Origin of the sequence: Streptomyces sp. AA1529 (assembly GCF_000280905.1) — a bacterium.
Lineage (GTDB): Bacteria > Actinomycetota > Actinomycetes > Streptomycetales > Streptomycetaceae > Streptomyces.
The window spans coordinates 1-114,855 of sequence record NZ_ALAP01000038.1 but is presented as its reverse complement, the minus strand read 5'-3'; the positions used below and the strand labels follow the sequence as shown (position 1 = coordinate 114,855).

The 114,855-nt window shown below is 73.3% G+C and carries 99 protein-coding genes and 1 riboswitch; of the genes, 31 read left to right on the top strand and 68 right to left on the bottom strand.

All coding sequences use genetic code 11. The annotated features are described in order from the left end of the window. Window positions 1-131: 131 nt before the first annotated feature. Window positions 132-1,793, top strand: coding sequence for a hypothetical protein (locus tag A949_RS0111875; protein ID WP_019356233.1), 1,662 nt, complete (start codon window positions 132-134; stop codon window positions 1,791-1,793). On the opposite strand, the gene yczR is transcribed toward A949_RS0111875, so the two are convergent. Then, entirely contained in the window at window positions 1,781-3,403 is a 1,623-nt protein-coding gene (yczR, locus tag A949_RS0111870) for a MocR-like transcription factor YczR (RefSeq protein ID WP_019356232.1), read from the bottom strand. The genes A949_RS0111875 and yczR overlap by 13 nt on opposite strands. Window positions 3,404-3,450: 47 nt before the next feature. Between yczR and yczE the strand changes: the two genes are divergently transcribed. From yczE to A949_RS0111850, 4 genes are all read left to right on the top strand, one after another. Continuing rightward, entirely contained in the window at window positions 3,451-4,185 is a 735-nt protein-coding gene (yczE, locus tag A949_RS0111865) for a membrane protein YczE (protein ID WP_432107929.1), read from the top strand. Between the two features lie 40 nt (window positions 4,186-4,225). Continuing rightward, a complete protein-coding gene (locus A949_RS0111860; protein ID WP_051019473.1) occupies window positions 4,226-5,026 on the top strand; it encodes a glycerophosphodiester phosphodiesterase family protein in 801 nt (266 codons plus the stop codon). 168 nt (window positions 5,027-5,194) lie between these two features. Beyond that, window positions 5,195-6,589, top strand: coding sequence for an MFS transporter (locus A949_RS0111855; RefSeq protein WP_019356229.1), 1,395 nt, complete (start codon window positions 5,195-5,197; stop codon window positions 6,587-6,589). 307 nt (window positions 6,590-6,896) lie between these two features. Then, complete coding sequence (locus A949_RS0111850; RefSeq protein WP_026004568.1) at window positions 6,897-7,283, top strand: RNA polymerase-binding protein RbpA; 387 nt, start codon at window positions 6,897-6,899, stop codon at window positions 7,281-7,283. Window positions 7,284-7,522: 239 nt separating this feature from the next. On the opposite strand, the gene fxsA is transcribed toward A949_RS0111850, so the two are convergent. From fxsA to A949_RS0111825, 5 genes are all read right to left on the bottom strand, one after another. Further along, window positions 7,523-8,182: an FxsA family membrane protein gene (gene fxsA / locus A949_RS0111845; protein ID WP_019356227.1), complete on the bottom strand. Its 660-nt coding sequence runs from the start codon at window positions 8,180-8,182 to the stop codon at window positions 7,523-7,525. A 35-nt stretch (window positions 8,183-8,217) separates the two neighbouring features. Continuing rightward, a complete protein-coding gene (locus A949_RS0111840; protein ID WP_019356226.1) occupies window positions 8,218-9,021 on the bottom strand; it encodes a polyprenol monophosphomannose synthase in 804 nt (267 codons plus the stop codon). Beyond that, the gene (gene lnt, locus A949_RS0111835) at window positions 9,018-10,847 is read right to left on the bottom strand and encodes an apolipoprotein N-acyltransferase (RefSeq protein WP_019356225.1); all 1,830 of its coding nucleotides are present in this window, start codon (window positions 10,845-10,847) and stop codon (window positions 9,018-9,020) included. The genes A949_RS0111840 and lnt overlap by 4 nt, the downstream gene beginning before the upstream one ends. A 603-nt stretch (window positions 10,848-11,450) precedes the next feature. Then, window positions 11,451-13,091 (bottom strand): amidohydrolase, encoded by a 1,641-nt coding sequence (locus A949_RS0111830; RefSeq protein ID WP_019356224.1) that lies wholly within the window; start codon window positions 13,089-13,091, stop codon window positions 11,451-11,453. A 141-nt stretch (window positions 13,092-13,232) separates the two neighbouring features. Beyond that, a complete protein-coding gene (locus A949_RS0111825; protein ID WP_019356223.1) occupies window positions 13,233-13,673 on the bottom strand; it encodes an Lrp/AsnC family transcriptional regulator in 441 nt (146 codons plus the stop codon). Window positions 13,674-13,910: 237 nt separating this feature from the next. On the opposite strand from A949_RS0111825, the gene A949_RS0111820 reads away from it, so the two are divergent. Next, entirely contained in the window at window positions 13,911-14,360 is a 450-nt protein-coding gene (locus A949_RS0111820; protein ID WP_237735803.1) for a hypothetical protein, read from the top strand. A 568-nt stretch (window positions 14,361-14,928) separates the two neighbouring features. Beyond that, window positions 14,929-15,618 carry a hypothetical protein gene (locus tag A949_RS0111815; RefSeq protein ID WP_019356221.1) on the top strand — a complete coding sequence of 230 codons (690 nt, stop codon included), beginning with the start codon at window positions 14,929-14,931 and terminating at the stop codon, window positions 15,616-15,618. Window positions 15,619-15,811: 193 nt separating this feature from the next. Here the strand turns inward: A949_RS0111815 and A949_RS0111810 are convergent, their stop codons facing one another. Further along, window positions 15,812-16,987 (bottom strand): acyl-CoA dehydrogenase, encoded by a 1,176-nt coding sequence (locus A949_RS0111810; RefSeq protein WP_019356220.1) that lies wholly within the window; start codon window positions 16,985-16,987, stop codon window positions 15,812-15,814. Window positions 16,988-17,348: 361 nt separating this feature from the next. Between A949_RS0111810 and A949_RS0111805 the strand changes: the two genes are divergently transcribed. Further along, complete coding sequence (locus A949_RS0111805) at window positions 17,349-18,644, top strand: glycoside hydrolase family 18 protein (protein WP_019356219.1); 1,296 nt, start codon at window positions 17,349-17,351, stop codon at window positions 18,642-18,644. 218 nt (window positions 18,645-18,862) lie between these two features. Here A949_RS0111805 and A949_RS0111800 read toward each other — a convergent pair whose 3' ends face one another. Both A949_RS0111800 and A949_RS33175 read right to left on the bottom strand, forming a co-directional pair. Further along, a complete protein-coding gene (locus A949_RS0111800) occupies window positions 18,863-19,138 on the bottom strand; it encodes a GlsB/YeaQ/YmgE family stress response membrane protein (RefSeq protein ID WP_019356218.1) in 276 nt (91 codons plus the stop codon). A gap of 107 nt (window positions 19,139-19,245) precedes the next feature. Next, complete coding sequence (locus A949_RS33175) at window positions 19,246-19,902, bottom strand: TetR/AcrR family transcriptional regulator (RefSeq protein WP_019356217.1); 657 nt, start codon at window positions 19,900-19,902, stop codon at window positions 19,246-19,248. 180 nt (window positions 19,903-20,082) lie between these two features. Here A949_RS33175 and A949_RS0111790 point away from each other — a divergent pair, with 180 nt between their 5' ends. The 5 genes from A949_RS0111790 to A949_RS0111770 all read left to right on the top strand — a co-directional run bounded on the left by A949_RS0111790 (window position 20,083) and on the right by A949_RS0111770 (window position 26,776). Next, the gene (locus A949_RS0111790) at window positions 20,083-21,855 is read left to right on the top strand and encodes a bifunctional 3'-5' exonuclease/DNA polymerase (protein WP_019356216.1); all 1,773 of its coding nucleotides are present in this window, start codon (window positions 20,083-20,085) and stop codon (window positions 21,853-21,855) included. Window positions 21,856-22,003: 148 nt separating this feature from the next. Beyond that, window positions 22,004-23,443 (top strand): NADP-dependent phosphogluconate dehydrogenase, encoded by a 1,440-nt coding sequence (gene gndA / locus A949_RS0111785; protein WP_019356215.1) that lies wholly within the window; start codon window positions 22,004-22,006, stop codon window positions 23,441-23,443. Between the two features lie 278 nt (window positions 23,444-23,721). After that, window positions 23,722-23,925, top strand: a complete 204-nt coding sequence (locus A949_RS0111780) for a hypothetical protein (RefSeq protein WP_019356214.1) — start codon at window positions 23,722-23,724, stop codon at window positions 23,923-23,925. 84 nt (window positions 23,926-24,009) lie between these two features. Then, on the top strand, window positions 24,010-24,342 hold the full coding sequence (locus A949_RS0111775) for a DUF952 domain-containing protein (protein ID WP_019356213.1): 333 nt from the start codon (window positions 24,010-24,012) through the stop codon (window positions 24,340-24,342). 352 nt (window positions 24,343-24,694) lie between these two features. Next, window positions 24,695-26,776, top strand: coding sequence for a M4 family metallopeptidase (locus A949_RS0111770; RefSeq protein WP_019356212.1), 2,082 nt, complete (start codon window positions 24,695-24,697; stop codon window positions 26,774-26,776). A gap of 171 nt (window positions 26,777-26,947) precedes the next feature. On the opposite strand, the gene A949_RS0111765 is transcribed toward A949_RS0111770, so the two are convergent. After that, window positions 26,948-27,403, bottom strand: a complete 456-nt coding sequence (locus A949_RS0111765) for a VOC family protein (RefSeq protein ID WP_019356211.1) — start codon at window positions 27,401-27,403, stop codon at window positions 26,948-26,950. A gap of 499 nt (window positions 27,404-27,902) precedes the next feature. Here A949_RS0111765 and A949_RS0111760 point away from each other — a divergent pair, with 499 nt between their 5' ends. Both A949_RS0111760 and A949_RS0111755 read left to right on the top strand, forming a co-directional pair. After that, window positions 27,903-28,868, top strand: a complete 966-nt coding sequence (locus A949_RS0111760) for a glycosyltransferase family 2 protein (RefSeq protein WP_019356210.1) — start codon at window positions 27,903-27,905, stop codon at window positions 28,866-28,868. A 3-nt stretch (window positions 28,869-28,871) separates the two neighbouring features. Beyond that, complete coding sequence (locus A949_RS0111755; protein ID WP_019356209.1) at window positions 28,872-30,284, top strand: polysialyltransferase family glycosyltransferase; 1,413 nt, start codon at window positions 28,872-28,874, stop codon at window positions 30,282-30,284. 90 nt (window positions 30,285-30,374) lie between these two features. Here A949_RS0111755 and A949_RS0111750 read toward each other — a convergent pair whose 3' ends face one another. Then, window positions 30,375-31,532, bottom strand: a complete 1,158-nt coding sequence (locus A949_RS0111750; RefSeq protein ID WP_026004565.1) for an acyltransferase — start codon at window positions 31,530-31,532, stop codon at window positions 30,375-30,377. 291 nt (window positions 31,533-31,823) lie between these two features. On the opposite strand from A949_RS0111750, the gene A949_RS39025 reads away from it, so the two are divergent. From A949_RS39025 to A949_RS39010, 5 genes are all read left to right on the top strand, one after another. Next, window positions 31,824-32,204, top strand: a complete 381-nt coding sequence (locus A949_RS39025; protein ID WP_019356207.1) for a YrhK family protein — start codon at window positions 31,824-31,826, stop codon at window positions 32,202-32,204. 1,001 nt (window positions 32,205-33,205) lie between these two features. Then, entirely contained in the window at window positions 33,206-34,843 is a 1,638-nt protein-coding gene (locus tag A949_RS0111740; RefSeq protein ID WP_019356206.1) for a DUF4331 domain-containing protein, read from the top strand. A 108-nt stretch (window positions 34,844-34,951) separates the two neighbouring features. Further along, the gene (locus A949_RS39505; RefSeq protein WP_019356205.1) at window positions 34,952-36,337 is read left to right on the top strand and encodes a tetratricopeptide repeat protein; all 1,386 of its coding nucleotides are present in this window, start codon (window positions 34,952-34,954) and stop codon (window positions 36,335-36,337) included. After that, window positions 36,334-38,055, top strand: coding sequence for a nickel/cobalt transporter (locus tag A949_RS0111730; RefSeq protein ID WP_019356204.1), 1,722 nt, complete (start codon window positions 36,334-36,336; stop codon window positions 38,053-38,055). Before A949_RS39505 ends, A949_RS0111730 begins: the two co-directional genes overlap by 4 nt. A 179-nt stretch (window positions 38,056-38,234) precedes the next feature. Further along, complete coding sequence (locus A949_RS39010) at window positions 38,235-39,185, top strand: hypothetical protein (RefSeq protein ID WP_019356203.1); 951 nt, start codon at window positions 38,235-38,237, stop codon at window positions 39,183-39,185. A 269-nt stretch (window positions 39,186-39,454) separates the two neighbouring features. Here A949_RS39010 and A949_RS33165 read toward each other — a convergent pair whose 3' ends face one another. The 6 genes from A949_RS33165 to A949_RS0111690 all read right to left on the bottom strand — a co-directional run bounded on the left by A949_RS33165 (window position 39,455) and on the right by A949_RS0111690 (window position 44,760). Then, entirely contained in the window at window positions 39,455-39,967 is a 513-nt protein-coding gene (locus A949_RS33165) for a hypothetical protein (RefSeq protein WP_019356202.1), read from the bottom strand. Between the two features lie 285 nt (window positions 39,968-40,252). Further along, window positions 40,253-41,227, bottom strand: a complete 975-nt coding sequence (locus A949_RS0111715; protein ID WP_019356201.1) for an SRPBCC family protein — start codon at window positions 41,225-41,227, stop codon at window positions 40,253-40,255. A 5-nt stretch (window positions 41,228-41,232) separates the two neighbouring features. Next, window positions 41,233-41,832, bottom strand: coding sequence for a hypothetical protein (locus tag A949_RS0111710; protein WP_019356200.1), 600 nt, complete (start codon window positions 41,830-41,832; stop codon window positions 41,233-41,235). 544 nt (window positions 41,833-42,376) lie between these two features. Beyond that, a complete protein-coding gene (locus A949_RS33160) occupies window positions 42,377-42,814 on the bottom strand; it encodes an Asp23/Gls24 family envelope stress response protein (RefSeq protein WP_051019466.1) in 438 nt (145 codons plus the stop codon). A gap of 579 nt (window positions 42,815-43,393) precedes the next feature. Next, complete coding sequence (locus tag A949_RS0111695; protein WP_019356197.1) at window positions 43,394-43,765, bottom strand: peptidase inhibitor family I36 protein; 372 nt, start codon at window positions 43,763-43,765, stop codon at window positions 43,394-43,396. A 251-nt stretch (window positions 43,766-44,016) separates the two neighbouring features. Beyond that, window positions 44,017-44,760 (bottom strand): helix-turn-helix transcriptional regulator, encoded by a 744-nt coding sequence (locus A949_RS0111690; RefSeq protein ID WP_019356196.1) that lies wholly within the window; start codon window positions 44,758-44,760, stop codon window positions 44,017-44,019. A 54-nt stretch (window positions 44,761-44,814) separates the two neighbouring features. Here A949_RS0111690 and A949_RS0111685 point away from each other — a divergent pair, with 54 nt between their 5' ends. After that, window positions 44,815-46,077, top strand: coding sequence for an MFS transporter (locus A949_RS0111685; RefSeq protein ID WP_019356195.1), 1,263 nt, complete (start codon window positions 44,815-44,817; stop codon window positions 46,075-46,077). Between the two features lie 194 nt (window positions 46,078-46,271). On the opposite strand, the gene A949_RS0111680 is transcribed toward A949_RS0111685, so the two are convergent. Further along, window positions 46,272-47,774: a SulP family inorganic anion transporter gene (locus A949_RS0111680; RefSeq protein ID WP_019356194.1), complete on the bottom strand. Its 1,503-nt coding sequence runs from the start codon at window positions 47,772-47,774 to the stop codon at window positions 46,272-46,274. A gap of 396 nt (window positions 47,775-48,170) precedes the next feature. Here A949_RS0111680 and A949_RS0111675 point away from each other — a divergent pair, with 396 nt between their 5' ends. Further along, a complete protein-coding gene (locus tag A949_RS0111675) occupies window positions 48,171-48,563 on the top strand; it encodes a MerR family transcriptional regulator (protein WP_019356193.1) in 393 nt (130 codons plus the stop codon). 231 nt (window positions 48,564-48,794) lie between these two features. Here the strand turns inward: A949_RS0111675 and A949_RS0111670 are convergent, their stop codons facing one another. Next, complete coding sequence (locus A949_RS0111670) at window positions 48,795-50,204, bottom strand: peptidase C39 family protein (protein WP_019356192.1); 1,410 nt, start codon at window positions 50,202-50,204, stop codon at window positions 48,795-48,797. Window positions 50,205-50,457: 253 nt separating this feature from the next. On the opposite strand from A949_RS0111670, the gene A949_RS0111665 reads away from it, so the two are divergent. Together A949_RS0111665 and A949_RS0111660 are read left to right on the top strand one after the other, a co-directional pair. Next, a complete protein-coding gene (locus A949_RS0111665) occupies window positions 50,458-51,099 on the top strand; it encodes a uridine kinase family protein (RefSeq protein ID WP_019356191.1) in 642 nt (213 codons plus the stop codon). Window positions 51,100-51,481: 382 nt separating this feature from the next. Further along, window positions 51,482-53,575 carry an AAA family ATPase gene (locus A949_RS0111660; RefSeq protein WP_051019469.1) on the top strand — a complete coding sequence of 698 codons (2,094 nt, stop codon included), beginning with the start codon at window positions 51,482-51,484 and terminating at the stop codon, window positions 53,573-53,575. Here A949_RS0111660 and A949_RS0111655 read toward each other — a convergent pair. The 10 genes from A949_RS0111655 to ribD form a co-directional block, all read right to left on the bottom strand. Then, the gene (locus A949_RS0111655; RefSeq protein ID WP_019356189.1) at window positions 53,496-54,716 is read right to left on the bottom strand and encodes a hemolysin family protein; all 1,221 of its coding nucleotides are present in this window, start codon (window positions 54,714-54,716) and stop codon (window positions 53,496-53,498) included. The two genes, A949_RS0111660 and A949_RS0111655, sit on opposite strands and share 80 nt — an antisense overlap. Next, entirely contained in the window at window positions 54,713-56,152 is a 1,440-nt protein-coding gene (locus A949_RS0111650; protein WP_019356188.1) for a hemolysin family protein, read from the bottom strand. The genes A949_RS0111655 and A949_RS0111650 overlap by 4 nt, the downstream gene beginning before the upstream one ends. A 202-nt stretch (window positions 56,153-56,354) precedes the next feature. Further along, window positions 56,355-56,858 carry a PH domain-containing protein gene (locus A949_RS0111645; protein ID WP_019356187.1) on the bottom strand — a complete coding sequence of 168 codons (504 nt, stop codon included), beginning with the start codon at window positions 56,856-56,858 and terminating at the stop codon, window positions 56,355-56,357. Between the two features lie 19 nt (window positions 56,859-56,877). After that, window positions 56,878-57,726, bottom strand: a complete 849-nt coding sequence (gene hisG / locus A949_RS0111640; protein ID WP_019356186.1) for an ATP phosphoribosyltransferase — start codon at window positions 57,724-57,726, stop codon at window positions 56,878-56,880. 44 nt (window positions 57,727-57,770) lie between these two features. Further along, window positions 57,771-58,043 carry a phosphoribosyl-ATP diphosphatase gene (locus A949_RS0111635; RefSeq protein WP_019356185.1) on the bottom strand — a complete coding sequence of 91 codons (273 nt, stop codon included), beginning with the start codon at window positions 58,041-58,043 and terminating at the stop codon, window positions 57,771-57,773. A gap of 34 nt (window positions 58,044-58,077) precedes the next feature. Continuing rightward, complete coding sequence (gene ribH / locus A949_RS0111630) at window positions 58,078-58,563, bottom strand: 6,7-dimethyl-8-ribityllumazine synthase (RefSeq protein ID WP_019356184.1); 486 nt, start codon at window positions 58,561-58,563, stop codon at window positions 58,078-58,080. Between the two features lie 101 nt (window positions 58,564-58,664). Continuing rightward, the gene (locus A949_RS0111625; protein WP_019356183.1) at window positions 58,665-60,026 is read right to left on the bottom strand and encodes a bifunctional 3,4-dihydroxy-2-butanone-4-phosphate synthase/GTP cyclohydrolase II; all 1,362 of its coding nucleotides are present in this window, start codon (window positions 60,024-60,026) and stop codon (window positions 58,665-58,667) included. A 49-nt stretch (window positions 60,027-60,075) separates the two neighbouring features. Continuing rightward, entirely contained in the window at window positions 60,076-60,759 is a 684-nt protein-coding gene (locus tag A949_RS0111620) for a nicotinamide mononucleotide transporter family protein (protein WP_019356182.1), read from the bottom strand. Then, window positions 60,756-61,433, bottom strand: a complete 678-nt coding sequence (locus tag A949_RS0111615) for a riboflavin synthase (protein ID WP_019356181.1) — start codon at window positions 61,431-61,433, stop codon at window positions 60,756-60,758. The genes A949_RS0111620 and A949_RS0111615 overlap by 4 nt, the downstream gene beginning before the upstream one ends. Further along, window positions 61,434-62,576 (bottom strand): bifunctional diaminohydroxyphosphoribosylaminopyrimidine deaminase/5-amino-6-(5-phosphoribosylamino)uracil reductase RibD, encoded by a 1,143-nt coding sequence (gene ribD / locus A949_RS0111610; protein ID WP_078565401.1) that lies wholly within the window; start codon window positions 62,574-62,576, stop codon window positions 61,434-61,436. 206 nt (window positions 62,577-62,782) lie between these two features. Further along, window positions 62,783-62,913: riboswitch (FMN riboswitch) on the bottom strand. A gap of 279 nt (window positions 62,914-63,192) precedes the next feature. Here ribD and A949_RS0111605 point away from each other — a divergent pair. Beyond that, window positions 63,193-64,536 (top strand): MFS transporter, encoded by a 1,344-nt coding sequence (locus tag A949_RS0111605; RefSeq protein ID WP_019356179.1) that lies wholly within the window; start codon window positions 63,193-63,195, stop codon window positions 64,534-64,536. A gap of 129 nt (window positions 64,537-64,665) precedes the next feature. Then, window positions 64,666-66,048 (top strand): uracil-xanthine permease family protein, encoded by a 1,383-nt coding sequence (locus tag A949_RS0111600; RefSeq protein WP_019356178.1) that lies wholly within the window; start codon window positions 64,666-64,668, stop codon window positions 66,046-66,048. On the opposite strand, the gene A949_RS0111595 is transcribed toward A949_RS0111600, so the two are convergent. Then, window positions 66,030-66,617, bottom strand: a complete 588-nt coding sequence (locus tag A949_RS0111595; protein ID WP_019356177.1) for a GNAT family N-acetyltransferase — start codon at window positions 66,615-66,617, stop codon at window positions 66,030-66,032. The genes A949_RS0111600 and A949_RS0111595 overlap by 19 nt on opposite strands. Window positions 66,618-66,744: 127 nt before the next feature. Here A949_RS0111595 and A949_RS0111590 point away from each other — a divergent pair, with 127 nt between their 5' ends. Then, window positions 66,745-67,455, top strand: a complete 711-nt coding sequence (locus A949_RS0111590) for a DUF5995 family protein (RefSeq protein WP_019356176.1) — start codon at window positions 66,745-66,747, stop codon at window positions 67,453-67,455. Window positions 67,456-67,574: 119 nt separating this feature from the next. Continuing rightward, the gene (locus tag A949_RS0111585; RefSeq protein ID WP_019356175.1) at window positions 67,575-68,522 is read left to right on the top strand and encodes a TIGR03619 family F420-dependent LLM class oxidoreductase; all 948 of its coding nucleotides are present in this window, start codon (window positions 67,575-67,577) and stop codon (window positions 68,520-68,522) included. A gap of 48 nt (window positions 68,523-68,570) precedes the next feature. On the opposite strand, the gene A949_RS0111580 is transcribed toward A949_RS0111585, so the two are convergent. From A949_RS0111580 to fmt, 10 genes are all read right to left on the bottom strand, one after another. Then, complete coding sequence (locus A949_RS0111580; RefSeq protein WP_019356174.1) at window positions 68,571-70,292, bottom strand: flavin monoamine oxidase family protein; 1,722 nt, start codon at window positions 70,290-70,292, stop codon at window positions 68,571-68,573. A 61-nt stretch (window positions 70,293-70,353) separates the two neighbouring features. Continuing rightward, window positions 70,354-71,133 (bottom strand): nitrilase-related carbon-nitrogen hydrolase, encoded by a 780-nt coding sequence (locus A949_RS0111575; protein ID WP_019356173.1) that lies wholly within the window; start codon window positions 71,131-71,133, stop codon window positions 70,354-70,356. 138 nt (window positions 71,134-71,271) lie between these two features. Next, on the bottom strand, window positions 71,272-71,727 hold the full coding sequence (locus A949_RS0111570) for an Lrp/AsnC family transcriptional regulator (RefSeq protein ID WP_019356172.1): 456 nt from the start codon (window positions 71,725-71,727) through the stop codon (window positions 71,272-71,274). 222 nt (window positions 71,728-71,949) lie between these two features. Continuing rightward, window positions 71,950-73,386, bottom strand: coding sequence for a GuaB1 family IMP dehydrogenase-related protein (locus A949_RS0111565; protein WP_019356171.1), 1,437 nt, complete (start codon window positions 73,384-73,386; stop codon window positions 71,950-71,952). 156 nt (window positions 73,387-73,542) lie between these two features. Next, window positions 73,543-74,811, bottom strand: coding sequence for a cation:proton antiporter (locus A949_RS0111560; protein WP_019356170.1), 1,269 nt, complete (start codon window positions 74,809-74,811; stop codon window positions 73,543-73,545). A 97-nt stretch (window positions 74,812-74,908) separates the two neighbouring features. Then, complete coding sequence (locus A949_RS0111555; RefSeq protein ID WP_019356169.1) at window positions 74,909-75,385, bottom strand: cation:proton antiporter regulatory subunit; 477 nt, start codon at window positions 75,383-75,385, stop codon at window positions 74,909-74,911. A gap of 21 nt (window positions 75,386-75,406) precedes the next feature. Beyond that, a complete protein-coding gene (locus A949_RS0111550; protein ID WP_019356168.1) occupies window positions 75,407-76,408 on the bottom strand; it encodes a sugar-binding transcriptional regulator in 1,002 nt (333 codons plus the stop codon). Window positions 76,409-76,525: 117 nt separating this feature from the next. After that, window positions 76,526-77,215 carry a ribulose-phosphate 3-epimerase gene (gene rpe / locus A949_RS0111545; RefSeq protein WP_019356167.1) on the bottom strand — a complete coding sequence of 230 codons (690 nt, stop codon included), beginning with the start codon at window positions 77,213-77,215 and terminating at the stop codon, window positions 76,526-76,528. 34 nt (window positions 77,216-77,249) lie between these two features. Continuing rightward, a complete protein-coding gene (locus A949_RS0111540; protein WP_019356166.1) occupies window positions 77,250-78,698 on the bottom strand; it encodes an RsmB/NOP family class I SAM-dependent RNA methyltransferase in 1,449 nt (482 codons plus the stop codon). A 101-nt stretch (window positions 78,699-78,799) separates the two neighbouring features. Continuing rightward, the gene (gene fmt, locus A949_RS0111535) at window positions 78,800-79,756 is read right to left on the bottom strand and encodes a methionyl-tRNA formyltransferase (RefSeq protein WP_019356165.1); all 957 of its coding nucleotides are present in this window, start codon (window positions 79,754-79,756) and stop codon (window positions 78,800-78,802) included. A gap of 289 nt (window positions 79,757-80,045) precedes the next feature. Between fmt and A949_RS0111530 the strand changes: the two genes are divergently transcribed. Beyond that, entirely contained in the window at window positions 80,046-80,714 is a 669-nt protein-coding gene (locus tag A949_RS0111530; RefSeq protein WP_019356164.1) for a hypothetical protein, read from the top strand. 288 nt (window positions 80,715-81,002) lie between these two features. Here A949_RS0111530 and A949_RS0111525 read toward each other — a convergent pair whose 3' ends face one another. From A949_RS0111525 to pyrR, 14 genes are all read right to left on the bottom strand, one after another. Further along, window positions 81,003-83,168 (bottom strand): primosomal protein N', encoded by a 2,166-nt coding sequence (locus A949_RS0111525; RefSeq protein ID WP_019356163.1) that lies wholly within the window; start codon window positions 83,166-83,168, stop codon window positions 81,003-81,005. 269 nt (window positions 83,169-83,437) lie between these two features. Further along, window positions 83,438-84,646: a methionine adenosyltransferase gene (gene metK / locus A949_RS0111520; protein WP_026004561.1), complete on the bottom strand. Its 1,209-nt coding sequence runs from the start codon at window positions 84,644-84,646 to the stop codon at window positions 83,438-83,440. Window positions 84,647-85,017: 371 nt separating this feature from the next. Further along, on the bottom strand, window positions 85,018-86,271 hold the full coding sequence (coaBC, locus tag A949_RS0111515) for a bifunctional phosphopantothenoylcysteine decarboxylase/phosphopantothenate--cysteine ligase CoaBC (protein ID WP_019356161.1): 1,254 nt from the start codon (window positions 86,269-86,271) through the stop codon (window positions 85,018-85,020). A gap of 104 nt (window positions 86,272-86,375) precedes the next feature. Next, window positions 86,376-86,654, bottom strand: a complete 279-nt coding sequence (gene rpoZ, locus A949_RS0111510) for a DNA-directed RNA polymerase subunit omega (protein WP_019356160.1) — start codon at window positions 86,652-86,654, stop codon at window positions 86,376-86,378. A 68-nt stretch (window positions 86,655-86,722) separates the two neighbouring features. Continuing rightward, window positions 86,723-87,319 (bottom strand): guanylate kinase, encoded by a 597-nt coding sequence (gene gmk / locus A949_RS0111505; protein WP_037706156.1) that lies wholly within the window; start codon window positions 87,317-87,319, stop codon window positions 86,723-86,725. Between the two features lie 37 nt (window positions 87,320-87,356). Further along, on the bottom strand, window positions 87,357-87,680 hold the full coding sequence (locus A949_RS0111500) for an integration host factor (RefSeq protein ID WP_019356158.1): 324 nt from the start codon (window positions 87,678-87,680) through the stop codon (window positions 87,357-87,359). 316 nt (window positions 87,681-87,996) lie between these two features. Beyond that, entirely contained in the window at window positions 87,997-88,866 is an 870-nt protein-coding gene (gene pyrF, locus A949_RS0111495; RefSeq protein WP_019356157.1) for an orotidine-5'-phosphate decarboxylase, read from the bottom strand. Beyond that, on the bottom strand, window positions 88,863-89,978 hold the full coding sequence (locus A949_RS0111490) for a quinone-dependent dihydroorotate dehydrogenase (RefSeq protein ID WP_019356156.1): 1,116 nt from the start codon (window positions 89,976-89,978) through the stop codon (window positions 88,863-88,865). Before A949_RS0111490 ends, pyrF begins: the two co-directional genes overlap by 4 nt. Before the next feature lie 172 nt (window positions 89,979-90,150). After that, entirely contained in the window at window positions 90,151-93,471 is a 3,321-nt protein-coding gene (gene carB, locus A949_RS0111485) for a carbamoyl-phosphate synthase large subunit (protein WP_019356155.1), read from the bottom strand. Then, the gene (gene carA / locus A949_RS0111480; RefSeq protein WP_019356154.1) at window positions 93,464-94,618 is read right to left on the bottom strand and encodes a glutamine-hydrolyzing carbamoyl-phosphate synthase small subunit; all 1,155 of its coding nucleotides are present in this window, start codon (window positions 94,616-94,618) and stop codon (window positions 93,464-93,466) included. Before carA ends, carB begins: the two co-directional genes overlap by 8 nt. Continuing rightward, on the bottom strand, window positions 94,618-95,217 hold the full coding sequence (locus A949_RS0111475) for a PH-like domain-containing protein (protein ID WP_037706160.1): 600 nt from the start codon (window positions 95,215-95,217) through the stop codon (window positions 94,618-94,620). Before A949_RS0111475 ends, carA begins: the two co-directional genes overlap by 1 nt. A gap of 14 nt (window positions 95,218-95,231) precedes the next feature. Beyond that, the gene (locus tag A949_RS0111470) at window positions 95,232-96,527 is read right to left on the bottom strand and encodes a dihydroorotase (RefSeq protein WP_019356152.1); all 1,296 of its coding nucleotides are present in this window, start codon (window positions 96,525-96,527) and stop codon (window positions 95,232-95,234) included. Window position 96,528: 1 nt separating this feature from the next. Then, a complete protein-coding gene (locus A949_RS0111465; protein WP_019356151.1) occupies window positions 96,529-97,569 on the bottom strand; it encodes an aspartate carbamoyltransferase catalytic subunit in 1,041 nt (346 codons plus the stop codon). Between the two features lie 182 nt (window positions 97,570-97,751). Continuing rightward, window positions 97,752-98,402, bottom strand: a complete 651-nt coding sequence (gene pyrR / locus A949_RS0111460) for a bifunctional pyr operon transcriptional regulator/uracil phosphoribosyltransferase PyrR (RefSeq protein ID WP_019356150.1) — start codon at window positions 98,400-98,402, stop codon at window positions 97,752-97,754. A gap of 239 nt (window positions 98,403-98,641) precedes the next feature. On the opposite strand from pyrR, the gene bldD reads away from it, so the two are divergent. After that, window positions 98,642-99,142: a transcriptional regulator BldD gene (bldD, locus tag A949_RS0111455; protein WP_019356149.1), complete on the top strand. Its 501-nt coding sequence runs from the start codon at window positions 98,642-98,644 to the stop codon at window positions 99,140-99,142. Window positions 99,143-99,469: 327 nt separating this feature from the next. On the opposite strand, the gene nusB is transcribed toward bldD, so the two are convergent. The 14 genes from nusB to rpsD form a co-directional block, all read right to left on the bottom strand. Beyond that, window positions 99,470-99,895 carry a transcription antitermination factor NusB gene (gene nusB / locus A949_RS0111450; RefSeq protein ID WP_019356148.1) on the bottom strand — a complete coding sequence of 142 codons (426 nt, stop codon included), beginning with the start codon at window positions 99,893-99,895 and terminating at the stop codon, window positions 99,470-99,472. Between the two features lie 2 nt (window positions 99,896-99,897). Next, a complete protein-coding gene (gene efp / locus A949_RS0111445; protein WP_019356147.1) occupies window positions 99,898-100,464 on the bottom strand; it encodes an elongation factor P in 567 nt (188 codons plus the stop codon). A gap of 84 nt (window positions 100,465-100,548) precedes the next feature. Continuing rightward, entirely contained in the window at window positions 100,549-101,706 is a 1,158-nt protein-coding gene (locus A949_RS0111440; protein WP_019356146.1) for an aminopeptidase P family protein, read from the bottom strand. Window positions 101,707-101,897: 191 nt separating this feature from the next. Further along, window positions 101,898-102,872 (bottom strand): AAA family ATPase, encoded by a 975-nt coding sequence (locus A949_RS0111435; RefSeq protein WP_019356145.1) that lies wholly within the window; start codon window positions 102,870-102,872, stop codon window positions 101,898-101,900. Between the two features lie 217 nt (window positions 102,873-103,089). Further along, on the bottom strand, window positions 103,090-104,190 hold the full coding sequence (gene aroB / locus A949_RS0111430; protein ID WP_019356144.1) for a 3-dehydroquinate synthase: 1,101 nt from the start codon (window positions 104,188-104,190) through the stop codon (window positions 103,090-103,092). Beyond that, window positions 104,187-104,720: a shikimate kinase gene (locus tag A949_RS0111425; protein WP_019356143.1), complete on the bottom strand. Its 534-nt coding sequence runs from the start codon at window positions 104,718-104,720 to the stop codon at window positions 104,187-104,189. Before A949_RS0111425 ends, aroB begins: the two co-directional genes overlap by 4 nt. After that, window positions 104,717-105,901 carry a chorismate synthase gene (aroC, locus tag A949_RS0111420; protein ID WP_026004558.1) on the bottom strand — a complete coding sequence of 395 codons (1,185 nt, stop codon included), beginning with the start codon at window positions 105,899-105,901 and terminating at the stop codon, window positions 104,717-104,719. Before aroC ends, A949_RS0111425 begins: the two co-directional genes overlap by 4 nt. Before the next feature lie 170 nt (window positions 105,902-106,071). After that, a complete protein-coding gene (locus A949_RS0111415; RefSeq protein WP_019356141.1) occupies window positions 106,072-106,965 on the bottom strand; it encodes a shikimate dehydrogenase in 894 nt (297 codons plus the stop codon). Further along, window positions 106,965-108,857 carry an endolytic transglycosylase MltG gene (mltG, locus tag A949_RS0111410; protein WP_019356140.1) on the bottom strand — a complete coding sequence of 631 codons (1,893 nt, stop codon included), beginning with the start codon at window positions 108,855-108,857 and terminating at the stop codon, window positions 106,965-106,967. Before mltG ends, A949_RS0111415 begins: the two co-directional genes overlap by 1 nt. Before the next feature lie 141 nt (window positions 108,858-108,998). After that, entirely contained in the window at window positions 108,999-109,502 is a 504-nt protein-coding gene (ruvX, locus tag A949_RS0111405) for a Holliday junction resolvase RuvX (RefSeq protein WP_019356139.1), read from the bottom strand. Then, window positions 109,502-112,177, bottom strand: coding sequence for an alanine--tRNA ligase (alaS, locus tag A949_RS0111400; protein ID WP_019356138.1), 2,676 nt, complete (start codon window positions 112,175-112,177; stop codon window positions 109,502-109,504). Before alaS ends, ruvX begins: the two co-directional genes overlap by 1 nt. Then, complete coding sequence (locus tag A949_RS0111395) at window positions 112,177-112,590, bottom strand: DUF6167 family protein (protein WP_019356137.1); 414 nt, start codon at window positions 112,588-112,590, stop codon at window positions 112,177-112,179. Before A949_RS0111395 ends, alaS begins: the two co-directional genes overlap by 1 nt. Window positions 112,591-112,596: 6 nt before the next feature. Then, the gene (locus A949_RS0111390; RefSeq protein ID WP_078534385.1) at window positions 112,597-113,037 is read right to left on the bottom strand and encodes a DUF948 domain-containing protein; all 441 of its coding nucleotides are present in this window, start codon (window positions 113,035-113,037) and stop codon (window positions 112,597-112,599) included. Between the two features lie 251 nt (window positions 113,038-113,288). Beyond that, entirely contained in the window at window positions 113,289-113,900 is a 612-nt protein-coding gene (rpsD, locus tag A949_RS0111385) for a 30S ribosomal protein S4 (protein ID WP_019356135.1), read from the bottom strand. Window positions 113,901-113,955: 55 nt separating this feature from the next. Between rpsD and A949_RS0111380 the strand changes: the two genes are divergently transcribed. Beyond that, the gene (locus tag A949_RS0111380; protein WP_019356134.1) at window positions 113,956-114,759 is read left to right on the top strand and encodes a hypothetical protein; all 804 of its coding nucleotides are present in this window, start codon (window positions 113,956-113,958) and stop codon (window positions 114,757-114,759) included. Window positions 114,760-114,855: the final 96 nt, after the last annotated feature.

Genomic DNA, 114,855 nt, shown 5'->3' with positions numbered 1-114,855 from the left:
CGCCCCACCGTCAGCCGCACGGCGGCGGGCCGGACGACGGCGGACCGGGCGGCGGCAAGCCGGGCGCAGGGCCGACGGGCCGGGAGGCCGACAGGCCTGAGCATCAGTCAGCAGGCCGGGAGGAGCCGGGTGTGGGGCGGTGGGCGGTACCGTCACGGCGGCACGCACGCAAGGCCGTGCGTGCCGGTGCCGACGGGGCGCTCGACGTGCTGCATCCGCTGCTCGTGCTCGGCAGGGGGGCCTGCCGGCTGGCCGCGAAGAGCCGGAACTGGTGGCTGGACACGGCCCGGGAACGGCGGGGTCCCACGCTGTTCGCCCTCGCCGCGTGCGGGGTGCTGCTCTGGCTGCTGCCCTACGGGCCGGTGCTGGCCGGATGCGCACTGCTGGGCTCGACCGCCTGGTACGGGCGGCGGCAGGCCGGACCCACCCCGCCTCGTGCGGCTCCCACGGCCCCGCAGCGGGCGCGACTGCAGGCGCTGTACGAGGCGCTGGTGCCGTACTTCGCGCCGCCGGGCGGCGCGCCCGGGGAGCCGCTGTACGCACCGGACGGCGGCTGGGAGCGCGCGTTCGAGGAGTTCGCCTTCCGGGACGGGCGGATCAGCGGCCTGCTGCTGCGCTATCCGACCTCGTTCCGCGACAGCGAACCCGCCGAGCGGCTGCGGCTGGAACACCTGCTGGCGGCCAAGACGGGCCGCGGTCGCGAGTACCGCTTCTGCTGGGACGAGGAGTGCAACCTGCTGGAGATGACGGCGCTGGAACCGCTGCCCGGCGGAATCCGTGCCCAGCCGTTCGGCACCGCACCCGACGAGACGGTCCTCGGCTTCACGGACGGCGACGAGACCGGCAGGACGGTGCCCGTCCGCTTCCCGGGCGAGAACCGGGACGACGAGGTACCGGCGGTGGTCTGGCGCACCGGCCCGCGCTCGACCGAGCCGCACCTGCTGGCCGTCGGCACACCCGGCGCAGGCACCAGCACCCTGCTGCGCTCACTCGCCCTCCAGGCACTCGGCCGCGGCGAGGTGCTGCTGGTGGACGGCGACGGGAACGGCGAGTTCGCCGCCTTCGCGGCGCGGCGCGGAGTGCTGGGAGTGGAGTCCACCCTGCCGGGGGCACTCGCCGCGCTGGAGTGGGCGGCGCGCGAGACGGAACGCCGGCTGCTGGCCGCGAGCCGCTCGCGGCAGCACGGTGCGCACTCCGCGGGAGCGGCGCCCCGGCCGCTGTGCGTGCTGGTGGACCGGCCCGCCGTCCTCAGCCATCTCGCCCGCTGCCGGGGCCTGGCCGACCCGCAGGAGCTGCTGCGGACCCCGCTGCGCCACGGCCGCGCCACGGGGGTGGCCGTGGCGGTCGCCGAGCAGTTCGACGGCCTGGACGAGCTGACCGGAGCAGTCCTCGCCTGCACCCGCGCCCGGGTGGTGCTGGGCGCCGTCACCCCCGGACAGGCGGGCGGGGTGCTGGGCCGGGCGCCGCAGACGGGACCGGCCGCCGAGGTGCCGCGGGGCCGGGGCTTCGCCCGGCTCGGCGACGGCCCGGTGCTGCGGCTCCAGGTGCCCGCGACCCCCGACCCGCGGGACGAGACCGCGGACGAGGCCGAGCGGACCGCCGTCCGGGGCCTGCTCCCGGCATCGGTGCGTATCCCCGTGCGGGAACCGGCGGCGGGCCCCGCGGCCGCCGAGGCGGCGGGCCCCGCGTACGACGGCCCGCGGGGGCCCGGCGGCGCGGTGCCGCTCCCGCCCGCCGGTCCCCTCGCGCAGGACGGGAGGGCAGGTCCGCCGACGGGCCGTCAGGCCACGTAGGAGCGCGGTACGTCGGAGGGGGTGGGCGCCCCGGAGCGGACCAGTTCGGCGGCGGCGGCCAGCCGCGTGGCCGCCTCCCGGGCCAGGGGTTCGGCGATGGTGAAGGGCAGCCGCACGAATCCCTCGAAAGCACCGTCCACCCCGAACCGCGGCCCGGAGGGCACCCGCACTCCGAGCCGTTCACCGGCCTCGGCGATCCGGGACCCGGAGAGGCCGCCGGTGCGCACCCACAGGGTGAGGCCGCCGTGCGGGACGGCGAACTCCCAGTCGGGCAGATGGTCGCGCAGCGCGGCCGTCAGCGACTCGCGATTCTCCCGGGCCCGGGTCCGGCGTTCGGTGACGGCCTGCTCCCAGCCAGGCCCGTTCAGCAGTTCGGCCACGGCGAGCTGTTCGAGCACGGGGCTGCCCAGATCGACGTAGGCGCGCGCGGCGGTGAGGCTGCGGATCACCTCGGGTGCGGCCCGGATCCAGCCGATCCGCATCCCGGCCCAGATCGACTTGCTCACGGAGCCGACCGTGATGACGGCCGAGCCGCCCGGGTCGAAGGCGGCCATCGGCCGCGGCATCTCCAGCCCCGGGGAGCCGGTGCTCGGCGTGCCGGTGGCGCCGGGCGGGCCCAGCGGCAGGTCGGTCATGGTCTCGTCGGCGATCAGCACCGTCCCCGAGGCACGGGCCGCCGCGACCAGTTCGCGGCGCTGCTCGGTGCCGGCCAGCGCTCCGGTGGGGTTGTGGAAGTCGGCGATGACGTACGCGAGCCGGGGTGCGGACTCCCGCAGTGTGCGGTGCCAGGAGGGCAGGTCCCAGCCCGCCAGGTCGTCGGCCATGGGGACCGGGACGAGGCGGCCGCCGGTCTCGCGCAGGAGCTGCAGGACGTTGGCGTACGAGGGGTGTTCGACGGCGATGCGCTCGCCGCGCGGCACCAGCATCCGGGTCAGGGCGCCGACGCCGCCCAGCGCACCGGTGGTGACCATGATCTGCTGCGGCATCGTGGGCACGCCGAGTGCCGTGTAGCGCTCGGCGAGGGCCTCGCGGAGCACGGGCAGCCCGGCCGGGTAGTCGCCGTGGGTGTGCGCGTACGGCGGGAGCGCCTCCAGGGCGCTGCCGAACGCCTCGTTCATCACCGGCTGGGCGGGCAGCGCGGCACAGCCCAGGTCGATGACGGTGCCCTCGTTCTCCGGCGGCAGGGGGTGGAGGCCGCGGGTGGGCAGCGGGTTGCCCGCCGGCACGGTCGTCCAGCTCCCCGAGCCGCGGCGGGACTCCAGGAACCCGTCCGAGCGCAGCGCCTCGAAGGCGGCGGCCACGGTGGTGCGGCTGACCGAGAGGGCCGCGGCCAGTTCCCGCTCGGCGGGCAGCCGGGTGGCGACGGGGATGCGCCCCTCCAGGACGAGCATCCGCAGCCCCTCGGCGAGCGAACGGTAGGCGGGCAGCTTCCTGACCGCCGGTGCCGGGTGCGCACCGGTGCCCCCGCCCGCGGCCGCGGCGGTGGCTGCCGGGTCCGCCGCGGCCGGGTGCGGCCGGGCAGCTCCGGGGCTCTCCCCTCGCACGCTGTGCTGCGAGCCGAGGAGCCGCGCGAGCTGAGCGGCCCCCACGGCGGAGTTCCAGTGCGCCATATTGCAGTCCACCTTTCCTGGATTGGCCGTTCACATGACCTGCTTCCATGCCACAGGGTGCCACGAGACAGTCCAATGACACGAGAAGGGGTAGATCTTTGTCCCATTCGAGGGGTTCTGACAGGCATCTGGTCCGCCGGCTCACCCAGCTGTACGTGGGCCTGGTGCTGTACGGGGCGAGTGCGGCGCTGATGGTGCGCGCGGGGCTGGGGCTGGACCCCTGGGACGTCCTCCACCAGGGCGTCGCCGAGCGCACCGGACTGTCCATCGGCACCGTGGCGATCATCGCGGGGGCCGCGGTGCTGCTGCTGTGGTGGCCGCTGCGCGAGCGCCCGGGCCTGGGCACCGTCTCCAACGTCTTCCTGGTGGGCCTATCCATGGACGCCACGCTGTGGCTGCTCCCGCACCCGGAGGCACTGGCCTACCGGATCCCGCTCCTGGTGGGCGGCGTGGTGCTGAACGGCGCTGCGACCGGGCTCTACATCTCGGCCCGGTTCGGACCGGGACCGCGCGACGGCCTGATGACCGGGCTGCACAAGGTGACCGGCCGCTCGATCCGGCTGGCACGGACGGCGATCGAGATCGTGGTCCTGGTCGTCGGCATCCTGCTGGGCGGCTCGGCCGGAGCGGGCACCGTGCTGTACGCGCTGGCGATCGGCCCTCTCGCGCAGTTCTTCCTGCGCCTGTTCGCCGTGCCGGGCGGCGCCGGGGGCTCGCACGTGGTGGCCGGGGGCGGCCGGCAGGAAGCGCGCGGCGGTGCCCCGGCCGACCGGAGGCGGTGAGCGGGCGGCGGATCGGCGCGACTGCGGCGATACTGCCGCGGTGACGAGAGCGAGAGATCCCCGCGGCCACCCCGGCCACCCCGGCCACCCCTTCCTGGACTCGGCGGTGCCGCTGGCCTTCGCACACCGCGGCGGCGCGGCGGCCGGCCTGGAGAACACCCACGCAGCCTTCGCCCGTGCGGCGGAGCTGGGCTACCGCTATCTGGAGACGGATGTGCACAGCACGGCGGACGGCGCCCTGGTGGCCTTCCACGACACCACCCTGGACCGCACCACCGGCAGCGGCGGCCGCCTCGCGGAACTCAGCTGGGCCGAGGTGAGCCGGGCGCGCGTGGCCGGGCGCGAGCCGGTCCCGCTCTTCGCCGACCTGCTGCGCTCGTTCCCCGGCGCGCGCTGGAACATCGACGTGAAGACCGACGCCGCGCTCGTCCCGCTGCTGGAGCTGCTGGCCGCCGAGAACGCCTGGGACCGGGTGTGCGTGGGCGCGTTCGCCGAGGCGCGGGTGGCCCGGGCGCGGGCACTGGCGGGGCCGCGGCTGCTGACCTCGCTGGGCACCCGCGGAGTGCTGGCGCTGCGGCTGCGCTCCCGCCGGCTGCCCTGGCGGCTGCCGTCCGGCGCCGGATGCGCACAGGTGCCCGAACGGCACGGGCCGGTCCGCGTGGTGGACCGCGCCTTCGTCCGGGCGGCGCACGCGCGGGGGCTGCGGGTGCACGTCTGGACGGTGAACGACCCCGCCCGCGCCGCGGCCCTGCTGGACCTGGGCGTGGACGGGATCATGACCGACGAACTGGAGATGCTGCGCGAGGTGCTGGACGCACGGGGCTCCTGGCCACCGGACTGAACCGCCGCCCGGACGGCACCGGCCCGCACCCCGCCCACGGCCCGCGTCCGTGCCCGGCGGCACAACGGGCCGCCGACGGCGGACTGTAGTCTCCCGGCACCGGCCGTGCGGGCGTTCGACTCCCGGCCGGTCACGAACCGCACAGCGGGCCGACGGGGAGGAACGGGGATGGGAACGGCCGCACCGGACGCGCCGCGGGCGCCGCAGGAGGGGGCGGGATCCGGGAACCGGACCCCGCTCCGGGAGCGCCGCCGCGAGCAGCGCGGCTGGTACTTCTACGACTGGGCGAACTCCGTCTTCTCCACCAGTGTGCTGACCGTCTTCCTCGGCCCGTATCTGACCTCGGTCACCGAGGCCGCCGCGGACGCGGACGGTTATGTGCATCCGCTGGGCATCCCGGTGCGGGCGGGCGCCTTCTTCCCCTACGCGGTCTCGGCCTCCGTGCTGCTGTCGGTGCTGGTGATGCCGCTGGCGGCGGCCTTCGCCGACCGCACGGGGCGCAAGAAGCCGCTGCTGGGCGCCGCGGCCTATCTGGGAGCCGGGGCGACCACCGGGATGTACTTCCTGGACGGCGACCGCTATCTGCTGGGCGGCGTGCTGCTGGTGGTGGCGAACGTCAGCTACGCGGTCTCCATCGTGCTCTACCACGCCTTCCTGCCGCAGATAGCCCCACCCGAGGAGCGCGACGCGGTCTCCTCGCGCGGCTGGGCCTTCGGCTACGGGTCGGGCGCACTGGTCCTGGTCGCGAACCTCGGGCTGTTCCTGGGGCACGAGTCGCTCGGTGTCGCGGAGTCGACGGCGGTGCGGATCTGCCTGTCCTCGGCCGGTGTGTGGTGGGCCGTCTTCACGGTCGTACCGCTGCTGCGGCTGCGGGAGCGCCCGGCGGCGCACCCGGCGGCGGGCGCCGGGCGCACCGGTCCCGGGCAGGGGTTCCGCCAGTTGGCCGGAACGTTCCGCCAGTTGCGCCGCCATCCGCTCACGCTGCTGTTCCTGCTGGCCTACCTGCTCTACAACGACGGCATCCAGACCGTGATCACCCAGGCGTCGGTCTACGGCTCGGAGGCGCTGGGCCTGGACCAGACGACGCTGATCGGCGCCATCCTGCTGGTGCAGGTCCTGGCGGTGGCGGGCGCACTGCTGCTGGGCCGGCTCGCCGCCCGCTACGGAGCCAAGCGCACGATCCTGGGGTCACTGGTGGCGTGGACCGCGACCGTGGGCGGAGGGTACTTCCTGCCGCGGGAGGATCCGCTGTGGTTCTACGCGCTGGCGGCGGGCATCGGCCTGGTGCTGGGCGGCAGCCAGGCGCTGTCCCGCTCGCTCTTCTCGCATCTCGTGCCGGCCGGCAAGGAGGCGGAGTACTTCGCGCTGTACGAGATCAGCGACCGCGGCACCAGTTGGCTGGGACCGCTGGTGTTCGGACTGACATACCAGCTCTCGGGGGACTACCGGAACGCGATCCTGTCGCTGGTGGTCTTCTTCGCGCTCGGTTTCGTACTGCTGCTGCGGGTACCCGTACAGCGAGCGGCGGCGGCAGTGGGCAACGTCGCTCCGGACCGGATTTAGACGTGCGGGTGCCGGACCGGTAGTGTACGCCTTTGGCCCACCGGGATGGACGGTCACTGCACGCCGAAGAGATGCGAACAGTGGGTGACATTCTCTATCAATTGTGACAAACCGGTCACCGGCGGGTACCGCAGATCAACGAAGCGGCGGCACGAAGCAGCGGCGCGCAGCCTTCCGTCAGGTTGGAAGTGCGGAAAGGTGGGTGATCTCCCGATTGCGGGAATCTTCACCGGCAGCCGGACGTTGACCGGATGACGACGACAGCGACACCTGTCCTGTGGGCGACCAGCCCGGGAGGCACGAATTCATGAGTGAGCGAGCTCTCCGCGGCACGCGACTCGTGGTGACCAGCTACGAGACCGACCGCGGCATCGACCTGGCCCCGCGCCAGGCCGTGGAGTACGCATGCGAGAACGGACATCGTTTCGAGATGCCGTTCTCGGTAGAGGCCGAGATTCCGTCCGAGTGGGAGTGCAAGGTGTGCGGTGCACAGGCGCTCCTGGTGGACGGCGAGGGGCCGGAGGAGAAGAAGGGCAAGCCCGCGCGCACGCACTGGGACATGCTCATGGAGCGGCGTACCCGTGAGGAGCTCGAGGAAGTCCTCGCCGAGCGGCTCGCCGTGCTGCGCTCCGGCACCATGAACCTCGCGGTGCACCCCCGCGACGACGGCGGGAACAAGCGCAAGTCCGCCTGACGATCCTGCGCTCCTGAGAGTTCCGGAGCGCAGCAGGAGGGCCCCGGCCACGCATTTCACAGCGTGACCGGGGCCCTCTTGCGCGTTCACCGGGAGAGTCCCCGGGACGGCCGGGCCGTCCCGGGCGTCCGAGCGGCTTCCCGCACGCCCCGGGACTCCTGCGCGCTCCCACGGGCCACGCGGGCACCGGCGCATGCCTGGCGAACGGTTGTCCGGCGAACGGGGCGCGCGGGCGGCGCTCAGCTTCCGCTCTGCCCGCCTTCGCGCTCCTGTGGCTCGTCGTCGCGGACGACCTCGCCCGGGACGACCTTGCCGTCCGGGCGGTGCATCCGCACCTGCTGCTCGGCCGTGCGCGCCTGCTGGTAGGCGTCGCCCAGGGTGCCCGGCGCAAAGCCGCTGCGGCGGTCCAGGGAGCGCTGCACCGCGCCGCGCAGCAGCCTCCCCGTCGGCGGGAGTGCCAGCAGCAGCCCGACCGCGTCCGAGAGCAGCCCGGGAATCATCAGCAGCAGCCCGCCCAGCATGGCCGTCCCGTTGCCGCCGCGGCTCTCCGCGGCGTCCTCGCCGGAGGACCCGGCTCCGGTGCGGGCCTGCTCCTGGGCGCGCTGGACCGTCTCGGCGAGATTGCGCCAGGCGCGGCGCCCGGCTCGCTTGATCACCGCGGCGCCGAGCACGAAGCCGCCGGCCAGCACCAGGAAGACCGTGAACCCGCCGGCGGCCTGGCCGAGCAGAGTCAGCAGCCAGATCTCCAGTACCGCCCACAGCGCGACCGCCAGCGGCAGCAGAGTGCGGCCCCTGGGCCGGTTCCGCCGGGGCGGGGAGTCTCCCTCGGAGCGCGTCCCGGTACCCGGGCCGCCCGGTTCCTGCGGAAGTCCGTGGGGGAAGGGTGCGCGCGTCGTCATGCCTCCAGTGTGCCTGCTACCGCGTAGGCCCGGGATCAGCTCGGCGGGCGGCCGTCCCCGCCGCCGTCCTTGCGGTGCTCCGCGCGGCCGAGGACCTTCCTGACCCGTCCCTCGACCCCCCAGACGGCGATCCGCCAGAGCGCCTCGGCCATGATGTCCCGGCTCATCTTGGAGTCGCCGCGCTCGCGCTCGACGAAGGTGATCGGGACCTCCACCACGTGGTAGCCGGCGTGCACCGTGCGGCGGGTGAGGTCGACCTGGAAGCAGTAGCCCTGGGAGGCGATGGAGTCCAGGCCGATGCCCTCCAGGGTCTCCTTGCGGAAGGCCCGGAAGCCCGCCGTCACATCCCGTACGTCGACGTCCAGGAGCAGCCGCGAGTAGGTGCTGGCGCCGCGGGAGAGGAACTCCCGGGACTTGGGCCAGTTGACGATCCGGCCGCCGGGCACCCAGCGGGAGCCGATCACCAGGTCGGCGCCGCCCAGCGCGGTCAGCAGCCGGGGCAGTTCCTCGGGCGGGTGGGAGCCGTCCGCGTCCATCTCGATCAGGACGCCGTAGCCGTTGTCGATGCCCCAGCGGAAGCCCGCCAGATAGGCCGCGCCGAGTCCTTCCTTGCCCTTGCGGTGCAGGACGTGGACGTGGCCGTCCTCGGCCGCCAGCTCGTCGGCGATCTTCCCGGTGCCGTCGGGGCTGTTGTCGTCCGCGACGAGGACGTGCGCCTCGGGCACCGCCTCGCGCACCCGGGAGACGACGGGCCGGATGTTGTCGGCCTCGTCGTAGGTCGGGATGATGACCAGGGCCGTTCCCAGCGGGCCGTACCGCCGTCGTCCGCCGTCCGTCACTGGTGCTGCCCCTCCGCTTGAGCCTGTCGGTCCTGCCTGTCGGTGCCGTCCCCGGCACCGGCCGTGTCCGGCGCGGTACGGGTCCGGGCACCGGTGCCGCTCCGTCTGCGGCCCAGGATCCACGCCCCGGCGCAGGCGAGCACGCCCACGATAGCGATCGCCCATTCGGGAGCGGCACCGACGCGGTCGGCGAGGGTGATCTCGTCGCGCAGCGGGAGCTCCCCGGTGAGCACGTCCTGGGTGAACTCCTCCGTACGCTGCTGGACGGTGCCGTCCGGCGCGACGATGGCGCTGATGCCGCTGGTCGCCGCGGTGACCACGGCACGGCCGTGCTCGACGGCACGCAGCCTGGACATCGCCAGCTGCTGCTCGGGCTGCCCGGTCCGGCCGTAGGTGGCGTTGTTGGTCTGGACGACGAGCGCGCGGGCCCCGTCCTTGACGGTGTCCCTGGGGATCTCGTCGTAGGCGACCTCGAAGCAGATCACATCGCCGAGGCGCGCGGGACCGGTCTGCAGGACACCGGTGTGGTCGCCCGGGTAGAAGTCGCGGGGCACCTGCTGGAGCCGGGTGATGACCTTGCTCAGCTGGTCGCGGAAGGGCACGTACTCGCCGAAGGGGACCGGGTGCTGCTTGGTGTAGGACGCGCCGGGCCCCTTCTCCGGGTCCCAGACGATGCCCTGGTTCTCGACGTAGCCCTCCTTGGTCGGGTGGTCGACCAGGGCACCGACCAGCACGGGGACGCCGACGGCCTTGACCGCCCGGTCGATGCGGTCGCCCGCCTCCGGGTACTTGTAGGGGTCCAGGTCGGAGGAGTTCTCCGGCCAGATGACCAGGTCGGGCCGGGGCTCCTTGCCCTGCTCGATCCGCTTCGCCAGGTCGAGGGTGGCCTCGGCGTGGTTGTTGAGGATCTGCATCGGGCGGCCCAGGAAGTGCATGCCGGGCTGCTGCACGTTCCCCTGCACGACGGCGACCCGTACGGTGTCGGCCGCCTTCGTCGGCACCGGTACCGCGAGACCGGCGACGGTGGCGGCGCCGGCGAGCACGAGCGCGCCGGCGCAGGTGGCGTAGGCGCGGCCGGTACGGGCCGCGGCGGACCGCAGTCGCAGGCCCCGCAGCGCGGCGGCGGCCAGCAGGGTGCCGGTGAGGGCCACCGCGAAGGACACCAGCGGGGCTCCGCCGAGCGCGGCCAGCGGGGTGTAGGGGGAATCGGTGTTGGCGAAGGCCAGCCGCCCCCAGGAGAAGCCGCCGAACGGCAGCCGGTCGCGCAGGAATTCCTCGGTCAGCCACAGGCAGGCGCCCCACAGGGGCCACAGCGGCAGCCGCGCGGTGACCGCCAGCCCGGCTCCGAGCCCGAGCACGAACAGGCTCTGCAGAAAGGCGAGTCCGATGACCGCGTCCCAGCCGACGACGTGCAGCCACTTGAGCAGCACGATGAAGAAGGGCCAGCCGAACGCGAATCCGAGCCAGGCGCCCTGGCGGCCGGTCCGGCCGCGGGTGAGCAGGCTGAGCGCGGCGACGGCCAACAGCGAGAGCGGCCAGAGCCCGTAGGGCGGGAAGGCGAACGCCAGGGCGACACCGCCGAGTGCGGCCAGCGCGGACCGGCCGGCCTCGCGCCGCGCGAGCGCGGCCAGCCGGCGCATCCGGCCCGGACGGGGCGCCCTGGTCCCGGGGGGCTCGGAGACGTCGGGCGGAACGTCACTGCCCGTGTCGGCGCTGCTCGCGCGCGTGGGCCCCTCCGGGGCGCCGGGCTGCGCGGCGGGTGCCGCCTTCCGCTCCCGGGAGCCGTCCGGGGCGGAGGCGGAGGTGGTGTCGGGGCCCGATGCCAAGGTCGCGGCCTTCCTAGCAGGTCGTGCGGTGGTGTGTGGTGACGGTACAACGCGCGGGGGGCTGCGCGGGGCGCGGGACCGTAAAGCGGCGGAAAAGCAGGAGAACGCGGCTGCGGGCGGCCAGGAGGAGCACGGGACGGTAGCCGCCGCGTCGCGGAGCGTCACCGGCGGGCGGGCGCGCCCCGGTTCGGGGCGCTGTCTGCGGATCGGGGCCCGGTGCCCTTCGGGCCGACCTGGGACCCGCTGGCTGCGGATCGTCCGAAAGCCGTTGTCTACTGAGCGTCCGGGCCCCGTCCCGGGTCACACCCGCCGACCGGCGGAAACCATCTGTCCCCGTGCCGCGGGCGCTGGACCTGGCTCGCAGTGGTGGTGCGCCGGTGCGGTACACCACCCCGTGGCCCAGCGGCGTTCGACGACAGCGCGGAAGCTCCCCGGTCGGACGTCCTGTGGTGGACGCCGCCGAACCTACCGGGCTCCGGGCAATCATTGTCAACAGCCGAGTTACCTGGGGTGTTTCGGTGAAATCCCAGGTCAGTGCGGAGGCAACGGCGTCCCGGTGACCGGCGGAGGGGGTCTCGTTCGGCCGTATCGCCCTTCCCTATGTCACTCGTCCGGCCGTGCGTGGACCTCGCGTCCGCCCACCACCGTCCGCAGGCAGACGGGGACTTGACCGCCCGGCGTCAGGTCGGGCAGTCCCGGCGTACCGGAGCGCGGGTCGGTGGACCAGTTCGCGACGCGGGTGTCGGGAGCCTGGACGACCAGCGGACCGGTGCGCCAGAGCGCGTAGTCCGCGGGGGCGCCCGGGACGAGCACACCGGCGTCGTCCGTGCCGAGCGCCCGCCAGCCGCCGCGGGTGTGCGCGGTGAAGGCGCCGCGGACGGAGATCCGGTGGTCGTGGGTGCGGTGGAAGGCCGCGGCGCGGACGGCCTCCCAGGGCCCGAGCGGGGTGACCGGGCTGTCGGAGCCGAGCGCGAGCGGGACCCCGGCCCGCAGCAGCGCCGCGTAGGGGTTGAGCGTGGCGGCGCGCTCGGCCCCCAGACGGCGCGCGTACATTCCGTCCGCGCCGCCCCAGGCCGCGTCGAACCCGGGCTGCACCGAGGCGGTGAGCGCGAGGTCCGCGAAGTCCGCGATGGTGCGGGCGGTGAGCATCTCGGCGTGCTCGACGCGGTGCCGGGCCGCGCGGACCCGGGCGATGCCGACCTGCTCGGCGGCCCGCCGCACCCCGTCGGTGACGGCCTGGACGGCGGCGTCCCCGATGGCGTGGAACCCGGCCTGGATCCCCGCCTCGGTGCAGGCGGCGACGTGGACCGCCACCGCTTCGGCGTCCAGCAGGGCGCTGCCGCGGGTGTCCGGCGCGTCCGCGTAGGGGGCGCACAGGTGCGCCGTGTGCGAGCCCAGGGACCCGTCGGCGAACAGGTCGCCCGCGGCACCGATCGCGCCGAGCTCCCGGACGCGGGCGGCCTCCTTTGCCGAAGTGACGAGTTCGGCCCAGTATCCGTGTACGCGGGGACCGGGTTCCTCGGCGGCCAGCGCGAGCAGCCCGCGCAGATCCTCCTCGCCGGAGATGTCCGGGCCCGCGCACTCGTGCAGCGAACCGATGCCGAGGGACGCGGCGCGGGCGCGGGCCGCGCGCTGGGCCTCGGTGCGCTGCCGGGCGGTGAGCGTGCCGTGCGCCGCCTCCCGCACGGCATGGTGCGCGGCACCGGTCAGCGGGGCGTCGGGCCGGTAGCCCTCGCGGGTGGTGATGCCGGGAACCAGGTCCAGCATGGCCGTGCTGGCGAGTGCGGAGTGCACGTCGACCCGGGTCAGGTACAGCGGACGCCCGCCGCTCGCCTCGTCGAGCTCGGCACGGCGCGGGTGGCGCTGCTCGGGCCAGGCGTGCGCGTCCCAGCCGGTGCCCAGCAGCACCCGGTCGTCCGGCCGCGCCCGCGCGTACGCGCGCACCCGGGCCAGCGCGTCGGCCAGCGTGGGCGCTCCCGACAGGTCGAGCCCGGTCAGCGCGAGACCGGTCGCGGTGGTGTGCACGTGCGCGTCGGTGAAGGCCGGGGTGACCAGTGCGCCGTCGAGGTGCACCACCTCGTCGACGCCCTCGGCGAACGAGTCGGCGGCCCCTTCCGAGCCGACCCAGGCGATGCGGTCGCCCTCGACGACCATCGCGGTCGCGAACGGGTCGGCGGGGCTGTGCACCTCGCCCTCGCGCAGCAGGACGGTACGGGGCCGGGAAGGGGTCGTGCGCTCGGTCATGGGGACAGTCTCCCGCTTCGCGGCGGCTGCCCGGCGCGCGGGGGCCGGGAGCGCCTCCCGGGCGCCCGCCGCATGGGGGCCGCCTCCCGCCAGGGGTCCCGGACCCGGCCGCCCTCGGGGGATTCCGGGCCCGGGGGCGGTTCAGATGCGGGGCGGACGCGCCTCGTAGGGGGTGGACAGCACGACGGTGGTGCGGGTGGAGACGCCCGCCAGGCTCCGGATCCTGGCCAGCAGGTGTTCCAGCTCGATCGGCGTGGCCACGCGCACCTTGAGGATGTAGTTCTCGTCCCCCGCCACGCTGTGGCACGCCTCGATCTCGGGCACGTCCGCGAGCCGGTCCGCGATGTCGTCGGGGGCGCTGGGGTCGAAGGGTTTGACCGAGATGAACGCCGTCATCGGCAGGCCGACCGCCTCGGAGTCCACCAGCGCGGCATAGCCGCGGATGACGCCGCGCTGTTCGAGCCGGCGCACCCGTTGGTGCACGGCCGAGGTGGACAGGCCGGTGGCCTTGCCCAGGTCGGTGTAGCTCATCCGCCCGTCCTTGACGAGCAGTTCCACGATCTGTCGGTCGAGTTCCTCCACAGCGGATCACCGTACTGCCCTCGCGCGCCCGCCGCAGCGGAAAAAGCTCCGGCGCCCGCATACGGCGCACCGGGCCCGGTGGACACCGCGGCGAATCCCCGAATGCTAAGTATGTGACCAAGGCCACACTTATGCATCCGCGTGCTCCCGTGCAGAGTGATTATGCGCGTGGCACGACGGGAAGTGCTTGCTGTGGCCGGAGCCCAGTCGCCCGGCCGTTCCATCAAGGGGGATCACATGCGCACGACGAAATCCGCCCAGTCCGCCCGCCCGCGAAGCGCTCTCCGGAGCGAGGCGCACCGGGACGAGGCGCGACCGACCGCAGCGGCCGCTTCCCCGGACGGCCCCGACACCCCCACCGACCCGTCCGGACCGGTCGCCGAGGACGAGATGTACGAAGGTCTCCGCGTCAAGTGCCCCGAATGCCGCCAGGCGATCGCGGTGTTCGCGCAGGAGGAGAAGCTGCCGCGGCACGGGCTGTGCGCCTCCCCCTGGGACCCGTTCGGCCTGACGGTGTGCCAGGGATCCGGCCGCCCGGTGGGCGAGGCCGCCCCCTGGGACAGCGAGACCCGCGGCCGCGCGGTCAGCGAACTGCTCACGCTTCCCGAGGGATTGGACTGGCGCACCCAGCCCTTCTCGCACGCGGGGCGCCCGGACCGCCGGCCGGTTCCGGTCGGCGCCGAGTGACCGGCCGGCCCACGGAGGCACGGAGCGGGGCGGCCCGGCACACGCCGGCAGCCCCCGCCGCCGGGGCGCCGACTCCCCGCTGAACGGCCGGGCCCGCGCCGGTCGTCCGCACCTCACCCGTCGAGCCCGCGTCCGGCCGCCGTCGCCGCCGGACGCGAACACGCCCGGCCGGCGGTGCCGTTCGACTGCCGTCCGGCGTCGCCCCGCATCGGAGCCGCAGACCGCGCCGCAGAGCCGGCGGGCATCTCCGCGCCGGAGCGGCACGCCTGCGCACGACACGTCCGGCGCACGGCCCGCGGCCGCCGTACCGGTACCGCCCGGGCCACGGCCCTCCCCACCGCTCCCCTCCGCCGAGGGGGCCGTCCGGTGCGGCCCGACCCCTGACGCGGCGGGTCGTCCCACCGTGCGGGAGGACGACGCAGCGGGACGCTGCGACGCGCTGCCCCCGGCCGCAGCACCCCGGTCGTGTTCCGTACCCACACGTGCGGCCCGGGCCCGCACCGGCGCCCCGCACGGGCCCGGCGTGGATCCCGCACGGCTGGGAACCTCGGGGGGCCGAGGAGGCATCATGGCGAACACGCGCACAAAGAGCAGGACAGCCGCGACCACCCCGCGCAGCGAACGGGCCCAGCAGCAGGCCGTGGTGCGGGAGCTGCTGCGACGGCACGGCACCACCTACGCGGAAGACGCCGGTATCACACTGCGTGACACTCCGCAGCCGCTCTACCGTCTACTCGTGCTCTCCCTGCTGCTGAGCGCCCGCATCCGCGCGGACATCGCGGTGGCCGCCGCGCGGGCGCTGTCGCGGGCCGGGATGCGGGACCCGCGGCGGATGGCGGACGCCGGCTGGCAGCAGCGGGTCGACGCACTCGGCGAGGGCGGCTACCGGCGCTACGACGAGCGCACCGCCACCCAGCTCGGCCGGGGGGCGGAACTGCTGCTGGACCGCTGGGGCGGCGATCTGCGCAGGATGCGGCGGAGCGGCGACGTCGCCGCCGCGCTGCGCGAGGTCCCCGGCATCGGCCCGCTGGGGGTGTCGATCTTCCTGCGCGAGGCCCAGGCGGTGTGGCCCGAGTACCGGCCCTGGCTGGACCAGAAGGCGCTGCAGGGCGCGGAGCGGCTGGGACTGCCGGCGTCCGCCGAGGAGCTGGCCGGCCTGGTGCGGGAGGACGAGCTGGCGCCGCTGGCCGCCGGGCTGGTGCGGGTCGCGCTCGGCAAGGACGTCGCCGAGGACGTCTGGGACGCGGCGCGCGGATGAGGAGCACCGCACCCGGCGGCGGTCGGCCCGGCGGAGGTGCCCGGCGACCGCCGCCGTCGGTGACCGGTCCGCGGGTGACGCCCCGTTCGCCCCGGAGCCGGAAGCAACACGTTCCGGGTCCGGGGGCCGGAGCGGGGCGGAAGGCCGGGGTACCGGTCTTCCGCGCGCGGCCCCCGCGCCGGGCCGGTCCCGCTCAGCTCCTGCGTTCCGGGCCCGCCACGTGCCGGGCGATGACCATGCGCTGGATCTGGTTGGTGCCCTCCACGATCTGGAGGACCTTGGCCTCGCGCATGTACCGCTCGGCGGGGAAGTCCGTGGTGTAGCCGTACCCGCCGAGGAGTTGCACCGCGTCGGTGGTGACTGCCATGGCGGCGTCCGTGCAGAACAGCTTGGCCATCGCCGCCTGCCGGGCGAACGGCTGCCCCGCGTCCCGCCGCCGGGCCGCCGCCAGGTAGAGGGCGCGCCCGGCCTCGATCCGGGTCGCCATGTCGGCGAGCATGAAGCGCAGCCCCTGGAAGTCCGCGAGCGGGCGGCCGAACTGCTCGCGTTCCGCCGTGTAGGCCAGCGCCTCGTCGAGCGCGGCCTGGGCGACGCCGACGGCGCAGGCCGCGATCCCCAGGCGGCCCGAGTCGAGGGAGGAGAGGGCGACCGCGAAGCCCTGGCCCTCGTCGCCGAGCCGGCGGGTGTCGGGGACGCGCACCTCGTCGAAGTGGACCTGTGCCGTGGGAGAGCCGTTCAGCCCCATCTTGTGCTCGGGTGCCGCCGCGTTCAGCCCCTGGGCGTCGGCGGGGACGAGGAAGGCGGTGATACCGCCCGCCCCCTCGGCGCCGGTCCGGGCGAGCACGGTGTAGAAGTCGGCGACGCCGCCGTGGGTGATCCAGGCCTTGGTGCCGTTGAGCACCCAGTCGTCACCGTCGCGGACGGCCCGGGTGCGCAGCGCGGCGGCGTCCGAGCCGGAGGACGGTTCGGAGAGGCAGTAGGCGCCCAGCAGACCGCCGCCGAGCATGTCGGGCAGCCACTCGGTGCGCTGCTCCTTGCTGCCGAAGTGCGCCAGGCCGTGGCAGGAGAGCGAGTGCACGCTGGTGCCGAGCCCCACGGTGAGACGTGCGGCGGCGAGTTCCTCGAGGACCTGGAGGTAGACCTGGTACGGCTGGCTCCCGCCGCCGTACTCCTCGGGGTGGGGCAGGCCCAGGAGTCCCGCCTCGGAGAGCAGCCGGAAGGTCTCGCGGGGGAAGACGCCCGCGGCCTCCTGCTCCGCGGCGACGGGCTTGATCTCCCGCTGCACCAGGTCGCGGACGAGGCCCAGCAGGTCGCGTGACTCGTCCGTGGGCAGTTCACGTTCCACCGGCTGTGGACCGTCCTTGGGCATGACGCGCTCTCCTTCGGGTCAGGAATCGCGGCGACCGACGCCGGGGTGTGGCGGGTCGCCGAGGGACACCGGCCCGCTGGCGGACCGGGGGTGCCGCTGCCCCTGCCGTGATACTGCACCGTCGGGTCGCGAGGGTGGCTGACCAGCGGCTGCGGCGAGTTGGAGTATGCCCGATCGAGCGCCGCACGTCACCGGCGTAGGGGTGTGAACCGCCCGGTGAGCGCGAAGGGGGCGCCGGGCGCGGCCCCGGGCACCGGAATTGGTCCGAACCATTGACTGACTGGTCTAGTCCATCTACATTCCCGGAACGTACGACCGGTGCCACCCCCCACACCCTCCGCACCCCACACGCGAGGTGACCATGCTCGGATCGGACAGCCAGCACTCCCCACGCACCAAACACTCCCGCCCCTCCCGCCGCCGCGGACTCATCGCCTTCCTGGGTGCCCTGTGCGCGGCCCTGCTGACCACGACGCTGCTCTCGGCCACGGCCTCCGCCGGTCCCCGTCCGACGGTGGACGCGAACCGCCAGGGTTCCGTCGCGGCGCCGTCGGCAGCCGGTGGAAAGACGGTCGGGTACTTCACCAACTGGGGCGTCTATCAGCGCAATTACCACGTCAAGAACATCGAGACCTCGGGCTCGGCGGACAAGCTCACGCACATCAACTACGCCTTCGGCAACGTCCAGGGCGGCAAGTGCACCGTCGGCGACAGCTACGCCGACTACGAGAAGTCCTACACCGCCGCCCAGAGCGTCGACGGCAAGGCCGACACCTGGGACCAGCCGCTGCGCGGCAACTTCAACCAGCTGCTGAAGCTCAAGCAGAAGCACCCGGACCTGAAGGTGCTGTGGTCGTTCGGCGGCTGGACCTGGTCCGGCGGCTTCGGCCAGGCGGCCCAGAACCCGGCAGCCTTCGCCGAGTCCTGCTACAACCTGCTCAACGACTCACGCTGGAAGGGGCTCTTCGACGGCATCGACATCGACTGGGAGTACCCCAACGCCTGCGGACTGAGCTGCGACACCAGCGGCCGGAATGCCTTCGCGAACCTGATGAAGGCGCTGCGCGCCAAGTTCGGCGACAAGCTGGTGACCGCCGCCATCACCGCCGACGCCTCCCCCGGCGGCAAGCTGGAGGCCACGGACTACAAGACGGCCGCCCAGTACGTCGACTGGTACATGCCGATGACCTACGACTACTTCGGCGCCTGGGACGCGAAGGGCCCCACGGCACCGCACTCGCCGCTGAGCTCCTACTCGGGCATCCCCAAGGAGGGCTTCAACACCCAGGCCACCATCGCCAAGCTCAAGGGCATGGGCATACCCGGCAGCAAGCTGCTGTACGGCCTCGGCTTCTACGGCCGCGGCTGGACCGGGGTGACGCAGTCGGAGCCCGGCGGCACGGCGACCGGCCCGGCCCCCGGCACCTATGAGCAGGGCATCGAGGACTACAAGGTCCTCAAGAGCAAGTGCCCGACCACCGGCACCGTCGGCGGTACCGCCTACGCCCACTGCGGCAACCAGTGGTGGAGCTACGACACCCCGCAGACGATCGGCGCCAAGGGCGACTGGGCCGCGCAGCAGGGTCTCGCCGGCTCCTTCTTCTGGGAGCTGAGCGGCGACACCGCGAACGGAGAGCTGATCAAGGCCATCCGGTAGCGCGCAGCCGTCCGGTGGCGCGTACGACGCGCCCGGCAGAGCACCAGGGGCCCCGCGGCGCACCACCGCGGGGCTCCTGGCCTCGGCCGGCAGCCCGGCAGCGGTCGCCGAGCACCCGGGCGACGGCGCCGGTGGCGGACCACCGCCGGGCTCCTGGTCGCACCCGCCGTCCGCGGCCCCGGACCGCTCCGGGGCCGCGGACGGCGCTGCGGGGCTCTCTAGCGCTGCACGCGTCTGCCGGCGCGCGCCCGGTCCAGCGCACCGACGCCGACCGCGGCGAGGGCGACCTGGATGAGCAGCTCGATCCAGTCGAATCCGCGGGTGTCGGCGACACCCAGACCGCTGGCGATTCCGGTGCCGACGAACGCGGCGGCGATGCCCACCACCACCGTCCACAGCAGGCCGATCCGCTGCCTGCCCGGCAGCACCAGCCGACCGAGCGCGCCGATGACGACGCCGACGACGAGCGCACTGATGATTGCGGATATGGCCATGGCCGCCTCCCGGACCCGAGGACACTCCTGGTGGAACGAGTGTCCCGGAACCGCGCGGATCATGCGGAGCCCGGCACGGCAGCGGCCGCCGGCCGCGCGGGCAGCGGCTACCGGCGGTCGGCGCCGGGGGGCACCGTGCCTTCGAGCCGCGCGACGGTCTCCAGCGTGGCCCGCAGCGTGCGGGAGAGCAGCTCGCACAGCGCCTCGGAGGAGAGCTCCTGCCCGCGCGCGAGCCAGTCCAGGGTGGCGCCCTCCACCGAGGAGAGCCACCCCACCAGGGCGGCTCGGGCGAGCGGCCGGAGGCGGGTGCGGCCCCAGGAGCCCTCGGCGATCACGCCCAGCAACTGCTCGCGCACCCGGTCGCGGATCTCCAGCACCTGCGCGTCGTGGCCCACTCCCCCGGTGACGACCGTGCGGTACGCGGCCTGGTTCTGCTGGGCGTAGCGCAGACAGCCCTCGATGGTGCGCCGGGCGCGTTCGGCGCGGGGCAGGTCGCGGCAGCTGGTCGCGCGGAGCACCAGTTCGGCTGCGGCGTCCTCGACGACGGCGAGGTAGTAGCCGCGTTTGCTGGTGAAGTAGTAGTAGACCAGCCCCTTGGCCACGCCCGCGCTGTGCGCGATGTCGTCCATGGACAGGGCGTCGTAGGACGTGTCGGCGAAGAGGGTGCGCCCCGTCGCCAGCAACTCGGCGCGACGCGCCTGGGAGCGCTCGGTACCGCGGGGGCCGGGGAGCCGGCGCGCCTCGTGCGCCCGGACGTCAGCCACCGAGCGCCCGTTTCTCCAAGTGGGTTGGCATGGCGGGAGTATGACACTCCCTCACCTGCTTCCGCCGCCGGTTTTCGCCGAGCGGGGGCACCCGCACCGCGGCTGCCCCCGCCGCTCGTGCGCGGACGGCGGCCGACACGGTCCGGCGGCATTGTCGGAGGCGGCTGGGAGACTCCCGGCATGGACGACAGGACGGGGGGCACGGGAGACGGGCACCGCACGCGGGAGGCACCGGACCGCGGCAGATGGGCGCTGGCACCGGCGGGCGGCACCCGGGTGCGGGTGTGCCCGCTGGACGCGCGCGGCCGGGCGGCGGGTGCCGCGCGCACGGAGGAGTCGGCGGCGGCTGCCGTGCGGGCCCGCCCGGAGGTGGCCCGGTGGGTGTGGCGGGCCACCCCGCAGGTGCAGTCGGAGCTGCTGGCCGCCGGGGTGCGGGTGGCGCGGTGCTATGACGTGGAGACGGCCGAGGCGCTGCTGCTCGGGCACGAGGGCCGCGCGGGCGATCCCCGTTCGCTGCCCGCCGCGTGGGCCCGGCTGCACGGACGTCCGGTGCCCCCGGACCGGCCCCCGGAGCACCTGGAGTCCGACGTCCCGCCGTCGCTGTTCGAGACGGGCCCGGTACCGCTGCCGGACGGCGTGGATCCGCTGGAGGCGCTGCTGGAGGTGTACGCGGCACAGCTGGACCGCACCGCGCGGGCGCAGCATCCGGACCGGATGCGGCTCCTGCTGGCCGGGGAGTCCGCCGGGACGCTGGTGGCCGGGGAGATGACACGGGCGGGGCTGCCCTGGAGCGCGGAGATCCACCGGGAGCTGCTGGCGGAGCTGCTGGGCGAGCGGTACGCGGGCAACGGGCTGCCGAGGCGGCTGGTGGAGCTGGAGGAGGAGATCTCGCAGGCGTTCGGCCCGGGCGAGCGGGTGCGCCCCGACCTGGCCGCGGAAGTGCTCCAGGCGTTCGCCCGCGCGGGGATCCGGCTGGGGTCCACACGGGCCTGGGAGCTGCGGAAGGTGGACCACCCGGCGGTCGAGCCGCTGCTGCGCTACAAGAAGCTGTACCGCCTCTACACCGCGCACGGCTGGGGCTGGCTGCGCTCCTGGGTGCGGGACGGCCGCTTCCACGCCGCGTATGTGCCCGGCGGCGCGGCCTCCGGCCGCTGGACCACCAACGGGGGCGGTGCGCTGCAGATCCCGAAGGTGGTGCGGCGCGCCGTGGTCGCCGATCCGGGGCATCTGCTGGTGGTGGCCGACGCCGACCAGCTGGAGCCGCGGGTGCTCGCGGCCGTCTCCCGGGACCCGGGACTGATGACGGCGGCGAGCAGCGGGCAGGACCTGTACACGGTGCTGTCGCAGCGGGCCTTCGCGGGCGACCGCGACCGCGCCAAGCTCGCGGTGCTGGGCGCGGTCTACGGCCAGACCAGCGGTGACGGGCTGCGCCATCTCGCCGCGCTGCGGAAGCGGTTCCCGGCCGCGGTCTCCTATGTGGACGACGCGGCCCGCGCCGGAGAGGAGGGCCGGCTCGTCCGCACCCATCTGGGCCGCACCTCCCCGCCCGTGGGCCGCGGCGGAGAGGAGGGTGCAGAGGAGGAAGCGGGCGGCACCGGCCCCGAGGCGGGCACGGGGGTCTCCGGGCCGCCCGAGGGTGCTCCCGGGAGCGCGGCGGGCGCCGCACGGGCCCGGGGCCGCTTCACCCGGAACTTCGTGGTCCAGGGCAGCGCGGCGGACTGGGCGGTACTGATGCTCGCGGCGCTGCGCCGGAGACTCCTTCCCCTCGCTGCCGAACTGGTGTTCTTCCAGCACGACGAGGTCATCGTGCACTGCCCCGCCGAGGAGGCGCCCCGGGTCCGGGAGGCGATCGCGGAGGCCGCCGAGGAGGCCGGCGTCGCCGCGTTCGGGCCGACTCCCGTGCGCTTCGGGTTCACCACCGCCGCGGTGGAGTGCTACGCCGACGCCAAATGACGGGGCAGGACCGGACGGCGCGGGCCGCGGCAGCGAGCGCCGGGGCACATGTCGGGAGACGATCGAGGGGCGGCCGGGCCGGTCGGCGCGGGAACCCCGGGCCGGCGCTCCCGGCCCGCGGAGGTTTCCCCGTCCGAAAGGTGTGACCATGACAGCGTCGGCGCGGATCGGTGTCACCGGATTGGCCGTCATGGGGCGCAATCTCGCCCGCAACTTCGCCCGGAACGGCTTCACGGTCGCCCTGCACAACCGCACCGAGGCACGGACCAGGGAGCTGATGGACGCGTTCGGCCACGAGGGCGACTTCGTGCCGGCCGGCTCCGCGCGGGAGTGCGTGGCGGCCCTGCGGCGGCCCCGCTGCCTGGTGGTGATGGTCAAGGCGGGCGAGCCGACGGACGCGGTCCTGGAGGAGTTCGCCGAACTGCTGGAGCCCGGCGACATCCTCGTCGACGGAGGGAACGCGCACTTCGAGGACACCCGCCGGCGGGAGGCCGCGCTGCGCGAGCGCGGCCTCCACTTCGTGGGCACGGGCATCTCCGGCGGCGAGGAGGGTGCCCTGCTGGGCCCCAGCATCATGCCGGGCGGCTCGGACGAGTCCTGGGAAGCGCTGGGCCCGCTGCTGGAGCGGATCGCGGCGCGGGCTCCGGACGGCGCCCCGTGCACCGCGCACATCGGGCCGGACGGGGCGGGCCACTTCGTGAAGATGGTGCACAACGGTATCGAGTACGCCGACATGCAACTCATCGCGGAGGCGTACGACCTGCTGCGGAAGGTCGCGGGCCGGTCCCCCGCCGAGATCGCCGAGATCTTCCGGCGCTGGAACGAGGGGCGGCTGGACTCCTACCTGATCGAGATCACCGCACAGGTGCTCACCCACACCGACGCGGAGACCGGCCGGCCGTTCCTCGACGTCGTCGCCGACCGCGCGGAGCAGAAGGGCACCGGCCGCTGGACCGTGCAGACCGCTCTCGACCTGGGGGTTCCGGTACCCGGCATCGCCGAGGCCGTCTTCGCCCGCTCGGTCTCCGGGCACGCGGACCTGCGCGCCGCCTCCCGCCACCTGGCAGGACCCGCCGCGCGCACCCTCGGCGAGGGCGAGGCGACCGCGTTCACCGACCGCGTCGAGCAGGCCCTGTACGCGTCGAAGATCGTCTCCTACACCCAGGGCTTCGACGAGATCGCCGCCGGCAGCGAGCAGTACGGCTGGCACATCGACCTCGGAGAGGTCGCCGCGATCTGGCGCGGCGGCTGCATCATCAGAGCCGCCTTCCTCGACCGGATCACCAGGGCCTACGCCGCACAGCCCGGACTGCCCAGCCTGCTCACCGACGAGGGGTTCGCAGCCGAGATCGCCGCCGCACAGGACGACTGGCGGGCGGTCGTCGCCACAGCCGCCACTCAGGGCGTCCCCATCCCGGGCTTCGCCTCCGCCCTGGCCTACTACGACTCCCTGCGCGCCGACCGCCTTCCGGCCGCACTCACCCAGGGGCAGCGCGACTACTTCGGGGCACACACCTACCGCCGTACCGACCGCGAGGGCGTCTTCCACACCCTCTGGGGCGGCGACGGCTCCGAAGTCGAAGCCTGACCCCTCGCCCTCCCCGGTCCGGAGAGTCCGGACGCCCCGGTCGACCCTGGTGCATGCGGGCCCGGGGCGCCTGGCGGGATCCCGTCGCCGCCGCCGGGCGCGGAGTACCACTTCCGGAGGTCTGGCGCCGCTTCCAGCGGCGGACCGGATCTCGGCCCCCCCTTGTCACAGGGCCGTCCCCGGACCGTCGCGGCACGGTACCGGGGGCACCTGTGCGCGGCCCTGCTCGCGTCCTTCCGGGCAAGACCACCGAACGGAACGAAGGCGAGGGATCCGCGATGGCTGCCGGCTGCCGGGACTGCGCGAGCTGCACCAGGTCCGGACTGGGAAAACTGCTGCAGGCGGCGGGAGTCGGCCTGGTGTACGTGTGCACGGCGGGCATCGGGTACGTGCTCAAGCGGGCGCTGCGGCGCCACTGCCCGCTGTGCGGGCACCTGCTGGCCCGGCACGCGCGGCGCGCGGACGGTTCGTTCCGCGACTGAGTCCGTCGCGGCCGGCACCGGGGGTGCGGACCGCCGGGCGCACGTCCGACCCCCGCGGGGCGCGGCGGCGGCTACCGTGCGGGGATGGCTGAAGTACTGCACATCACCGAGCGGGTTCTGTGGGACGAAGCCTGCGCCCGGGGGACGTACGAGATGTCCACGCGCGGCCGGACGCTGAGCGAGGTCGGGTTCATCCATCTCTCGCTGCGGCACCAACTCCCCGCCGTGGCGGCCGCGCTCTACGGCGACCAGGTGGCACCGGAGCGGCTGGTCGTCCTCGTCGTCGACACCGAGCGGCTCTCCTCCCCCGTCCGCCACGAGCCGGCCGCGCCCGGCGGCGAGGAGTTCCCGCACCTCTACGGGCCGCTTCCGGTGTCGGCGGTCGTGGCGACCGAGCCCTGGACCGGCGGGACCTGAAGAGGCAGCACGGCCCGGGAGGAACCGGCGCGACGCGGCGCCCTGCCGGTGAACGGCACCGGATAGCGGACGTGAACGCACGGACAACGGACCGTTTCCGGCCAAACCCTTGATGCGCTCCTGACAGGAGCTCGCCCCGAGTGGCAGTCTGCGACTGGCCGCTCGCACCACTGCACGAACGACGAGCGGTAGTTCCCCACACGCGGTGCTGGTCGTTCCGGTGGCCGCACCAGCAACACCGTTCCACCAGCTCGCGTTTGCTCCGCCTTGCTCTGCCGAGATCCGCCGGACGGTCGTCCGCCGCCCGGTCTCCCAGGCCGCACGACCGTGCGGCCAGCAGAAGGAGCCAGTCTTGCGAAGATCAACCTCCCACAGAGGCACCACCGCCACCTCCCACAGACGCCTCCTGCCGCCGAAGGCTTCGGCGGGCGTCGCACTCGGCGCCGTTGCCGCCCTGCTCTCGGTCGCCGTCCAGACCGGTCCGGCCGCGGCCGACGACCAGAGCCACGACAGCGCGGCGGCAGCCGCCAAGGGCGCCGACACCGGGGCCCTGCCCGTCAAGCTCTCGCCCGCCCAACGCGACGCGCTGCTGCGGAAGGCGGACAGCAAGAAGGCCGCCACCGCCGACAAGCTCGGCCTGGGCGCCAAGGAGAAGCTGGTCGTCCGCGACGTGCTCAAGGACCGCGACGGCACCGTCCACACGCGCTACGAGCGCACGTACCGCGGAATGCCCGTGCTCGGCGGTGACCTCGTGGTGGAGACCACCGCGAAGGGCGCCACCAAGGAGGTCGGCCGGGCCTCCAAGCACGCGCTCAAGAACCTCTCCGCCAAGGCGGGCGTGCGGCCCGGCACGGCGGAACGGCAGGCGCTCAAGGCCGCCGACGCCGCGGGGTCGAAGAAGACCGACGCCGACCGCGGACCGCGCAAGGTCGTCTGGCTGGCCGAGGGCAAGCCCACCCTCGCCTTCGAGACGGTCGTCGGCGGACTGCAGCACGACGGCACGCCCAACGAGCTGCACGTCGTCACCGACGCGCGCACCGGCAAGAAGCTCAGCCAGTGGCAGGGCATCGAGACCGGCATCGGCAACACCCAGTACAGCGGCCAGGTCGATCTCAGCACCGCGCAGTCGGGCTCGAACTACACGCTCACCGACAACGACCGCGGCGGCCACAAGACCTACAACCTGAACCACGGGACCTCCGGCACCGGATCCCTCTTCTCCCAGTCCTCGGACACCTGGGGGAACGGCAGCCCGTCCAACGCCGCCACCGCGGGTGCGGACGCGCACTTCGGCGCCGCGGAGACCTGGGACTACTACAAGGAGGTCTACGGCCGCTCCGGCATCCGCGGTGACGGCCAGGCCGCCTACTCCCGGGTCCACTACGGCAACAGCTACGTCAACGCGTTCTGGAGCGACTCCTGCTTCTGCATGACGTACGGCGACGGCTCGGGCAACAGCAAGCCGCTGACCTCGCTGGACGTGGCAGGACACGAGATGACCCACGGCGTCACCTCGGCCACCGCCGGCCTGATCTACAGCGGCGAGTCCGGCGGCCTCAACGAGGCGACCTCGGACATCTTCGGCACGGCCGTGGAGTTCCACGCCGCCAACTCGACCGACAAGGGCGACTACCTCGTCGGCGAGAAGATCGACATCAACGGTGACGGCTCCCCGCTGCGCTACATGGACAAGCCCAGCCGGGACGGCGCCTCCAAGGACTACTGGTACTCGGGTATCGGGAACAGCGACGTGCACTACTCGTCGGGTCCCGCCAACCACTGGTTCTACCTGCTGAGCGAGGGCAGCGGCGCCAAGGTCATCAACGGTGTCAGCTACGACTCGCCCACCTCCGACGGTCTCCCGGTCACCGGGATCGGCCGCGAGAAGGCCGCGCTGATCTGGTACAAGGCGCTCACCACCAAGTTCACCTCCACCACCAACTACGCCGGGGCACGCGCCGGCACCCTCGCGGTGGCCGGTGACCTGTACGGCACCGACAGCGCCGAGTACAAGTCGGTGGCGGACGCCTGGGCGGGTGTCAACGTCGGCGAACGCCCCGGCGGCGACCCCGACCCCGGCGACGGCAAGACGTTCACCAACGACACGGACGTCTCCATCCCGGACTACCCCGGCTCCGCGGTGACCTCCAAGATCACCACCACCGGTCTGAGCGGCAAGGCCCCCGGCAACCTCAAGGTGGGCGTGAACATCGTGCACACCTACAGCGGTGACCTGCAGGTCGACCTGGTGGGCCCGAGCGGCAGGTCGTACCGCCTGCACAGCTCCTCCGGCGACTCGACGCCGAACATCGACACCACCTACACCGTCAACGCCTCGTCCGAGAACGCCAACGGTGTCTGGAAGCTGAAGGTCCGGGACAGGGGGTACTTCGACACCGGATACATCAACAGCTTCAAGCTCACCTTCCCGTAACCCTCCGCAGCACCGGCCGGCGTGCTGCGCGCCGGACCGCCGCGGCACCGTGTGCGCCGTGCCGGGAGCCACCGCTCCCGGCACGGCGCACACGCGCGTGGTCGTACACGTTCCGTTGGATTCCCGGTCCGTCGAGTGCTCCGGTCCGGGGACGGTGCGGGTGCCGGCCCGTCAGTCCCGGCGGGCGAAGTGTCCGTGCAGCATTCCGGTCGCCTGACCGACCTCGATCAGATAGCCGTCGGGATCGCGCAGATAGCAGCGCAGTTCGGCCTCCCGGTCGAGAGGTGGGGTGAGGAATTCGGCTCCCTTGGCCGTCCACTCCTCGTACACGGCCTGGATGTCGGCCACCCGCAGGTTCATGAAGCTGGAGACCGTGTCGCGGCTCTCGGGGGCCCGCAGCGTCACCCCGGGTTTGTCGGGGGTGGGCCCGCCGCCGGGGTTCATGATGACCCAGCTGTTGGCGAGCCGGATGGTGCAGGGGTTCTCCTCCAGAACGACCTCGCCGCCCAGCACCTCGCTGTAGAACCGGCGCGAGCGCGCCACATCGTGCACGGTGAGGAAGACGGTCACCGCCATTCCCTCGCTGGGCGCGGGGAAGGCGTTGCCGCTCGATCGGCTCTCGGGCATGGCACGCGCTCCTTCGCTGGGGGCAGCCGCACACCGGTGGAGAGCACCGGCGGGCTCCGCGGCCCGACGCGCACCCGGCCGGCGGCCGGGGCGTCCGCATGTGCTTCGAGCCTAGGCGACCGGGGCCATGCGGGCATCCCGGGCGCTTCACCGCCCGGCGGGCGGAAAGCACCGGGGAATACCACCGACCGCGAGGGTGCTGCTGTTCGACGGAAATTCCGACCGGAGCAGAATGCGGGCCACCGAGAATTCACCGGCCGCACGGACAGCATTTCGACACGGGCGTCCGCAGCCGGCACAAGAGGGCCGGCAACCGTTGGTGACCTTCAGAAATCCCTGGCCGAGAGGGTAGGCTCACCACTTGTGCCGCACATCCGAGCACTTCGCGCCAGCTCGGTCCGGATAGCGGCCAGAGCAATTCTTCTTTCACACAGTCGACCGCCGGAATTCACTGCCAGTTCACCGTCCCGCCCACTTCACGCTCTCTCCTGGATCACATATGCCCAAACTCTCCGTCATCGTGCCGTGCCACAATGTGCAGGAATTCGCGGAAGACACCCTGAGGAGCCTCGCCAACAACGCGGGGCCGGCAACGGAGTTCATCCTGGTCGACGACTGCTCCACGGACGCCACCCCGGAGATCCTGGACCGGTGGGAGCACCGTCTCCCCGGCTCCACCGTCATCCGGCACGAGGAGAACCGGGGCATCGCCCGCAGCCGCAACGCCGGGATCGAGGCGGCCCGCGGCGACTATCTGACCTTCCTGGACGGTGACGACTGGTACGGCCCCGGCCACCTCGACGAACTCGTCCGTGTCATCGAGCGGTTGGACTGCGACTTCGTGCGCACCGACCACGTGCAGAGCACCGGCACCAAGCGCGTCGTGCGCCGCGCGCCCGCGCCGGTCCGCGACACGGTGCTGCACCCGCGCGAGGTGATCGCTCCTCCGCAGGCGGAGACGATGGTGGACTACCCGTTCGTCTGGGCCGGCGTCTACCGCCGCACCCTGTTCGAGGACGGCGCGCTGCGGTTCGCCGCCGACCTGCGCACCGCCGAGGACCGGCTGTGGACCTGGCGGCTGCACCTGGCGGCCCGCTCGTTCGCCGTCACGGGCCTGCTCGGAGTGTTCTACCGGCGCGGGGTGACCACCTCGCTCACCCAGATCCGCGACGCCCGGCAACTGGACTTCATCCCCGCCCACGACGCGCTCCTCGCCGACCTGGCCGCCGATCCGGAAGGGGACCGCTTCCTGCCCAAGGCGGTGCGGACCTACTGCGCGCTCATCGCCTTCCATCTGGCCAACATCCGGCGCTACCACGCCCCGGTGGCACGGCAGCTGAAGAAGAAGGCGGCCGCCGCGCTGCAGCACATGCCGCAGGACGTGCTCGACCGGACGCTGGCGGGAATGGACCACGCACGCGCCGACAGACTGCAGCGCATGCGCGCGACCGGAAGGGCGGCCTGACCGATGCCGGATCCCCGTGGAAGTGCGCAGCAGCGCGGCACCGACCAGCCCTCCGCCCGCCCCGTCCAGATCTTCGAGGTCTCCACGCTCTACGGAGCCGCGACCCTGGCCGCCTCCGTGGACGCGGGGCAGTTCGGGCAGCCGGACGCGGCCCGCCGCATCCTCCTGATCTCCAACAACGCCGCCACTCCGGAGGCGGCCACCCGCCTCCCCGCGATGAACGGTTTCGAGCGGCTGGCGGCGCGGTTCGACGAGATCGTCGACTGGAACGAGGCCATCCAGCCGTACCACCCCAGTACCTGGGCCCCGCTGCGGGACGAGGCACCGGTGTGGGAGCGGATGTTCCGGCACGCCTGGGGGCTGGGCAGCGCGCCGGTGGAGCTGGTGGTCGAATCCGTCCACGTCAGTCCGGCCAAAGCGCTGGCCACCGTGTTCAGCGGCAGTGCGGTGCACGTCTACGCCGACGGTCTGATGAGCTACGGCCCGACCCGGGAGCGACTCCCCCAGTGGCTGGGCTGCCGCGTCCGGCGGCTGCTGCACCTCGACCTGGTGCCCGGCCTGCGCCCGCTGCTGCTGGCGGAGCACACCGTCGTGCCCGAGGCGGTGCCCGACGAGGCGTTCCTGAAGGTGCTCGGCGAACTGGGGGAGGCCGCCGCCGGGGAGCCGGAGCTGGCCCGCGTCGCACGGGACCGCCCGAGCGCCGTGCTGCTGGGGCAGTACCTGGCGGCACTGGGCATCCTCACGCCCGAGGAGGAGGAAGAACTGCACGCGCGGATGCTGCGCGGGGCGGTGGCCGCGGGCCACTCGTGTGTGGTGTTCAAGCCCCATCCCACCGCTCCGGCGCGCTACTCCCGCGTCCTGGAGCAGGAAGCCGCCCGGGCGGGAGTGCGGCTGCACGTCCTGGAAGGCCCCGTGCTGGCCGAGGCCGTGTACGACCGCTGCCGTCCCGGCCTGGTCGTCGGCTGCTTCTCCACCGCGCTGCTGACCGCGGCCGCCTACTACGGCATCGCGATCGCCAGGGTGGGCACGGAGACGCTGCTGGAGCGGCTGACGCCCTACCAGAACAGCAACCGCGTTCCCGTCACGATCGTCGACTTCGCGGTGCCCGAGCTGGCCGACCGCACGGAGGACGCCCCGACCGTCGCCGAGCGGGCCGGCGAACTCGGCGCGCTGGTGCGGACCGTGGGCTACTGCATGCAGGCCAAGCTCCATCCGGAGCTGCGCCAGGAGGCCGCCGCCTGGCTGGAGGACCACCTCGGCGAAGGCACCGAACGCTACTTCAAGCGCCGCCGGCTGACCGCGCTCGCCCTTCCGGGAGGCGGTACGTCGGTCCGGGCCAGGCTGCTGCGGACCAGCCCGTCGGCGCGCTGGGCCGCCCGCCGGATCCGCGCGGCACAGGCAGCGGTACGGGGATGACGCACGGAGGGAGGGCCGGTGCCGGACAGTTGTTCCGGCACCGGCCCTCCCTCCGTCGGACCGCGGCGGCGGTCGCCCGGTGGCGGCCGCCTACCCCAGGTAGCGCCGCAGCTTGAACCGCCCCCACAGCAGGCTCAGGCCGAAGGACGGCACCACCGTGACGACCGTCAGCGCGGCCGCCGCCCCCGCCGCGCCCAGCCATCCGCGGTCGGCGGAGACGAACGCGGGCGAGATCGTCTTCAGCAGCAGCACATGGAACATGAACGCCCCCAGTCCGGCGTCCGTCAGCTTGGTCAGCGTCGGACGCATCCGCTCCGGGATCCGCACCCCGTTGGCGGCGAACAGGACGCAGACGCTGAGCGCGGCGACGAAGATGCTGGCGTTGGGGATCACGAAGTGGATGCGGTCCTGCGACCAGAGCACCAGGCCCAGGGCCGCCACAGCGCCCGCGAGCCACCAGCCGCGGTGCCTGCGCCGGGTGGCGGGCAGGCTGAGCAGCAGGGCTCCGAGCACGGCGTAGACGAGTGAGTAGCTGCCGACCTGCCAGCCGAAGCGCGGCACGTCCCAGCCGGTGAGCCGGGCCAGATCGCTGAAGGCCGTGGGGCCCGCCGAGATCACCACGAGTGCGGCCACCACGCCCCAGGGGCGCTTGCCCGCCTTGAGCAGCATCACGAAACCCAGGATCAGGATGAGCGGCACGTGCGCGTAGAAGTACCAGAGGTGGAAGGCCGGCTGGACGGTGCCGAAGAGCGCGTCCAGCGCCAGCTTCGAGGTCGGTCCGCCGTTCGTGTCCCGCAACCGCCCCCACAGCAGATAGACCGCCGACCAGATGCCCACCGGGATGATCATGCGCAGCGAACGCTTGCGCAGCGTGCCGCCGTTCCGCGGCGGCGCCCCCACCAGCACCGCCCAGCCGGCGATCGCGAAGTACATCGGAACGGCCCAGCTGGTCACGGAGTCGAGGAAGAGACCCGTCCAGTAGACGGCCCGGCCGTTCTCCGCGCTCTTGCCGACCGCCAGCATGCACTCGCCGCCGACGTGCCCGGTGATGACCGCGCAGGCGCAGATCACCCGCAGCAGGTCGATGTCGAAGCGGTGTTCGCGGCGCACCGGTGGTGCCTGCCCGGAGGCGGTCGGCCCGCCGGGGGCGGCCTCGGTGACGGCGGTGCCGGCAGCCGGCTCCGCGGGAGGAACCGCCGGACGCGCGGGCGGAGTCACCGGGCCCGCGGAAACTTCATCAGTTGACATGCCCAGCCTTGAGAGGACGAGGATTTCCTGTGCCAGCTCGCCGGTCACCGGCGAGCAGACCCGCAAGAGCGTGCCAGCCGCCCGGGCCCGCAACCTGTACGCAAGGGGAACAGCAGCGGAACTCCTCCGCCGGGCCCGTGCCGCGCCCGCCGGACAGCGGCGGTCGCCATGTTCGGGCGGCGGGGTGCCGGGTACGCGCGCAGAGGGCCGTCGGCATCCTCGGCGCGAGAGGGCGCGGTTGCCGGGGTGTCCGACGTCATCCGGCCGTCCCGTTGCAGGAGGTTCCCGCAGGTGTCCGAGTCCACGTCCACGACCGCCTCCGCCGACGGCGGCGAACCCGGCCCGCACCGGCTCGCGGGCACGCCCCGGCCGCCGGACCGGGAGACGCCCTCGCGGCCGCTGATCGTGCAGTTCGGCCACGAGGAGCTGGTGATCCGCCGGCGGTACGCCACCGCGAGCATCGTCAACGACATCCTCATCGCGGTCTGGTTCATCGTCGGCAGCGTGATGTTCTTCTCCGAGGCGTGGACCGTGCCGGGCACCTGGTGCTTCCTCATAGGGAGCGTCGAACTCCTCGTCCGCCCGGTCATCCGGCTCGGCCGGCACGTCCACCTCCGGCGGGTGGGCGGCAGCACGGAGGCGGCGCACCTGGCGTCCTCGCAGGACTACTGACCGGCGGGACGCCGACGACGGGGGCCGGGGCTCCTCCGTGCCCTGCGGCGAACGAGGGGCGCGGCAGCCCGGGCGTCGGCACCCGCCGCCCCGGGCACGGTCACCCGCTCCCGAGGGAGCGCGGCCCCTGTCCCGCAGGCCCGGGGCGGTGCGGCCTCCCGCGGGCGCCGGTTTTCGCGCCCGATGCGAGAGTCCGCTTTCCGCTGATCGACTTCACGCACATCGCTTTCCAGCGCATATTTCCACGCACGAAAAATGCGCAGCCCGCCGCAGGACCGAGGGCTACCGAGATCCCTTGTTCACATATCGTCAGTACAGCTATATCGAACTCCATCACTTTGCATAAGACAATGCATTTACCGCACCTCTGCGAGATTTTCGTCAGGTCTTCGAACCGCCGTACCCCTCCCCGGGCGCCACGGGACCGCTCCGAGCGGCGCCGCACCCGGGACGCCCCGCACGTCACCCGCCTCCTGTCACAGTCGTGGAGCCCCGCGGCGTCGCCCGGAGCGGCCGAACTGCCCGTCACCCCCGATTCGGGGCAATGAGGACGCCGGATGGGCCGGGCCGCCACTCATCACCCAAAAGCAGTGATCGCGCCCCACCCCGTTGACATCTCCGCCCGCCGTGCACCCCCCGGAGCGGAGCGCCGGAGTTTGCCGCGCACCCCCGCCACACCCTCGCCGACCTGCGAATGCTTCGCTGCCCGCAATTCTCTTGCAAACTATGCGCAACAGGTACGCAACGCCCACAATCACACTCCGCGGGACACCGTTCCCCAGACTTCCGGACACACACCGGAACCGAATTACCAGTGATTGCGAAATTCAGTGCTTTACTTCTGCTTGCCCTGCGGAGCACAGGAGAGAGGCGATGCGCCGATCGGCTCCGCGGACTTCTCTCCGCCCAGCGGATCGCCGTGACCGAGGTACTGACCGGGCTGATCAGCCGGCAGCAGTCACGCCTTCGACCCGATGCCGGCGGCCGACCGGAAGGACCCCATGAGAAACCGTTCATCCACCCGCAGGTTCCGCCTGCCCGACGGAAGGGCGTTCGACCGCGCCCTGGTCACGACAGGCGTCGGGATCCTGGCGACCGCCGCCGCCGTGACCGGACTCGCGCCGGGCACCAGCGCGGCGTCCAGCCACCGGGAGGCCCCGCTCATCTCGGGCGACCCCCGTGCGGACAACACGGACGTCTACGCGTTCACCAGCCCGGACAAGCCCGACACCGTCACGCTGGTGGCCAACTGGATCCCCTTCGAGGAGCCGAACGGCGGGCCGAACTTCTACCCGTTCGCCGAGGACGCCCGCTACCACATCAAGATCGACAGTGACGGCGACGGCCGCCCGGACACCACGTACACCTGGGCCTTCCGGAACCGCACCAAGGAAGCCGGCAGCCAGTTCCTGTACAACAAGGGCGTCGTCACCGGCTTCGACGACCCGGACCTGCTGTTCAAGCAGACCTACGACCTGCGCGTCACCCGCGCCGACGGCCGCACCCGCACCCTGCTGCACGATGCGCCCGTGGCCCCGTCCCGCGTGGGTCCCGCCTCGATGCCGGACTACGGCAAACTCCGCGACCAGGCCGTACGCCGGCTGCCGGGCGGCGGCAAGGCCTTCAGCGGCCAGGCCGACGACTCCTTCTTCCTCGACCTCCGGGTCTTCGACCTGCTCTACGGCGGGGACCTGAGCGAGCGGGGCAAGGACACGCTGGCCGGCTACAACGTCAACACGCTCGCCGTGCAGGTGCCCAAGAAGCACCTGGCGCTGGAGGGCGACGCCAAGCGCAACCCCGTCATCGGCGTGTGGTCCACCACCGACCGCAAGGGAGCCGGCGTCCTCGAGGGCCGGGAGGCAAAGCGGCACCACCGCTGGCGCCAGGTCTCCCGACTGGGCAATCCCCTGGTCAACGAGGTGGTGGTGCCCCGCAAGTACAAGGACGCCTTCAACGGCCTCTCCCCCGACCAGGACCGCACCGTGCAGCCGGTCGTCGACAAGGTCTACGACCCGATCCTGCCCAGGACCATCGAGAAGGTCTACGGCGTCCCCGCGCCCGAGACCCCGCGCGAGGACCTGGCGGAGATCTATCTGACCGGTATCTGCAAGGCGTGCGGTCCCATCAAGGCCGACCTCAACGCCCACCGCCTCAACAAGGACGCCGACCGGGACCGGATCGTCCCCGCGGAAGAGCTGCGACTGAACATGGGCGTCGCCCCGGCCGGAAAGCCCGACCGCCTCGGGGTGCTGGGCGGCGACCTGGCAGGCTTCCCCAACGGCAGGAGGCTGACGGACGACGTGGTCGACATCTCCCTGCAGGCGGTCGAAGGCGCAGCCCAGACGGGCAAGCTGGTCGAGGCGCTGGCGGACGGCGACCAGGTGGATGCGAACGACCGCGCCTTCGGGAAGACCTTCCCCTACGTGGCGCTGCCGCACACCAAGAGCGTGAACGAAGCCGGTTCCGGTGGCGGAGCACGGCAGTCCGCCGCCGGGGGTGACCGGGCGGCCTTCCTCGGCGTGCCGCAGGAAGCGGCCGCCCCGGCCGGGCTCGCCGCGCTCGGCGCACTGCTGCTGGGCGCCGGCGGTCTGCGCCTCCGGCGCCGCAGGTCCGGACGGGAGCACCGCACCACCGCGTGACCCGAACGCCCACCACGGACGGCCTGCGGACATCCGGTACCCGACCGGGACACGCAGGCCGTCCGTCCCCGCTGCCCCACCCCGCCACTGCCGACCTCCGGGGGTTCCGTGACCGCCGCACCACCGCACCGTCCCACCGACAGCGCCCCTCCCGCCCCGCAGGCCCCGGGGCGGCGAGCACGGCGCCGGCACCTGCGCAGAACCGGTGCCGTCCTCGCCCTGGGAACCGCGCTGTTCGCCGCAGGCGCCCTGGGACTCGCTCCGGACCGGGCCGACCCGCCCACGGGCGGGAGACGCGCCCCCGCCGCCTCCTCCGAGGACACCGCCCAGCGCCGGATCGAGGCGCTGCGGCAGCAGATCCGCCGCACCGGGAAGAACCCCCGGGCATGGGCCGAGCTGGGACTGGAGTACGTGCAGCAGGCCAAGACGACGGCCGATCCCGCCTACTACCCGAAAGCCGGGAAGTCGCTGCGCAGATCACTGGACCTGCAGCCGCGGGACAACTTCACCGCGGAAGTGGGGCTGGGGGCGCTGGCGGCGGGCCGCCACGAGTTCCGCGACGCACTGCGGTGGGCCCGCCGCGCGACGCGGACCAATCCGGCCAACGCGGCTGCCCGGGGAGTGCTGGGTGACGCGTACACCCAACTCGGCCGATACCGCGAATCCTTCCAGGCCGTCCAGAAGATGGTCGACCTCCAGCCCGGCACTCCCTCGCTCGCCCGCGCCTCCTACACATGGGAGCTGCGCGGCGAGACGGACCGGGCACGCGCCCTGATGCGCCGGGCGCTGAAGGCGGCGTCAGACCCCGGGGACACCGCCTTCGCGCGCTACCACCTGGCCGGGTTGGCCCTGCGGTCCGGTGCGCCCTCCACCGCGTTGCGGGAGGCGAACGCAGGACTGCGCAGTGTTCCGGACAATCCCGACCTCCTCGAAGTGCGGGCACGGGCCCGCACCGCACTCGGCCGGCCGGCCGCGGCCGTGGACGACTTCGAGCAGGCGATCGCCCACGTACCCCAACCGGCCTACGTGATCGCGCTGGGCGAGCTCCAGCAGGCACGGGGACACCTGGGGAAGGCACGTCGGCAATACGCCCTGTACCGGGCCCAGGAGCGGCTTCTGCAGCAGGCCGGGGTCCGGGACGACGCCGAGGCGGTGCTCTTCGAAGCCGACCACGGCGACGCCGACCGCGCGGTCGGGCTCGGGCGCCGGGCGGTGCACAGCCGCCCGTTCCTCGCCAGTCACGACGCCTACGCCTGGGCACTGCACCGGGCGGGCCGCGACCGCGAGGCGCTCTCGCACGCCGAGCAGGCCCTGCGCCTGGGGACCCGCAGCGCCCTCTACCTCTACCACCGCGGCATGATCCACCACGCTCTCGGGGACCACGCGGCCGCACGCACCGATCTGCGGGCGGCGCTGCGGACCGACCCGCACTTCCACCCGCTCCACGCACCGGCCGCACGCCGGACACTCACCAGGATCGGAGCCGAGGCATGAACGGCCGTACGCGGCGCGGGACTCCCCTGCAGGCCGGCGCGCGGGCGGTGGTCCTCGCCACCTCGGCGGCGCTGCTGCTCCTGGGCGGCGCGCCGACGGCGCAGGCCCATCCGCTGGGCAACTTCACCGTCAACCACTACTCCGGGTTCACGCTCTTCCCCGACCGGATCGACGTCACGGCCGTCGTCGACCGGGCCGAGATCGCGGCGGCCCAGGAGCTGCCGGCCGTCGACGCCGACGCCGACGGACGGACCTCCGCAGCCGAACGGACCAGGTACGCCCGCCGGCAGTGCGCCGAGCTGGCGCGGAAGGTCACCGCGCAGGTCGGCGACCGGAGAGTCCACTGGCGCGTGCGCGACAGCGCCTTCACCCGCCGTCCCGGACAGGCCGGGCTGCGGACCAGCCGGCTGCACTGCGACCTCACCGGCCCGGCCGACCTCTCCTCCCCCGCGCGGGTCGAGGTCACCGACTCCTTCGCGGGGACGAGCGTCGGCTGGCACGAGATGACCGCCGAAGGCAGCGGAGTGCGGCTGTCCTCGTCTCCGCTGCCGACGTCCTCCGCGACCGACGAGCTGCGGCACTACCCGGCGGACCTGCTCGCCGACCCCCTCGACCAGCGCTCGGCGACGCTGCGGACCGAACCGGGCGCCGGGGACGACGCTCCCGCCCTGCCCGCCGAACTGCCGGGCGCCGGGCCGCTGACCGCGGCGCTGACCCGGGTCACCGGCCTCTTCGACTCCCTCGTCGGCGCCGACACCCTGACCCTGCCGGTGGGACTGCTGGCACTGGCCCTCTCCCTGGTGCTCGGCGCGTCGCACGCGGCCATGCCCGGCCACGGGAAGACCATCATGGCGGCGTATCTGGCCGGACGGCGCGGCAGCGTGCGGGACGCGGTGACCGTCGGTGCGACAGTCACCTTCACCCACACCGCCGGTGTCCTGGTCCTCGGCTTCGCCCTTCCCCTGACGACCCGTCTGGCGGGCGAGTCGGTGCTGGGGTGGCTGGGAGTCGCCAGCGGACTGCTGGTCACCGGCATCGGTCTGGCGCTGCTGAAAGGGGCGTTGCGCAGCGGCGGCGACGGAATCGGCCACTTCCACGGGCACAGCCACGGGCACGGGCATGAGCACGGGCACGGGCATGAGCACGGGCACGGGCATGAGCACGGGCATGAGCACTCGCACTCCCACAGCCACGAGCACGGGCACGGGCACTCCCACAGCCACGGGCAGCACACGCCCGGACACCCGCACCCGGGTCAGCCGTACGCCGAGGGGACATCACACGGTGGTGTCGCCGTGCTGGCCCCCGCCACGGAGGACACCGAGCCCGACACGGACGCCGGGGCCCGCCCCGGCGCCGCTCCCCGGCCCGCCCGCGCCCACGCCCGGCGCGGCCTGATCGGTGTCGGGATCGCGGGCGGACTCGTCCCCAGCCCCTCCGCGCTCGTCGTACTGCTCGGGGCCGTGGCCCTGGGACGTACCGCCTTCGGCGTGCTGCTCGTACTCGGCTACGGGCTCGGCATGGCGCTCACCCTGACCGCGGCAGGTGTCGCGCTGGTGAAGTTCCGCGACGCCCTGACCGGCTCACAGCGCCTCTCCCGGCTGGCGTCCTCCCGGGTGGTCACCCGCCTCGGCCGCCGGGGCCCGGCGCTCACGGCCGGACTCGTGGTGGCTGTCGGCCTCGGGCTGACGGCCCGCGCCTTCTTCGGCGGGCCGTGAACGAGCGCAGAGGTGGTACGCGAAGCGGTTCCTGCTCGAGGCCCATCGTGCGCCCGGGAAGGTTCTTCAGCGCCCGCGCCATGCCCGCCGGGCGGCAGACGGATGTCCCGGGCGCGGAATCCGTTCGCCCCCTCTAGGGTGAAATGAGTGGATACAGCGTAGACACTCCGAGGTGCGACATGCGGGAGCGCGGCGAGAACGACGCTGAGCCGGATGAGCCGGACACGGGCGAGGACGAGCGTGACGTCTCCTCCGACGACGGCGAGCCTGAGGACGAGGAAGCGACTGACGCGGAGTGGGCCGAGGAGGACGAGGAGGAGCCTCTGGAAGGCGAACTCGCGGAATCCCCGTCGTCACAGTCGGCCGGCAGGTCCGACGACCCGGACGTTCTGCTGGACGTACCGCAACTGCAGGTCGAGGAGATCGATCTGCAGGTCGAGGATCTGCAGGCCCGGGTCTCGCTGCAAGCTGAAGTCCTGGACCTCCTCAAGCTCAACGTCGGCGCCGATGTGTCACTCGGCCGCGTCGAACTGGACATCAAAGGCGTGGAGGCCCAGGCCCTGCTCAAGGTTCGGCTCGACAACGTCGCGGCGATCGTGGGCAGGGTGCTGTCCACCATCGACCGCAACCCCCAGATCCTGGAGCAGATCACCTCCGGTGTCGGCTCCGCGGCGGAGAGCCTGGGCAGCGGCGCCGGGAAGGCGGTCGGCGAGCTGGGAGAAGGGGCCGGCGAAGCCGTCGAGGATGTGGGCAAGGGCGCGAGCAAGGCGGTAGAAGACGTCGGTCAGGGCGCAGGCGGAGCGGTGGAGGACGTCGGCAAGGGGGCGGGCGGCGCCGTCGAGGAGGTCGGCAAGGGCGCCGGGAAGGCCGCGGAAGACGTCGGCGAAGGCGCCGGAGAGGCGGTGGAAGAGGTGGGAGGCACGGCCTCCGAGACCGCTGGGGCGGCCGGGCGTGCGCTGAAGAGTTCCACGGGCGGACAGTCCGGCAGGAGCTCGGGGCGCGGATCGGGGGCCGAGAGCCGGACCACGAAGAAGAGCTCCGGCTCCAGGAGCAGAGACGAATCCGCCGGGCGGACGTCGCACAAGGGCAAGTCCTCGTTCCGCGGCCGGGAGCGGGAACGGCCGCCATGAACGTCGGCCCCGGACATCGAGGCCGCCTCCGAGGTGGAGGCCGACCGATGTTCCCGAGGTTCTGGTGGGCCGGAGAGGTGCCCGGGAGCGGCGCGGCACCGGACGTCGGTCTTCCGCGCGGTGCGCCGGCGCCTGTCGCACAATCCACCGGCGTAGAGGGGACCGCGCACCGCGTGCCGTCTGAGCGCCCGGCGGTCCGCAGTCCCCACGACCGCGGGCTCCCGCGCCCGTGGGCTGTCGAGCCCGGTCTCCCGGTCTCTTGCCAGCCGTCAACGCTTGCCCGTGGCGTTGCGGTACACGCCCTGGGAGAAGTTCGCCTCGACCGCGGCCAGGCGCAGGGCCTCGATGGTGTCGATCTGTCCCAGGGCTCGCTCGAGCAGCTGACCGATCCGGTCCTCGTCCAGCGCGTCTTCATGCTGTGCCACCCGTAGCAGGGTGCGCCAGAGCAGAGTCTTGCCCTCGACCCCCAGCCTCAACGTCTCCAGTTCCATGAGGCTGCTCAGCCCGGATGTGCTGTGCAGCACGCCGTTGGGCTTCAGGCGCTCCAACAGCTCGGCCGCCCCGCCGCCGTAGATCTTGTAGCGGCGGGCGGGCAGGCCGAGAGCGCCCATGATCGTCAGCAGGGACTTCCGGTCGTCCGCGATCTGTTCGGCGAGGTGCTCCAACTCGGCACCGTGCACCCCGCTCCGGCCCCGGCGGGAGATCCGACGCGCGAGTCCGGTACCGAAGGTCGCGCCGGCCAGATGGTCGTTGAGGTAGATCGCCAGCTTGTCGGCATGCATTGTGACCCTTCCCAGGCTGTTGTGGGATCTCCAGGAGCATGCACACTTCGACGGCCGGCCTGTGGGGCGCCTCGGAGCCGTGGTGACCGGCCGCCTGCTGCCGCGGGCCCCCGGCCGGGTCGCGAGGCGGAGCCGGCAACCGACACCGGCAACCGACAGGGCGGCCCCGGATCGTGGACCCGCGCCTCCGGCCCCTGCAGCGCCACACCGGCTCGGGAGGCCGGGCATCGGCGATGGCCGGTTCCGGCGAACGGTGGGGAGCACGTGCAGAGGGACGGCCGCCCCCTACCGCCGACCCTCGTCCTCTTCCTCGCCGTCCTCTTCCTCGCCATCCTCTTCCTCGCCGTCGTCCTCGTCGCTCTCCTCGTTCGCACCCGGTTCTTCGTCCCCGCTGTCCTGCTCCTGCTGCTCCTCCTGCACCACCTGGTCATGACTGCGGACGACCTCGCCGTCGCGGATCTCGCAGCGCCAGCCCTCCACTTCTTCGGCCTGAAGGGTGACATAGCGCTGGAAGTGCTTGAGGTCGAGCCGAAGGCGGCGGCCCTGAGCCCGCCAGATGTTGCCGAGCTTCTCGAAGAAGCCGGAAGGGTAGTACTCCACGACCACCGTGACGCGCGTCAGATTCTCGTCGAGGCGGTGGAAACTGACCGCACCGCTGGTGGTTCCCTTGGATCCCTCAGATGTCCACACGATCCGCTCGTCCGGCACCATCTCCAGGGTGGTGGCCTTCCAACTGCGGGTGGACGGCCAGACGCGGACCTTCCAGTCGGTAGTGGTCTCGTCCTCGTCGTCCACCGACACGTTGCTGACCCCGTTGGTAAAGATGCCGAAGTCCTCGAACTGCGAGAAGTGGTTGTAGACGACGCGGAGCGGACGGCCGATGTCCACGTGCTCGATGATGTTGATGGCCTTGAGGTCGCCTGCTTCGCTGCTGCCGCCGTCCATACCGACCGCTTCCTTGGCCTTCCCCACCGCCTTGTCCTTGGCGCCTTCGGCCTTCTCCTTGACGACGGCCTTGACCGGGTTCTCACCCTTGGCCGCGGCCTCCGCGGCGCCGGCGAGGGCGCCACCGCCCTCGCCGCCCGACAGCAGCTTGCCGAGCCCACCGCCTCCGTCCGCCACGCTCTCCAGCCTGTCCGTGACTTTGCTGACGGCCTGCTTGCCCATCGCCCCCAGGAACTCCAGGAACTGTTCACGAAGCTGGTCGAGAGGAGAGGGGCCACCCTCCTCCGGCTTCGCCTTCTCCGACTGTCCGGCCACACCACTCACCTCCTGCGGCTCGAACGGGCGGCGGACTTCTTGTTCGATGCGCCGGCGGTCTTCTTGACGGACGAGCTCTCCGTCCTCCGTCTGCTCGACCGGGCGGACGGCGTCTGCTTGTCGGTGCCGGAGCTCCTCGCCGGCCGACGGGTGCCGCCGACCGATTTGGCGGGCGCCTTCCTCGCAGGCTTGCGCCGCGGCTCCTCGGGCTCTTCCTCCGGCTCTTCCTCGGGCTCCTCGTCCCGGTCTTCCTCGTCCTCGCCGCTCTCCTCCTCACCGTCCGCCTCCTCCTTGGCGCCCAGGCTCGCGGTGCGGCCGCGGAGCGACTCGGTGAACGACTCGATGCGCCTGTTGGTGACCGCGCTGAGGGCCGTGCGCGCGCTGCCCACCAATTCCTCCTGCACCTGCTCGGTGAGGGCCGCGAACTGCGGAGTCTCGGAGACCTTCCGTACGCCCTTGCTCACCAGTTCCTGCGGGTCGAATCCCAGCCGGCGCCCGGCAACCACGGAGCCGAGGACGAGCGCGAGCTTCGCCTTCCTCGTCCTGCCGAGCAGGTATCCACCGGCGACGGCGGCGATGACCGCCTTTTTGCAACTGTCTTCCATAGCTGATTCCTCGGGCTCGTTCGGCTGGTACCCCATGCCTTCGCGGGTCTCGGAACGGTTCGGAAAGGCGCTGCACCAGTGGCGAAGCGGATCACCGCCGCGGGTGTCCGCTCTCCCGGGAAGCGGGGGACGCACTGCGTCCCCCGCACCGGTCCGGCGTCCTCGCGGAACGGCTCTGCTGAACGCTGAGCCGCGGCGGGCGGGCCTGCGGACGGCGCCGGAATGTGCCGCGCGATCGGTCCCGTACGCGTGTACGCGCGCCCACCGGAACGGCGTAGCCCGCGGCGAAGCGTCTGGTGCTGCCGGAGCCGGTTCACACCTCGATCACACTGAGGGCCAGGCATATGCCTATTGTGTGCATATACCCTTCTCGGCCGCATATCGTGGTGTGCATAGGGGTCACAGGCCCGCACCTCCGCGACTCGAGGCAGGCCGAAGGCGTCCGCCGGGGTCGCGGGACAGCCGGCTGGAAAGGGCGCCCGCACGTCCCGCGCGGCCGAGGGGGCAAGGGTGGCTCGTCGCCGGATCCGCGCTTCCGCCGCGTCTAACGCAACGAACGTCCGACCGCCGCGCCGCTCTCCTCGCCGCCCTCTTCGTCCTGCTCGTCCTCCTGGAACGCGACATCGGGGATGACGATGTTCACCTCCGCGACCTCGAAACCGGTGGTCTTCTCCACCGCGGAGATCACGTGCTCCCGGACACGCTGGGCGACACGGTGGACCGGCTCGCCGTACTCCACGACGACGCTCAGGTCTATCGCAGCCTGCTGCTCACCGGTCTCGACGGACACACCCTGCTGAGCAGCGCTGCCCTGGCCCCCGATACGCCGGCGCACCGCGCCGGTGGCACGCGACCCTGCTCCACCGAGGGCGTGGACGCCTGACACTTCACGGGCGGTGATACCGGCCGTCTTCGCAACCACCGTGTCGGAGACGGTGGTGGTGCCCCGGTCCTTCGGGTCCTTCTGGATACCGTCAGCCATGATGCACCTCCAAGGGCCGGATCGCCGGGGCCCCGTCGGCCGGGTGCATTGCGTCCGTCCCGGCTGATCGGCCACACTCCCCACCTTCCGCCCGCGACGGCATGAACGCCAATCCAGGTCCGACAGCCCGTCTCCACCCGAAAAGACTCCGCCGAACTGCAGTGATACCTCGCCGGTGCCGTCTCGGCTGATCCGCGCCTCTCCTGGGCAGGCCAGCCACCGGAAACGCGGCCGCCTCTCCCCTGCCGAGCCGTCCGGCCCCGTCGTCGGACATGTACACAACGCAACCGCGGGTGCACAGAGCCCACCCCATGCGTGCGTACGCCCGGGTGGAAGTTGCCGTCGAGGGGGATGCGCCGCGCTCCTCGTCGGCGCACCGCAGGGACGGAACATCAGAAGGCCGCCAGCGGGTTCGTCCGCGCACAGCACCGGGCCGTCCCGCACGGACGTTGCGGGACGGCCCGGGCGCCGGGGTGTGCCGTGCCGGCGCGGTTCGACGACGGGGACGCAGGCCATGCGGAGCCGCTCCCCCACCGTGAGGAGGCGTCACGCGGCAGTCGGTGGCGTCCTACCTCGCACTCAGCACTCGCCGCGCCACACGACCTTCTGGACGACGAGCGTGCGGTAGGCGGTCCATTTGTACTGGCCGGGACCGGGGTTGTAGTGGAAGCAGGAGGTGGCGGTCCCTTCGTACCAGTAGGTCATGTCGACGTGATCGGCGCCGGGGTAGGCGTAGCCGTTGTTGAACACGGACCTGAAGGCGACGCTGCCGCTCCAGTTGCCCGCCGTCCTGAGCACCAGGGAACCGGTCTGGTCCGGCCCGCTCCAGGCGCAGAAGTAGCCCTTGGGGCAGCCGGGCGGGCTGGCCTCGGCGGAGGCGGTGGGCGCCAGGCCGATGATGCCGGCTAACGCGCCGGAGGCGGTGAGAGCTGCGACGGTCGACTTGCGCATCGGATGTCCTTCCGGGACTGATTCGGGAGTGCGCGCCGGTCGGTGGCGCTGTGCGGTCGATACCCGGTCACCATGGTTCGTCCCTTCCCCTCGGTACACGCGGCGCGCAGCAGCCTCCGCGGGGCAGAGCCGAACACTCGTCAGGGCCCGTCGGCCCCTCAGTTGGACACTCGGCAGCTCTCCGGGGTTGTGCTTCCGCGCCGGGTCCGAACCGCTTCCTTGCGTCGCCCCCGGGCAGGCGTCCGGGGCCGTCAGTCCGCCGGGTGGGAGCCCGGGGTGTGCCCGAAGGTGCGCCGGAAGACGTCGATGAACGCGCTGGTCGACGACCAGCCGCAGCGGTGGGCCACCGCGGTGACCGGCTCCTTCTCGGCCAGCAGGACCAGGGCCTGTTGGAGCCGCAGTTGGGTGCGCCACTGCGGGAAGGTCATGCCGAGGTCGCCGCGGAACAGCCGGGAGAGGGTGCGCTCGCTCGCGCCGACCTGGCGGCCGAGTTCGGCGAGGGTGCGGTCGTCGGCCGGATCGGCGCGCAGGATCCCGCACAGTGCGCGCAGTGCGGGTGCGGACGGGGCCGGCAGATGCAGCGGCTGTTGCGGGGAGGCGCGCAACTGGTCGAGCAGCACCGCGCGGAGCCGGGCGCGTTCGGGGCTCTCGTCGTCGGGTGCGCGGGTGTAGGCGATGATCAGCTCACGCAGCAGCGGGCCCACGGCGAGCACCGTGGGGGCGTCCAGGTGGAGCGGGTTGTCGGTCGCGGGCAGCCCCACCAGGTGCAGATCGAGCTCCCCCCGGGCCTCGTGGGCGTGCACCGTGCCGGCCGGCACCCAGATGGCCCGGTTCCCCGGGGCGACCCAGGAGCCGGAGCCGGTCGTGACGAGCAGCACCCCGCGCCCGGCGTAGACGATCTGGTGGTCGTCGTGCCGGTGCGGGTCGATCGCGCCACCGGAGGCGAGTCGCCGGGTGTGCGTCGGAGCGATCGGTGTATGGCGGGTCTCCGTCATTGTTCGGCAGATTATCGGAAGTCCGACAGCCGCGCCGACCCGGAGCATGGCGCTGTGCGAAGAAACCTCTCGATCACTCTGCTGTCCGTCGGGCACGCCTGCGTCGACGTCTACCAGGGGGCTGTCGCGTCCCTGGTCCCGTTCTTCGTCGCCGAGCGCGCCTACGGCTACGCCACCGTCTCCGGCCTGGTGCTGGCCGCCTCCCTGCTGTCCTCGGTGGTGCAGCCGGCGTTCGGCGCCCTGACCGACCGCTGGTCGATGCCGTGGCTCCTGCCCGTCAGCACACTGGTGGGCGGCGCGGGCATCGCGCTGAGCGGAACCAGCGGCTCCTACGGTGCGACCGTGCTGTTCGTGGCCGTCTCCGGGATCGGTGTGGCCGCCTATCATCCCGAGTCCGCCCGGATCGCCCGGATCGCGTCCCGCGGCAGCCACAGCGCCATGGGGTGGTTCTCCACGGGCGGCAACCTCGGCTTCGCCCTCGCCCCGCTGCTGGCCGGCGCGGTGGTGGGCGCCGGCGGACTGCGCCTGACTCCGCTGCTGGTGCTGCCCGCGCTCGCCGGGAGCGTGCTGTGCCTGCCGGTGCTGCGCGCGCTGGGACGACGGCACACTGCCGGGGTCTCCGCGGCGCGGACGGACGGAGGCGACGACAGGGCCGCGTTCGTGCGGCTGTCGCTGGCCGTGGTGTGCCGCTCGATCGTCTTCGTGGGACTGAGCACCTTCCTCTCCCTGTACGCGCAGCAGCGGATGGGCGGCGGGTCCGCGGCGGGCACGGCGGCCCTGTTCGTGCTCTACCTCGGCGGCGCGGCCGGCTCCGTGCTGGGCGGCACCCTGGCGGGACGCTGGGGGCGGGTCACCGTCGCCCGCCGGTCCTACCTCCTCGCGACGGGCGCGGTCGCGGGTGTGCTGGTGGTGCCGGGTCCGGCCCTGTACCTGTGCGTGGCGCTCACGTCGGTCGGTCTCTACGTGCCCTTCTCGCTGCAGGTCACCCTGGGCCAGGACTACCTGCCCTCGCGGGTCGGCACCGCGGGCGGGATCACGCTCGGACTCGCCGTCAGCGTCGGCGGCCTGGCCGGTCCCCCGCTGGGCGCCCTCGCCGACGCGACTTCACTGCGGACCGCACTGTCCCCGCTCGTCCTGATGCCGGTGCTGTGCTGGCTGCTGTTCCGCACACTGCCGGAACCGGACGCACCGCTCCCGGCATCCGGACCGCCCGGGGACCCGGACGCCACGGAGGCGGGGCCGGGCGCGAGGGAGGCGGGCGCGGCGGAGGCGGGCGCGGCGGAGGCGGAGCCCGGTCGGCGGTCCGGCCTGAGCTGAGCCGAGCCGCTCCCGTTCGGCAGGGGCGCCGCGGAGGAGCGCACCTGAGCTGCCCCGGCCGCGCTCAGCGACGGCGGGCGGGGCTCTCAGGGTCTCTACGACCGCGTCGGCCGGACCAGTGCCTGGGCGACGACGGCGTTCTCCCCGTCGAAAGTGACAGCGAACTCCGTGGTGGACGCCGGGCGGGCGGCTGGTCAGTGACTGCCGTTCAGCTGCCCGGCAAGCTGCTCGTGCATGGTGGCGCTCGGCTCGTTCAGGCCGATGATCGTGACCTGCTTGCCGCGCTCGGCGTACTTGGTCTCCACGGCGTCGAGAGCGGCGACGGAGGAGGCGTCCCAGATGTGTGCGTCGGACAGGTCGATGACGACGTCGTCCGGGTCGTCCTTGTAGTCGAACTGGTAGACGAGGTCGTTGGAGGAGGCGAAGAACAGCTCGCCGGTGACGGCGTAGACGACCTGCGTGCCCTCGGGGTCGACGACGCCGGTGACTTCGGCGAGGTGGGCGACCCGCTTGGCGAAGATCACCATGGCGGTGACCGAGCCGACGACGACGCCGATGGCGAGGTTCCCGGTGGCGACGACCACGATGACCGTGATGGCCATGACCGCGATCTCGCCGGCCGGCATGCGCCTGAGGGTCTTGGGCTGGATCGAGTGCCAGTCGAAGGTGCCGACGGCCACCAGGACCATGACCGCGACGAGCGCTGCCATCGGGATGTCGGAGACCACGGGACCGAAGGCGATGCACAGCACGAGCAGGAAGGCCCCGGCCAGGAAGGTGGACAGGCGGGTGCGCGCGCCGGACGTCTTCACGTTGATCATGGTCTGGCCGATCATGGCGCAGCCGCCCATCCCGCCGAAGAAGCCCGTGACGATGTTGGCGACGCCCTGGCCCACCGACTCGCGGGTCTTGTTGGAGTGGGTGTCGGTGATGTCGTCGACCAGCTTGGCCGTCATCAGGGACTCCATGAGCCCGACCAGCGCGAGCGCGAGGGCGTAGGGGGCGACGACGGTGAGCGTGTGCAGGGTGAGGGGCACATCGGGCAGGCCGGGGACGGGAAGGGAGCCGGGCAGCTTGCCCTTGTCGCCGACCGTGGGGACGGCGATACCCGCGGCAAGGGTGATCACCGTGAGGATGATGATGGACACAAGCGGTGCGGGCACCGTCCTGGTGAGCTTCGGGAAGAGGACCATCAGCAGCAGTCCGGCCGCGATCAGCGGGTAGACGGGCCATGGCACGTGCGTCATCTCCGGCACCTGGGCCATGAAGATCATGATGGCCAGGGCATTGACGAAGCCCACCATCACGCTGCGGGGGACGAACCGCATCAGCTTGGCGACGCCGAGAGCCCCGAGGATCACCTGGAAGACACCGCCGAGGATGACGGCGGCGATCAGGTAGCCCAGCCCGTACTCGTGGTTCAGCGGTGCGACGACAAGGGCGACGGCGCCGGTGGCGGCCGAGATCATCGCCTTGCGGCCGCCGACGAAGGAAATGACCACGGCCATGACACAGGCGGCATACAGGCCGACCTTCGGGTCGACGCCGGCGATGATCGAGAAGGAGATCGCCTCGGGGATCAGCGCGAGGGCCACCACCAGACCGGCCAGCACCTCGGTGCGCAGCACCTTGGGCGAGGCGAGCCATTCCGGCTTGGACAGGCGCAGCTTGGCAGCTGCGGGCAGCGGTGAGGACATGCAACCGTTTCTGTTCAGGCGTGCGTCCAGGCCGTGGACGCACGCGCGTCGTTCTGGCTCCGCAAGGAGTGGGATCCCCCGGCGGCCCGGCCGCCTCGGCGGGGTCGCCGGACCGGGGCGGCAACCGCGCGGTTGCCGATCGGGCATCATTGCCCGGAAGACTCGGGCGCCGCCGGGCCCCCGCCGGGGCCTTCGCTACGGCGAGATCACCTCTTACCGTGTACGGGACGGCGGAGGCGAACACCTCGAAACTCTACTCTGACGTGAGGGCAGAGTGCGACCCGTGGGCTGTGAATTGCAGGTGGAACCCCCTCAAGATCCTGTGATTCATCTCACGCACACGCGAAGTCGCCCCGTCTTCGAAAACAGCGAATGACAGAAGGAGAAGACGCGGCCATGAGTGAGCGGCAGATGCAGATCGGTGAGGTCGCCGAACGGACCGGTTTGTCGCTGCGCACCATCCGCCACTACGAGGAAGTCGGCCTCGTCATCCCCTCCGCCCGCAGCAAGGGCGGGTTCCGGCTCTACACCGAGGCAGATGTCGAGCGCCTGATGGTCATCCGCCGGATGAAACCGCTGGACTTCTCCCTGGAAGAGATGCGGGACCTGCTGGAGATCACCGACCGGTTCGCCGCCACGGACGACCCACCCGCCGACGAGGAGCGCGAGCGGCTCCGCGAACGGCTCGACGCGTACCACAAGATGGCTGACGCACGCTGCGAGACGCTGCGCGCCCGCCTGGAGATGGCCGAGGAATTCGCCTCCACCCTGCGCCGCCTGGGTTCGTAGAGCCGCAGGGTGAGCGGGCACGGCGGGCTGGTCCGGCCGGGGCCCCGGCTGCGGGTCAGCGCCTCTCCCGGGCCGGGCGGGGGCGGTTGAGGGCTTCGGCGCCGGACGCGTCGGTGGCACGTGCCCCCGTGCACGCCGCCGGCTCTGCGGCGCGAGCGGGCCACCGCCTGACGGCAACGCGCTGCCGTCAGGCGGTGGCCGTGGTGTACGCCGACCACCTGCCCGACCGGCTCAGCACACTCCGTGCTTGCGCAGCACCCGCCGCTGGGCGCCGGTCAGCTTCGTCGGGAAGTAGAGGTAGCAGATGCCGCCGGTGCCGCCGACGACCTTGCCGTCGGCGTTCTTGCGCTTGGTCCGCAGCCAGATGTTCTCGAACTGCCGCCGCTGGTAGACGTGCCGGACCGAGGGGTCGTCCGGTGAGTTGGGGTCGTTGGCGATGACGTCGCCGGAGGCGGTGAAGCCGATGACGGTCATCAGGTGGCCCGAGGTGCCGTATCCGGCGCCGTCCAGTTCGGACTCGAGGAAGGACTGGGAGGTGATCAGCGGGATGCCCGCCGCGACGAGTTCCTCGGCCTCGTTCAGCGAGTTCATGCGGGTGACGACCGCGTTCATGTCCCGGTAGGTACTGGCGTAGGCGCCGTTGAAGGGCCAGTTGCCGCAGCCTTCGTACCGGTAGTCGAAGGTGTACCGGGCGGCGTGGCAGACCTGCGGGTCGGCGTAGTCGGGGTTGACCCAGGCCAGGTCCTCGGCGCTGGGTTCGCGGCCCCAGTACTCGATGATCATCTGCGAGGAGGTGGGGCTGCACCACGCCTCTCCCCCGTTGTCGTACTCGGGGTACTGGCCCTTGTGGATCTCCTGCGAGTAGCGCGGCACCTTCAGCTCGACGGCCCTGCCGAGGCCCGGCTCGGAGGCGGGGACCTCGAAGCGGTCGGGCACGTCGGAGCACATCGCGCCGGCCCGCCAGACGGTGGGGGTGGCGCGGCTGCCCGGGGCCCGGTAGAGGGTCAGGCGGAGCCGGTAGGACGTCAGGCGGAGCCCGGTGGCGGGGTCGTCCACGGCGAAGGTGTCGGTGTAGATGGTGCTCTTGCCGTCCTTCTGGCTGCCGACCGAGGTGCGGCGCGGTACGTCGTCGCCGTCGCCCGAGGTCCAGATGCCCATGGTGTACCAGGGCGTGTGCCCGCCGTCGGAGTAGCTGCCGCGCAGCTCGACGCGGATCCAGGTGCCCTCGGGGGTGTGGGCGTTCCAGGAGGCGATGGCCTCGCTCGCGGGGACGGCGCAGGTGTGGCGCGGCGAGGTCCAGGTGGCGTACTCCCAGTCGGCCTTCCTGCCGGTGTGCGGATCGGTGTAGGAGGTGGTGCCCGCGGGGTCCCCGAGCACGATGCCGGGGCGCCTGCCCGACCGCACCCGGGTGCCGTCGGCGGCGCCCGCGGCCCAGTCGCGCCGGGCGGCCCAGTCGTGGAACTCCACCTGTCCCGCCTTCCCGGGTCGGCCCGGCCGGGGCGGGCGGCCGGGGTGCGGCGCGCCGGTGGTTCCACTCGTCCGGGCGTCGGCTGCCAGAGCGGTGGGGACCGCGCCCGCCGAGGCGGCCACGGCGACGGCGGCGGCCAGGACGGTACGGCGGTTGGCGGATCTGCTGGTCATGCGAAGTGCCCCCAGTCGTGGGTCGGTGCGGTGGTGCCTCACGGTGGTGCTCGGCGTCGTACGCGGTCCTGCCCTGCGGTCCGGTCCGGGCCGTACCCGGAAGCCAACTATCGCGGCTCGGCGGGGCGCGTGCCAGGGCTTCGGCCGCTCGGCATGCCGCCGTCATTGGCCGAGACCAGTGACACACCGTGGCCGCCCGTCAGGCGCGGGCGCGTTCCGCACAGCTGTGTGAACCGGGACGTACGCTGGGAGGATGCCTGCTCCGCTCCCGCTCGACGCGCTCGCCGGCCGGCTCGCCGCGCTGCCCGCCTCGTGCGGGCCGGTGCGGCTGGTCGGTGTGGACGGGCATGCCGGGTCGGGCAAGACGACCCTGGCCCGGGAGCTGGCGGAGCTGCTGGGCGGGGCGCCGGTGCTGCATCTGGACGACCTGGCCTGCCACGAGGGACTGTTCGACTGGACGGAGCGGCTGACCCGGCAGGTCCTCGAACCGCTGGAGCGGGGGGTGCGCGCACGCTACGTGGTCTACGACTGGGTGGCGGGCGCGTTCACGGCGGAGGCCGGGCTGACGCCCGCGCCGGTCGTCCTCGTCGAGGGCGTGGGGGCGGGACGGGCAGCGTTGCGGCCCCGGCTGGCTTCGCTGCTGTGGGTCGAGATGGCGGCCGCGGACGCGTGGCGGCGCGGGCGGCACCGCGACGGCCCGGCGCAGCGGGACTTCTGGGCGCGGTGGATCCCCGCGGAGCGCGCGCACTTCGCGGCCGACCCGTCGCGCCCGTTCGCGGACTTCCTGGTCCGCGAAACGGGCCGGGGACGCACGGGGTACGAGGTGCGGGAGAGGCGTGGCGAGACGCCGGGCCCGCCGCTGAATATGACGCTCCGTATAAGCGACGGCCGTTGAGGGCATGCTGTCGGTACGGTGTGCAACCGAGCGGCTTGACCATCGGCGCGGGACCGATTAGTTTTCCAACAGGCGGTCTGCGCAGGCCGTCTTCAGACGCGAAGCCCCCGGTTGTTCCCCCGTGACCGGGGGCTTCGTTCTGCCTCGGAATACCCGAAGCGGAACAAGAGACTCACATTTCTCTCACCCTCTGTATCGGTTCTACGGTTACCCTTCCGCGCCGGATCCCCCCTCGCATCCCGCCGCGACAGGCCGTTCCGCGCGCCCGGAAGCCGGGTAGACCGCCCTTCGACAGCGCCCTGAGCACGGGTACGATGCGGAACAGCGTGGGAACCCCGGGTGATAACCGGCAGATGACGGGGGACATTTCGTGGGGGACGTGATGAACTTCGGCACGCAGGACCCCCAGGGCCTGCACGCCCCGGCCGAACTCGCCTGGCTGCGCGGGGTGGACGCGTACACCATCGGCGGATACGCGCAGGCCGAGGAGGAGTTCCGCACCGCGGTGCGGCTCGATCCGGGGATGGCCGACGCCTGGCTGGGCCTGCACGCACTGCGCGCCGACACCGCGACCGCGCTGCTGCGGATGCACCACCACCGGGAACGCTTCGGCGAGCAGCGCGCCCGGCACGGGCGCACCCTCAACTCCTGGTACTGGCTGGGCTGGTGGGTGCAGCCGGTGCTGGAGTACGAGCGGGACCTGCTGCTGGCGCACGCCTCGCACTGGCTGGACGGGCGCCACGTCGCCGAACTCGACCGCGCCCTGGCGGGCTGCCCCCCGGTGGACGCCGACCCGCAGGTGCGGTTCCTGCACGCCTGCCGGGCCTACCTGGCCAAGGACTGGGAAGGGCTGGTCGCGCACACCGAACCGCTGGTGGACGATCCCCTGCTGGGCATCGAGGCCGGGCTGTTCGCGGGCATGGCCCGGGTCCGGCTGGAGATGTACGGGCAGGCCGAACCGCTGCTCGCGGCCGCACTGATGCGCTGCCGCAGCGAGCAGCCGCAGCGCAAGGAGCTGCGCTACTGGCTGGCCCGCGCCCGGGAGGGCACCGGGCGCAGCGCGGCGGCACTGCCGCTCTACCGCGCGGTCCACCGGATCGACCCGACGTTCATGGACACGGCGGCCCGGCTGACGACGATCGCGGACAGCGACGGTGGCGGCGGCACGGCGGAGGATCTGGCGGCCGCCGTGCTCTCCGGCTCGCTGGGCGGCCCGGACCGGACCGCGGCCCCGGAGCTGTTCGACAGAGGCGCCGAGCCGACCGGCGACCCGGCACAGCCCGCCGATCCGGCGGATCCCACCGACGGGGCCGCAGCCGAGGACGGCCGCTCCCTCGGGGGCTCGGGGTTCCAGGACGGCAGCGCACGCCGCAAGGACCCGGGCGGGCCGCCGGGCACCGGCGGCGGGGAGCCGGAGGCGGCGGACGACGCCGGGGCCGCCGACCCGCTGATGGACCCGGAGGCGGACGCGCTGCGCCTGGAGGACTCCGGCGACCCGGCCGAACCGGTCCGCGTCGACGCGGGCGTGCTGCGCGGGCGGGCGGCCGCCGGGGACGGCAGAGTACCGGCCGGGCCCTCGGACCCGGTGCTGCTGGCGCAGGCCCTGGAGGAGCTGGAGCGGATGGTCGGCCTGGAGCCGGTCAAGCGCCAGGTCCGGGCGCTCTCCGCGCAGTTGCACATGGCGCGGCTGCGGGCCGGTCAGGGGTTGCCCGTCCAGCCGCCGAAACGGCACTTCGTCTTCTCCGGCCCCTCCGGGACCGGCAAGACCACGGTGGCGCGCATCCTGGGCCGGGCCTTCTACGCGCTGGGGCTGCTGGGCGGCGACCATCTGGTCGAGGCGCAGCGGGCCGATCTGGTGGGCGAGTTCCTGGGGCAGACGGCGGTCAAGGCCAACGAGCTGATCGACTCGGCGCTGGGCGGCGTGCTGTTCGTCGACGAGGCGTACGCCCTCTCCAACTCGGGTTACTCCAAGGGCGACGCGTACGGCGACGAGGCGCTGCAGGTGCTGCTCAAGCGGGCGGAGGACAACCGGGACCAGCTGGTGGTGATCCTGGCGGGCTACCCGGAGGGGATGGACCGGCTGCTGGCGGCCAACCCGGGGCTCTCCTCCCGATTCACGACCCGGGTGGACTTCCCCAGCTACCGGCCGCTGGAACTGACGGCGATCGGTGAGGTGCTGGCCGCCGACAACGGCGATGTCTGGGACGAGGAGGCGCTGGAGGAGCTGCGCAGCATCAGCGGGCACGTCGTCGACCAGGGCTGGATCGACGAGCTGGGCAACGGCCGTTTTCTGCGCACCCTCTACGAGAAGAGCTGCGCCTACCGGGATCTGCGGCTGTCCGGCTACGCGGGCACCCCGTCCCGCGACGATCTGGCGACACTCCGGCTGCCCGACCTCATGCAGGCGTACGGCGAGGTGCTGTCGGGGCGGGGGCCGGACGGCTCTCCGCCGGGTGCGCAGCCGCCGCCGGGTTGACGACGCCCTCCGCGCCGCCGCTCCGGGCGTCCGGGAGCTGCCGGGCACCCGGCAGGGCACCTCCGGCGCCGGCGGACGGCGCGGGGGCCGGGCCGGACCCGGGGCCGCCCTGGTCGGCGTGGGCGGGATCGTGCACCTCGCCGACCAGGATCTCCAGCACGTCCTCCAGCGCGGCCACTCCCAGCACCCGCCCGGCGGCGTCGGCGACGGCGGCCAGGTGCGAGGCACCGGCCCGCATGGCGGTCAGCGCGTCGTCCAGCGGCAGCTCGCCGCGCAGCGTGGCGATCGGGCGCCACAGCCGCTGCGGCACGGCCCGGTCGGCTTCCTCCAGATCGAGCACGTCCTTGACGTGCAGATACCCCAGGAAGCCGGCGTCCTCGGCACGCACCGGGAAGCGGGAGTAGCCGGTGCGCACCGTCAGCTCCTCCACCTGGCGGGGGGTGACGTCGGTGCCGACGGTGACCAGCTCGGTGCGGCCCAGCAGGACATCGGTCAGCGGCCGGGAGCCGAGTTCCAGCGCGTCGGCCAGCCGCTCGTGTTCGTCCGGTTCCAGCAGGCCTGCCTGGCGGGAGTCGTCCACCAGCTGGTTGAGCTGTTCACTGGTGAAGGCGGCCGCCACCTCGTCCTTGGGCTCGACGCGGAAGAGCCGCAGGACGAGGGTGGCGCACGCCCCGAGCGCGGCGGTGACCGGCCGGGTCAGCCGTGCGAAGGCGACCAGTGCGGGGCCCAGCCACAGCGCGGTGCGCTCGGGCGCCGCCATCGCCAGGTTCTTGGGCACCATCTCGCCCACGACCAGGTGGAAGAAGACCACCACGGCCAGCGCGAGCACATAGCCCACCGGGTGCACGAGCGCCTCGGGGAGCCGGGCGGCGTGGAAGGCGGGCTCCAGCAGGTGGGCCAGCGTCGGTTCGGCCACCGCTCCCAGCGTCAGCGAGCAGACGGTGATCCCGAACTGCGCGGCGGCCATCATCTGCGGCAGCGTCTCCAGCCCGCGCAGCACGCGCCGGGCGCGCACCGATCCGCCGGCCGCGAGCGGCTCGATCTGGCTGCGGCGCACCGAGACCAGCGCGAACTCGGCACCGACGAAGAAGCCGTTGGCGAGCACCAGCAGTGCGGCGAAGAGGAGTTGCAGCACACTCATGACGCCACCGCCTGCACGCTCCGGGCCGGCTGCCGGGATGCGCCGTCGGCCGGGCCGGCCGGAGCGGCGGGGCGGGTGGCGGCGCGGGAGTCGGGAGCCACGATCCGGACGCGTTCGGCGCGGTGGTGCGCCACGTGCCGTACTCGCAGCTGCCACTCCGGACCGTCCTGGCCGGCCCGCGGCTGCGGCACCCGCAGCCGGGCGGTGTCGCCCGGCACCGGGATGCGGCCCAAGAGGTCGGCGACGAGTCCGGCGACGGTCTCGTAGGGGCCCTCGGGGACCTCCAGGCCGATGCCGCGCAGGGCGCCCACCCGGCAGCCGCCGTCCGCCTCCCAGGCCGGGCGGCCCTCCGCTTCGGCCGGTGCCGGGGCCAGTTCGGGCAGTTCGTCGTAGAGCTGTCCGTCGTGTTCGTCGCGCACCTCGCCGACGATCTCCTCGACGATGTCCTCCAGCGTGACGACCCCGGCCGTCCCGCCGTATTCGTCCACGACCACGGCGATGGGCTGCTCGCTGCGCAGCCGCGCCAGCAGCGGGCGGACGGGGAGCGTCTGGGGGACGAGCAGCGCCGGGAGGGCGATCCGGGCGGCGGGGGTGTGCAGCCGCCGGTGCGCGGGCACGGCGAGCGCGTCCTTGAGGTGCACCATGCCCACCACCTCGTCCAGGGTGTCCTGGTAGACGGGGAAGCGGGAGAGGCCGGTGGCACGGGTGAGGTTGAGGACGTCCTCCGCGGTCGCCGCGGCCTGCAGTGCGCCGACCCGGACCCGGGGCGTCATCACGTGCTGGGCCGTCAGCCCGCCCAGCGCCAGGGTGCGCACGAACAGGTCGGCGGTGTCCTGTTCGAGGGCCCCGGCACGGGCCGAGTGGTGGGCGAGGGAGACGAGTTCACCGGGGGTGCGCGCGGAGGCCAGTTCCTCGGCCGGCTGGACTCCGAAGAGCCGCACCAGGCGGTTGGCCGCCGCGTTCAGGCCCGCGATGACCGGCCGGAACGTGCGGGAGAAGAGGCGCTGCGGACCGGCGACGAACCGGGCGACCGCCAGTGGCCGGGAGACGGCCCAGTTCTTGGGCACCAGTTCGCCGACGACCATCTGGACCGCGGAGGCGGTCAGCATCCCGATGACGACGGCGATTCCGCCGACGGCGCCGGCCGGTGTCCCGAGCGCGCCCAGCGGTCCGCTCAGCAGCCGGGCCAGCGCGGGCTCGGCCAGCATGCCGGTGACCAGGGAGGTGAGGGTGATGCCGAGCTGGGTGCCGGAGAGCTGGAAGGAGAGCTCGCGCAGCGCCAGGACGACACCGCGCGCCTTGCGGTCGCCCTCGGCGGCGGCGCGTTCGGCTTCGGGTCTCTCGACGGTGACGAGCCCGAACTCGGCCGCGACGAAGAAGCCGTTGGCGAGTACGAGCAGGAACGCCACACCGAGCAGGACGAGCGGGAGGGTCATGCCACGCCCCCGTGGAGACGGGACGCGGCGCATGTACTACAGGACGATCCGTCCATCGCTGGAGGGTCTCACTCCTCGGTTCGCAGGTGCCCGCGCGAGCGCGGGGCGGCTCACGCCGGTGTGCTCCAGAGTAGACACTGGGCCGCACCTCGCGAAGACGCGCGGCGCCGCGCCGGGGTTGCCGCCAGAGGCGGCCGGGCCGCTACTTTCCGGCCTCGGGCCCCGTCCCGCCCGCGGCATCGCCCGGTACTCCGTTCGGGGCGGCGTCGGGGACGCCCTTGAGGTCGACCAGTGCCCGCAGGGCTCGCGCGTCGGCGAGGGCCTGCTGCTTGGCGATGCCCGGCTGGATGCCCATCGCGGGCAGGCTGGTGCCGTCGGCCAGATCGAGCGAGACCCAGGGGTCGCCGGGCCGCAGATGGACGGCGAGCACCTGCGCCCATTCGAGGCGCCGCTTGGTGGTGAGGTTGACGACCGTCACCGCGTCCTCGTCCGCGGTCACCCGGGGGCGGCTCAGCAGCACCAGCACGCCGAGGAAGAGCGCGGCGGTGCAGATGAAACTGGCCCGCTCGCCGCCGCCGAGCTGGAGCATCAGCGAGATCGCGGTGATGACGACGAACGCGGCGAGCCCGGCGCTCAGCAGCACCGCGCGGGTGCGGGTGGGCCGGAAGGTGACGGGAAGCGCGGGCACCCGGGGGCTGTCGGTCATGAGCGTGCTCCGGTGGCGGTCACAGGCGGCAGGCGTGGATGCCCGTGGTGAGGATGGCGCGGGCGCCCAGGTCGTAGAGGTCGTCCATGATCCGCTGCGCCTCGGTGGTGCGCACCATGGAACGGACGGCCACCCAGCCCTGGTCGTGCAGCGGGGAGATCGTCGGGGACTCCAGTCCGGGGGTGAGCGCGACGGCCTGCTCCAGGTGCTCGGCCCGGATGTCGTAGTCCATCATCACGTAACTGCGGGCCACCAGGACGCCCTGGAGACGGCGCAGGAACTGCTGCACCTTGGGCCCGTGCGGATCGGCTCCGGTCCGGCGGATCACGACGGCCTCGGACTCCAGGATCGGCTCTCCGGCGATCTCCAGGCCCGCGTTCCGCAGCGAGGTCCCGGTCTCCACGACATCCGCGATGACCTGGGCCACACCCAGCTCGATGGCCGTCTCCACCGCGCCGTCCAGGTGGACGACCGAGGCGTCGATGCCCTTGTCCGCCAGGTGTTTGGCGACGATGCCCTCGTAGGAGGTGGCGACCGTCAGCCCGGCGAGGTCGTCGAGGGTGCCGACGGTGCCGGGCTTGGCCGCGTAGCGGAAGGTGGAGCGGGCGAAGCCGAGCGGGAGCACCTCCTCGGCCCGCGCCCCGGAGTCCAGCAGCAGGTCGCGGCCGGTGATGCCGATGTCCAGCCGCCCGGAGCTGACGTAGATCGCGATGTCGCGGGGGCGCAGGTAGAAGAACTCGACGTCGTTCTCCGGGTCCACCAGCACGAGTTCCTTGCTGGCCTTGCGCTGCTGGTACCCGGCCTCATGCAGCATCTCCCCCGCAGGTCCGGAGAGGGAACCCTTGTTGGGGACGGCGATGCGCAGCATGCGGGAGCTTCCTTTGTTCGTGCGGCGGCGGAGAGCGTGCGGTCTCAGAGGTGAGCGTATACGTCGTCGAGGGAGAGGCCCTTGGCGGCCATGAGCACCTGCAGATGGTAGAGGAGCTGCGAGATCTCCTCCGCGGTGCGCGCGTCGCCCTCGTGCTCGGCGGCCATCCAGACCTCGGCGGCCTCCTCCACGATCTTCTTGCCGATGGCGTGCACGCCCTGCGCGGCCAGCTCGGCGGTACGGGAGGTGCCGGGGTCGCCGGTGGCGGCCTTGTGCTGCAGCTCGGCGAAGAGCTGCTCGAATGTCTTGTTCGCCATGGTGCCTCTCACCCTACGCGGTGGCGGGGAGCGCTCAGCGCCAGGGCTCCGCGACGGTGCGCAGCGTCGCGGCGGTCGCCACGGCGGCCGTCACCGCTTCGTGCCCCTTGTCCTCGCTGGAGCCGGGAAGTCCCGCGCGGGCCACGGCCTGCTCCTCGTCGTCGCAGGTCAGCACGCCGAAGCCGATCGGGACGCCGGTGCGCACCGACACCTCGGTGAGCCCCTGGGTGACGCCCTGGCAGACGTAGTCGAAGTGCGGGGTGCCGCCCCGGACGACGACGCCGAGCGCCACGATCGCGTCGTAGCCGCGGTCGGCCAGGACCTTGGCGACGACGGGCAGCTCGAAGCTGCCCGGGACGCGCAGCAGGGTGGGCTCGTCGATGCCCAGTTCGCGCAGCGCGCGCAGGGCGCCGTCGACGAGGCCGTCCATGACCTGCCGGTGCCACTGCGCGGCGACCACGGCCACCCGCAGGTCCTGGCAGTTCTTGACGGTCAGTTCGGGTGCGCCCTTGCCGCTCACGGTGCTCCTCGTGCGTGTGTCGTGTGCTGTGTGGTGGTGGTGCTGCCGGTGTCCCGCGATCCGCGCGGACGGGGAGCCCACGCGGATCCGGGTCCGCGCGGCTACTGGGTGCCGCAGGGTGAGCTGCGCTCGGCGTCCAGCCAGGGCAGGTCGTGGCCCATCCGGTCGCGCTTGGTGCGCAGGTAGCGCAGGTTGTGCTCGCCCGCCTGCACGGGCATCGGCTCCCGTCCCGTGACGCGCAGACCGTGCCGCTCCATCGCGGCCGTCTTCTCCGGGTTGTTCGTCATCAGCCGCAGGGACCGCACTCCCAGGTCGGTGAGGATCTGCGCGGCGGCCGCGTAGTCGCGGGCGTCGGCCGGAAGCCCCAGTTCGAGGTTGGCGTCGAGGGTGTCGCGGCCCCGCTCCTGCAGTTCGTAGGCGCGCAGCTTGGACAGCAGCCCGATGCCCCGGCCCTCGTGGCCGCGCAGGTAGAGCACCACACCGCGGCCCTCCTGCTGGACGCGTTCCAGGGACGCCTCCAACTGGGGCCCGCAGTCGCACCGCTGGGAGCCGAAGACATCGCCCGTCAGGCACTCGGAATGCACTCGTACGAGCACGTCCTCGCCGTCGGCGGGGTGCCCGGGGTCACCCGGGCCGGTGAGGTCACCGGCGACGAGCGCGATGTGCTCCACCCCGTCGACGACGGAGCGGTAGCCGTAGGCGCGGAAGTCGCCGTGCCGGGTGGGCAGCCGGGTCGTCGCCTCGCGCCGCACGGTGGGCTCGGCGGAGCGGCGGTAGGCGATCAGGTCCTCGATGGAGATGATCCGCAGCCCGTGCTTGCGTGCGAACGGGACCAGTTCGGGCAGCCGCAGCATGGTGCCGTCCTCGCCGGCGATCTCCACGATGGCGGCGGCCGGGCGCAGCCCGGCCAGCCGGGCCAGGTCGACGCCCGCCTCGGTGTGCCCGGCGCGGGCGAGCACACCACCGGGCCTGGCCCGCAGCGGGAAGGCGTGCCCGGGGCGGACGAAGTCGGCCGGTACGGTGCCGGGGTCGGCGAGCAGCCGGATGGTGGCGGCGCGGTCGGCGGCGGAGATGCCGGTGGTGACGCCGTGCGCGCCGGTGGCGTCGACCGAGACGGTGAAGGCGGTGCCCATGGACTCGGTGTTCTCGGCGACCATCTGGGGCAGCGCGAGCCGGTCGAGGTCGGCCCCTTCCATGGGGGTGCAGATCAGGCCGCGGCACTCGCTCATCATGAAGGCGACGGTCTCGGCCGTGATCAGCTCGGCGGCGACCACCAGGTCGCCCTCGTTCTCCCGGCTCTCGTCGTCGACGACCACGACCGGGCGGCCCTCGGCGATGTCGCGGACCGCTTCCTCGACGGGGTCGAGCGCGAGCCCGAACACCGCCCCGGGGTCGGCCGGTTCCGCCTCGGACGGGGGACGCGGGGCGGGAGGCGCGTCGTACCAGTTCGGCAGCGCGGTCATGAGCGTGCTCCTTCCTTGCGGTGCGCCCGGGCGGCGGGGGACGGCGCGTTCACAGTGCGGCTCCGGCCGAGTGCAGCGCGTGCTCGGGGCGGGCGGCGGCCCGCGCGCCCGCCTCCTCGCGGGAGCGCTGCCACCAGGCACGCAGCCCCCACAGGACGAGGGCGAGATAGACGACGTAGACGAGCCCGGAGAAGGCCAGGCCGCTGCTGAAGGCGAGCGGCACCCCGACCACGTCCACCAGCAGCCAGGCGAGCCAGAACTCCACCAGCCCGCGGGCCTGGGCCACCATCGCGGCCAGGGTGCCGACGAAGATGTAGGCGTCGGCCCAGGGGCTCCAGGAGAGGGCGGGCACCAGGGTGAAGAGGGTGCCGACGGCGGCCGTGCCCAGTGCGGTGCCCAGGGCGAGCAGTCCCCGCTCCCGCCAGGTGGCGAACCGTACGGCGATGGAACCGTCCTGCGCCTGCCGCCGGCCGCGTCCCCACTGCCGCCAGCCCCACAGCGCCACTCCGATGACCAGGAGCTGCTTGCCGACGCCGCCCGCCAGCTGCGCCGAGGCGAAGGCGCCCACGAGGATCAGCCCGGACAGCAGCTGCACGGGCCAGGTGGCTATGGAGCGCCGCCAGCCCAGTGCGAGTCCGAGCAGCCCCATCAGGTTGCCGAGCATGTCGGACCAGATGACGTGCTGCCCGAAGGCGGCGAACGCCTCCTGGTTCAGCCAGTGCAGGCCGCTCATCGCGCCGCCCCGCTCTGCTGTGCGGCGCCGCCCTGCGGCGAGGGTGCCGCACCGCCGGGGGGCGGCGGCTGCGGGATGCCCTGCGCGGTCGGGCCCAGCAGCCGCTCCACGTACTTGGCGAGGACGTCGACCTCCAGGTTGACCGGGTCGCCCGGCTGCTTGGTGCCGAGCGTGGTGAGGGCGAGCGTGGTGGGGATCAGGGAGACCGTGAAGTACGCGTCGGTGGCCTCCACGACCGTGAGGCTGATGCCGTCGACGGTGATGGACCCCTTCTCGACCAGGTAGCGGCCCAGCCCTTCGGGCAGCCCGATGGTGAGGTCGGTGCCGCTGTCCGCGTCCTGCCGTGCGGTGAGGGTGCCGGTGCCGTCGACGTGCCCCTGGACGAGGTGGCCGTCGAGCCGCCCGCCCAGCGCCATGGGGCGCTCCAGGTTGACCGGCGAGCCCGCGGTGAGGGCGCCGAGGCTGGAGCGCTCCAGCGTCTCGGCGATGACGTCGGCCGTGAACTCGCCGTCGCGGGTCTCCACGACGGTCAGGCACACGCCGTTGACGGCGATCGAGTCGCCGTGCCGCGCGTCGGCGGTGACACGCGGCCCGCGCAGCCGCAGCCGTGCGGAGCCGCCCCGGTCCTCGACGGCGACGACCTCGCCCAGTTCTTCCACGATTCCGGTGAACACTCAGGACTCCTCGGTCTGCTCGGGCTGCCCGGCGACGGCGGCGGACGGGCCGGTGGTCGGGTGCGCGGTGCTGCCGACCGCGGTGACCCGCAGGTCGGGGCCGATGCGCAGGGTGTCGCTCACGGTGAGCCGCAACGCCTGCGCGATCGTGCTGATTCCGGCGTTCCCCAGGACGGGCGGCCCCGCGCCCAGCAGGACGGGGGCGAGGTAGCCGACGACCCGGTCGACCAGCCCGGCGGCGACGAAGGCGGCGGCGAGAGTGGCGCCGCCCTCCAGCAGGACCGCGCGCACGTCGCGGGTGTGCAGGGCGGTCAGCAGGGCGTCCAGGTCGAGTCCGGCCCGGTCGCCGGCCGCCCGCGGCAGCCGCAGCACCTCGACCGGGCTGCCGTCGGCTGCGGACTCCAGCTCTGCGGTGTCCGCGTCCCGGGCGACGGCGATCAGGGTGGGCGCGGCGCCGTCGAGGACGCGGGCTCCGGCGCGTACGGCGGTGGCCTCGGTGTCGACGACGACGCGGAGCGGCTGGGTGGCGCCGGGCACTCCGCGCACGGCCAGGTGCGGGTCGTCGGCGCGGGCCGTTCCGGAGCCGACGAGGACGGCGTCGGACTCGGCGCGCAGCCGGTGCACGTCGGCGCGGGCCTCGGCGGAGGTGATCCAGCGGCTGGAGCCGTCGGCGGCGGCGGTGCGGCCGTCGAGCGAGGCGGCGTACTTCCAGGTGACGTAGGGGCGGCCGTGCAGGACGGAGGTCAGCCAGGCCGCGTTGCCGGCCGCCGCCTCGTCGGCCAGCAGGCCTCCTTCGACCTCGACACCGGCGGCGGCGAGGGTCGAGGCGCCGCCTGCCGAGCCGGGGCCGGGGTCGGGCACCGCGTAGACGACGCGGGAGATCCCGGCGTCGATGAGGGCGCGGGAGCAGGGGCCGGTGCGCCCGGTGTGGTCGCAGGGTTCGAGCGTGACGACGGCGGTGCCGCCGCGGGCGTCCTCGCCCGCTTCGGCCAGCGCGTGGACCTCCGCGTGCGGGCCGCCGGCCCGCTGGTGCCAGCCCTCCCCGACCTGGCGTCCCACGTGGTCGAGGACGACGCAGCCGACGACGGGATTGGGGCTGGTGGAGCCGAGTCCCCGCGCGGCGAGCGCGATGGCACGGCGCATCGCGTCGCGCTCGGCCTGCGGCGCGAGCGGCGCCTGGGGGTGGGGGGCCACCGGGTCCTCCTGCCTCTTCGGGCACGGACTCCGGGGCTGCGGGACTGTGTGACGGACGCGCGTCGGGACGACCTGCCGGAACGGGAGGGTCCGCTCCGGTCCGGCCGCAGCCTCCGGAACGGGACCGCCGGCCGGCGGCGCACCGATCGCGTCCGCCGCGCACTGCCTCCCATCCGGACTTTCACCGTCGGTCCAGGAATCTCACCTGGTCAACCGACCGCTGGAGGCGGCCGGGTCGCGGACTGTAACCGCCGGTTCGGACTTTCACCGACCCCGGAGTGCGCTGACGTCACTGGTACTCCCCCAGCTGTCGGCCGGGGGTACTCCCAGTCTGCCACGCGGGCAGGGGTGCCATGCGGGCGGCTGCTGTGCGGTGACTCACAGCAGCCCCGGGACAGCACGTGCGCCCCCCGTGTCCACGGGTGTTCGAGGGAGGACCGAGCGGGGCACGATCAGCGTCGTGGGCCGCGCGGACCCGCCGCCGGGCGGCGGTACGGACGCGCCGGAGGGCGGTGTCGGAACGTACGGCGGAGGGCGGTGTCGGAACGTGCGGCGGGGAGACGGGATGCGTACGGATGTGCCCGGACCCGATCCGGGTGCCGGGTCGGGGACCGGTACGGGGGCGGGAACCGGCCCGCAGCCGGATGCCGGCCCGGAACGGGATGCCGGTGGGGAGCCGGGGGTCGGTGCCGGGCGGCCGGCCACGCGGACGGGCGAGCCCCGGAGCGGGCCCGGAGCACGGGCCGCGCAGCACGCGCGCGCCGGGCGGGCGGCGGTCTCGGTGGTCTTCGCCGTGCACGGGACGGCCAGCGGCACGTTCGCCACCCGGATCCCCTGGCTGCGCGAGCATCTCGGGCTGAGCCCCGGCTGGCTGGGGCTGGCGCTGGTCTTCATGACGGCCGGGGCCTCCGCGGCCATGCCGCTCGCCGCTCGCGCGGCGCACCGCCACGGCCCGCGCCGGGCGCTGGCCGCGGTCTCGCTGGCCTGCTGCGCCGGGCTGGTGCTGCCGCCGCTCGCCCCGGCCCTGGGGTGGCTGTGCCCGGCGCTGTTCCTGTACGGCTGCGGGCTCGGGCTGATGGACGTGGCGATGAACGCCCAGGGGGTGCGGGTCGAGGCGGAGTACGGGCGGTCGGTGATGTCCTCGCTGCACGGGCTGTGGAGCGTGGGGACGCTGGTGGGCGGGGCGGGTGGCGTGCTCGCCGCGCACGCGGGGCTGGACGCGCGGGTGCATCTGGGGCTGGCGGCTCCCCTGCTGGCCGCGGCCGCGGTGGTCGCGGCCCGGTGGACCCCGGACCGGGAGCCACCCGGACAACCGGAGAGCGCTCGGGAGGGCGCCCGCGAGGACGAGGCGCCGCCGCGCTTCGCGCTGCCCACCCGCGGGGTCGTGGCGATCGGACTGCTCGGCTTCTGCGCGGTCTTCGCCGAAGGCGCCTCGATGGACTGGTCCGGCATCTACCTGGCGGACGTGACGGGGGCCGGGCCCGGGCTCGCCGCCTCCGCCTACACGGCGTTCGCCTGCACGATGGCGCTGGCCCGGCTGTCGGGCGACGCGGTGGTGCGGCGGTTCGGGCCGGTGGCCACCGTACGCGCGGGTGGGGCGCTGGCGGCGGCGGGCGGCGCCCTGGTGGTCGCGGCACACACGCCGCCCGCGGCCGTCGTCGGGTTCGCACTGATCGGGGTGGGGATCGCCGTGGTGGTCCCGCTGTGCTTCGCCGCCGCGGGCCGCACCGCGGCGGCAGCCCCCGGGCAGGCCATCGCGGGGGTGGCCACCCTGGCCTATGCGTCCGGCCTGGCGGCGCCCGCCGCCGTCGGCTGGATCGCCGAGTCGACCACCCTGTCGGCCTCCTTCGGCGTGGTGACCGTTCTGCTGCTGGGGCTGGTGGCGGGAGCGCGGGTGCTGCGCACCTGAGATCCGGGCGGATCCGGCGCGGTGCGGCGCCCGTTCCCGGGGGCGCCGAGGGAGGACAGAGGCACCGCACTGGTCGAACTAGTATGTGGGCCGATCAGAATCAGCCAGGCAGCGAGCGGGAGTGAACACATGGGCGGCGGGCTCGGCGTGCGGTGGAAGGTGCACGGCGACGGTCGGGTACCGGCGCCCGGCGCGGTGGTACGGCCCGACGAACGGCTCTCCTGGCCGCGGACGGCGGGCCTGGGCGCCCAGCACGTGGTGGCCATGTTCGGCGCCAGCTTCGTGGCGCCGGTCCTCATGGGGCTGGACCCGAACCTGGCGATCATGATGTCCGGCCTGGCCACGATGCTCTTCCTGCTGGCCACCCGCGGCCGGGTACCGAGCTATCTGGGGTGCAGCCTCTCCTTCGTCGGGGTGGCCGCCGCCATCCGCGGCCAGGGCGGCGACAGCGCCACCGTGACCGGGGCGATCCTGGTGGTCGGGGCCGTGCTGCTGCTCGTCGGGCTCGCCGTGCAGAAGTTCGGCGCGCGGATCATCCACGCGGTGATGCCGCCCGTGGTGACCGGCGCGGTCGTCATGCTGATCGGCTTCAACCTGGCGCCCGTCACCGCCTCGACGTACTGGCCCCAGGACCAGTGGACGGCGCTGCTGACCATGCTGCTGACCGGACTCGCGGTGGTGTGCCTGCGCGGCTTCTGGTCCCGGATCGCGATCTTCCTCGGCCTGGTCGCCGGCTATCTGATGTCCTGGACGTTCGACACCGTGTTCGGCCGGATCCACTCGCCGGACGCCGGCGGCAAGACGGTCGACCACTGGCGGCTGGACCTGTCCGGCGTGGGCCGGGCCGACTGGTTCGGGCTGCCGACCGTGCACGGCCCCGACTTCTCCTGGTCGCCGGTGCTGGTGGCGCTTCCGGTGGTGATCGCGCTGGTGGCCGAGAACGCGGGGCACGTCAAGGCGGTCGGCGAGATGACCGGCGATCCGCTGGACGACAAGCTGGGCACCGCGATCGCCGCGGACGGCGCGGGCAGCGTCCTGTCGACGGCCTTCGGCGGTCCGGCGACGACGACGTACTCGGAGAACATCGGCGTCATGGCCGCGACCCGGGTGTACTCCACGGCCGCGTACTGGGCCGCGGCCTGCTTCGCGCTGCTCTTCGGGCTGTGCCCCAAGTTCGGTGCCGTCGTCGCGGCGATCCCCGGCGGAGTGCTCGGCGGCATCACCGTGATCCTCTACGGCATGATCGGCCTGCTGGGGGCGCAGATCTGGATCAGCAACGCCGTCGACATGCGCAATCCGCTCAACCTCGTCCCGGTCGCGGCGGGCATCATCATCGGCGTCGGCGGCGTCACCCTGAAGGTCTCCGACGACTTCGAACTCGGTGGCATCGCGCTGGGCACCATCGTCGTCCTCACCGGCTACCACGCGCTCAAGGCGCTGGCCCCGCCGCACCTCAAGGCCCAGCAGCCGCTGCTGGACGAGGGCACCAGCGGCTACGACGAGCCGAGCTGACCCGCGCCGGGAGCCGTGGCCCGACCGCCGGGAGCGGTCGTGCGTCCGCCGGGTGCCGGGCGTCCGCCGGGGGCCGTCGCCGCGAAGTACCGCACCCGGTGGTCCTGTCCCACCGGCCGCATCCCGGCCGCCGCCATCACGTGCTGCGAGGCCAGGTTGTCCAGGTCGGCGTCGGCCTCGACCCGGACGACGCCCTGTGACCAGGCGAAGGCCAGCAGCGCGCGCAGCGCCTCGGCGGCATACCCCTGGCCGCGTGCCGAGGCGTTGAGGCCGTACCCGACGGTGACGGCATCCGCCGCACCTGCCGCCCGGTCGAGGCCGATGCCGCCGATGGCGCGGCCGTCGTCGCGCCGCCGGATCTCGTAGTTGCCGACCGGCCGGTGATCGCCGTCGGTGCCGGACGCCGCCAGCAGGACCTGGGCGCCCCGCACATCCATCGCATCCGGGTACCCGGGCCCCCACCGGTCCCCGGGACCGGGCCTGCGCCGCACGACCCGTTCGGCCTCCTCCCGGGTCATGGGGTGCAGCACGAGCCGCTCGGTGTGCAGGTCGGCCCTCTCGGAGGTCATGGGCGGAGTATCCCGCCATCCCGTCCGCGGCGCACCCGAGTTGAACGAGGGGCGCTCGTCCTCCGTCCGGGGGCTGCCGGGGCCGTGCTGCCCGCGGCGCGGCCCTGCGGCTGTCAGGCTGCCCGGCATGACCTCCATCGAGCAGGTGCCGGCGCAGCGCGCGGCAACGGCCGCGCCCATCGCCGATGTGACGGCCCGGATGCGCGAGATCGGCGCCATACTGCCCAGGCAGGACGGGGTGGCCGTGTTCAACCGGGTGTACCTGTCGGTGACCGAGGAGCTCGAACGGCGGCTGGCCACCGGGCACTTCCGGGACCGGGCCGCCACCGGGGAGCTGGGCAGCCGGTTCGCGCAGCGCTTCCTGGACGCGGTGGACGCCGAGGCGGCCGGGCTGCGGATGCCCGCGTGCTGGCGGCCGCTCTTCCGCTTCCGGCGCCACCCCTCCGTCCATCCGCTGCAGTTCGCGCTAGCCGGCATCAACGCGCACATCGGCCACGATCTGCCGCTGGCGCTGGTGGACACCTGCCGGGCGCTGCACGCCGAGCCCGAGGAACTGGAGGCGGACTTCGAGCGGATCGGCGAGCTGCTGACGGGACTGGAGGAGCGCATCCGGGAGGACCTGATGCCGGGCCCGGACCTGCTGGACGTGGCCGATCCGCTCACCCACCTGGTCGGTTCCTGGAGTCTGGAGCGGGCCCGCGCGGGCGCCTGGGTGTCGTTCCGTGCGCTGTGGGGGCTGCGGAGGTGCGGCGAACTGCTGGCGGAGACGGCCGAGGGGATCGACGCGACCGTCGGCATCGCGGGCCGCTGCCTGCTGACGCCGCTGTGGCACGGCTGACCGCGGCCGCACCGGGATCACCGGGGGGGGGCGGCATTGCCCGGCGCGCGCGCATCGCGTATGCAGGGACGCTCCGGTACCAGGGTGCCGGAGGTGAACTGCCGGGAACCGGCGGGCAGATGGAGAGCTACGGAGGCGACATGGCGCTGCGACTGGGGCTGGGGCTGCCGCAGACCGGCACGTACGACCTGACGGCCGACGTGACGGAGGTGGCACGGGCGGCCGAAGAACTGGGGTACGACAGCGTCTGGGTGCTGGAGCGGCTCATGCGCCCCGAGGAACCGCTGGACGACATGTACCTGGTACCGGGGATGCGGTGGGCGGACTACTTCCGGTCCGTCGCCGACCCGCTGGTCACCCTGTCGCTGGCCGCCGCCGTCACCGAACGGGTGCGGCTGGGCACGGCGGTGCTGGTCGGCCCGCTGCACCAGCCGCTGCTGCTGGCCCGCGCCCTCGCCTCGCTGGACGCGGCCGGCGGCGGCCGGCTCGTCGCGGGGCTGGGCACCGGCTGGTCCCGGGACGAGTACGCCGCGGCCGGCGCCGAGCACGCCGCCCGCGGGGCGGCCCTGGACGAACTGCTGGACGTGTGCGCCGCGGTGTGGGGGCCGGACCCGGCCGCCTACGAGGGCCGGCGGACCCGGTTCTCCCCCTCGGCGATCGGCCCCAAGCCCGCCCGCCCGATCCCCGTGCTGCTGGCGGGCGGCACGGACAAGGCCCTGCGCCGCCTGGTGCGGCGGGCCGACGGGTGGCTGCCCTCGATGCTCTCGAACGAGCAGATCGCCACCACCCGGTCGCGGATCGCGGAGCTGGCCGGAGAGGCGGGCCGGGACCCGGCGGAACTGTCGACCACCGTACGGGCGGCGGTCCAGCTCACCGACCGGCCGGTGGAGGGCAGGCGCCGTCCGCACCACGGCAACGTCGAGCAGATCGTCTCGGACCTGACCGGCGCGGTGCGGGCGGGCGTCCAGGAGGTCCTGCTGGACGCCCAGTTGACGTGCCGCGACGCGCAGGAGCTGATCGGGACGGCGAAGGTGCTGCGGGAGGCGGTGACCGAAGCGGGCCTGTGAGGCGGGGCCGGCGCCGCCGGGCTGCGCCGTCCCGCCCCCGGCCGCCGGTCAGTCCTCCGGAAGCCGCACCGGCTCGATCTCCTCGAACACGTCCCCCGGGCCGGGGTTGGCGGGGTCGGTGGTGCCGCCCAGCTGGTGCATGACGCCCCACACGGCGTTGAGCGCGGTCTGCACGGCGCCCTCGGCCCAGCCCGCGGTCCAGGAGATGTCGTCCCCGGCGAGGAAGAGGCCGCGCCGGTCGGCGGGCAGCGTCTCCTGCATGAAGTGGGTGAACAGCCGCCGCTGGTAGCGGTAGTGGCCCGGCAGGTTGGCCTTGAACGCGCCGAGGAAGTACGGCTCGTCCTCCCAGGAGACGGTGAGCGGGTTGCCGGTGATGTGCTTGCGGATGTCGACGCCGGGATAGATCTCGCCGAGGGACTTGAGCATCACCTCCATCCGCTCCTCGGCGTCCAGCGGCAGCCACTTGAGGCTGTCGTCGCACCACGTGTACGACAGGCAGATCACGGCCGGCTTGTCGGGGCCGTCGTCCAGCAGGTAGGTGCCGCGCGTCATCCGGTCGGTGAGGGTCATGCTCATCGTGTCCCGGCCGGTCTCCGGGTCCTTGTCGAGCCAGAACGGCCGGTCGACGGGCACGAACAGCTTGGAGGACTCCATGTAGTGGGTGCGCTCCACCGCGGTCCAGTGGTCGATGGGCAGCAGCGCGTCGTCGCAGTCGATCCGGCTCAGCAGCAGCCAGGACTGGGCGGTGAAGACCGCCGCACGGTAGGTGCGGATGTCCCCGTCCGCGTCGGTGACCGTCACCCGGTTCCCGGCCGTGCGGTGCAGCCTGGTGACGGCGGGGCGGTGCGCCCCGCCGGGGTGCAGTGAGCTGAGGCTGGTGCCCTGCGGCCAGTGGACGAGCTTGTCCGGCTGGTGTTCCCACAGCCGCAGCGGAAGCTGCTGGCAGCCGCCGACGATGCCGCGGTGGTCGTCGTCCGCGCCGGTGTAGACGACGCGCAGGATCTCCAGGATGGAGTTGGGGAAGTCGGTGTCCCAGCCGCCGGTGCCGAATCCGACCTGTCCGAAGATCTCCCGGTGCCGGAAGGAGGAGAAGGCAGCGGAGTCGCACAGGAAGCCGTAGAAGGTCTGGTTGTCCAGCTTCTCCACCAGCCGGGACCAGATCCCCCGGATCCGGGGGACGTCCCGCTCGCGTATCGCCTCCTGCATCGCGGAGAAGTCGGCGCCCTCCTCCAGGCAGGCGTTCCACGCCTCCATCACCTGGTGGTAGACGGGCGGCAGGTCCTCCAGGGTGCGCGCGTAGTGCGGCTCGCCCTTGAGGTCGACCACGGTGGAGGGGGTGTCGGGAGCCAGCGGGTTGGGGAACGGCTCGGTCTCCAGGCCCATCAGATCGATGTAGTGCTGGAAAGCGGTCGAGGACGGCGGGAAGCGCATGGCGCCCATCTCGGCGCGCAGCGACGGGTCGCCGCCGTCGAACGTCGCCGTACGCAGCCGGCCGCCGAGCTGGTCGGCCTCGTGGACGACCGGCTTGAGCCCCATCTTCATCAGTTCGTACGCCGCCACCAGGCCCGAGAGGCCGCCGCCGATCACCGCGACCTCGGTGCCGTGCTCGGTCGGCGGAACGGCCCCCAGGCCCGTCGGGTGCGCGAGGAAGTCGTCGTAGGCGAACGGGAAGTCGGGGCCGAACATGGTCAGCGGGCCCTGGGGCGGCTGCTGTGCGGTGTCGCGCTGCTCGTCGTGGTCGTGGGCGGCGGTGGGCACGGTGGAGGTCATGCGGGGTCGCTCCTGGGAGTACGGGCCGGCCGCGCGGGGCGCGCGGCCGGCCTGGAGGGGGTCAGTGCGCGTAGAGCTCGGGGCGGCGGTCGGCCAGATACGGGTTGCGGTCGCGGGAGGCCCGCAGCGCCCCGGGGTCGACGTCGGCGACCAGCAGCGCGGCCGTCCGGCCGTCGGCCCGCACCGGCACGGTGCCGTCGGGCGCGGCCAGACAGCTCAGCCCGGCGAAGTCGAACGCGCCTTCGGGGCCGACGCGGTCGGCGTAGGCGACGTAGAGCTGGCTCTCCACCGCGCGCGCCGGGACGAGGGTCGTGGCGACGGTGTCGTAGGGCCGCATCAGCGCGGTGGGCACCAGCAGCAGGTCGGTACCGGCCAGGGCGTGGGCGCGGACGGCCTCCGGGAACTCCACGTCGTAGCAGATCAGCAGGCCCAGCCGGAGCCCGTCGAGGTCGGCCTGGACGGGCAGCCGGGTGCCGGGGGTGTAGTGCTCGGCCTCGTAGGGGCCGTACAGGTGCGTCTTGCGGTAGTCGGCGAGTGCCGCACCGTCCGGGCCGACCAGGCGGACCGCGTTGTGCACGGCACCGTCCTCGCCCGCCTCGGGGTACCCGTAGACGAGGGCGATCCCGTGCTCGCGGGCGATGCGCGAGACGGCCGCCGCGGCGGGTCCGCCGGCCGGCTCCGCGACCTCGGCCGGGTCCTCCAGCGCATAGCCGGTGAGCGAGAGTTCCGGGGTGACCAGCAGCCGGGCGCCGCGTGCCGCGGCGTCCCGCGCGGCGGCGTCGAGCGCGGCCGGCCCGCGGGAACCGGGCTGGTCCTGGGTCTGGAGGAGAGCGATACGCACGCATCCGAAGCTACGGGCGCGCCCGGTGCGCCACAAGCAGCGGATCTTGCGGAGAGACCCGCACTCCGTTGCGTGCTTCTGCCCGGAATCGTCGATGTGTTGCGCCGGGTGTCCTGGCTCACAGCCTGGACACCCGGTTCACAGCGGAGGCCCGGCCGTGTAGCGCCGGAGCAGCGGGGAGAGCACCAGGACCGACTTCGTCCGCTCGACGAACGGCTCCCCCGCGATCCGCTCCAGCACGGCTTCGAAATGCCGCATGTCCGCGGCGAAGACCTGCACGAGCGCATCGGCCTCGCCGGTGACGGTGGAGGCCGCCGCCACCTCGGAATAGTGCGCCAGCGCCCGGTGGATGTCCTCCGGCGAGGTGCGGGAGCGGCAGTACATCTCGATGAATCCCTCCGTCTGCCAACCCAGCGCCGAGGGGTCGACCCGCACCGTGAACCCGGTGATGGCACCCCGCTCCCGCAGCCGGTCCACCCGGCGTTTGACGGCGGGAGCCGACAGGCCGACCTCGGCCCCGATGTCGGCGTACGTACGGCGGGCGTCCTCGGCGAGGGCGTGGACGATGCGTTCGTCGAGATCGTTCAGTGGCACGGCGACAGTAGAACACGGCGCGGCGGGCGGTCCGGCGCGGCGGATACGGCGGGCGCCGCGCAGCCGCGCCCGGGAGCGCCGGCCCCGGTCAGGGCCACCGGTGGCTGCGGGGCGCGCACCGTCCGCGGCGCGGCGGGCGCCCCGGGGCCGCGCCGCGCGGTCCGGCCGGTGCCAGGAGGCGGCACGCTGCCGCGGGGCGGGCACCGGCGCGGACGGGCGGGCTCACCAACTGGCGTGCAGGGGCTTGCCCTCCGCGTAGCCGGCGGCGCTCTGCACGCCGACGACGGCGTTCCCGGCGAGCTCCTCCAGCGTCGCCGCGCCCGCGTAGGTGCACGCCGAGCGCAGGCCCGCGATGACCGAGTCGATCAGGTCCTCGACACCGGGGCGGGCCGGGTCCAGGAACATCCGGGAGGTGGAGATGCCCTCCTCGAACAGGCCCTTGCGGGCCCGGTCGTAGGCGGACTCCTCGGCGGTCCGGTTGCGCACGGCGCGTGCCGAGGCCATCCCGAACGACTCCTTGTAGAACCGCCCGTCGGCGGACTGCTGGAGGTCGCCGGGGGACTCGTGGGTGCCGGCGAACCAGGAGCCGATCATCACGTTGGAGGCTCCGGCGGCCAGCGCCATCGCGACGTCGCGGGGGTGCCGCACCCCGCCGTCGGCCCATACGTGCTTGCCGAATCTGCGGGCCTCGGCGGCGCACTCCAGGACGGCCGAGAACTGCGGCCTGCCGACGCCGGTCATCATGCGGGTGGTGCACATGGCGCCGGGGCCGACGCCGACCTTGACGATGTCCGCGCCCGCCTCGACCAGATCGCGCACGCCACGGGCGGCCACCACGTTGCCGGCCGCGATCGGCACGGCCGGGTCCAGCGCGCGGACCGCCCGCAGCGCCTCGAGCATGCCCTCCTGGTGGCCGTGCGCGGTGTCCACCACCAGGGTGTCGACCCCCGCTGCCAGCAGGGCCTCGGCCCGGGCCGCGACCTCCCCGTTGATGCCGACGGCGGCGGCGATCCGCAGCGCTCCGCCGGAGTCGACGGCGGGGGTGTAGAGCGTGGCGCGCAGCGCGCCCTTGCGGGTGAGGATGCCCACGAGCCGGCCGTCGGAGTCGACGGCGGGCGCGAACTTGCGGTGGGCGGCGTCGAGCCTGTTGAACGCCTCGCGCGGGTCGATGTCCGCGTCGAGCACCGTCGGCTCGGCCGTCATGACCTCGGAGAGCTGGGTGAAGCGGTCGACGCCGGTCAGGTCGGACTCGGTGACGACGCCGACGGGCCGGCCGTCGCGGCAGACGACGCCCGCGCCGTGCGCCCGCTTGGGCAGCAGCGAGAGCGCGTCGGCCACCGTCTGGGTGGGCGCGAGGGTGATGGGGGTGTCGAGGACGTGGTGCCGCTGCTTGACCCAGCCGATGACCTCGGTGACGACGTCGATCGGGATGTCCTGCGGGATCACCACGAGCCCGCCGCGGCGGGCCACGGTCTCGGCCATCCGGCGCCCGGCGATGGCGGTCATGTTGGCGACCACCAGCGGGATGGTGGTACCCGTCCCGTCGGGCGAGGAGAGGTCGACGGCCTGCCGGGAGCCGACCGCGGAGCGGTTGGGCACCATGAAGACGTCGTCGTACGTCAGGTCGTACGGGGGCCGCTGATCATTGAGAAAACGCACGTACTTCAGTCTCCCATGTCCGCACACCCATGCGAGTGCGGACGATCCACCGGAGTAGCGGGATCCGGCTGGTGGGATCGTACGAGGCCGTGACGGGGAGCGGGGCGGCCCCGCACGGAGAGTGAGCACGCCGGGGGCCCGTGGAGGGTGGCTCGGTCACGAGGGATGCCCGGTGCCGCCGACCGGGTCCGGCAGGCCCTCGGCGTCCGGGACCGCCGCCTCGCGGCGCACCGCGTCGGTGCCGGCCGGCTCCCGGCGGGTACGGCGGGCGTCCATCAGCCGTTTGAGGCCGCGTACGGCCGGTTCGGTCCAGCGGGCGGTCAGCGGGCCGAGGATCACCATGATCATCACGTAGGAGGTGGCCAGCGGGGTGATCCGGGGATCCGTGCTCGCGGCGAGCCCCGCGATGACGATGGAGAACTCGCCGCGCGCCACCAGCGCCCCGCCGGCCCGCAGCCTGCCCCTGCTGCCCACACCGGCCCGGCCCGCCGCGTACCAGCCGGTGAGCGCCTTGGTCACGACGGTGACCGCGGCCAGCGCCAGCGCGGGAAGCAGCACCGGGGGGATCTCGGCGGGTGCGGTGTTGAGCCCGAAGAAGACGAAGAAGACGGCCGCGAACAGGTCGCGCAGCGGGGTGAGCAGGCTGCGCGCGTTCTCCGCCGTCTCGCCGGAGAGCGCGATGCCCACCAGGAAGGCGCCGACGGCGGCCGAGACCTGGAGCTTCGCGGCGATCCCGGCGATCAGCAGGGTCAGTCCGAGGACGACGAGCAGCAGCATCTCGGGCGTGTCGGAGCTGACGGCGCGGCTGATGTGGCGGCCGAACCGCAGCGCCGCGAAGAGCACGATGCCCACGGTCCCGACCGCGACGATCATCGCGAGGCTGGTCCCGGCCAGGCCGAGCCCGGCCACCAGCGCCGTGAGCAGCGGCAGGTAGAGGGCCATGGACAGGTCCTCGATCACCAGGACGCCCAGGATCACCGGTGTCTCCCGGTTGCCGAGCCTGCCCAGGTCGGTGAGGACCTTGGCGATGACTCCCGACGAGGAGATCCAGGTGACGCCCGCCAGCGCCACGGCCGCGACCGGCCCCCAGCCCAGCAGCAGGGCGGCCACGGCGCCCGGCACCGCGTTCAGCGCGAAATCCACCATCCCGGACGGGTACTGCGTCTTCAGACTCGTCACCAGTTCCGAGGCGCTGTACTCCAGGCCGAGCAGCAGCAGGAGCAGGATCACCCCGATCTCCGCGCCGACCTCGATGAACTCCTCGCTGGCGGTCAGCGGGAACAGACCGCCCTGCCCGAACGCCAGGCCGCCCAGCAGATACAGCGGGATCGGGGAGAGACCGATGCGGCCCGCGAAGCGGCCGACCAGTCCCAGGCCCAGGATGACGGCGCCGAGTTCGATCAGCAGGACGGTGGTGTCGTGCACAGAGGGCCTTTCAGTCGTCCGGCGGCTGTCCGTGGTCGGGCGGCTGTCCGGGGCGGCGCACGGCCCCGGCGGGACCGGACCGCGCGAGCGGTGCTGCTCAGGTACCGGCGATGATCCGGGTCAGTTCGTCCACGCCTTCCCTGGTGCCGACCGCGACCAGGGTGTCGCCCGCCTCCAGCCGGAAGTCGGGGGTCGGCGAGGGCACCGCGCCGGTCCGCCGCAGCACCGCGACGATGGACGCGCCGGTACGGGTCCGTGCCTGCGTCGCCCCCAGCGGCTCCCCGCTGTAGGGGGACTGGCCCGACATCGGGATCCGGACGGTGACCAGGTCGATCTCCATCTCGCAGCTCCCCAGCCGCGGGCTCTCCCCCGGGGCGAGGATCTCCGCGAGGGAGGCGGCCTCCTCGTTGTCGAGCTGCACCGTGGCCTGGCAGGCGTCCGGGTCGTCCTCGCGGTAGAAGCCGAGGAACCTGCGGCCGTCCTGGTGGGCCACCACCGAGATGTGCCGGCCGTTCCGGGTGGTGATGTCGTACTGCTTGCCCAGCCCCGGCAGCTTGGTGCTCTTGGTCGTCATGGCTGGCCGCCTTTCGCGAACCTACTGTGATGCGGCGGTACTGTCCGGGTCCGTACGTTCCAACGCGGGGCGCGGCCCCGGTTGTTCCTCGTTCAACAGCCAGTCGGCGGCCGCCGTGTCGGTGACCAGGCTGGTGACCAGTCCGGAGCGCAGCACGGCCCCGATGGCCGCGGCCTTGCGGTGCCCCCCGGCGATGGCGACGACCTCGGGGATCCGGCGCAGCCGCTCGGCCTCCACGGTGATGCAGCGCTCCCCCAGGTCCCGGCCGATCCGCCGGCCCTGCGCGTCGAAGAGGTGCGCCGACATCTCCGCGGCCACCCCCAGCGACGAGTAGTGGTCCCGCTCCTGCGCGCTGAGCATGTCGTGCACCGTGGAGATCCCCGGCTCCCAGGAGCCGATGGAGACGGCGGCCACGGTGACCTTGTCGAAGTACTCGAAGGCCCGGGCGATGCCCGTCTGGTTGCGCAGCGCGGCAGCGGTGGCACTGTCCGGCAGCAGCATCGGCGCGTAGACCGGGTGCGCCTCACCGCCGGCCACCTCGGCCGCCCGCCGTACGGCCTCCACCGAGCCGCGGTCGGCCGTACCGGCGTCGTAGACCCCGGTCAGCTGCACGACGGTGCAGGGCGGCAACTGGCGTAGCGCGGTCGCCATGTGGATGGTGGAACGGCCCCAGGCCAGTCCCAGCACATCGCCGTCGGTGACCAGTTCGCCGAGCAGGTCCGCGGCGACCTCGCCGAGGTTCTCCGGATCCGCCGCGTCGTCCACGGCCTCGGTGGGCGACTCGACGACCACCGCGTGCCGCAGACCGAAGCGGGCGCGGAGCGCGTCCGAGCGCTCGGCGTCCAGCTCGGCCGGGACCCGGATCTCGATCCGCACCAGGTCACGTTCGAGCGCGGTCTCCAGGACCCGGGCCACCTTGAAGCGGCTCACCCCGAACTCGTCGGCAATCTGGATCTTGGATTTGCCCTCCAGGTAGAAGCGGCGCGCCATCGCCGCGGCCTGCATGAGTTCGGCGGGTCCCATTCGCGTGGATCGCCCCGACGACACCGCTCTCACCTCACTGTCTTGCTGTGTCCGCGCTGCCGGCGCTCACGCGCCGCGCGTTCATCCTTGCAGATCCCCGGCCCATGGTGACCGTCCTCACTCCCGGCCCTCCCCGGCGGGCCCCGCCGCCGCTGCCGCCTGTCGCCGCAGCGCCCGCACGGCCGCCGCCGGATCCTCGGCCCCGTAGACGGCCGAACCGGCGACGAACACGTCGGCGCCCGCCTCCGCGCACCGCTCGATGGTGGCGGCCGAGACGCCGCCGTCCACCTGGAGCCACATCTGCAGCCCGTGCTTGTCGATGAGCTGCCGGGTCCGGCGGATCTTCGGCAGCATGATGTCCAGGAACGCCTGCCCGCCGAAGCCCGGCTCCACCGTCATGACCAGCAGCATGTCCAGCTCCGGCAGCAGGTCCTCGTACGGCTCGATCGGAGTGGCCGGCTTCAGCGCCATGGAGGCGCGGGCGCCCTTGGCCCGGATCTCGCGGGCCAGCCGCACCGGTGCCGCCGCGGCCTCCGCGTGGAAGGTGACCGAGCCGGCGCCGGCCTCCACGTAGGCGGGCGCCCAGCGGTCCGGCTCCTCGATCATCAGATGGCAGTCCAGCGGGATGTCCGCGGCCCGGCCCAGCGACTCGACCACCGGCGTGCCCAGGGTCAGATTGGGCACGAAGTGGTTGTCCATCACATCGACGTGGAGCCAGTCGGCGCCCTCCGCGCCTCCGACCCGCCGCGCCTCCTCCGCGAGGCGCGCGAAGTCTGCCGACAGGATGCTGGGGTTGATCTGAGCCATGACTACCAGTATTCCGTGTGTGCGTTCGAGGTGATCACGCGGTGCGGCGCAGCAGCGCCAGATACATCGCGTCGGTGCCGTGCAGATGCGGCCAGAGCTGGATGTCGGGGCCCGCGCCCAGGTCCGGGACGCCGGGCAACAGGGGGCGCGCGTCCAGCCGCTCCGCGGCCGTCGCGCCCTCCTTGGCCAGCTCCCGCAGGACGTCGTCCACCACGGCACGGGTCTCGGCCAGGTGCGGCGAGCAGGTCACATACGCGACGACGCCGCCGACCCGGGCCGCCTCGAGCGCCTGGCGCAGCAGCGCGCGCTGCAACGGTGCGAAGCCTGCCAGGTCCTCCGGACGCCGCCGCCAGCGCGCCTCGGGCCGGCGCCGCAGCGCCCCCAGCCCGGTGCAGGGCACGTCGACCAGTACCCGGTCGAAGCTCCCGGGCCGCCAGGCGGGGCGGGTGCCGTCCGCGGCGACCACGGCCCACGGGCCCGGATTGCCCCGCAGGGCGCGCTCCACGAGCCGGGCGCGGTGCGGCTGCTTCTCGGCCGCCAGCAGCGCGGCCCCCCGCTCGGCCGCCAGCGCGCCCAGCAGCGCCGCCTTGCCGCCGGGGCCCGCGCAGACATCCAGCCAGCGCGCGTCGGCGCCTTCCACCGGCGCCTCGGCCAGGGCCAGCGCGACGAGCTGGCTGCCCTCGTCCTGGACTCCGGCCCGGCCCTCGGCCACGGCCTCCAGCGCACCGGGCTCGCCGCCCTCGGCCAGCCGGACCGCGTGCGGCGACCAGCGGCCGGGCACCGCCTCGCCGGTGGCCCGCGCAGCGTCGTGCAGCTCCTCGGTGGTGGCCCGCCCGGGCCGGGCCACCAGGGTGACCTCGGGCCGTTCGTTGTCCGCCGCCAGCAGCGCGGTGATCTCCTCGCGTCCGCCGCCCAGCGCGTCCCACAGTGCGGAGACCACCCAGCGGGGGTGCGCGTACCGCAGTGCGAGGTGCTCCTCCGGGTCCTCGTCGTAGGGCGGTGCGACGCGCTCCAGCCAGCCGTCGAGGTCGTGCGCGGTCAGCCGCCGCAGCACCGCGTTGACGAACTTCGCCCGGCCGTCGCCCAGCACCACCCGGGCCAGCTCGACGGTGGCGCTCACGGCCGCGTGCTGCGGAATGCGGGTGCCGAGCAACTGGTGGGCGCCCAGGGAGAGGACGTCCAGCACCGGCGGGTCGACCTCGCGCAGCGGCCGGTCGACGCACTCGGCGATGATCGCGTCGTAGGTGCCCTGGCGGCGCAGCGTCCCGTATACCAGTTCGGTGGCCAGCGCGGCGTCCCGCGCGTCCAGTCCGCCCTGTGCCGGGTCCTTCTCCCGGGCCTTGCGCAGCAGCGGCGGCAGGACGAGATTCGCGTAGGCGTCCCGCTCGTCCACCGCGCGCAGCGCCTCGAAGGCGAGGATGCGGACGGGGTCCTTGCGCGGGCGCCGGTAGCGGTCGCCGCCCCGGCGGGGTCGAGTGCTCACAGGTGAAGGTGCTCCGCAAGATCAGGGTGTCGAGACCCCCACCCTACGGCCCGGCCGGGGAAAGGCCACGACGGGTCGTGCGCGGCCCCGGGCCGCCCGGTTCAGGAGTCCGGGGTCTCCGGGGCGTCGAAGCGGGCGCCCTGTTCGATGCGGGTGCCGCGGGCCCAGTCGGCGGCCCGCATCGGCTTCTTGCCCTGCGGCTGCACCCACTCCAGCTCCACGGGGTGCGAGCCCGTCCCGACGTGCACGGCGTTCTTGCCGACCAGCAGTTCGCCGGGGGCGGCGGTCGCGGAGCCGGCACCGCTGTCGGGCAGCAGCGAACGGACCTTCAGCCGCTCGCCGCGGAAGGCGGTCCAGGCGCCGGGCGCGGGCGAGCAGGCGCGCACCACCCGGTCGACGCGGAGTGCGGGCGCCGCCCAGTCGATCCGGGCGTCCTCCACGGAGATCTTCGGCGCCAGCGAGACGCCTTCCTGCGGCTGCGGCACCGCCTGCAGCGTGCCGTCCTCGATCCCGTCCATGGTGGCGGCCAGCAGGCCGGCGCCGGCGAAGGCGAGCCGGGTCAGCAGGTCGCCGCTGGTGTCGCGGGACCGCACCTCCTCGGTCACCACGCCGTAGACCGGCCCCGAGTCCAGTCCTTCCTCGATGAGGAAGGTGCTGGCGCCGCTCATCCCGTCGCCGGCGAGCAGCGCGTGCTGCACGGGCGCGGCGCCGCGCCAGGCGGGCAGCAGCGAGAAGTGCAGGTTGACCCAGCCGCGGGCGGGCACGTCCAGCGCCACCCTGGGCAGCAGCGCGCCGTAGGCGACGACGGGGCAGCAGTCCGGCCCGATCTCGCGCAGCCTGGCCAGGAAGTCCTCGTCCCGGGGGCGGGCGGGCTTCAGCACCTCGATGCCCTCCTCCTCGGCGCGCTGGGCCACCGGGCTGGGCACCAGCTTCCGGCCCCGTCCGGCGCGCGCGTCGGGCCGGGTGACGACGGCGGCGACCTCGTGCCGTGCGGAGGCGATCAGGGTGTCGAGCGCGGGGACGGCGACCTCGGGAGTGCCGGCGAAGACGAGCCTCATCAGTGGCGAACCACCTCTCACATGGGGAAAGACGGCACAGTTTACGGTCAGCGCGAGCGTGGCGCCCTGGGGGGCGTGCGGGCTTCCGCGCGCCCTGCCGGTACGACCTCCGCGCCCCCGGAGCGTGACCAGAGAGCCCATCGCGGCGTTGGTCAAGTCAGATTGACCGAACCGAGCGCCGCCCCGCCACCGTGCCGCGGCCTCGCTCCCCCCTCTTCCGCACAGCAAGCCATCCTATCCAGCTCCTCAGCTGAACACCCCCATGCCAACAGGTCCGAGAGGCTTCTTCATGGCCGACCACGCAACCCACGACGCCCAGGCGCGGGCCAGCCTGCATCTCCTGGTGCGGGACATCGAGCGGGTCCGCCGGCAGGTGGACGCGCTGCGCACGCTCACCGCGCAGTTGGGCAACGTCTACCGTCCGCGCCGCACCGGCCCGGCCGCGGGCTTCGTCGTCTACGGCCGCGCACCCGCGCCGACCGTCCGGCTCGCCCAGGAACTACGCGACAGCGTCGAGACCCTGGTGACGGCGGCGGTGGACTTCGACCGCTCACTCGGCTTCTCCTGGGACGCCGTGGGCTCGGCCCTGGGCGTCACCAAGCAGGCCGTGCACCGCCGGTACGGCTCCAACCGGCGCGGCCCCACGGCCGGCGCCCCGGAGAACGCCGAGACTCCCGCGACATCCCCTGCGTCCCCCTCGCCGGTGCCCCGGCAGTCCGAGGCCGTGCCCGCCGCCGCCCGGTCACTCCCGACGGCGCCAGGCGGCCCTCCGGCGCACCGGCCCGCGCCGGTCCCCGCGGCCCGCTCGATCCCGCCGCAGCAGCCCCCCGCGCAGCAGCCGTACGAGGCCCGCCACGAACCGCGGCACGACGGACGCCAGGACGGCCGTCAGGACTCCTACCGGGACCTGCGGCAGGAGCCGCGTACGGGGGCGCTGCCCGCTCCCCGCAACGGCTGACCAGGACCAGGCGACGGGCCGAGCCAGTACGCGCGCCGCCCCCGCGCGCCCGCGCCCTGTCTCGGTCCGGTCGCTCCCGGTTCCGGTTCCGGTCCCGGTTCCATCGGGAGGTCTTCGCAGCCCCGCAGCACATCCGTACCCGCCGCTGTCCGGTGCCGCCCGTACCGGACAGCGCGCCATGTCCGCACCGGTGTGCCGCCGCCGGGCCCCAGCAGCGGCGCGGCGCACGGGCGGCGCGGCGCACGGGCGTCCGACCGGCTGACCGGCGCCGCGGCCCCCCGCCCGGCGTCACCCGATGTCCAGCGGATCGATCCGCACCTGGGCGATCGGCCCCTCCCTGCGGGTCAGCCGGCCCACCTGCGCCGTCTTCAACGCCGCGGCCAGTGCCGCCCCACTGCCGCGCGGCACCCGCACCAGCGCCCGCTCCCACTGCTCCCCCGGCGGCGGGTCCCCCGGGTTGCGGCGCCTTCCGGGCTCCAGCACCGGAAGCGGCACCGGCCCGAGCACCTGAGCACCTTCCGGCAGCCCGGTGTCCTCGGCCGCGGCCAGCAGCCCGGCCACGGCCTCGGGCGGACCGGTGACCGCCGCCATCCGGGAAACCGGCGGAAAGCCCAGCTCAGCACGGTCGGCCAGCTCGCGCAGCGCGTGTCCTGCGGGGTCCCAGCGCACCAGTGCCTGCACCGGCCGCACGGACTCCTCCGCGACCACCACCACCGTCCCGCCCTCACCCTGCGGCCGGACCAGCGAGGCGGCACCCAGCCAGCGGCGCAGGGCCTCCTCGCCCGCACGGAGATCGGGGCGGCTCAGCAGCGCCCAGCCGTCGAGCAGCAGCGCGGCCGCGTACCCCGCGCCGCCCTCCGGCACGGGCTCCGCGCCGGGGGTGGCGACGACCAGCGCGGGACGCCCCGGCACCGACTCCAGCACGTGGCTGCCGCCCGAGGTCCGCACCGGCACCGCGGGGAACGCGCGGCCCAGCTCCTCCGCCGTACGGCGGGCGCCGATCACACTGCCGCGCAGCCGCGTCCCGGAGCACATCGGACAGCGCCACTGCGGGGTCTCCCGGGCACACCAGCCGCAGCGCAGCGCCGTGCCCTCCGCGGCCGCCTCCAGCGGACCCGAGCAGTGCGCGCACCGGGCCGGCTCGCGGCACCGCTCGCAGACCAGCCGCGGAACATAGCCCCGGCGGGGCACCTGGACCAGCACCGGGCCGTGCGCCAGCCCGTCCCGCGCGGCGCGCCAGGCCAGGCTCGGCAGCCGGGCGCTGCGGGCTGCCGGATCGCGGCCGGCGTCGCCCTCGGCCGCCGTACGGACCCGGGGCATGACGGCCCGCACGGTGTCCCGGTCGGCTGCCAGCGGCCGCGCGAAGCCCGATTCCACGAGCTGCGCGGCCTCCACCGTGCAGCCGTGCGCACCGAGCAGGAACGCCGCCTGCTCGGTCACCGCACGCTGGAGCAGCACCTCGCGGGCGTGCGGCTGCGGGGCCCGCTCCTCGCTGTGGTTGCTGTCGCCGTCCTCCCAGACGGCGGCGAGCCCCAGGCGGTGCACCGGAGCGAACATCGCCGCCCGGGTTCCGACGACGGCGCGCACCGCTCCGCGGCTGACCGCGAGCCACCGCCGGTAGCGCGGCTCGGGTCCGGCATCCGCGGTCAGCAGCACATGCTGCCCCTCGCCCACGAGCGCGGTCAGCGCCGCGTCCACCCGGGCCGCCGCCTTCCCGTCGGGCAGCACCGCGAGCGCCCCCCGGCCCGCTGCCAGGGCGGTGGCCATGGCGCGGGCCAGCTCGTCCGCCCAGCTCTGCGGGCCGGGCAGCGCGGTCCACACCGCACGGGGTGCGGCTTTCTCGGCGACGGCCCGCAGGAACGCGGGCCCCTCGGGGTAGCGCGCCCACCCGCCGGGCTCCGGCGCCGCGGGTGCGGCCGGAGGGCGCGGCGAGGGCTGCTTCTCCGCCCTGGCGCGGCGCGGCGGGACGGCGAGCTGGACCACGTCGGCGAGCGATCCCGCGTACCGGTCGGCGACCGCCCGGCACAGCCCGAGCAGTTCGGGCGTGAGCACCGGCTCGGGCGAGAGCACCTGGGCGATCGGGGCGAGCCGCCCGGTGAAGTCGGTGTCGGCCCGGCGCTCGACGACGAACCCGTTGATGAGGCCGCCCCCCTCGCGGCGGCCCTCCCGCTCCCCCGCGCCGAAGCGCACCCGGACCCGCACACCGGGCTGGGCCTCCTCGTCCATCGCGGCGGGAACGGCATAGTCGAAGAACCGGTCGAGGTGCACCGGCCCCTTGTCGACCAGCACCCGCGCCACGGGCAGCCGCTCCGCCGGCTCGGCACCCCGCCAGGTGCGCGGTCGGGCTCTCGGCTGCCTGGCCTTGCGCTCCCGCACCGTCTCCCGGATCAGCGCGAGCTGCTCCGGCGCATGCGGCGGACGCTCCCCTTCATCGTTGCCGTCACCCCTGCTCACCGCCTCAGTCTCGCAAACGGCCCGGACAGCCGCCGCCCACCCGGCCGGGCCCGCACCGCCTCGGCCCGGCGGGGCGGCGGACGGGCCCCGCGGGGTGAAGGCCCCGGCTCCGGCCCGGACTGCCCGGACGGGTGACGGCGAGGGGCCGGAGCCGCGCCCCGGCAGGGGTCCGGACACGCCGGAGGCCCGGCACCCCGCCAGCATGGGGTGCCGGGCCTCCGACGGTCGAACGGAGGGATTACTGACGATACCGACGCGGCGGTGGGCTGCTAGAGCCCGGCCGCCTTGCGCAGGGCGTCGACCCGGTCGGTGCGCTCCCAGGTGAAGTCGGGAAGCGCCCGGCCGAAGTGGCCGTAGGCGGCCGTCTGCGAGTAGATGGGGCGCAGCAGGTCGAGGTCGCGGATGATCGCGGCCGGACGGAGGTCGAAGACCTCGGAGATGGCCTGCTCGATCTTCTCGTGGTCCACCGCGGCGGTGCCGAAGGTCTCCACGAAGAGACCGACCGGCTCGGCCTTGCCGATGGCGTAGGCGACCTGCACCTCGCAGCGGGTGGCGAGGCGGGCGGCCACCACGTTCTTGGCGACCCAGCGCATCGCGTAGGCGGCGGAGCGGTCGACCTTGGACGGGTCCTTGCCGGAGAAGGCGCCGCCACCGTGGCGGGCCATACCGCCGTAGGTGTCGATGATGATCTTCCGGCCGGTGAGTCCGGCGTCACCCATCGGGCCGCCGATCTCGAAGCGTCCGGTCGGGTTGACCAGCAGCCGGTAGCCCTCGGTCTCCAGCTTGATGCCCTCGTCCACCAGGGCCTTCAGCTCGGGCTCGACGACGAACTCGCGGATGTCGGGTGCGAGCAGCGAGTCGAGGTCGATGTCGGCCGCGTGCTGCGAGGAGACCACGACGGTGTCCAGCCGCACGGCCTTGTCGCCGTCGTACTCGATGGTCACCTGCGTCTTCCCGTCCGGGCGCAGGTAGGGGATCGTGCCGTTCTTGCGGACGGCGGAGAGCCGCTCCGAGAGCCGGTGCGCCAGGGTGATCGGCAGCGGCATGAACTCGGCGGTCTCGTCGCAGGCGTAGCCGAACATCAGGCCCTGGTCGCCGGCGCCCTGCTCGTCGAGCTCGTCCTCGTCGCCCTCGACGCGCTTCTCGTAGGCGGTGTCGACGCCCTGCGCGATGTCGGGCGACTGGGCGCCGATCGACTCCGAGACGCCGCAGGAGGCGCCGTCGAAGCCCTTCTTGGAGGAGTCGTAACCGATTTCGAGGACCTTGTTGCGCACGAGCGTCGAAATCGGGGCGTAGGCCTTGGTCGTCACCTCGCCGGCCACGTGCACGAGGCCGGTGGTGATCAGTGTCTCGACGGCGACCCTGGAGTGCGGGTCTTCCTTGAGGAGGGCGTCGAGGATGGTGTCGCTGATCTGGTCAGCGATCTTGTCAGGGTGACCCTCGGTCACAGATTCCGAGGTGAACAAGCGGCGCGACACATCGCTCCCTGGGGTTGCAGCGGCTGCTGGCTGAGCATGGGCGGACCGGTCGGGGGCTGCGCCCAAGCACGGTCCGCGGCCAGTTTATCCATCTCCACCCGCATCCAATCACGGACTCTCGAACTACGAGACGACCATGACCTGCTCGATCCGAACTCCAGGAGCACCGGAAGGGTGCGGGAGATCCGGATATGTCAGGGCGTGTCGGATAGCGAAGTCGCTGGTCAAGAGCGCCGTTCCAGCCGTGTTCGACGGCTTCCGGCCCACTCGGTCACCCTGTCGACATTTTCGGTCCCCCCGCGGCGGAAGCACTGATTCCGCGTCCACTCCTCGGGACGGCTGCCGCGCCGTACCGGACCGGGCGCCCCGGCTCAGTCCTGGGGGAGCTCCGGGAGCCGCTCGGCGATCAGGTCCCAGACCGTGTCCGCGAGCGCCTCCTTCGGCCCGTGCGGAACCGGCGTCTCACTACCGTCGGTGCCCAGCACCACGGCCTCGTTCTCCTCCGAGCCGAAGGTCCTGCTCTCCCCCACCTCGTTGACGACCAGCAGATCGCAGCCCTTGGCTGCGAGCTTGGCGCGGCCGTGCTCCAGCACCCGGTCCGTCTCGGCCGCGAAGCCGACCACCACCTGGCCCGGGCGGAGGCGATCCGCGGCGAGCCCGGCGAGGATGTCGGGGTTCCGGGCCAGTGCCAGCGGCTCGGGCTCCTGGCCGGCCCTCTTCTTGATCTTCCCGGTGGCGTAGGCGGCCGGGCGGAAGTCGGCGACCGCCGCGGCCATCACCACCGCATCCGCGTCGGCGGCGGCCGCGGTCACGGCGGTCCGCAGCTCCTCGGCGCTGCCCACCCGCACCAGGTCCACGCCCGCCGGGTCCGGCAGCGCACTGTTGGCGGAGACGAGCGTGACCCGCGCCCCGCGCGCCGCGGCGGTCCGGGCGAGCGCGTACCCCTGCTTGCCGGAGGAGCGGTTGCCCAGAAAACGCACCGGGTCGAGCGGCTCGCGGGTGCCGCCCGCGCTGACGACGACATGGCGCCCCGCGAGGTCGGGGCCGGCTCCGGCCGCTCCGCGCCGCAGCACCCGCCGGCACACCTCGAAGAGCGCCTCCGGGTCCGGCAGCCGTCCCTTGCCGGTGTCCTTCCCGGTCAGCCGCCCGACGGCGGGCTCGACGACCAGCGCACCGCGGCGCCGCAGCGTGGCGACGTTCTCCCGGGTGGCGGGGTGCTCCCACATCTCGGTGTGCATCGCGGGGGCGAAGACGACGGGGCAGCGCGCGGTGAGCAGGGTGTTGGTGAGCAGGTCGTCGGCGAGTCCGTGCGCGGCCTTGGCCAGCAGGTCCGCGGTAGCGGGGGCGACGACGACGAGGTCGGCACCCTGGCCGATCCGTACGTGCGGCACCTCGTGCACCGTGTCCCACACCTCTGTGGCCACCGGGTGGCCGGTCAGCGCCGACCAGGTGGCGGCGCCGACGAAGTGCAGCGCGGAGGCGGTGGGCACCGCCCGCACGTCGTGCCCGCTCTCGGTGAGCCGCCGGGCCAGCTCGCAGGCTTTGTAGGCGGCGATGCCGCCGCTCACTCCCAGCACCACCCTCGGCTTGCCGGCTGCCGTCCGGCCGTCCCGCTGCTGCGTCACTCGTCTCTCCCCACATGCCCGTACACGTGCCGTTGTGCCCTTATGACACGCCAGGGGCCCGGCAGCCGCGCTGCCGGGCCCCTGGCGGAAGTGGTGCCGACCGGCTACGGGACGACCGGCGGAGCCTCCACGGGCTCGGAGGTGAGAAGTCCGGCGTTGATCTCGCGGAGCGCGATGGACAGCGGCTTCTCGTGCACGTGGGTGTCCACCAGCGGGCCGACGTACTCGAGGAGGCCCTCACCGAGCTGGGAGTAGTACGCGTTGATCTGACGCGCGCGCTTGGCGGCGTAGATGACGAGGCTGTACTTCGAGTCGGTGGCCTCGAGCAGCTCATCAATCGGCGGGTTGATGATGCCCTCGGGCGTGGTGATGGAAGAGGACACTCTCTGCCTTCCGAAGGGTGGATGGAGCGGGAATCGACGCACGGGCAGCGCGCAGGGCGCACTGGAGGTCAGCCGATACGCATCAAGGCTAGCAGCTCGGCGCTTACCTCCTCGACGGAGGTGTTGACCAGGGTCCGGTCGAACTCGGCCTCGGCCGCCAGCTCGGTGCGGGCCGCCTCCAGCCGCCGCTCGATGACCTCGGGCGCCTCGGTGCCCCGGCCGGTCAGCCTCCTGACCAGCTCCTCCCAGCTCGGAGGGGCCAGGAAGACGAGCTGCGCCTCGGGCATGGACTGCTGGACGAGCCGGGCGCCCTGCAGGTCGATCTCCAGCAGCACGGGCTCCCCCCGTTCGAGGTGCTCCAATACCGCACCCCGGGGGGTGCCGTAGCGGTTGCCCGCGAACTCCGCCCATTCGAGCAGGTCGCCGTTGGCGATCAGCTTGTCGAACTCCTCGTCGTCCACGAAGAAGTACTGCACGCCGTGCCGCTCGCCCGGACGGGGCCTGCGGGTGGTGGCGGAGACGGAGAGCCAGACCTCTGGGTGCGCCTTGCGCAGGTGTGCGACGACCGTGCTCTTGCCGACCCCGGAGGGGCCGGAGAGCACGGTCAGTCGCGATGTGCCGACCGGGGGTGCCGGGGTCTCCCCCCGGGGAACTGCAGAACTCATGCAGCGATTATCCCGGTTTCCGGGAGTGCCCGGGACCTCAGGCGTTGGCGCCGCCGAACTCGCGCTCCAGCGCGGCGATCTGGTTGGACCCCAGACCGCGCACCCGGCGGCTCTCGGAGATCCCCAGCCGCTCCATGATCTGCTTGGCGCGGACCTTGCCGACGCCGGGCAGGGACTCCAGGAGCGCGGAGACCTTCATCTTGCCGATCACGTCGTTTTCCTGGCCCTGCTTGATGACCTCGTGCAGGGATGCGCCGGAGTGCTTGAGCCGGTTCTTGACCTCGGCGCGCTCCCGGCGAGCCGCGGCGGCCTTTTCGAGCGCGGCTGCGCGCTGTTCAGGGGTAAGGGGCGGAAGGGCCACGCCTGCGTCACCTCGGATGTCGAACTGTCGGATACGGATCGGTGAGGAACCTAGTAGGCCCACACCTGCGGAGCAACGAGCAACGCGCCTGTTGGCGGTGCTCTGGACGGAGACTAGCGGGCATGAGCCCCGGAGTCAGCGAGAACAGACGAAAAGTCCAGGTCAGCCTCTGCCGACCTGGACTTTTCGGGACATATTTGGTGCGTTTTCAGCTCTCAGCGTGGGATCTTGGACGCCGCGCGACCCACAGCGGACCCGGACCCGGCACGGAAAGCGACGCGATCCGGCGCGCGGACGGCCCCGGAACCACGACGGCTCAGGTCACGGCGGTGCGGACCGCGTCCGCGAACGCCGTCGCGGAATCTCTCAGTCCGGTTTCGTCGGGACCGTGTCGGAGCACCCCGCGGCTGACGCTCGGCACCACGTTGCGGACCGCGTCCCCGAAGACCGCGGGCAGGTCCGCCGGGGTCGCCCCCTGCGCCCCGATGCCCGGCGCGAGCAGCGGGCCGTTCACCGCCAGATCGAACGCCGACAGATCCCCGAGCGTGGCACCGACGACCGCGCCGAAGGAGCCCAGCGGCTCGGCACCCGCGTTCCGCTCCGCCAATCGGCGCAGCACCGTCGCCGCGACCGTGGCGCCGCCCTCGCCGACCGCACGCTGCACCTCCCGCCCCTCCGGGTTGGAGGTGAGCGCCAGCACGAAGAGGCCCGCGCCGCTCGCCGCGGCCGCCTCGGCGGCCGGCGCGAGCGCGTCGAAGCCCAGGTAGGGGCTCACGGTGAGCGCGTCGGAGAAGAGCGGGCCGCCCGGGTCGAGGTAGGCGGCGGCGTAGGCGTCCATGGTGGAGCCGATGTCGCCGCGCTTGGCGTCCATCACGACCAGCGCCCCGGCGTCCCGGGCCTCGGTCACCGTGCGCTCCAGCACGGCGACGCCGCGCGAGCCGAAGCGCTCGTAGAACGCCGACTGCGGCTTGAGCACGGCCACCCGGTCGGCCAGCGCCGCCACGACGGTGCGGCTGAACCGCTCCAGCCCGGCGACGTCGTCGGCCAGGCCCCAGGCGTGCAGCAGGGAGGCGTGCGGATCGATCCCCACGCACAGCGGCCCCCGGGCGTCCATGGCGCGGCGCAGCCGCGCCCCGAAGGGCTCCGGGGTCCCGAAGCGCTCCGCGGTCCCTCGCTGAGCTGTCATGCGGCGCCCTCCTGGCTGCGGTGTTCGGCGCCGACGGCCTCGGCGAGGGTGGCGTACGGGCTGGCCGCCAGCAGCCGGGCCAGTCCCCGGTGCATCCGGCGCATCCAGAACGGGCCCTCGTACAGGAACGCCGTGTACCCCTGCACCAGGGTGGCGCCCGCCAGGATGCGGCGCCAGGCGTCCTCGGCGGTGCCGACACCGCCGACGCCGACCAGCACGAGCCGGTCGCCGACCCGCGCGTACAGCCGCCGCAGCACCTCAAGCGAGCGGTCGGCGACCGGTGCGCCGGACAGCCCGCCGGTCTCGGCCGCCAGCTCCGGGGCGCAGGTGAGGCCGAGTCCGTCCCGGGCGACGGTGGTGTTGGTCGCGATGATCCCGTCCAGGCCCAGCTCGACCGCCAGGTCGGCGACGGCGTCGACGTCCTCGTCCGCCAGGTCGGGCGCGATCTTGACCAGGAGCGGGACGCGGCCCGCCGGCACGGCGCGGTCGGCCGCCTCCCGTACGGCGGTCAGCAGCGGCCGCAGGTGTTCGGTGGCCTGGAGGTCGCGCAGGCCGGGGGTGTTGGGCGAGGAGACGTTGACGACCAGGTAGTCGGCGTGCGGCGCCAGCGCCTCGGTGGAGGTGACGTAGTCGGCGACCGCCTCGGACTCCGGCACGGCCTTCGTCTTCCCGATGTTGACGCCCAGGGTCGGGCGGAAGACGGGCTGCCGGGCGGCCAGCCGCGCCGCGACGGCGGCTGCGCCCTCGTTGTTGAAGCCCATCCGGTTGATCAGCGCGCGGTCCTCGACCAGGCGGAACAGCCGCTTCTTCGGGTTTCCGGGCTGGGCGCTGCCGGTGACGGTACCGACCTCGACGTGGTCGAAGCCGAGCATGGCGAGCCCGTCGATCCCCTCCGCGTTCTTGTCGAACCCGGCGGCGAGGCCGAACGGGCCGTGCATGCGGCGGCCCAGCGCCTCGACGCGGAGGCGCCGGTCGCGCGGGGCGAGAGCCGCTGCCGCGAAGGTGCGGAGCACGGGGGTGGCCGCCGCCCTGCGGATCCAGGAGAAGGCCAGGTGGTGGGCCCGCTCGGGGTCCATGCGGCAGAAGACGGTACGGAAGAGGAGTCTGTACATGTGGGAGGGGTTCCTGTGAGGGGAGCCGGCCGGCCCGCCCGTCCCGCCCCGGGGCCGTGCGGGCGCCGCCGCCGGGCCGCCCGGACGCGGGGGTCCGGGCGGGGTCCGGCTCGGCGGGCGCCGCCGGGGGCTCCGGGGGGCTCCGGAGGGGGACGGGACGGGCGGGGCGGGGTCAGCTCCTGCGGGAGGCGACCAGGTGCCGGGCGTGCTCCTGCAGCGAGCGCACGCTGACCTCGTCGCGGGCCATCGCGTCGATGCCCTGCACGGCGGCGGCCAGCGCCTGCACGGTCGTCAGGCAGGGAACCGCCCGGGCGACGGCCGCCGTGCGGATGTCGTAGCCGTCCAGCCGGCCGCCCGTGCCGTACGGGGTGTTGACGATCAGGTCCACCTCGCCGTCGTGGATGAGCTGCACGATGGTCGGCTCCCCGGCCGGGCCCGTGCCCTGGCTCTGCTTGCGGACGACGGTGGCATTGATCCCGTTGCGCTTGAGGACCTCCGCGGTACCGGAGGTCGCCAGCAGCTCGAAGCCCATGGCCACCAACTCCCGCGCCGGGAAGATCAGCGAGCGCTTGTCCCGGTTGGCGACCGAGACGAACGCCCGTCCCTTGCCCGGCAGGGCCCCGTACGCGGCGGCCTGGGACTTGGCGTAGGCGGTGCCGAACACCGAGTCGATGCCCATCACCTCGCCGGTCGAGCGCATCTCCGGGCCCAGCACGGTGTCCACGCCGCGGCCCTGCACATCGCGGAACCTGCTCCAGGGCATGACCGCCTCCTTGACGGAGATCGGCGCGTCCAGCGGCAGGTCGCCGCCGTCGCCCTCGGCCGGCAGCAGGCCCTCGGCGCGCAGCTCGGCGAGGGTGGCGCCCAGCGACACCCGGGCCGCGGCCTTCGCGAGCGGAACGGCGGTGGCCTTGGAGGTGAACGGCACCGTGCGGGAGGCGCGCGGATTGGCCTCCAGCACGTAGAGGATGTCGCCGGCCATCGCGAACTGGATGTTGATCAGTCCCCGCACCCCGACGCCGCGGGCGATGGCCTCGGTCGAGGCGCGCAGCCGCTTGACGTCGTAGCCGCCGAGGGTGATCGGGGGCAGCGCGCAGGCGGAGTCGCCGGAGTGGATGCCGGCCTCCTCGATGTGCTCCATGACGCCGCCGAGGTAGAGCTCGTGGCCGTCGTAGAGGGCGTCCACGTCGATCTCGATGGCGTCGTCGAGGAACCGGTCGATGAGGACCGGATGCTGCTCGATCAGCCCGGCGTGCCGCTCCAGGTAGGACTCCAGCGACGCCTCGTCGTAGACGATCTCCATGCCGCGGCCGCCCAGCACGTAGGAGGGGCGGACCATGACGGGGTAGCCGATCTCGGCGGCGATGCCCTTGGCCTGCTCGAAGGAGAAGGCCGTGCCGTACTTGGGGGCGGGCAGCCCGGCCTCGGTGAGCACCCGGCCGAACGCGCCGCGCTCCTCGGCCAGCTCGATGGCCTCCGGCGAGGTGCCGACGATGGGCACACCGTTGTCCTTGAGCGCCTGGGCGAGACCCAGCGGGGTCTGGCCGCCCAGCTGGACGAGCACTCCGGCGACCGGGCCCGCCTGCTGCTCGGCGTGGACGACCTCCAGGACGTCCTCCAGGGTGAGCGGCTCGAAGTAGAGCCGGTCGGAGGTGTCGTAGTCGGTGGAGACGGTCTCCGGGTTGCAGTTGACCATCACGGTCTCGTACCCGGCGTCGCCCAGCGCGAAGGAGGCGTGGACGCACGAGTAGTCGAACTCGATGCCCTGGCCGATGCGGTTGGGCCCGGAGCCGAGGATGATCACCGCGGGCTTCTCGCGGGGTGCGACCTCGCTCTCCTCGTCGTAGGAGGAGTAGAAGTACGGCGTCCGGGCGGCGAACTCGGCCGCGCAGGTGTCCACGGTCTTGTAGACCGGGCGGATGCCCAGCGCGTGCCGCACCTCGCGCACCACGTCCTCGCGGAGCGAGCGGACGGCGCCGATCTGCGCGTCCGAGAAGCCGTGCCGCTTCGCCTCTGCGAACATCGCCGGGCTCAGTTCGGGAGCCGCGGCGATCTCGTCGGCCGTCTCCTTGACGAGGAAGAGCTGGTCGATGAACCAGGGGTCGATCTTCGTCGCGTCGAAGACCTCCTGCGGGGTGGCGCCGGCCCGGATGGCGGCCATCACGGTGTTGATCCGGCCGTCGGTGGGACGCTCGGCCTCGACGAGCAGCTCGGCCTTGTCGCCGAGCTCGGCGACCGGGGTGGCGAAGTCGAACTGGCTGTCCTTCTTCTCCAGCGAGCGCAGCGCCTTGTTCAGCGCCTCGGTGAAGTTCCGGCCGATGGCCATGGCCTCGCCGACCGACTTCATGGTGGTGGTCAGCCGGGAGTCCGCGGCGGGGAACTTCTCGAAGGCGAACCGGGGGGCCTTGACCACGACGTAGTCGAGCGTGGGCTCGAAGGAGGCCGGGGTCTCCTCGGTGATGTCGTTGGGGATCTCGTCCAGCGTGTAGCCCACCGCGAGCTTCGCGGCGATCTTCGCGATGGGGAATCCGGTGGCCTTGGAGGCGAGCGCCGAGGACCGGGAGACCCGCGGGTTCATCTCGATGACGACGATGCGGCCGTCGGCGGGGTTGACGGCGAACTGGATGTTGCAGCCGCCGGTGTCCACGCCGACCTCGCGGATGACCGCGATCCCGATGTCCCGGAGGATCTGGTACTCGCGGTCGGTGAGCGTCATGGCGGGCGCGACCGTGATCGAGTCGCCGGTGTGCACACCCATCGGGTCGAAGTTCTCGATGGAGCAGACGACCACGACGTTGTCGTTGTGGTCGCGCATCAGCTCCAGCTCGTACTCCTTCCAGCCGAGGATGGACTCCTCCAGGAGCACCTCGGTGGTGGGCGAGAGGGTCAGGCCCTGCCCGGCGATGCGGCGCAGTTCCTCCTCGTCGTGGGCGAAGCCGGAGCCGGCGCCGCCCATGGTGAAGGAGGGGCGTACGACGACCGGGTAGCCGCCGAGCTCCTCGACGCCGCTCAGCACGTCGTCCATCGAGTGGCAGATGTAGGAGCGCGCGGACTCGCCGTGCCCGATCTTGCCGCGGACGGCCTCGACGACCTCCTTGAACCGGTCGCGGTCCTCGCCCTTGTTGATGGCCTCGACGTTGGCGCCGATCAGCTCGACACCGTGGGCGTCCAGGGTGCCCGCCTCGTGCAGGGAGATCGCGGTGTTGAGCGCCGTCTGGCCGCCGAGGGTGGGCAGCAGCGCGTCGGGGCGCTCCTTGGCGATGATCTTCTCGACGAAGTCGGGAGTGATCGGCTCGACGTAGGTGGCGTCGGCGATCTCCGGGTCGGTCATGATCGTGGCCGGGTTGGAGTTGACCAGGATCACGCGCAGGCCCTCGGCCTTGAGCACGCGGCACGCCTGGGTGCCGGAGTAGTCGAACTCGGCGGCCTGCCCGATGACGATCGGTCCTGAGCCGATGACCAGGACGGACTGGATATCGGTGCGCTTAGGCACGCTGGTCCTCCATGAGCTTGACGAAGCGGTCGAACAGGTAGGCGGCGTCGTGCGGTCCCGCTGCCGCTTCGGGGTGGTACTGGACGCTGAAGACGGGCTTGTCCAGGAGCCGCAGCCCCTCGACCACGTCGTCGTTCAGGCAGACGTGCGAGACCTCGGCACGTCCGTAGGGGGTCTCGGTGACACGGTCGAGCGGCGCGTCCACGGCGAAGCCGTGGTTGTGCGCGGTGACCTCGACCTTGCCGGTCGTACGGTCCTGCACGGGCTGGTTGATCCCGCGGTGGCCGTACTTGAGTTTGAACGTGCCGAACCCGAGGGCGCGGCCGAGGATCTGGTTGCCGAAGCAGATGCCGAACAGCGGGGTGCCGCGGTCCAGGACCTCCCGCATCAGGGCCACCGGGTGCTCGGCGGTGGCCGGGTCGCCGGGGCCGTTGGAGAAGAAGACGCCGTCGGGCGCCACGGCGTAGACGTCCTCGGCCGTGGCGGTGGCGGGGAGCACGTGCACCTCCGCACCGCGCTCGGCCATCCGGTGCGGGGTCATGCCCTTGATGCCGAGGTCGACCGCCGCCACGGTGAAGCGCTTCTCGCCGACCGCGGGGACCACGTACGCCTGCCGGGTCGCGACCTCACCCGCGAGGTCGGCGCCCTGCATCGCGGGGGCCTCCCGCACCCGGGACAGCAGCTTCTCCTCGCCCTCCGCGCAGGCTCCGCCGGAGAAGATCCCGACCCGCATGGCGCCGCGCTCGCGCAGATGGCGGGTGAGGGCGCGGGTGTCGACACCGCTGATGCCCACCACGCCCTGGTCGCGCAGCTCCTGGTCCAGGGTGCGGGTGGCACGCCAGTTGGAGGGGGTGCGCGCGGGGTCGCGGACGACGTAGCCGGCCACCCAGATGCGGGCCGACTCGGGGTCCTCGTCGTTGACGCCGGTGTTGCCGACGTGCGGTGCCGTCATGACGACGACCTGGCGGTGGTAGGAGGGGTCGGTGAGGGTCTCCTGGTACCCGGTCATCCCGGTGGAGAACACGGCTTCGCCGAAGGTCTCGCCCACGGCCCCGTAGGCGCGCCCGCGGAAGGTGCGGCCGTCCTCCAGGACGAGAAGGGCGGGTTCCGCCGTGGTTCCGGTCGCTCCCCTGGTGGAGGTCGTCATCATGCGCCTTCCTTGTGCTGCTGCATTGCCGCGACGCCGTTGTCGCCGCACATTGCGTTGATCTTCTCGACCCATCGGGCCTGGTCGGCGGAGTGGTCGAGGCGGAATCCGGAGTCCAGTCGGCGTCCTCCGTGCTCCCAGGTGACGACCAGCAGGCCGCCCTCGGTGAGCACCTTGCCGGCGATACCGGTGTCGAGGCGGGCGCCGCGCAGCCGGTCGGCGGGGACGAAGAAGTCCTGCGCCGCGGGCCGGTGGGCGTCCAGGCCCCGCGCGGTGAGCGTCAGCTCGGCACGGCTGCGGGTGCCCAGGCCGTGCGCGACGATCCGGTCGAGCCACTGGCCCGCGCTCGTGGAGCCGTGGTAGCGGCCGGTGCCGGTCAGCAGCGGCTCGCCGGTGTCCTCGGGGCGCTGCGGCAGCTCCGGCAGGTCGCCCTGGAGGGTGCCGCGCCACTTCCAGCCCTGCCGCATCAGCCAGTAGAGGAGCGCGATGAACAGGACGAGACCCACGACCCAGCCGATCCGGGCGGCCCAGTCGGTTACCTGCTGTGACTTCTGCTCGGCGGCGAGGCCGAGAAGGGGGAGGTTGGTTGTTGCACTCACACCGCTCACACTGCTCACACGAGTTTCCCGTCAACGACCGTCGGCCGACCCCGCAGCCAGCTGCGGATGACGCGGCCGGGCAGCTCACGACCCTGGTAGGGGGTGTTGGCGCTGCGGGAGGCGAAGCCCGCGGGGTCCACCTGCCCACGGTAGTCCGCGTCCAGCAGAACCAGGTTCGCCGGCTCACCGGGTGAGACGGGGCGGCCGTGACCCGCCAGGCGGCCGATCTCCGCGGGCCGGTGGGACATCCGGTCGGCGACCTGCGCCCAGTCCAGCAGCCCGGTGTCGACCATGGTGTGCTGCACCACGGACAGCGCGGTCTCCAGGCCGACCATGCCCATGGCGGCCGCGCCCCACTCGCAGTCCTTGTCCTCGTGCGGGTGCGGCGCGTGATCGGTGGCGACGCAGTCGATGGTGCCGTCGGCCAGCGCCTCGCGGAGCGCCAGTACGTCGTCCTCGGTGCGCAGCGGCGGGTTGACCTTGTAGACCGGGTTGTAGGACCGGACGAGCTCGTCGGTGAGCAGCAGGTGGTGCGGGGTGACCTCGGCGGTCACGTTCCAGCCCTTGGACTTGGCCCAGCGCACGATCTCCACGGAGCCGGCGGTCGACAGGTGGCAGATGTGCACCCGCGAGCCGACGTGCGCGGCGAGCAGCACGTCCCGGGCGATGATCGACTCCTCGGCGACGGCGGGCCAGCCCTGCAGACCCAGCTCGGCCGAGACGATGCCCTCGTTCATCTGGGCACCGGCGGTCAGCCGCGGCTCCTGGGCGTGCTGGGCGACGACGCCGTCGAACGCCTTCACGTACTCCAGCGCGCGCCGCATGATCACCGCGTCGTCGACGCACTTGCCGTCGTCCGAGAAGACCCGCACCCCCGCGGCGGAGTCGTGCATGGCCCCCAGCTCGGCGAGCTGCTTGCCCTCCAGGCCGACGGTGACGGCTCCGACGGGGCGCACGTCGCAGTAGCCGTACTCGTTGCCCAGCCGCCACACCTGCTCGACCACACCGGCGGTGTCGGCGACGGGGAAGGTGTTGGCCATGGCGTGCACGGCGGTGTAGCCGCCCCTGGCGGCGGCCCGGGTGCCCGTCAGCACGGTCTCGGAATCCTCGCGGCCGGGCTCGCGCAGATGGGTGTGCAGGTCGACCAGACCGGGCAGCAGCACGGCGCCGCCGGTCTCGACCACCTCCGCGCCGGCCACCGCCAGCCCCGGTCCGACACCGGCGATCAGCGTGCCCTCGATCAGGACGTCCTGCGGCTCGCCGCCGAGGACCTTGGCACCGCGCAGCAGCGTCTTCTTCTGCTCAGTCATCTCAGTTGTCCTCCTCGGTACGGGCTGCCCCGGTGCGGGCTGCCGCGGTGGATGCGGCCTCGGCGGGCGCGGTCTCGGCGCGGCTCTCCTCGGACCGGGAGAGGGCCGGCTCGGCGCCGCCGAGCAGCAGGTACATCACGGCCATCCGGATGCTGACGCCGTTGGCGACCTGCTCGACGGCGGTGCAGCGGGGCGAGTCGGCCACCCCGGCGGTGATCTCCATACCGCGGTTCATCGGTCCGGGGTGCATCACCACGGCGTGCTCGGGCATCCGCGCCATGCGCTCGCCGTCGAGGCCGTAGCGGCGGGCGTACTCACGCTCGGTGGGGAAGAAGGCCGCGTTCATCCGCTCCCGCTGGACACGCAGCATCATCACGGCGTCGGACTTGGCCAGCACGGCGTCCAGGTCGTAGGAGACCTCGCACGGCCAGCGCTCCACGCCGATGGGCAGCAGGGTGGGCGGCGCGACGAGCGTGACGTGGGCGCCCAGGGCGCTGAGCAGATGGACGTTGGAGCGGGCGACCCGGCTGTGCAGGATGTCGCCCACGATCGTGATCCGCCGGCCGTCGAGGGCGGCCCCCTCCCGGCCCACCAGCCGGCGGCGCACGGTGAAGGCGTCCAGCAGCGCCTGGGTGGGGTGCTCGTGGGTGCCGTCGCCCGCGTTGATGACGGAGCCGCCGATCCACTCGGAGGTGGCCAGCCGGTGCGGGGCCCCGGACTCGTGGTGCCGGATGACCACGGCGTCGGCCCCCATGGCCTCCAGGGTCAGCGCGGTGTCCTTGAGGGACTCGCCCTTGGAGACGGAGGAGCCCTTGGCGGAGAAGTTGATGACGTCGGCGGACAGCCGCTTGGCGGCCGCCTCGAAGGAGATCCGGGTGCGGGTGGAGTCCTCGAAGAAGAGGTTGACGATGGTGCGGCCGCGCAGGGTGGGCAGCTTCTTGATCGGCCGGTCGGCGAACCGGGCCATCTCCTCGGCGGTGTCGAGGATGAGGACGGCGTCGTCGCGGGTGAGGTCGGCGGCCGAGATGAGGTGACGCTTCATCTGTTGCCTTGGGCCTTCCGTGGGTGGGATGTGAGGTCGTCGCGAGAGCTCGCGCGCGGGCGCGCCGGGGCAGCGTGCGCGTGCGGGCAGACCGGGAGAGCGTGCGCCGGGGCGTGCGGTGGTGTGCCGCGCGCGGCGGCATGCGCACCGCGCGGGCGCGTGCGGCGGTGGTGGGGCGGGCGCTAGCCCGCCGGGGCGTTACCGGGGCGGCCTGCTGCCGTTCTCCCGGCGCCGGACACCGCCTCGGACTCCGCGCCGGACGCCTCGGATGCGGGGAGACGGGTGCCGAGCAGGACGCCGTCGTGCCCGTCCTCCTCGGTGAGCTGGACCTTGACGGTCTCGCGCTGCGAGGTGGGCAGGTTCTTGCCCACGTAGTCGGCGCGGATCGGAAGCTCGCGGTGACCGCGGTCCACGAGGACGGCGAGTTGCACCGCACGCGGACGGCCGATGTCACCCAGGGCATCCAGAGCGGCACGAATGGTGCGGCCGGAATAGAGCACGTCGTCGACGAGCACGACGAGTCGTCCGTCGACCCCGTCGGCCGGGATCTCGGTGTGCGCGAGGGCCCGCGCGGGGCCGAGGCGGAGATCGTCCCGGTACATCGTGATGTCGAGCGAGCCGACCGGGATCGCGCTGCCGGTGATCTCCTGGAGCTTGGCCGCCAGCCGCCGGGCGAGGAAGACGCCGCGGGTGGGAATGCCGAGAAGTACCACGTCGTCGGCGCCCTTGGCGCGCTCGACGATCTCGTGGGCGATGCGGGTGAGCACCCGCATGATGTCCGGGGCCTCCAGCACGGGGCGTGCCGGATGCAGGCTCGGAGTGTGGTCGTCCATGAAGAATCGGACCCCCTTCCCCGCCTCACGGGACGGGCCTTAAAGGACGTCTTGCTGTTGCCCGTCAACGCTACCAGGACCCGCTCACCGGTCCGTGCGAGGGGGCGGAGCCAGCCGTTCGGCCCCCCTCGGCTTGACGCGGCACATTACGCTGCGTAACCTCACAGTGAGTTACGAAGCGCGCGGCGCAGCGAACCGCATGGCGCAGCCGCTCAGCGAAACAGCGTCCGGGGAGCCATATGTCCAGCGAATACGCCAAACAGCTCGGAGCCAAGCTCCGCGCCATCCGCACCCAGCAGGGCCTCTCCCTCCACGGTGTCGAGGAGAAGTCCCAGGGCCGCTGGAAGGCGGTCGTGGTGGGCTCGTACGAGCGCGGCGACCGGGCCGTGACCGTGCAGCGCCTCGCCGAGCTGGCCGACTTCTACGGAGTGCCGGTGCAGGAGCTGCTGCCGGGCACCACTCCGGGCGGGGCCGCCGAGCCGCCGCCGAAGCTGGTGCTCGACCTGGAGCGCCTGGCCCACGTCCCGGCCGACAAGGCGGGTCCGCTCCAGCGGTACGCGGCGACGATCCAGTCGCAGCGCGGGGACTACAACGGCAAGGTCCTCTCCATCCGCCAGGACGACCTGCGGACCCTGGCCGTCATCTACGACCAGTCGCCCTCCGTGCTGACGGAGCAGCTCATCGGCTGGGGCGTGCTCGACGCGGACGCCCGCCGGGCCGTCTCGCACGAAGAGGTCTGACCCGCTCGCCGGGGAGGCGCCCCTCGTCCCGTCGGGGGGCCGGCCCCGGCGCCGGGCAGCACATCCGTCGCGTCGGCGCCGGGCTCCGTGCCCGCCGCGCGGCGGCGATCCGCTCCGCGGCGCAGACCGGCGGTGCCGGACCGCCCCACCCGTTCTCGGACGGGTCGTGGTCGGTCCGGCACCGCCGGTTCCGTCTGTGCTGCGGCCGGTCCCGGGCGCCGCAGCCGTGCTCCCCGGTCGCCGGACCGGGACACCCGCTGCCACCGGACCGGGACACCCCTGCCGGCGGGAAGAGCGGAAACCTCTCCCCGCCGCGGCGGGCGGGTGTCAGCGCAGGAGCGTCGGCTTGAGCTCCTTCAACCGGCCGAGCAGGCCGTTGACGAAGCCCGGCGACTCGTCCGTCGAGAACTCCTTGGCGAGCTGGACGGCCTCGTCGATGGCGACCGCGTCGGGCACCTCGTCCACCCACAGCAGCTCGTAGAGACCCAGCCGCAGGATGCCCCGGTCCACGTCGGGCATCCGGTCCAGCGTCCAGTCGACCGCGTAGGTGGACAGCAGCTCGTCGATACGCGCGGCGTTGCCCGCGTATCCCTCGACGAGGGTCATCGTGTACTCGGAGACCGGCGGCTGCCGGGAATCCGTCCGGGCGAGCCGCAACCAGTCCGCGAGCACGGTGCGCACGTCGGCACCGCGCTGGTCGGCCTCGAAGAGGATCTGGAAGGCGCGCTTGCGGGCCTTGTTGCGTGCGGCCACGGTTAGTTGTTCACCCGGCCGAGGTACTCGCCGGAGCGCGTGTCGACCTTGATCTTCTCATCGGTCGTGATGAAGAGCGGCACCTGGATGCTGTAGCCGGTCTCCAGCTCGGCGGGCTTGGAGCCGCCGGTGGAGCGGTCGCCCTGGACACCCGGTTCGGTGTGCTTGATCTTGAGCTCGACAGCGGCGGGCAGCTCGACGTAGAGCACCTCGCCCTCGTGCTGCGCGACGGTGGCGTCGAAGCCCTCGATCAGGTAGTTGGCCGCGTCACCGACGGTCTTGCGGTCGATGTGGAGCTGGTCGAAGGTCTGCATGTCCATGAAGACGAAGTAGTCGCCGTCCATGTACGAGAACTGCATGTCCCGTCGGTCCACGGTGGCCGTCTCGACCTTGGTGCCCGCGTTGAACGTCTTGTCGACGATCTTGCCGGAGAGGACGTTCTTCAGCTTCGTACGGACAAAAGCCGGCCCCTTGCCGGGCTTGACGTGCTGGAACTCGACAACGGACCAGAGTTGGCCGCCGTCGAGCTTGAGCACCATGCCGTTCTTGAGGTCGTTCGTGGATGCCACGGTTGCGGAATCTCCTGAGACTGCTGCGGAGACCAGGGCGACTGCCACGCCTCCGACGGCCCGTGGGCTGAGCCCCCGCGGGGGCTAGAGGGCGAGCAGCTCCTTGGTCGTGATGGTGAGTAGCTCGGGTCCGCCGTCCGCCTGCGGGCGGACGACGAGTGTGTCGTCGATCCGGACACCGCCCCGGCCCGGGAGATGGACCCCCGGTTCGACGGTGACCGGCACACAAGCGTCCAGTTTACCCACGGCCTCGGGCGACAGCCGAGGGTCCTCACCGATTTCCAGGCCGACCCCGTGCCCCGTCGACTCCCCCAGCGCCGCGCCGTGCCCCGCCGCCGCCAGCACCTGGCGCGCGGCGCGGTCCACCTCACGGCACTCGGTACCCGGCCCCAGCGACTCCCTGGCAGCCCGCTGAGCGGCGAAGACGGTGTCGTAGAGCTCGATCTGCCAGGTCTCGGGCGCGGTGCCGATGACGAAGGTGCGGCCGATCTGGCAGCCGTATCCGCGGTAGCGGGCACCCAGCCGCACGGAGAGGAAATCCCCCTCCTCCACCCGCCGGTCGGTCGGCCGGTGGCCGGGCAGCCCGGAGTTGGGGCCGGCCGCGACCGAGGTGGGCAGTGCGGCGCCCTCGGCGCCGTGATCGATGAGCCGGCGCTCCAGCTCCAGCGCGAGATGCCGTTCGGTACGCCCCACCAGGATCGACTCCAGCAGCTCGCCGAGAGCCTGATCGGTGATCTCGGCGGCGACCCGCAGCGCGGAGATCTCCTCCTCGTCCTTGATCACCCGCTGCTGTTCCACCGCCAGCCCGAGGTCCGCGAGCCGCACCGAGGGGGCGACGGCCGCCAGTGCCCGGTGCCGAGCGACGGTCAGATGGTGCTCCTCCACGGCCAGCGCACCGGCACCGCTCCGCTCGGCGATCCCGGCGGCGGCCACGGCGGCGTCGTACCCGGCAGCGCCGAGCGCCTCGGCGGAATCCGTCCCGCTCGGCACCTCCAGCGTGAGCTCGCGCAGGTCGTCGGCCGGGTGGGCGCCGTTGGCCGGGCCCTCCCCCGCAGCCGACACCAGGGTGTCGGCGCCGTCCGGCCCCAGCAGCAGGACGCTGCCGGGTGCGGCGCGGCCGGTCAGATACCGGACATTGGCGGGTCGGGAGATCAGCACCGCGTCGGCGGGGCCGTCGTGGGCGGTGCTCGCCGCGCAGCGGTCACGCAGCCGGGCACGGCGGGACACATGCACCTCGGACATATGCCGAGGGTACGCAGCGCCCGGCCGGACGGCCGCCCGGACACGGCCGTGCGGGCGATCCGGGAACGATCGTCAGCTCAGCTGCCGGACGGCGGTGCGGCCGGTGCCGGAGCCCCGGGCCGCCCCGGGGCCCGGCGGGCGCCCGGGAAACACCCTCGAGAGGGCACCCGGAACAGCGCTGCCGCCGCCGGTCACCAGCTCACCGGGCTGGCCAGGCTGCGGGCGACCACGTTGTCCAGCATGCGTGCGGTGCTGGCCACGTCCTGGCGCGAGTTGTCGATGATCGGCAGCCCGGAGCTGTACCAGCCCGCCATCCGGCCGTGGATGTGCGCCACCTCCTCGTCGGAGAGCCGTCTGTTGCCGGTGCGCTCCGCGTTCCGTTCCAGGACGATGTCCAGCCCGGGCAGCAGCACCACGGGGATGAGGCCGGGGCCCACGTGCCGCTTCCAGCCGCCGAGCCCGATGACGGGCCAGTCCGGGAAGACCGCGTCGTCCAGGATGCAGGAGATGCCGTTGGCCAGGAAGTTGCGGGCCGCGAAGCCGCAGGTCCGCCGGGCCAGCCGGTACTGGGCCTCGGAGTTCTCGTTCCAGCCCGTCTGCGGGTCGGCGAAGCCCGAGTGGACCCACTCGCGTACGTCGTCGAGGCTGATGTGGGCCGTGGGGACCGCCCGGTGCCCGGCCCAGTAGCGGGCGACCGTGGTCTTGCCCGCACCGGCCGGCCCGATCAGCAGGACGGCGACCGCGGCCCGGGTGGCGTCCAGCTGGGCCGGGGTGGCGCCGGGGGCCGGGACCTCGACCGGCGCACCCGGAGGGAGCTTGACGTGGCCCGTCGCCTCTCCCCCGGGCGGAGCGCTGCCGGGCTGCGGGGGTGCGCCCGCGGGGGGCGCGGGCGGCGCGGGGTCGGACGGAGTCCCGTCCGGGACGGGATGCGGATGCTGCTGAGGCGGCTGCGCAGGATGCGGCGGTTGAGTCGGCGGGGGGGCCGGCGCGTGCGGGCGGGGCGGCTGCGGCGGAGGTGCCTGGTGGTGCGGGCGCGGCGGTGGCGGCTGCGGCTGGGGGTGCTGCGGCGCCGGTTCCGGCGCCGAACGGGCACCGGGGGCCGGCGGGGGTGCGGACCACTGCGCCCCGAAGCCTCCGTAGGCGCCTCGGGCACCGTTGTGCTGCATCCGGACCCCAACTCCGTCCCGCGTGTGAAGGCGCTGCGGCGCAACGCCGAGTGTTGTGCGAATACTGACGGTACCTTCCCCGTCCGTCTCCGTGTGAACGGCCGGATCCGCTCCCGAGTGCCCGACGCACGCGCCGGGCACCCCGGTTCCCACGCGACCGGCCGCCCCGGCCGCCCCCGCCGGGCGGGCGGGGGCCGGAGCCCGGGCGGCAGGGGTGTCAGGCGGCGATCTCGGCGTGCGCGGCCAGCAGCATCGCGGGGTCGGGGCTCTCCAGGACGGCCGGCTTGGCCAGCCCCTCCAGCACGATGAAGCGCAGCCGGTCGCCGCGTGACTTCTTGTCGACCTTCATGGTGTCCAGCAGCTTGGGCCACTGGTCGCCGCGGTAGCTGACGGGCAGCCCCACCGATTCCAGCACCGCGCGGTGCCGGTCGGCCGTCGCGTCGTCGAGGCGGCCGGCGATCCGGCCGAGTTCGGCCGCGAAGACCATGCCGACCGAGACGGCCGCACCGTGTCGCCAGTCGTAGCGCTCGTTCTTCTCGATCGCATGGCCGAGCGTGTGCCCGTAGTTGAGGATCTCGCGGCGGCCCGACTCCTTCAGGTCCTCGGAGACCACCTCCGCCTTCACCCTGATCGAGCGTTCGATCAGCTCCGCGGTGTGCGGGCCCTGCGGAGTCCGCGCGGCCGCCGGATCGGACTCGATGAGCTCCAGGATGGCCGGGTCGGCGATGAAACCCGCCTTGATGATCTCCGCGAGGCCGCTGACGTAGTCGTGCACCCCCAGCGACTCCAGCGCCGCGAGGTCGCACAGCACCCCGGCGGGCGGATGGAAGGCGCCCACCAGGTTCTTGCCCTCGGCGGTGTTGATACCCGTCTTGCCGCCCACCGCGGCGTCCACCATGCCCAGCACGGTGGTCGGCACCGCGATCCAGCGCACCCCGCGCAACCAGGTGGCCGCGACGAAACCGGCCACGTCGGTGGTGGCCCCGCCGCCGACGCCGACGATCACATCGGTGCGGGTGAATCCGGTCTGCCCCAGCGCCTTCCAGCAGTAGGCCGCGACCTCCGCGGTCTTGGACTCCTCGGCGTTGGGCAGCTGGACGGCGATGGCCTCGTACCCCTGTTCCGCCAGATCGTCGCGCAGCGCCTCCCCGGTCGAGGCCAGCGCCTCGGGGTGCAGGACGGCGACCCGCCGCGCGTCGGCGCCGATCAGACCGGGGAGTTCGCCGAGCAGTTGCCGCCCCACGAGCACCTCGTAGGGGTCGGTGCCCGCGGTGCCGCCGACGGCGATCCGGGTGACGGCGGAGTCCTGGGTTGTCATTGCTGCTTCTCCGGCTGGGTGGACGGTGGCTGAAGGGCGGTGAGGATCTCGTCGGCGACCTGGTCGGGCGTGCGGTCCTCGGTGCTGACCACGACGCGGGCCACCTCGGTGTACAGCGGCCTGCGCTCCTCCATCAGCCTGCGCCACTGCTGCCGCGGGTTGATGACGAGCAGGGGGCGCGGAGCGTCCAGCCCGACGCGCTTGACGGCCTCGGTCAGTCCCATCTCCAGGAACACCACCGGCCGCCCGGTCAGCAACGCCCTGGTCTCCTCCGCGAGGACGGCGCCGCCGCCGAGGGCGAGCACTCCGCGGTGCTCGCGCAGCGCGGCGGCCACGGCCGTCCGCTCCAGCTCGCGGAAGTGCGGCTCACCCTCCTCCAGAAAGATGTCCGAGACGGACTTGCCCGCCTGCTCCGCGACATCCTGGTCGGTGTCGCGGCAGGTCACACCGAGCCGCTCGGCGAGGAGCGCGCCGACGGTGGATTTGCCGACCCCCATCGGGCCGACCAGCACGACGAGGGGGCCGGTCACCGGATCTCCAGGTTGTCGAGGAAGCCACGGACGTTGCGGCGGGTCTCGGTGACGCTGTCCCCGCCGAACTTCTCGGCCACCGCGTCCGCCAGCACCAGCGCCACCATGGCCTCGGCCACGATGCCCGCCGCCGGCACGGCACACACATCGGACCGCTGGTGGTGCGCCGTGTCGGCTTCGCCGGTGCGTACGTCGACGGTGGCCAGGGCCCGCGGCACGGTCGCGATCGGCTTCATCGCGGCGCGGACCCGCAGCAGCTCACCGGTGGACAGCCCGCCCTCGGTTCCGCCGCTGCGCCCGGAGGAGCGGCGGATGCCGTCCGGGCCCGGGACGATCTCGTCGTGCGCCTGGGAGCCGGGCACCCGGGCCAGGGCGAAGCCGTCGCCCAACTCCACGCCCTTGATGGCCTGGATCCCCATGAGCGCCCCGGCCAGCCGCGCGTCCAGCCGCCGGTCCCCGTGCACGTGCGAGCCCAGTCCGACGGGTACGCCGTGCGCCACGACCTCGACGACGCCGCCGAGGGTGTCGCCGTCCTTGTGCGCCTGGTCGATCTGCGCGACCATCGCCTCGCTCGCCGCGGCGTCCAGGCAGCGCACCGGGTCGGCGTCCAGCCGGGCCACATCGCCGGGTTCGGGGACGGTGCCGTACGGCGCCTGCGCCGCGCCCAGTTCCACCACGTGCGAGACGATCTCGACGCCGGTGGTCTCCCGCAGGTACGAGCGTGCGACCGTGCCGAGTGCGACACGGGCCGCGGTCTCGCGGGCCGAGGCGCGCTCCAGGACCGGCCGGGCCTCGTCGAAGCCGTACTTCTGCATGCCCGCCAGGTCCGCGTGGCCGGGCCGCGGCCGGGTGAGGGGGGCGTTGCGGGCCGACTGCTCCAGTTCCGCGGGGTCGACCGGATCGGCCGCCATCACCTGCTGCCACTTGGGCCACTCGGTGTTCCCCACCATGACCGCGACCGGGGAGCCGAGGCTGAGTCCGTGCCGTACGCCGCCGAGGAAGGTGACCTCGTCCCGCTCGAACTTCATCCGGGCGCCGCGGCCGTAGCCCAGGCGGCGCCGGGCCAGCTCGTCGGCGACCATGTCGGTGGTCACCGGCACACCGGAGGGCAGCCCCTCCAGGGTCGCCACGAGTGCGGGGCCGTGCGACTCCCCCGCGGTCAGCCAGCGCAACCTGCTCAACGGTGCTCCTCTCGGCCGCTTCGCGGCCCGTCCACGTTCCTGCGCACGATCCTCCCATGCCGCCGGGGAGGCGCTTGCCCCAAGCCCGCACCGTCCCGCCATGTGAACAGCACCCCGGAGCGCTGACCGGCCCGCCGGGCCCGGCGGGAGCCGGCCGGGCGGCCGCAGGGTCACCCCGCGCGGGCCGCCAGTTCCGCCTCGCCGGCCGCCCGCATGGCGGCGAGTGGTGCGGGGCTGCGGCCGGTCATCAGCTCCACCTGGAGCACGGCCTGGTGCACCAGCAGGTCGAGACCGCCCAGTACCGGGCCGTGCCAGGCGGCGGCCAGCGCGGTGGGCCACGGGTCGTAGAGGACGTCGAAGAGGGTGCCGCCCGCGGCGGGCGCGGCGGCGGCGAGTCCGTCGGTGGCGCCCGCGGGAGTGGTGGAGACGACCAGCGGGGCCGCCAGCCCCTCGGCGGCCCGTGCCCAGTCGGCCGTGCGTACGGGTACGCCGAGCCGCTCCCCCCAGCCCCGCATCTCACGGGCCCGCTCCGCGCTGCGCACATAGACGGTGATCTCGCCGGTCCCGCCGGTCCCGCCGGTCCCACTGCCGTCGCCGCTGCCGTCCGCGCGGATCCGCGCGAGGGCGGCCAGTGCCGAGGACGCGGTGGCGCCCGCGCCCAGCACGGTGGCGCTCTCCACGGAGCGGATGCCCCGCTCCCGGAGCGCGGCGACCATGCCCGGGACATCGGTGTTGTCCCCGGTGCGGCGCCCGTCCTCGGTGAAGAGCACGGTGTTGACGGCTTCCACGGAGGCGGCCGTCGGGCTGATCCCGTCGAGCAGCGGGATGACGGCCCGCTTCAGCGGCATGGTCAGGGACAGCCCCGCCCAGCGGCCCGCCCCGTCGTCCAGGCCGGCGAGGAAGCCGCCGAGGCCCTGCTCGTCCACCTGGTACCGGCCGTAGGTCCAGTTGCCGAGGCCCAGCTCGGCGTAGGCGGCCCGGTGCAGGACCGGCGAGAGCGAGTGGGCGACCGGTGATCCGAGGACGGCTGCGCGCCTGGCCTCCTGTCCGGTGGTGGCCGGCATCAGCCCCCGTCCTCCTTCTTCTTGCGCTGTTCCTCGTTGAAGTCTTCGACGTTCTTCTGGTGTTCCCGCGCGCTGTCGGTGAAGCGCGTGTCGCCGGGCTTGACCGTGACGAAGTACAGCCAGTCGCCCTCGGTCGGCTCCAGCGCCGCTTCGATCGCCTGGTGCCCGGGATTGCCGATCGGGCCCGGCGGGAGTCCCTTGTGCAGGTAGGTGTTGTACGGCGAGGGGTACTTGGTGTCCGCGACCGAGGTGTTCAGGGTCGAGCGCCCCATCGCGTAGTTGATGGTGGAGTCGAAGCCCAGCCGCATGTCCTTCTCGAGACGGTTGTGGATCACGCGGGAGACCTTGCCGAACTCGTGGTCCTGCTGGGCCTCCGCCTGGACGAGCGAGGCGACGGTGAGGACCTCCTTCGGCGTCTTGCCGCTCTTCTCGGCCTTCTCCTCCAGCCCGGTCCTGGCGTACTCGGACTCGGCCCGCTTGACCATCTTGCGCAGCACGTCCCGCGGCTTGCTCGCCTTGCCGATGCTGTACTTGGAGGGGAAGAGGAAACCTTCCGGCTTGCCGTCCGCCCAGTCGGGCAGGCCGATGTCGCCGGACTCGGCGGCCTTCTTCGTGGTCCCCTCCGCCACGTCCAGCTTCTTGTCGATCTCGGCGTAGATCTTCGAGGCCCGCCAGCCCTCCGCGACGATGAGGCCGTTCTGGCTGGCCGGGTCGAGCATCATCGCCACGGCGTCCGCGCCGGACATCCGCTTGCGGAGCGTGTAGGTACCGGCCTGGATGCTCTGCGCCTTGGCGTTGGCGTCGGCTGCTTCCACGAAGGCACCGGGGCTCTTGACCACGCCCCCCTTCTCGAGGACCTGCCCCATCTCGGCGAGCGAGGCGCCCTCCGGGATGTCGACCATCACCTCGCCGGAACCGCTGCCCGAGTAGTCGGGCGCCGCACCGAAGTGGCTCTGGTAGAAGTCGTGGCCGACATACCCGACGACCCCCACCCCGGCCACGAGGGCGACGGCGATGACCAGCCCGCAGCCGCGCCGGCCCTTGGTCCTGCCGCCGCGCTCCCGGCCCCGGCGGCCCCGGTCGCCGCGCTCGTCGTGGTCCCCGAAGTCGCCGTCTTCGTCGTAGTCCTCGTCCCGGTCCGCGAAGAAGGCGTGCTCGCCCTGGTCGGGGCCCGGGTCCCAGCCCGTCTCCGGGTCCGGTTCCGGCGCCTCCCGCGGCCGGGGCACCGGCTGCTGCTGCGGGTCGGCGGGAGCGGGCGGATAGCCGCCCTGCCCCCCGTAGTGGCCGGTCCGCGGGTCGGCCGGATACTCGCCTGTGTGGTACTCGCCGGTGTGGAATTCACCGGCGTGGTATTCACCGGTCGGGTACTCGCCGGTGTGGTGGCCCCCGGGGTACGGGCCGGAGGGGTACCCGCCCGTCGCGTACGGATCGCCCGGGTACTGCGGATGCGGGCCGACAGGGTATCCGCCCGTGCCGTGGCCCGCTTCGGGGTGGGCACCGGCCGGATACCCGGGCTGATACCCGCCGGTGGCGTACTCGCCGGTCGGGTACTCGCCCGTGGAGTGGCCACCGGTGCCGTAGCCGTCCGCGGCGTACGGGTCCGCGTAGTGCCCGGCGTACGGCGGCGCCGGGTGGCCGGGATCGTATCCGGCACCGCCGGCGGGGACCTGCTGACCGGTGCCGTCCCAGCCGCCGGGGGCGTACTGCTGCGGGTGGTACTGCTGCTCGGCGTGCGGGGGCCCGGGGTGGCCGGAGTACTGCCCCTGCTGCGGAACCTGCTGCCAGCCGCCCTGGTACCCGGCCTGCTGGGCCGCGTGCCACTCCTGGTCCCCGTAGAGGGGGTCGTCAGGGTGCCACGGTTGGGAGCCATGGCCCTGGTCGTACTCAGTCATCGATCCCCTTGCCACGCGAGAGCGGCAGCCGTGACGCCCCGAAGCTGCCCCGGGGGCCTCGCACGGACGAACCGGATGCGGGACGCGCCGGGAGGGTGCAGCGGCGGCTGCCGTGTCGCGCGGAACGTTACCGTACAGCGATCAGACAACCACTTCGACGCACTGCCCCGGCGGCCGGCCGGAGGTCCGCTCGGTCTCCAGCGCGCTCTGCAGGATCACCACGGCGGCCGCCTGGTCGATCCGTGAACGTCCCTTTTTGGCACCGACACCGGAGGCCCGCATCCCCTGCGCGGCCGTGACCGTCGACAGCCGTTCGTCGACGAGCCGGACCGGAACCGGTGTGATGTTTTTCGCCAACTCCTGCGCGAAATCACGGACCTTGGCGGCCGCCGGGCCCTCGCCGCCGTGCAGCGAACGGGGCAGCCCGACGACGACCTCCAACGGCTCGTACTCCGCGACCAGCGACGCCAGCCGGCGCCGGGCGGCCGGGACGTCCCGCCCCGGAACCGTCTCCACCGGAGTGGCCAGAACCCCGTCGGGGTCGCTGGAGGCGACCCCGATCCTGGCGTCCCCGACGTCCACGGCGAGCCGCCGGCCGCGCCGGAAGGGCGCCGCCTCCTCGGACGGCACGGCGCCGGGGACCATCAGGCGTTGCCTCCGGCCTCGGCGACCAGCCGCTCGACCGCCGCCACGGCCTCGTCCACGGCCTCCGGGTTCTGCCCGCCGCCCTGGGCGACGTCCGGCTTGCCGCCGCCACCGCCGCCGAGCGTCTTGGCGGCCGCACGCACCAGATCACCGGCGCGCAGCCCGGACTCCCGGGCCGCCTCGTTGGTGGCGATGACGGTGAGCGGACGCCCGCCCGTGACGGCGAACAGCGCGACCACGCCAGGGCGGCTGCCGAGCCGCTGGCGGACATCCAGCACCAGGGTGCGCAGGTCGTCGGCGGTGGTGCCGTCCGGCACCCGGGCCGCGGCCAGCGCGGTGCCCCGCACGTCCTTGGCTTCCCCGGCGATCCCCGCGGCGGCCTGCAGCACCTTCTCGGCGCGGAACCGCTCGATCTCCTTCTCGGCGTCCTTCAGCCTGCCCAGCATCCCGGAGACCCGCTCGGGCAGGTCCTCGGAGCGGCCCTTGAGCAGCTCGGTCAGCTGCGAGACGACGGTGTGCTCGCGGGCGAGGAACTTGTAGGCGTCCACCCCGACCAGCGCCTCGACGCGGCGCACGCCCGAGCCGATGGACGACTCGCCCAGCAGCTTGACCAGGCCGAGCTGCGCGGTGTTGTGCACGTGCGTGCCGCCGCACAGCTCCTTGGAGAAGTCTCCGATGGTGACCACGCGCACGGTCTGCCCGTACTTCTCGCCGAACTCGGCCAGCGCGCCCTGCTTCTTGGCGTCGTCGATGCCCATGTACTCGGCGTGCACGTCCAGCTCGCGGGCCAGCACCTCGTTGATCTTCTGCTCGACGTCGGTGAGCACCGTGCCGGGTACGGCGGCGGGCGAACCGAAGTCGAAGCGGAACCGGCCCGGGGCGTTCTCCGAACCGGCCTGCGCGGCCGTCGGACCGAGCGCGTCGCGCAGCGCCTGGTGGGTGAGGTGGGTGGCGCTGTGCGCCCGGGCGATGGAGCGGCGCCGGTCCCCGTCGATCTCCGCGTAGGCGGACGCGCCGACGGTGACCTCGCCGACCTGGACGGAACCCTTGTGCACGCTGACACCGGGCACCGGCTGCTGGACGTCGCGCACCCGGACGACGGCGCCGCCCTCCAGCCGGATGCGGCCGGTGTCGGCGAGCTGGCCGCCGCCCTCGGCGTAGAACGGGGTGCGGTCCAGGACGACCTCGACCTCGTCGCCCTCGCCGGCGGCGGGTGCGGAGACTCCGTCGACCAGCAGGCCGACGACCGTGGCCTCACCGGAGGTGCCGGCGTAGCCGGTGAAGTCGGTGGAGCCGGCGGTGTCGGCGATCTCGCGGTAGGCCGACAGGTCGGCGTGGCCGGTCTTCTTCGCCCTGGCATCGGCCTTGGCGCGCTCCCGCTGCTCCTTCATCAGCCGGCGGAAGCCCTGCTCGTCCACCGACAGCCCCTGCTCGGCGGCCATCTCCAGGGTGAGGTCGATGGGGAAGCCCCAGGTGTCGTGGAGCTGGAAGGCCTTGTCGCCGGGCAGCACGGTGCTGCCCGCGTTCCGGGTCTCGGTGACGGCGGTGTCGAGGATGTTGGTACCGGCCCTCAGCGTCTTGAGGAAGGCGGCCTCCTCGGCGAGCGCGACGGCCTCGATGCGCTTCCGGTCGGTGATCAGTTCCGGGTACTGCCGGCCCATCGTCGTGATGACGACGTCGATCAGGTCCTCGACGACCGGGCCGGTGGCGCCCAGGATGCGCATGTTGCGGATGGCGCGGCGCATGATGCGGCGCAGCACGTAGCCGCGGCCCTCGTTGCCGGGGGTGACCCCGTCGCCGATGAGCATGACGGAGGTGCGGATGTGGTCGCAGACCACGCGCAGCGACACGTCGGTGTCCTCGGCGGCGCCGTAGGCGACCCCGGTCAGCGCGGTGGCCTTGTCGATGACGGCGCGCGAGGTGTCGATCTCGTACATGTTGTGCACGCCCTGCAGGACCATCGCCAGGCGCTCCAGGCCGAGCCCGGTGTCGATGTTCTTGCTGGGCAGCTCGCCGAGGATCTCGAAGTCGGTCTTGGTGGTGCCCTCGCCGCGCTCGTACTGCATGAACACGAGGTTCCACAGCTCGACGTACCGCTCGTCGTTGACGGCGGGGCCGCCCTCGGGGCCGAACTCGGGGCCGCGGTCGTAGTTGATCTCCGAGCACGGCCCGCACGGGCCGGGTACGCCCATGGACCAGTAGTTCTCCTCCATGCCCAGGCGCTGGATGCGCTCGGGGGGCACGCCGACGACCTCGCGCCAGATGCGCTCGGCCTCGTCGTCCTGCTCGTAGACGGTGATCCACAGCCGCTCGGGGTCGAGCCCGTAGCCGCCCTGCTCCGGCGAGGAGGTCAGCAGCTCCCAGGCGAGCTTCGCGGCCCCCTCCTTGAAGTAGTCGCCGAAGGAGAAGTTGCCGCACATCTGGAAGAAGGTGCCGTGCCGGGTGGTCTTGCCGACCTCTTCGATGTCCGGCGTCCGCACGCACTTCTGCACGCTGGTGGCCCGCTGCCAGGGCGGGGTGACCTCGCCCAGGAAGTACGGCTTGAACGGCACCATGCCGGCAGGGACCAGCAGCAGCGTCGGGTCGTCCGCGATCAGCGACGCCGATGGCACCACATGGTGCCCCCGCTCCTCGAAGAAGCGCAGCCAGCGGCGGCGGATTTCAGCCGACTCCATCAGTGGTCCTCATTCCGGTCGTTCGGGTGGTCGGGGGTGGACTGGTGGTCCTGGTGGTCCGGTTGGGCGGGGAGCGCACCACCGGGCGGCCGGGCGGCCTGCCCGCGCAGCACCGTCCGCTCCTGCTGCCGCGGGAGCGGGGCGGCCGGGCCGGCCGGGAGCTCCCGGTGCCGGTCGGCCTCCTCGGCTGCCGACAGGCCGAGCGCGTCCTTGAGTTCGCCCTCCCGCTGGGCCATGCCCGCGCGCACGTCGAGTGCGAACTCCCTGAGCCGGTGGCCGCCTTCGACGGCCTTGTCGGCGGCGCGCAGCGCCAGCGCGTCCGGCGCGAGGCTGCGGATCTTGCGCTGGACCTTGGTGGTGGCCCAGACACCGGCTGCGGCGCCGGTGGTGAACCAGAAGGCTCGGCGGATCATCCGGGCTCAGCCCCTTCCACGCTTGCGGCCGCCGCGGCGGCCGGCGGGTACGGTACGGCCGACGACCACACCGCGGCCCGCGCGCGCCTCCCGCTCCGGTCCGTCCTTGCGCCCCAGGGCGCGGCGCACGCCGTAGCCGAAGGCGGCGACCTTGACGAGCGGGCCGCCGAAGGTGGTCGAGACGGTGGAGGAGAGCGCCGAGGCGTTGGAGGTGACCTCCTGGACGTCCGTCGCGATGGCGTCGACGCGGTCGAGCTGGGTCTGCGCGGAACGGACGGTCGCCGACGCCTCTCCCAGGAGGGGGACCGCCTGTTCCGTCACACCTGTCACCAGCTTGGTCGCCGCCCTGAGCGTCTGCGCGAGCCTCACCAGCACGACGGCGAGGAACGACACCAGGATCGCCCAGAAGACGGCCACGAGGAGGCCGGCCACTTCTCCACCGGACACGCTGCACCGCTTCCCTTGAGGTCATGGGGGTCGGCCGCCGCTCGCCGGGTGGCCGACCGCGGCGGCGTACGCGGTACCGACCTTATCGCGCCGGACCGCCGCGTCCGTACCGCATTCCGGTGCGGCGCGGGCGCACCGCACCGGCGCGTACGCGCCGCGGAGCGCCCGGGAACGCCGCAGCCCGCCGTGCCCTTGCCGGAGGGAACCGGCGTCGGGCAGGCGGGCTGGCGGGGCCGGCCGCAGCGGGACGGTCAGCGGGCGTAGTACTCGACCACGAGCTGCTCGTCGCAGATCACCGGGATCTCCTTGCGGTTGGGGTCCCGGTCCAGACGGAAGGCGAGCGCCTGCAGGTTGACCTGGAGGTAGCGCGGGGTCTCGCCCTCGCCGGCGTAGCCGCCCTCGCGGGCGACCTGGAAGGGGTACTTGGTGCGGCTGCGTTCGCGGACCATCACCACGTCGTCGGGACGGACGCGGAAGGAGGGCTTGTCGACCTTGCGGTCGTTGACCGCGATGTGGCCGTGCACCACCATCTGCCGGGCCTGGTAGATCGTGCGGGCCAGGCCGGAGCGGAGCACGAGGGCGTCCAGCCGCCGCTCCAGCTCGATGACCAGGGCCTCACCCGTCTTGGCTCCGGTCTTGCGGGCGCGCTCGTAGGCGCGGCGCATCTGGCTCTCGCTGATGTCGTACTGGGCGCGCAGCCGCTGCTTCTCCAGCAGCCGGACCTTGTAGTCACTGTTCTGCTTGCGGCCCCGGCCGTGCTCCCCGGGCGGGTACGGGCGCTGTTCGAAGTACTTGACGGCCTTCGGGGTCAGCGCGACGCCCAGGGCACGCGACTTCTTGACCTTGGGACGCGACTGGTTCACGTTGAACGGACCTCCGTGTAAGTTAGGTGAGCCTTACCTTAGCTGAGGAGCACGCATGTTTCGACCTGGGATCCCCCTGCCCGGCACCGACGCCGAGGAGGAACAGCCGCGTCCCGTGGAAGACGCCCGGCAGCCGACCGCCGCCGAACGTGTACGAACCCTCGCACAATCCAGCGTATCCGCCCTGCTGACCATTCCCGGAGCCGAGCCCGACCTGCGGGAACCCGGCTCCGGGATCCCCCAGGCCCACACCGTCACCCCCGAGGGCGACATCCTGCTGCTGGTCGCCGCGGACTCACCGGAGGCCCGGATGAGCGCGTACGCACAGGACGACGACCTCACCGCGGTGATGGAGATCACGGATGTGGCACCCGTCTCCGTGCCGCACCGGGTGCGGGGCCGCGCCTGGATCGCCGGCTGGCTCACCCCGGTACGCGGCGAGGACCGCGCGGTCTGCGCCCGGCTGCTCGCCGAAGCCGCACCCGCGGCCCCGGTCGCGGGGACCTCGCGGCGGATGCTGCGGCTGGAGGTCGGCGAGTGCTGGATCGACGACCTGTGGGGCGCCGAGTCCGTGGAGCCCGACGCCTTCGCCGCCGCCGCGCCCGACCCGCTCGCCGGCCACGAGGCGGAGCTGCTGCAGCACCTGGCCGCCGCCCACCGGGAGCAGGTGCACGGGCTGTGCGCCTGCCAGGGGTGGGAGCAGGCGGTCCCGGTGGCGCTCGACCGGTTCGGGCTGCGGGTGCGCGGCTGGAGCGCGCAAGGAGCCTGCGCCGACGCTCGCTTCGACTTCGCCGAGCCGGTCGGCACGGTGGCGGAGCTGCGCCGCGCGATGCACGGCCTGTTCGCCGCGGGCGGCTGACGGACCCGCCCGCGGGCCCGGAGAGCGGCCCGGCGGCCACCGCGGGCCACGCGGCGGCCGGGGCCGTCGCGGCGCGGCAGGTGTCCGGGCCCGGAG

Bases quoted from the DNA above. Each gene is read 5' to 3' on its own strand.
- A949_RS0111380 (WP_019356134.1), top strand. From the start codon at position 113,956: ATGTTTCGACCTGGGATCCCCCTGCCCGGCACCGACGCCGAGGAGGAA.
- A949_RS0111830 (WP_019356224.1), bottom strand. From the start codon at position 13,091: ATGACCGAGCGCACGACCCCTTCCCGGCCCCGTACCGTCCTGCTGCGC.
- A949_RS33165 (WP_019356202.1), bottom strand. From the start codon at position 39,967: ATGCATGCCGACAAGCTGGCGATCTACCTCAACGACCATCTGGCCGGC.
- A949_RS0111695 (WP_019356197.1), bottom strand. From the start codon at position 43,765: ATGCGCAAGTCGACCGTCGCAGCTCTCACCGCCTCCGGCGCGTTAGCC.
- A949_RS0111765 (WP_019356211.1), bottom strand. From the start codon at position 27,403: ATGCCCGAGAGCCGATCGAGCGGCAACGCCTTCCCCGCGCCCAGCGAG.
- A949_RS0111490 (WP_019356156.1), bottom strand. From the start codon at position 89,978: ATGTACAGACTCCTCTTCCGTACCGTCTTCTGCCGCATGGACCCCGAG.
- rpe (WP_019356167.1), bottom strand. From the start codon at position 77,215: ATGGCTCAGATCAACCCCAGCATCCTGTCGGCAGACTTCGCGCGCCTC.
- carA (WP_019356154.1), bottom strand. From the start codon at position 94,618: ATGACGACCTCCACCAGGGGAGCGACCGGAACCACGGCGGAACCCGCC.
- ruvX (WP_019356139.1), bottom strand. From the start codon at position 109,502: ATGGTCCCCGGCGCCGTGCCGTCCGAGGAGGCGGCGCCCTTCCGGCGC.
- A949_RS0111750 (WP_026004565.1), bottom strand. From the start codon at position 31,532: ATGTCAACTGATGAAGTTTCCGCGGGCCCGGTGACTCCGCCCGCGCGT.
- A949_RS0111810 (WP_019356220.1), bottom strand. From the start codon at position 16,987: ATGCCCAAGGACGGTCCACAGCCGGTGGAACGTGAACTGCCCACGGAC.
- gndA (WP_019356215.1), top strand. From the start codon at position 22,004: ATGACAGCGTCGGCGCGGATCGGTGTCACCGGATTGGCCGTCATGGGG.
- A949_RS0111620 (WP_019356182.1), bottom strand. From the start codon at position 60,759: ATGAGCGGCCTGCACTGGCTGAACCAGGAGGCGTTCGCCGCCTTCGGG.
- A949_RS39010 (WP_019356203.1), top strand. From the start codon at position 38,235: ATGCGGGAGCGCGGCGAGAACGACGCTGAGCCGGATGAGCCGGACACG.
- A949_RS0111580 (WP_019356174.1), bottom strand. From the start codon at position 70,292: ATGACCTCCACCGTGCCCACCGCCGCCCACGACCACGACGAGCAGCGC.
- A949_RS0111660 (WP_051019469.1), top strand. From the start codon at position 51,482: ATGAACTTCGGCACGCAGGACCCCCAGGGCCTGCACGCCCCGGCCGAA.
- pyrR (WP_019356150.1), bottom strand. From the start codon at position 98,402: ATGGACGACCACACTCCGAGCCTGCATCCGGCACGCCCCGTGCTGGAG.
- bldD (WP_019356149.1), top strand. From the start codon at position 98,642: ATGTCCAGCGAATACGCCAAACAGCTCGGAGCCAAGCTCCGCGCCATC.
- A949_RS0111755 (WP_019356209.1), top strand. From the start codon at position 28,872: ATGCCGGATCCCCGTGGAAGTGCGCAGCAGCGCGGCACCGACCAGCCC.
- A949_RS0111850 (WP_026004568.1), top strand. From the start codon at position 6,897: ATGAGTGAGCGAGCTCTCCGCGGCACGCGACTCGTGGTGACCAGCTAC.
- fxsA (WP_019356227.1), bottom strand. From the start codon at position 8,182: ATGACGACGCGCGCACCCTTCCCCCACGGACTTCCGCAGGAACCGGGC.
- A949_RS0111530 (WP_019356164.1), top strand. From the start codon at position 80,046: ATGGCCGACCACGCAACCCACGACGCCCAGGCGCGGGCCAGCCTGCAT.
- A949_RS0111465 (WP_019356151.1), bottom strand. From the start codon at position 97,569: ATGAAGCGTCACCTCATCTCGGCCGCCGACCTCACCCGCGACGACGCC.
- A949_RS0111595 (WP_019356177.1), bottom strand. From the start codon at position 66,617: ATGACCTCCGAGAGGGCCGACCTGCACACCGAGCGGCTCGTGCTGCAC.
- A949_RS0111440 (WP_019356146.1), bottom strand. From the start codon at position 101,706: ATGTCCGAGGTGCATGTGTCCCGCCGTGCCCGGCTGCGTGACCGCTGC.
- ribD (WP_078565401.1), bottom strand. From the start codon at position 62,576: ATGCGCCGTGCCATCGCGCTCGCCGCGCGGGGACTCGGCTCCACCAGC.
- A949_RS0111680 (WP_019356194.1), bottom strand. From the start codon at position 47,774: ATGTCCTCACCGCTGCCCGCAGCTGCCAAGCTGCGCCTGTCCAAGCCG.
- A949_RS0111790 (WP_019356216.1), top strand. From the start codon at position 20,083: ATGGACGACAGGACGGGGGGCACGGGAGACGGGCACCGCACGCGGGAG.
- A949_RS0111760 (WP_019356210.1), top strand. From the start codon at position 27,903: ATGCCCAAACTCTCCGTCATCGTGCCGTGCCACAATGTGCAGGAATTC.
- A949_RS0111470 (WP_019356152.1), bottom strand. From the start codon at position 96,527: ATGACTGAGCAGAAGAAGACGCTGCTGCGCGGTGCCAAGGTCCTCGGC.
- hisG (WP_019356186.1), bottom strand. From the start codon at position 57,726: ATGCTGCGCATCGCCGTCCCCAACAAGGGTTCCCTCTCCGGACCTGCG.
- A949_RS0111635 (WP_019356185.1), bottom strand. From the start codon at position 58,043: ATGGCGAACAAGACATTCGAGCAGCTCTTCGCCGAGCTGCAGCACAAG.
- alaS (WP_019356138.1), bottom strand. From the start codon at position 112,177: ATGGAGTCGGCTGAAATCCGCCGCCGCTGGCTGCGCTTCTTCGAGGAG.
- fmt (WP_019356165.1), bottom strand. From the start codon at position 79,756: ATGAGGCTCGTCTTCGCCGGCACTCCCGAGGTCGCCGTCCCCGCGCTC.
- A949_RS0111550 (WP_019356168.1), bottom strand. From the start codon at position 76,408: ATGGGACCCGCCGAACTCATGCAGGCCGCGGCGATGGCGCGCCGCTTC.
- A949_RS0111645 (WP_019356187.1), bottom strand. From the start codon at position 56,858: ATGACCGACAGCCCCCGGGTGCCCGCGCTTCCCGTCACCTTCCGGCCC.
- A949_RS0111690 (WP_019356196.1), bottom strand. From the start codon at position 44,760: ATGACGGAGACCCGCCATACACCGATCGCTCCGACGCACACCCGGCGA.
- A949_RS0111395 (WP_019356137.1), bottom strand. From the start codon at position 112,590: ATGATCCGCCGAGCCTTCTGGTTCACCACCGGCGCCGCAGCCGGTGTC.
- A949_RS0111815 (WP_019356221.1), top strand. From the start codon at position 14,929: ATGGCGAACACGCGCACAAAGAGCAGGACAGCCGCGACCACCCCGCGC.
- A949_RS0111740 (WP_019356206.1), top strand. From the start codon at position 33,206: ATGAGAAACCGTTCATCCACCCGCAGGTTCCGCCTGCCCGACGGAAGG.
- A949_RS0111605 (WP_019356179.1), top strand. From the start codon at position 63,193: ATGCGTACGGATGTGCCCGGACCCGATCCGGGTGCCGGGTCGGGGACC.
- A949_RS0111780 (WP_019356214.1), top strand. From the start codon at position 23,722: ATGGCTGCCGGCTGCCGGGACTGCGCGAGCTGCACCAGGTCCGGACTG.
- yczE (WP_432107929.1), top strand. From the start codon at position 3,451: ATGCCACAGGGTGCCACGAGACAGTCCAATGACACGAGAAGGGGTAGA.
- A949_RS0111710 (WP_019356200.1), bottom strand. From the start codon at position 41,832: ATGGAAGACAGTTGCAAAAAGGCGGTCATCGCCGCCGTCGCCGGTGGA.
- A949_RS0111585 (WP_019356175.1), top strand. From the start codon at position 67,575: ATGGAGAGCTACGGAGGCGACATGGCGCTGCGACTGGGGCTGGGGCTG.
- A949_RS0111730 (WP_019356204.1), top strand. From the start codon at position 36,334: ATGAACGGCCGTACGCGGCGCGGGACTCCCCTGCAGGCCGGCGCGCGG.
- A949_RS0111820 (WP_237735803.1), top strand. From the start codon at position 13,911: ATGCGCACGACGAAATCCGCCCAGTCCGCCCGCCCGCGAAGCGCTCTC.
- gmk (WP_037706156.1), bottom strand. From the start codon at position 87,319: ATGAGTTCTGCAGTTCCCCGGGGGGAGACCCCGGCACCCCCGGTCGGC.
- A949_RS0111800 (WP_019356218.1), bottom strand. From the start codon at position 19,138: ATGGCCATATCCGCAATCATCAGTGCGCTCGTCGTCGGCGTCGTCATC.
- A949_RS0111415 (WP_019356141.1), bottom strand. From the start codon at position 106,965: ATGCCGGCCACCACCGGACAGGAGGCCAGGCGCGCAGCCGTCCTCGGA.
- A949_RS0111555 (WP_019356169.1), bottom strand. From the start codon at position 75,385: ATGACGACCAAGAGCACCAAGCTGCCGGGGCTGGGCAAGCAGTACGAC.
- A949_RS0111600 (WP_019356178.1), top strand. From the start codon at position 64,666: ATGGGCGGCGGGCTCGGCGTGCGGTGGAAGGTGCACGGCGACGGTCGG.
- A949_RS0111650 (WP_019356188.1), bottom strand. From the start codon at position 56,152: ATGACCCTCCCGCTCGTCCTGCTCGGTGTGGCGTTCCTGCTCGTACTC.
- A949_RS33160 (WP_051019466.1), bottom strand. From the start codon at position 42,814: ATGGCTGACGGTATCCAGAAGGACCCGAAGGACCGGGGCACCACCACC.
- yczR (WP_019356232.1), bottom strand. From the start codon at position 3,403: ATGGCGCACTGGAACTCCGCCGTGGGGGCCGCTCAGCTCGCGCGGCTC.
- pyrF (WP_019356157.1), bottom strand. From the start codon at position 88,866: ATGACAGCTCAGCGAGGGACCGCGGAGCGCTTCGGGACCCCGGAGCCC.
- A949_RS0111775 (WP_019356213.1), top strand. From the start codon at position 24,010: ATGGCTGAAGTACTGCACATCACCGAGCGGGTTCTGTGGGACGAAGCC.
- A949_RS0111590 (WP_019356176.1), top strand. From the start codon at position 66,745: ATGACCTCCATCGAGCAGGTGCCGGCGCAGCGCGCGGCAACGGCCGCG.
- A949_RS0111435 (WP_019356145.1), bottom strand. From the start codon at position 102,872: ATGCAGCACAACGGTGCCCGAGGCGCCTACGGAGGCTTCGGGGCGCAG.
- mltG (WP_019356140.1), bottom strand. From the start codon at position 108,857: ATGACTGAGTACGACCAGGGCCATGGCTCCCAACCGTGGCACCCTGAC.
- A949_RS0111805 (WP_019356219.1), top strand. From the start codon at position 17,349: ATGCTCGGATCGGACAGCCAGCACTCCCCACGCACCAAACACTCCCGC.
- A949_RS0111855 (WP_019356229.1), top strand. From the start codon at position 5,195: ATGGGAACGGCCGCACCGGACGCGCCGCGGGCGCCGCAGGAGGGGGCG.
- A949_RS0111625 (WP_019356183.1), bottom strand. From the start codon at position 60,026: ATGACCGCGCTGCCGAACTGGTACGACGCGCCTCCCGCCCCGCGTCCC.
- A949_RS0111675 (WP_019356193.1), top strand. From the start codon at position 48,171: ATGAGTGAGCGGCAGATGCAGATCGGTGAGGTCGCCGAACGGACCGGT.
- A949_RS0111670 (WP_019356192.1), bottom strand. From the start codon at position 50,204: ATGACCAGCAGATCCGCCAACCGCCGTACCGTCCTGGCCGCCGCCGTC.
- aroB (WP_019356144.1), bottom strand. From the start codon at position 104,190: ATGACAACCCAGGACTCCGCCGTCACCCGGATCGCCGTCGGCGGCACC.
- A949_RS0111655 (WP_019356189.1), bottom strand. From the start codon at position 54,716: ATGAGTGTGCTGCAACTCCTCTTCGCCGCACTGCTGGTGCTCGCCAAC.
- A949_RS0111665 (WP_019356191.1), top strand. From the start codon at position 50,458: ATGCCTGCTCCGCTCCCGCTCGACGCGCTCGCCGGCCGGCTCGCCGCG.